The organism is Pelomonas sp. BJYL3, from assembly GCF_027257975.1.
GTDB lineage: Bacteria > Pseudomonadota > Gammaproteobacteria > Burkholderiales > Burkholderiaceae_C > Roseateles_B > Roseateles_B flavus.
This window is the reverse complement of record NZ_JANZKX010000003.1, coordinates 112,407-224,100: the sequence shown is the minus strand read 5'-3', so window position 1 is coordinate 224,100 and position 111,694 is coordinate 112,407. Positions and strand designations below refer to the sequence as shown.

101 protein-coding genes and 1 tRNA gene (2 of these 102 only partly in view) are annotated in these 111,694 nt (G+C 69.5%); 64 read left to right on the top strand and 38 right to left on the bottom strand.

Features of this window, described 5'->3' with window-relative positions; genetic code table 11:
* Window positions 1-401, top strand: the 3' portion of a protein-coding gene (gene acpS, locus O9Y01_RS10695) for a holo-ACP synthase (RefSeq protein WP_269631578.1). Its footprint begins 10 nt before the window's first position; 401 of the gene's 411 nt are visible here — the last part of the coding sequence; its start codon lies beyond the left edge, outside the window; it ends in the stop codon at window positions 399-401.
* 82 nt (window positions 402-483) lie between these two features.
* Window positions 484-1,548 (top strand): beta-N-acetylhexosaminidase, encoded by a 1,065-nt coding sequence (gene nagZ, locus O9Y01_RS10690; RefSeq protein WP_269632116.1) that lies wholly within the window; start codon window positions 484-486, stop codon window positions 1,546-1,548.
* Window positions 1,549-1,604: 56 nt separating this feature from the next.
* On the opposite strand, the gene O9Y01_RS10685 is transcribed toward nagZ, so the two are convergent.
* From O9Y01_RS10685 to O9Y01_RS10675, 3 genes are all read right to left on the bottom strand, one after another.
* Window positions 1,605-2,600 carry a hypothetical protein gene (locus O9Y01_RS10685; RefSeq protein ID WP_269631577.1) on the bottom strand — a complete coding sequence of 332 codons (996 nt, stop codon included), beginning with the start codon at window positions 2,598-2,600 and terminating at the stop codon, window positions 1,605-1,607.
* Between the two features lie 233 nt (window positions 2,601-2,833).
* Window positions 2,834-4,336, bottom strand: coding sequence for a POT-type proton-dependent oligopeptide transporter (locus O9Y01_RS10680; protein ID WP_269632115.1), 1,503 nt, complete (start codon window positions 4,334-4,336; stop codon window positions 2,834-2,836).
* Between the two features lie 308 nt (window positions 4,337-4,644).
* The gene (locus O9Y01_RS10675) at window positions 4,645-7,668 is read right to left on the bottom strand and encodes an Rne/Rng family ribonuclease (RefSeq protein ID WP_269631576.1); all 3,024 of its coding nucleotides are present in this window, start codon (window positions 7,666-7,668) and stop codon (window positions 4,645-4,647) included.
* 800 nt (window positions 7,669-8,468) lie between these two features.
* Here O9Y01_RS10675 and O9Y01_RS10670 point away from each other — a divergent pair.
* The 4 genes from O9Y01_RS10670 (at window position 8,469) to O9Y01_RS10655 (ending at window position 11,720) form a co-directional block, all read left to right on the top strand.
* The gene (locus O9Y01_RS10670; protein ID WP_442952747.1) at window positions 8,469-9,554 is read left to right on the top strand and encodes an RluA family pseudouridine synthase; all 1,086 of its coding nucleotides are present in this window, start codon (window positions 8,469-8,471) and stop codon (window positions 9,552-9,554) included.
* A complete protein-coding gene (locus O9Y01_RS10665) occupies window positions 9,551-10,219 on the top strand; it encodes an HAD family hydrolase (protein ID WP_269631574.1) in 669 nt (222 codons plus the stop codon). Before O9Y01_RS10670 ends, O9Y01_RS10665 begins: the two co-directional genes overlap by 4 nt.
* 18 nt (window positions 10,220-10,237) lie before the next feature.
* Window positions 10,238-10,633, top strand: a complete 396-nt coding sequence (locus O9Y01_RS10660; RefSeq protein ID WP_269631573.1) for a Rieske (2Fe-2S) protein — start codon at window positions 10,238-10,240, stop codon at window positions 10,631-10,633.
* Window positions 10,634-10,694: 61 nt separating this feature from the next.
* Window positions 10,695-11,720, top strand: a complete 1,026-nt coding sequence (locus O9Y01_RS10655) for a S49 family peptidase (RefSeq protein WP_442952746.1) — start codon at window positions 10,695-10,697, stop codon at window positions 11,718-11,720.
* Between the two features lie 64 nt (window positions 11,721-11,784).
* Here O9Y01_RS10655 and O9Y01_RS10650 read toward each other — a convergent pair whose 3' ends face one another.
* From O9Y01_RS10650 to hemP, 5 genes are all read right to left on the bottom strand, one after another.
* Entirely contained in the window at window positions 11,785-12,762 is a 978-nt protein-coding gene (locus O9Y01_RS10650; protein WP_269631572.1) for a choice-of-anchor A family protein, read from the bottom strand.
* 221 nt (window positions 12,763-12,983) lie between these two features.
* Entirely contained in the window at window positions 12,984-13,772 is a 789-nt protein-coding gene (locus O9Y01_RS10645) for a hypothetical protein (RefSeq protein WP_269631571.1), read from the bottom strand.
* A gap of 115 nt (window positions 13,773-13,887) precedes the next feature.
* Complete coding sequence (locus tag O9Y01_RS10640; RefSeq protein ID WP_442952745.1) at window positions 13,888-15,330, bottom strand: aldehyde dehydrogenase family protein; 1,443 nt, start codon at window positions 15,328-15,330, stop codon at window positions 13,888-13,890.
* Window positions 15,331-15,496: 166 nt separating this feature from the next.
* On the bottom strand, window positions 15,497-16,834 hold the full coding sequence (locus tag O9Y01_RS10635; protein ID WP_269631570.1) for a DUF2325 domain-containing protein: 1,338 nt from the start codon (window positions 16,832-16,834) through the stop codon (window positions 15,497-15,499).
* A 195-nt stretch (window positions 16,835-17,029) separates the two neighbouring features.
* Entirely contained in the window at window positions 17,030-17,233 is a 204-nt protein-coding gene (gene hemP, locus O9Y01_RS10630; protein WP_269631569.1) for a hemin uptake protein HemP, read from the bottom strand.
* Window positions 17,234-17,396: 163 nt separating this feature from the next.
* Here hemP and bfr point away from each other — a divergent pair, with 163 nt between their 5' ends.
* Together bfr and O9Y01_RS10620 are read left to right on the top strand one after the other, a co-directional pair.
* Window positions 17,397-17,864, top strand: coding sequence for a bacterioferritin (gene bfr / locus O9Y01_RS10625; protein WP_183103034.1), 468 nt, complete (start codon window positions 17,397-17,399; stop codon window positions 17,862-17,864).
* Between the two features lie 121 nt (window positions 17,865-17,985).
* Window positions 17,986-18,231, top strand: a complete 246-nt coding sequence (locus O9Y01_RS10620; protein WP_269631568.1) for a (2Fe-2S)-binding protein — start codon at window positions 17,986-17,988, stop codon at window positions 18,229-18,231.
* An 82-nt stretch (window positions 18,232-18,313) separates the two neighbouring features.
* On the opposite strand, the gene O9Y01_RS10615 is transcribed toward O9Y01_RS10620, so the two are convergent.
* The 7 genes from O9Y01_RS10615 to O9Y01_RS10585 form a co-directional block, all read right to left on the bottom strand.
* Window positions 18,314-19,558 carry a hypothetical protein gene (locus O9Y01_RS10615; protein WP_269631567.1) on the bottom strand — a complete coding sequence of 415 codons (1,245 nt, stop codon included), beginning with the start codon at window positions 19,556-19,558 and terminating at the stop codon, window positions 18,314-18,316.
* 5 nt (window positions 19,559-19,563) lie between these two features.
* Window positions 19,564-20,304 (bottom strand): outer membrane lipoprotein-sorting protein, encoded by a 741-nt coding sequence (locus tag O9Y01_RS10610; protein ID WP_269631566.1) that lies wholly within the window; start codon window positions 20,302-20,304, stop codon window positions 19,564-19,566.
* A 19-nt stretch (window positions 20,305-20,323) separates the two neighbouring features.
* Entirely contained in the window at window positions 20,324-21,544 is a 1,221-nt protein-coding gene (locus tag O9Y01_RS10605; protein WP_269631565.1) for an ABC transporter permease, read from the bottom strand.
* Entirely contained in the window at window positions 21,541-22,272 is a 732-nt protein-coding gene (locus tag O9Y01_RS10600) for an ABC transporter ATP-binding protein (protein ID WP_269631564.1), read from the bottom strand. The genes O9Y01_RS10605 and O9Y01_RS10600 overlap by 4 nt, the downstream gene beginning before the upstream one ends.
* Window positions 22,269-22,916 carry a hypothetical protein gene (locus tag O9Y01_RS10595; protein WP_269631563.1) on the bottom strand — a complete coding sequence of 216 codons (648 nt, stop codon included), beginning with the start codon at window positions 22,914-22,916 and terminating at the stop codon, window positions 22,269-22,271. Before O9Y01_RS10595 ends, O9Y01_RS10600 begins: the two co-directional genes overlap by 4 nt.
* 214 nt (window positions 22,917-23,130) lie before the next feature.
* Entirely contained in the window at window positions 23,131-23,553 is a 423-nt protein-coding gene (locus tag O9Y01_RS10590; RefSeq protein ID WP_269631562.1) for a hypothetical protein, read from the bottom strand.
* A gap of 51 nt (window positions 23,554-23,604) precedes the next feature.
* On the bottom strand, window positions 23,605-23,952 hold the full coding sequence (locus O9Y01_RS10585; protein ID WP_269631561.1) for a hypothetical protein: 348 nt from the start codon (window positions 23,950-23,952) through the stop codon (window positions 23,605-23,607).
* A 206-nt stretch (window positions 23,953-24,158) separates the two neighbouring features.
* Between O9Y01_RS10585 and O9Y01_RS10580 the strand changes: the two genes are divergently transcribed.
* From O9Y01_RS10580 to O9Y01_RS10570, 3 genes are all read left to right on the top strand, one after another.
* A complete protein-coding gene (locus O9Y01_RS10580; protein ID WP_269631560.1) occupies window positions 24,159-25,784 on the top strand; it encodes a gamma-glutamyltransferase family protein in 1,626 nt (541 codons plus the stop codon).
* A 317-nt stretch (window positions 25,785-26,101) separates the two neighbouring features.
* The gene (locus O9Y01_RS10575; protein ID WP_269631559.1) at window positions 26,102-27,472 is read left to right on the top strand and encodes an MFS transporter; all 1,371 of its coding nucleotides are present in this window, start codon (window positions 26,102-26,104) and stop codon (window positions 27,470-27,472) included.
* Window positions 27,469-28,080, top strand: a complete 612-nt coding sequence (locus tag O9Y01_RS10570; protein WP_269631558.1) for a GNAT family N-acetyltransferase — start codon at window positions 27,469-27,471, stop codon at window positions 28,078-28,080. Before O9Y01_RS10575 ends, O9Y01_RS10570 begins: the two co-directional genes overlap by 4 nt.
* 9 nt (window positions 28,081-28,089) lie before the next feature.
* On the opposite strand, the gene ugpQ is transcribed toward O9Y01_RS10570, so the two are convergent.
* Complete coding sequence (ugpQ, locus tag O9Y01_RS10565) at window positions 28,090-28,839, bottom strand: glycerophosphodiester phosphodiesterase (RefSeq protein ID WP_269631557.1); 750 nt, start codon at window positions 28,837-28,839, stop codon at window positions 28,090-28,092.
* A gap of 364 nt (window positions 28,840-29,203) precedes the next feature.
* On the opposite strand from ugpQ, the gene O9Y01_RS10560 reads away from it, so the two are divergent.
* A complete protein-coding gene (locus O9Y01_RS10560; protein WP_442952744.1) occupies window positions 29,204-33,106 on the top strand; it encodes a DUF3683 domain-containing protein in 3,903 nt (1,300 codons plus the stop codon).
* Window positions 33,107-33,754: 648 nt separating this feature from the next.
* Here O9Y01_RS10560 and O9Y01_RS10555 read toward each other — a convergent pair.
* The gene (locus tag O9Y01_RS10555) at window positions 33,755-34,765 is read right to left on the bottom strand and encodes a Bug family tripartite tricarboxylate transporter substrate binding protein (RefSeq protein WP_269631555.1); all 1,011 of its coding nucleotides are present in this window, start codon (window positions 34,763-34,765) and stop codon (window positions 33,755-33,757) included.
* Between the two features lie 193 nt (window positions 34,766-34,958).
* On the opposite strand from O9Y01_RS10555, the gene O9Y01_RS10550 reads away from it, so the two are divergent.
* From O9Y01_RS10550 to O9Y01_RS10455, 20 genes are all read left to right on the top strand, one after another.
* Window positions 34,959-35,402: an HIT family protein gene (locus tag O9Y01_RS10550; RefSeq protein WP_269631554.1), complete on the top strand. Its 444-nt coding sequence runs from the start codon at window positions 34,959-34,961 to the stop codon at window positions 35,400-35,402.
* Between the two features lie 556 nt (window positions 35,403-35,958).
* Window positions 35,959-36,372, top strand: coding sequence for a DUF971 domain-containing protein (locus O9Y01_RS10545; protein WP_269631553.1), 414 nt, complete (start codon window positions 35,959-35,961; stop codon window positions 36,370-36,372).
* A gap of 54 nt (window positions 36,373-36,426) precedes the next feature.
* Window positions 36,427-37,158, top strand: a complete 732-nt coding sequence (gene ubiE, locus O9Y01_RS10540; RefSeq protein WP_269631552.1) for a bifunctional demethylmenaquinone methyltransferase/2-methoxy-6-polyprenyl-1,4-benzoquinol methylase UbiE — start codon at window positions 36,427-36,429, stop codon at window positions 37,156-37,158.
* Window positions 37,159-37,464: 306 nt separating this feature from the next.
* Window positions 37,465-38,478 (top strand): EpsD family peptidyl-prolyl cis-trans isomerase, encoded by a 1,014-nt coding sequence (locus O9Y01_RS10535; protein ID WP_269631551.1) that lies wholly within the window; start codon window positions 37,465-37,467, stop codon window positions 38,476-38,478.
* Window positions 38,478-39,332, top strand: a complete 855-nt coding sequence (epsE, locus tag O9Y01_RS10530) for a polysaccharide export protein EpsE (RefSeq protein ID WP_269631550.1) — start codon at window positions 38,478-38,480, stop codon at window positions 39,330-39,332. The genes O9Y01_RS10535 and epsE overlap by 1 nt, the downstream gene beginning before the upstream one ends.
* Before the next feature lie 9 nt (window positions 39,333-39,341).
* Window positions 39,342-40,757 (top strand): chain length determinant protein EpsF, encoded by a 1,416-nt coding sequence (epsF, locus tag O9Y01_RS10525; RefSeq protein WP_269631549.1) that lies wholly within the window; start codon window positions 39,342-39,344, stop codon window positions 40,755-40,757.
* On the top strand, window positions 40,754-41,644 hold the full coding sequence (locus O9Y01_RS10520; protein WP_269631548.1) for a polysaccharide biosynthesis tyrosine autokinase: 891 nt from the start codon (window positions 40,754-40,756) through the stop codon (window positions 41,642-41,644). The genes epsF and O9Y01_RS10520 overlap by 4 nt, the downstream gene beginning before the upstream one ends.
* A gap of 13 nt (window positions 41,645-41,657) precedes the next feature.
* Window positions 41,658-42,542 (top strand): exosortase B, encoded by an 885-nt coding sequence (gene xrtB, locus O9Y01_RS10515; RefSeq protein WP_269631547.1) that lies wholly within the window; start codon window positions 41,658-41,660, stop codon window positions 42,540-42,542.
* Entirely contained in the window at window positions 42,539-43,225 is a 687-nt protein-coding gene (gene epsI / locus O9Y01_RS10510) for an exosortase-associated protein EpsI, B-type (RefSeq protein WP_269631546.1), read from the top strand. The genes xrtB and epsI overlap by 4 nt, the downstream gene beginning before the upstream one ends.
* A 32-nt stretch (window positions 43,226-43,257) precedes the next feature.
* On the top strand, window positions 43,258-44,376 hold the full coding sequence (gene gmd / locus O9Y01_RS10505; RefSeq protein WP_269631545.1) for a GDP-mannose 4,6-dehydratase: 1,119 nt from the start codon (window positions 43,258-43,260) through the stop codon (window positions 44,374-44,376).
* Window positions 44,377-44,404: 28 nt separating this feature from the next.
* Window positions 44,405-45,337 (top strand): GDP-L-fucose synthase family protein, encoded by a 933-nt coding sequence (locus O9Y01_RS10500; protein WP_269632111.1) that lies wholly within the window; start codon window positions 44,405-44,407, stop codon window positions 45,335-45,337.
* A 106-nt stretch (window positions 45,338-45,443) separates the two neighbouring features.
* Entirely contained in the window at window positions 45,444-46,955 is a 1,512-nt protein-coding gene (locus tag O9Y01_RS10495) for an oligosaccharide flippase family protein (RefSeq protein ID WP_269631544.1), read from the top strand.
* Window positions 46,952-48,031: a hypothetical protein gene (locus tag O9Y01_RS10490; RefSeq protein WP_269631543.1), complete on the top strand. Its 1,080-nt coding sequence runs from the start codon at window positions 46,952-46,954 to the stop codon at window positions 48,029-48,031. The genes O9Y01_RS10495 and O9Y01_RS10490 overlap by 4 nt, the downstream gene beginning before the upstream one ends.
* Window positions 48,028-49,287 carry a glycosyltransferase gene (locus O9Y01_RS10485; RefSeq protein WP_269631542.1) on the top strand — a complete coding sequence of 420 codons (1,260 nt, stop codon included), beginning with the start codon at window positions 48,028-48,030 and terminating at the stop codon, window positions 49,285-49,287. Before O9Y01_RS10490 ends, O9Y01_RS10485 begins: the two co-directional genes overlap by 4 nt.
* Before the next feature lie 244 nt (window positions 49,288-49,531).
* Window positions 49,532-50,950, top strand: coding sequence for an O-antigen ligase family protein (locus O9Y01_RS10480; RefSeq protein WP_269631541.1), 1,419 nt, complete (start codon window positions 49,532-49,534; stop codon window positions 50,948-50,950).
* 1 nt (window position 50,951) lies between these two features.
* Window positions 50,952-52,301, top strand: a complete 1,350-nt coding sequence (locus O9Y01_RS10475) for a hypothetical protein (RefSeq protein ID WP_269631540.1) — start codon at window positions 50,952-50,954, stop codon at window positions 52,299-52,301.
* Window positions 52,302-52,311: 10 nt separating this feature from the next.
* Window positions 52,312-53,196, top strand: a complete 885-nt coding sequence (locus tag O9Y01_RS10470; RefSeq protein ID WP_269631539.1) for a glycosyltransferase family 2 protein — start codon at window positions 52,312-52,314, stop codon at window positions 53,194-53,196.
* A gap of 4 nt (window positions 53,197-53,200) precedes the next feature.
* Window positions 53,201-54,331: a glycosyltransferase family 4 protein gene (locus tag O9Y01_RS10465; RefSeq protein ID WP_269631538.1), complete on the top strand. Its 1,131-nt coding sequence runs from the start codon at window positions 53,201-53,203 to the stop codon at window positions 54,329-54,331.
* The gene (locus tag O9Y01_RS10460; RefSeq protein WP_269632110.1) at window positions 54,331-55,497 is read left to right on the top strand and encodes a glycosyltransferase; all 1,167 of its coding nucleotides are present in this window, start codon (window positions 54,331-54,333) and stop codon (window positions 55,495-55,497) included. Before O9Y01_RS10465 ends, O9Y01_RS10460 begins: the two co-directional genes overlap by 1 nt.
* A complete protein-coding gene (locus tag O9Y01_RS10455) occupies window positions 55,494-56,519 on the top strand; it encodes a beta-1,6-N-acetylglucosaminyltransferase (RefSeq protein WP_269631537.1) in 1,026 nt (341 codons plus the stop codon). Before O9Y01_RS10460 ends, O9Y01_RS10455 begins: the two co-directional genes overlap by 4 nt.
* Before the next feature lie 41 nt (window positions 56,520-56,560).
* Here O9Y01_RS10455 and O9Y01_RS10450 read toward each other — a convergent pair whose 3' ends face one another.
* Window positions 56,561-57,382 (bottom strand): WecB/TagA/CpsF family glycosyltransferase, encoded by an 822-nt coding sequence (locus O9Y01_RS10450; RefSeq protein WP_269631536.1) that lies wholly within the window; start codon window positions 57,380-57,382, stop codon window positions 56,561-56,563.
* Window positions 57,383-57,530: 148 nt separating this feature from the next.
* Here O9Y01_RS10450 and O9Y01_RS10445 point away from each other — a divergent pair, with 148 nt between their 5' ends.
* Complete coding sequence (locus O9Y01_RS10445) at window positions 57,531-58,538, top strand: NAD-dependent epimerase (protein ID WP_269631535.1); 1,008 nt, start codon at window positions 57,531-57,533, stop codon at window positions 58,536-58,538.
* A gap of 84 nt (window positions 58,539-58,622) precedes the next feature.
* On the opposite strand, the gene wecB is transcribed toward O9Y01_RS10445, so the two are convergent.
* The 9 genes from wecB to O9Y01_RS10400 form a co-directional block, all read right to left on the bottom strand.
* Window positions 58,623-59,726 (bottom strand): non-hydrolyzing UDP-N-acetylglucosamine 2-epimerase, encoded by a 1,104-nt coding sequence (gene wecB / locus O9Y01_RS10440; protein WP_269631534.1) that lies wholly within the window; start codon window positions 59,724-59,726, stop codon window positions 58,623-58,625.
* Window positions 59,727-59,837: 111 nt separating this feature from the next.
* Window positions 59,838-60,386, bottom strand: a complete 549-nt coding sequence (gene rfbC, locus O9Y01_RS10435; protein ID WP_269631533.1) for a dTDP-4-dehydrorhamnose 3,5-epimerase — start codon at window positions 60,384-60,386, stop codon at window positions 59,838-59,840.
* Entirely contained in the window at window positions 60,386-61,270 is an 885-nt protein-coding gene (gene rfbA / locus O9Y01_RS10430; RefSeq protein ID WP_269631532.1) for a glucose-1-phosphate thymidylyltransferase RfbA, read from the bottom strand. The genes rfbC and rfbA overlap by 1 nt, the downstream gene beginning before the upstream one ends.
* Before the next feature lie 82 nt (window positions 61,271-61,352).
* Window positions 61,353-62,249, bottom strand: coding sequence for a dTDP-4-dehydrorhamnose reductase (gene rfbD / locus O9Y01_RS10425; RefSeq protein ID WP_269631531.1), 897 nt, complete (start codon window positions 62,247-62,249; stop codon window positions 61,353-61,355).
* Window positions 62,246-63,307, bottom strand: coding sequence for a dTDP-glucose 4,6-dehydratase (gene rfbB / locus O9Y01_RS10420; protein ID WP_269631530.1), 1,062 nt, complete (start codon window positions 63,305-63,307; stop codon window positions 62,246-62,248). Before rfbB ends, rfbD begins: the two co-directional genes overlap by 4 nt.
* A gap of 43 nt (window positions 63,308-63,350) precedes the next feature.
* Window positions 63,351-64,790 (bottom strand): mannose-1-phosphate guanylyltransferase/mannose-6-phosphate isomerase, encoded by a 1,440-nt coding sequence (locus O9Y01_RS10415; RefSeq protein WP_269631529.1) that lies wholly within the window; start codon window positions 64,788-64,790, stop codon window positions 63,351-63,353.
* A gap of 36 nt (window positions 64,791-64,826) precedes the next feature.
* The gene (gene galE / locus O9Y01_RS10410) at window positions 64,827-65,840 is read right to left on the bottom strand and encodes a UDP-glucose 4-epimerase GalE (protein ID WP_269631528.1); all 1,014 of its coding nucleotides are present in this window, start codon (window positions 65,838-65,840) and stop codon (window positions 64,827-64,829) included.
* Window positions 65,841-65,856: 16 nt separating this feature from the next.
* The gene (locus O9Y01_RS10405; protein WP_269631527.1) at window positions 65,857-67,086 is read right to left on the bottom strand and encodes an outer membrane beta-barrel protein; all 1,230 of its coding nucleotides are present in this window, start codon (window positions 67,084-67,086) and stop codon (window positions 65,857-65,859) included.
* A gap of 31 nt (window positions 67,087-67,117) precedes the next feature.
* Entirely contained in the window at window positions 67,118-68,512 is a 1,395-nt protein-coding gene (locus O9Y01_RS10400; protein ID WP_269631526.1) for an undecaprenyl-phosphate glucose phosphotransferase, read from the bottom strand.
* 142 nt (window positions 68,513-68,654) lie between these two features.
* Between O9Y01_RS10400 and O9Y01_RS10395 the strand changes: the two genes are divergently transcribed.
* From O9Y01_RS10395 to clsB, 21 genes are all read left to right on the top strand, one after another.
* Window positions 68,655-69,170 carry a hypothetical protein gene (locus O9Y01_RS10395; RefSeq protein WP_269631525.1) on the top strand — a complete coding sequence of 172 codons (516 nt, stop codon included), beginning with the start codon at window positions 68,655-68,657 and terminating at the stop codon, window positions 69,168-69,170.
* Between the two features lie 18 nt (window positions 69,171-69,188).
* Window positions 69,189-70,760, top strand: a complete 1,572-nt coding sequence (gene ubiB, locus O9Y01_RS10390; protein WP_269631524.1) for a ubiquinone biosynthesis regulatory protein kinase UbiB — start codon at window positions 69,189-69,191, stop codon at window positions 70,758-70,760.
* 118 nt (window positions 70,761-70,878) lie between these two features.
* The gene (locus tag O9Y01_RS10385; RefSeq protein WP_269631523.1) at window positions 70,879-72,354 is read left to right on the top strand and encodes a sodium:solute symporter family protein; all 1,476 of its coding nucleotides are present in this window, start codon (window positions 70,879-70,881) and stop codon (window positions 72,352-72,354) included.
* Between the two features lie 186 nt (window positions 72,355-72,540).
* Complete coding sequence (locus O9Y01_RS10380) at window positions 72,541-72,873, top strand: FmdB family zinc ribbon protein (protein ID WP_269631522.1); 333 nt, start codon at window positions 72,541-72,543, stop codon at window positions 72,871-72,873.
* A 44-nt stretch (window positions 72,874-72,917) separates the two neighbouring features.
* On the top strand, window positions 72,918-73,562 hold the full coding sequence (locus O9Y01_RS10375) for a DUF502 domain-containing protein (RefSeq protein WP_269631521.1): 645 nt from the start codon (window positions 72,918-72,920) through the stop codon (window positions 73,560-73,562).
* Between the two features lie 121 nt (window positions 73,563-73,683).
* Window positions 73,684-75,480, top strand: a complete 1,797-nt coding sequence (gene aspS, locus O9Y01_RS10370; RefSeq protein ID WP_269631520.1) for an aspartate--tRNA ligase — start codon at window positions 73,684-73,686, stop codon at window positions 75,478-75,480.
* A 150-nt stretch (window positions 75,481-75,630) separates the two neighbouring features.
* Window positions 75,631-75,936: a hypothetical protein gene (locus O9Y01_RS10365; RefSeq protein ID WP_269631519.1), complete on the top strand. Its 306-nt coding sequence runs from the start codon at window positions 75,631-75,633 to the stop codon at window positions 75,934-75,936.
* A 61-nt stretch (window positions 75,937-75,997) separates the two neighbouring features.
* Window positions 75,998-76,270 carry a hypothetical protein gene (locus O9Y01_RS10360; RefSeq protein WP_269631518.1) on the top strand — a complete coding sequence of 91 codons (273 nt, stop codon included), beginning with the start codon at window positions 75,998-76,000 and terminating at the stop codon, window positions 76,268-76,270.
* Between the two features lie 16 nt (window positions 76,271-76,286).
* Complete coding sequence (locus O9Y01_RS10355; RefSeq protein WP_269631517.1) at window positions 76,287-76,436, top strand: hypothetical protein; 150 nt, start codon at window positions 76,287-76,289, stop codon at window positions 76,434-76,436.
* A 153-nt stretch (window positions 76,437-76,589) separates the two neighbouring features.
* Window positions 76,590-77,198, top strand: coding sequence for a GyrI-like domain-containing protein (locus O9Y01_RS10350; protein WP_269631516.1), 609 nt, complete (start codon window positions 76,590-76,592; stop codon window positions 77,196-77,198).
* 60 nt (window positions 77,199-77,258) lie between these two features.
* A complete protein-coding gene (locus O9Y01_RS10345; protein WP_269631515.1) occupies window positions 77,259-77,597 on the top strand; it encodes a hypothetical protein in 339 nt (112 codons plus the stop codon).
* Window positions 77,591-78,181: a hypothetical protein gene (locus O9Y01_RS10340; protein ID WP_269631514.1), complete on the top strand. Its 591-nt coding sequence runs from the start codon at window positions 77,591-77,593 to the stop codon at window positions 78,179-78,181. The genes O9Y01_RS10345 and O9Y01_RS10340 overlap by 7 nt, the downstream gene beginning before the upstream one ends.
* Window positions 78,182-78,561: 380 nt before the next feature.
* Complete coding sequence (locus O9Y01_RS10335) at window positions 78,562-79,224, top strand: hypothetical protein (RefSeq protein ID WP_269631513.1); 663 nt, start codon at window positions 78,562-78,564, stop codon at window positions 79,222-79,224.
* Between the two features lie 71 nt (window positions 79,225-79,295).
* Window positions 79,296-79,577: a hypothetical protein gene (locus tag O9Y01_RS10330; RefSeq protein WP_269631512.1), complete on the top strand. Its 282-nt coding sequence runs from the start codon at window positions 79,296-79,298 to the stop codon at window positions 79,575-79,577.
* 4 nt (window positions 79,578-79,581) lie between these two features.
* Window positions 79,582-80,376 (top strand): GNAT family N-acetyltransferase, encoded by a 795-nt coding sequence (locus tag O9Y01_RS10325; RefSeq protein ID WP_269631511.1) that lies wholly within the window; start codon window positions 79,582-79,584, stop codon window positions 80,374-80,376.
* Window positions 80,377-80,405: 29 nt separating this feature from the next.
* On the top strand, window positions 80,406-80,759 hold the full coding sequence (locus tag O9Y01_RS10320) for a hypothetical protein (RefSeq protein WP_269631510.1): 354 nt from the start codon (window positions 80,406-80,408) through the stop codon (window positions 80,757-80,759).
* A gap of 71 nt (window positions 80,760-80,830) precedes the next feature.
* Window positions 80,831-81,625: a CsgG/HfaB family protein gene (locus O9Y01_RS10315; protein ID WP_269631509.1), complete on the top strand. Its 795-nt coding sequence runs from the start codon at window positions 80,831-80,833 to the stop codon at window positions 81,623-81,625.
* A gap of 95 nt (window positions 81,626-81,720) precedes the next feature.
* The gene (locus O9Y01_RS10310) at window positions 81,721-82,101 is read left to right on the top strand and encodes a tautomerase family protein (RefSeq protein ID WP_269631508.1); all 381 of its coding nucleotides are present in this window, start codon (window positions 81,721-81,723) and stop codon (window positions 82,099-82,101) included.
* A 59-nt stretch (window positions 82,102-82,160) separates the two neighbouring features.
* Window positions 82,161-82,694, top strand: coding sequence for a dihydroneopterin triphosphate diphosphatase (gene nudB, locus O9Y01_RS10305; protein WP_269631507.1), 534 nt, complete (start codon window positions 82,161-82,163; stop codon window positions 82,692-82,694).
* Window positions 82,694-83,515: an endonuclease/exonuclease/phosphatase family protein gene (locus O9Y01_RS10300; protein ID WP_269631506.1), complete on the top strand. Its 822-nt coding sequence runs from the start codon at window positions 82,694-82,696 to the stop codon at window positions 83,513-83,515. The genes nudB and O9Y01_RS10300 overlap by 1 nt, the downstream gene beginning before the upstream one ends.
* A gap of 3 nt (window positions 83,516-83,518) precedes the next feature.
* Window positions 83,519-84,793, top strand: a complete 1,275-nt coding sequence (gene clsB / locus O9Y01_RS10295) for a cardiolipin synthase ClsB (protein ID WP_269631505.1) — start codon at window positions 83,519-83,521, stop codon at window positions 84,791-84,793.
* Window positions 84,794-84,800: 7 nt separating this feature from the next.
* Here clsB and O9Y01_RS10290 read toward each other — a convergent pair whose 3' ends face one another.
* The 3 genes from O9Y01_RS10290 to hutU form a co-directional block, all read right to left on the bottom strand.
* Entirely contained in the window at window positions 84,801-85,886 is a 1,086-nt protein-coding gene (locus O9Y01_RS10290) for an ABC transporter substrate-binding protein (RefSeq protein ID WP_269631504.1), read from the bottom strand.
* A gap of 157 nt (window positions 85,887-86,043) precedes the next feature.
* Window positions 86,044-87,591, bottom strand: a complete 1,548-nt coding sequence (hutH, locus tag O9Y01_RS10285; RefSeq protein ID WP_269631503.1) for a histidine ammonia-lyase — start codon at window positions 87,589-87,591, stop codon at window positions 86,044-86,046.
* A 78-nt stretch (window positions 87,592-87,669) separates the two neighbouring features.
* Window positions 87,670-89,346: a urocanate hydratase gene (gene hutU / locus O9Y01_RS10280; protein ID WP_269631502.1), complete on the bottom strand. Its 1,677-nt coding sequence runs from the start codon at window positions 89,344-89,346 to the stop codon at window positions 87,670-87,672.
* Between the two features lie 115 nt (window positions 89,347-89,461).
* Between hutU and hutC the strand changes: the two genes are divergently transcribed.
* The 6 genes from hutC (at window position 89,462) to O9Y01_RS10250 (ending at window position 95,808) form a co-directional block, all read left to right on the top strand.
* Window positions 89,462-90,205 (top strand): histidine utilization repressor, encoded by a 744-nt coding sequence (gene hutC, locus O9Y01_RS10275; protein WP_269631501.1) that lies wholly within the window; start codon window positions 89,462-89,464, stop codon window positions 90,203-90,205.
* The gene (locus O9Y01_RS10270) at window positions 90,202-90,759 is read left to right on the top strand and encodes a HutD/Ves family protein (RefSeq protein WP_269631500.1); all 558 of its coding nucleotides are present in this window, start codon (window positions 90,202-90,204) and stop codon (window positions 90,757-90,759) included. Before hutC ends, O9Y01_RS10270 begins: the two co-directional genes overlap by 4 nt.
* A complete protein-coding gene (gene hutI, locus O9Y01_RS10265; protein WP_442952743.1) occupies window positions 90,756-91,970 on the top strand; it encodes an imidazolonepropionase in 1,215 nt (404 codons plus the stop codon). The genes O9Y01_RS10270 and hutI overlap by 4 nt, the downstream gene beginning before the upstream one ends.
* 21 nt (window positions 91,971-91,991) lie before the next feature.
* Window positions 91,992-92,792 (top strand): N-formylglutamate deformylase, encoded by an 801-nt coding sequence (hutG, locus tag O9Y01_RS10260; protein WP_269631499.1) that lies wholly within the window; start codon window positions 91,992-91,994, stop codon window positions 92,790-92,792.
* Window positions 92,789-94,171, top strand: a complete 1,383-nt coding sequence (locus tag O9Y01_RS10255) for a formimidoylglutamate deiminase (protein ID WP_269631498.1) — start codon at window positions 92,789-92,791, stop codon at window positions 94,169-94,171. The genes hutG and O9Y01_RS10255 overlap by 4 nt, the downstream gene beginning before the upstream one ends.
* 80 nt (window positions 94,172-94,251) lie before the next feature.
* Window positions 94,252-95,808, top strand: coding sequence for a methyl-accepting chemotaxis protein (locus O9Y01_RS10250; RefSeq protein ID WP_269631497.1), 1,557 nt, complete (start codon window positions 94,252-94,254; stop codon window positions 95,806-95,808).
* Between the two features lie 34 nt (window positions 95,809-95,842).
* Here O9Y01_RS10250 and O9Y01_RS10245 read toward each other — a convergent pair whose 3' ends face one another.
* The gene (locus tag O9Y01_RS10245; protein WP_269631496.1) at window positions 95,843-97,306 is read right to left on the bottom strand and encodes a S10 family peptidase; all 1,464 of its coding nucleotides are present in this window, start codon (window positions 97,304-97,306) and stop codon (window positions 95,843-95,845) included.
* 83 nt (window positions 97,307-97,389) lie between these two features.
* Between O9Y01_RS10245 and O9Y01_RS10240 the strand changes: the two genes are divergently transcribed.
* A complete protein-coding gene (locus O9Y01_RS10240; protein ID WP_269631495.1) occupies window positions 97,390-98,220 on the top strand; it encodes a DUF429 domain-containing protein in 831 nt (276 codons plus the stop codon).
* 53 nt (window positions 98,221-98,273) lie between these two features.
* Here O9Y01_RS10240 and rocF read toward each other — a convergent pair whose 3' ends face one another.
* From rocF to O9Y01_RS10220, 4 genes are all read right to left on the bottom strand, one after another.
* Window positions 98,274-99,203, bottom strand: a complete 930-nt coding sequence (rocF, locus tag O9Y01_RS10235; RefSeq protein WP_269631494.1) for an arginase — start codon at window positions 99,201-99,203, stop codon at window positions 98,274-98,276.
* Window positions 99,204-99,222: 19 nt separating this feature from the next.
* Window positions 99,223-100,110 carry a TIGR00730 family Rossman fold protein gene (locus tag O9Y01_RS10230; protein ID WP_269631493.1) on the bottom strand — a complete coding sequence of 296 codons (888 nt, stop codon included), beginning with the start codon at window positions 100,108-100,110 and terminating at the stop codon, window positions 99,223-99,225.
* 105 nt (window positions 100,111-100,215) lie between these two features.
* Window positions 100,216-100,965: a HesA/MoeB/ThiF family protein gene (locus O9Y01_RS10225; RefSeq protein WP_269631492.1), complete on the bottom strand. Its 750-nt coding sequence runs from the start codon at window positions 100,963-100,965 to the stop codon at window positions 100,216-100,218.
* A 96-nt stretch (window positions 100,966-101,061) separates the two neighbouring features.
* Window positions 101,062-102,498, bottom strand: a complete 1,437-nt coding sequence (locus O9Y01_RS10220) for a S41 family peptidase (protein WP_269631491.1) — start codon at window positions 102,496-102,498, stop codon at window positions 101,062-101,064.
* A gap of 1,265 nt (window positions 102,499-103,763) precedes the next feature.
* On the opposite strand from O9Y01_RS10220, the gene O9Y01_RS10210 reads away from it, so the two are divergent.
* The 3 genes from O9Y01_RS10210 to O9Y01_RS10200 all read left to right on the top strand — a co-directional run bounded on the left by O9Y01_RS10210 (window position 103,764) and on the right by O9Y01_RS10200 (window position 105,798).
* Complete coding sequence (locus tag O9Y01_RS10210; RefSeq protein ID WP_269631489.1) at window positions 103,764-104,114, top strand: RNA recognition motif domain-containing protein; 351 nt, start codon at window positions 103,764-103,766, stop codon at window positions 104,112-104,114.
* Window positions 104,115-104,481: 367 nt separating this feature from the next.
* Window positions 104,482-104,694, top strand: coding sequence for a transcription antiterminator/RNA stability regulator CspE (gene cspE / locus O9Y01_RS10205; RefSeq protein ID WP_183103103.1), 213 nt, complete (start codon window positions 104,482-104,484; stop codon window positions 104,692-104,694).
* A 93-nt stretch (window positions 104,695-104,787) separates the two neighbouring features.
* Window positions 104,788-105,798 (top strand): serine protease, encoded by a 1,011-nt coding sequence (locus O9Y01_RS10200; protein ID WP_269631488.1) that lies wholly within the window; start codon window positions 104,788-104,790, stop codon window positions 105,796-105,798.
* A 314-nt stretch (window positions 105,799-106,112) separates the two neighbouring features.
* Here the strand turns inward: O9Y01_RS10200 and O9Y01_RS10195 are convergent.
* The 3 genes from O9Y01_RS10195 to O9Y01_RS10185 all read right to left on the bottom strand — a co-directional run.
* Window positions 106,113-106,187, bottom strand: a tRNA-Arg gene (locus O9Y01_RS10195).
* A gap of 90 nt (window positions 106,188-106,277) precedes the next feature.
* Window positions 106,278-110,468 carry a translocation/assembly module TamB domain-containing protein gene (locus O9Y01_RS10190; RefSeq protein WP_269631487.1) on the bottom strand — a complete coding sequence of 1,397 codons (4,191 nt, stop codon included), beginning with the start codon at window positions 110,466-110,468 and terminating at the stop codon, window positions 106,278-106,280.
* Window positions 110,465-111,694, bottom strand: partial view of an autotransporter assembly complex protein TamA gene (locus O9Y01_RS10185; protein WP_269631486.1) — the 3' portion only. The gene runs 639 nt beyond the window's last position; only the last 1,230 of its 1,869 coding nucleotides appear in the window; the start codon falls outside the window, past its right edge — the gene reads right to left on this strand; the stop codon is at window positions 110,465-110,467. The genes O9Y01_RS10190 and O9Y01_RS10185 overlap by 4 nt, the downstream gene beginning before the upstream one ends.

Below are 111,694 nucleotides of genomic sequence, written 5' to 3'. Positions count from 1 at the left end.
GCATTGGCACCGACGTCTGCGACATCCGCCGCATCGCAGATACCCTTCAGCGCCGCGGCCCGCGCTTCGCCGAGAAGGTGCTGGGCCCGCATGAGATCGAGGTGTTCCGCGATCGCAGCGCGCGCGTCGAAGCCCGCGGCATCGCCTACCTGGCCACGCGCTTCTCCGCCAAGGAGGCCTTCTCCAAGGCCATCGGCTTGGGGCTGCGCATGCCCATGACCTGGCGCGACTGCGAGATCGTCAAGGCCGCCAGCGGCAAGCCCGAGATCCGCCTGCACGGCGCACTCAAGGCCTGGTTCGAGGCACGCGGCCTGCAGGCGCATGTCAGCGTCAGCGACGAGACGGACTACGCGACCTCCTTCGTGGTTGTCGAGACACGCCCGGCGGCGCCCCCGCCATGAGCGCGACCCACCCTTCCATCAAAGACCACGACGCCCGCGCCTTGCGCTGGGCCACCCAACGCTAGGAAGCACGCCCATGGACATGCTGCACCACGCCCCCCTGATGCTGGACATCGCCGGCACCACCCTGAGCCCGCATGAGCGCGAGCGCCTGAGCCATCCGCTGGTCGGCGGTCTGATCCTCTTCGCGCGCAATTTCGAGAGCCGCGCCCAACTGACGGCCCTGTGCGGCGAGCTCAAGGCCCTGCGCCCTGACCTGCTCATCGCCGTGGACCAGGAAGGCGGCCGCGTGCAGCGCTTCCGCACCGATGGCTTCACGCCGCTGCCGGCCATGCGCGCCCTGGGCGAGCTGTGGATGAGCGATGCCATGCGCGCCACGCAGGCCGCGACGGCCCTGGGCTATGTGATGGCCATGGAACTGCGCGCCTGCGGCGTGGACATGAGCTTCGCGCCGGTGCTGGACCTGGACTACGGCGAGAGCTCGGTGATCGGCGACCGCAGCTTCCATCGCGATCCCCGCGTGGTGGCCATGCTGGCCAAGAGCGTGGCCCAGGGCCAGCTGATCGCCGGCATGGGCGCCTGCGGCAAGCACTTCCCCGGTCATGGCTACGTGAAGGCCGACTCGCATGTGGACGTGCCCGTGGACCGCCGCAGCCTCAAGGCCATCCTGGCCGAGGATGCCAGGCCTTTCGAGTGGCTGCACCTGAGCCTGGCGGCGGTGATGCCGGCCCATGTGATCTATCCCAAGGTCGATGCGCGTCCGGCGGGCTTCTCTTCACGCTGGCTGCAGGACATCCTGCGCGAGCGCCTGGGCTTTGCCGGCCTCGTCTTCAGCGATGACCTCGGCATGCGCGGCGCACGCGTGCTGGAAGGCCGCGAGATCGGCTTCGCCGAGGCCGCCATCACCGCGCTGCACGCGGGCTGTGACATCGCGCTGCTGTGCAACCAGTCGATGGAGGAGGGCGGCCGCGTGCTCGACGAAGTGCTGCAGTCCCTGGAGGACGCCGCGCTGCAGGGCCGCTGGCAGCCCAGCCTGGAGAGCGAAGGCCGGCGGCAGCGCCTGCTGTCTCAGCAGGCCCCGCTCAGCTGGGACGAGCTGGTGCATGAGCCGGGCTATCACCTGGCCTTGCAGCAGCTGAACTTCTAGGCGGTGTGCCTTCCGGGGCCGACGGCTGTGCTCCGCTAGCCGGCCCCGCCTCGCACTCAGCGCGTGGCGCTGACCTTGGCTGCCTTTCCTTTGGCGGCCGGCAGGGACTTGCCGTCCGAGTCCATCTGCATCTGCAGATTCATTTGCAGGGTATGGCCCTGGGGCAGGGGCATCTGCAGGGCCATGGTCATGTCCAGGTCGTTGTGCAGTTGCAGGCGGTCGGCCAGGCGCAGCTGCATGTGACCCGTGCCGCCTCCGCCGATCACCATCTGCAGCGAGGCGGGCGCAGCCGGCGCCGCGCCTTCAGGGGCGCTGGCGGGACTTGCCGGCGTGGGCAGATCCAGCTTGAGGTCCATCGTGGCCTTGACGTCGAAGAAGGCCACGCCGGCCACCACCTTGGCCAGCGTGTAGCTCGCCTTCACCTTGCCGACATTGCTGCCCGCGGGCAGGTTGGGGATGGGCAGGTTCATCTCCAGCGGCATGTCCACCGACTCGCCCACGCGCAGCGTGGCGCCATTCATCTTGGCCAGGGCGTCGAAGCTCTTGCGGAAGACGCCTTCGAGCAGGTCCGGCGGCAGCTGCGCCGTACCTTCGCCCGAGAGGCGGATGTTTTCGTAGCGCCCGTCCACGATGAGCGCGCTGAACTGCATTGCCGGCATGCCGCGCTGGGGGACGCCGGGCACCAGGTCGCCATCGCCCGTGCGCATTTCCATCGTGCCTCGCTCGATGCGGGCGGTCAGCGGGACACGCCCCTTGGCGTCGGCCTTGTCCGTCTGCACGATCTGGCGCATCTGCATGCTCATGGTCAGCGGCATCTTCATCGCGCCGAGCTTGGCGCTGAGCTGCTGCACCTCCTCCTCGCTGGCGCCGTCGCGGGCCTTGAACTTCATGTCCGTGATCGCCTTGATGCGGAAGTCCTGCTGCTGCCGGGTATGGGGCAGCGGGATCAGGTTCAGCGTGACGGGGGTGTCGTCGGCGCGGACCAGGGATGGCAGCAGCGCGAGGCCGGTACAGGCCAGCGGCACGAGCCGGCGCAGCGAAATATTGGACATGGTTTCCTCCTCTTGGATGGGTGACGGGGCGCTGGCCCCGCTTCTTGCCGCCGGATCTTAGTGGCAAGGCCGCGGGCCCTGCGCCTGTGGCGCCTCCCCCAGAGGAGGTGGGTGATGCTTATGCCTTCCTGTCGCGCGGGCAGCTAGCGCCTTGAGTCCTGCTGCGGCCCGGGCATGAAAAAGCCGACCGGCTCCACGAGGGGCGCCGGTCGGCGGATGGGGGCGATGCCGTCTTACTTGCGGTAGTTGTCCTGCATGCGGTAGCCCCGCGCATACAGCCCGAACAGCAGGGCGGCCAGCAGCGCGAAGGCGGCGAAGAAGAACATCTGGAAGGCGGTGACGCTGGTGCCCGTTGACTTGATGTAGCTGGTCACGCCCTCGCTCTTGACGCTGCTGTTGGCCAGCAGCACCCAGAGGTTGCCGATGGTCACCGAGAGGTTCCAGAAGCTGGTGATCACGCCCTTCATGGGCAGCGGTGCCTGGCTGTAGGCGAACTCGAGGCCGGTGGCCGAGACCAGCACCTCGCCCAGGGTCAGGATGGCATAGGGCAGGATCTGCCAGACGATGCTCACCGTGTGGCCGTCGTCCAGCCACAGCTGCAGGCCGCCCACCACGATCCAGGCCACGCCCGACAGCGCGATGCCCGCGCCCATGCGGCGCAGGGCCGTGATGCGCAGGCCCATGCGCTCCAGCATGGGGTACAGCACCAGGTTGTTGAAGGGGATGAGGATCATCACCAGCGCCGGGTTCAGGGCCTGCATCATGGAGGACTGGAACCACTCGGGCTTGCTCATCTGGTCGGCCTGCAGGATCCAGGTCGAGGCCTTCTGGTCAAAGAGGGACCAGAAGGGCGTCACCAGCGCGAAGAGCACCAGCAGGCGCAGCACGGCGCGCACGCCCTCGATGGCCTCGGGCGGATGCGCCTTCGAGGCCTGGCCCAGCTGCAGCGCGGCTCCCGCACCGCCGAAGCCCATCAGCAGGACCAGGGCCAGGCAGAAGCTGGCCACGAAACCGATCTGCTTCATCAGCAGGAAGCTGCCCACCGCGCCGACCAGGCCGATCAGGGCGACGACGAGGCCTGGGCCGCCCGTCTTGAGGGCACTGACCACGACCTTGAGGAAGCTGTGCGGGTCATGGGCCACCGGCGGGGTGTGGACGTACTTCCTGCGGCCGCTCCAGAAGATCAGCGTGGCGATGGCCATCAGCACGCCTGGAATGCCGAAGGCCACGCTCGCGCCGAACTGCTTGAGGAAGATGGGCATCAGCAGCGAGGCGAAGAAGGAGCCGAAGTTGATGATCCAGTAGAAGGCGTCATAGACCTTCTGGGCGAGGCTGCGGTTGCTGCTGTCGAACTGGTCGCCGACGAAGGAGCTCACCAGTGGCTTGATGCCGCCGGAGCCCAGCGAGATCAGGAAGAGGCCGGTGTAGAAGCCGGTGATGTTCTTCTCGAAGATCGCCAGGCAGGCATGGCCGCAGCAATACAGCAGGCTCAGCCAGAAGATGGTGTTGTACTTGCCGAAGAAGCGGTCGGCGATCCAGCCGCCCAGCAGCGGGAAGAAGTAGACACCAATCACGAAGGTGTGGAAGACCTCCTTGGCCTCGGCCTTGCGCAGGTCTTCCGGGATGGCCATCAGCAGACTGGTCATCAGGAAGACCGTCAGGATGTTGCGCATGCCGTAGAAGCTGAAGCGCTCGCATCCTTCGTTGCCGATGATGTAGGGGATCTGCGGCGGCATCTTGGGCGCCGCGGTGCTGGCTGTCTGGGTCACGGTCAATCCTTGTGTCGGGCCGCAGGCGGGTCGCCCGCAGCTGGCGGCGGTGCTGGGTGCAGCAGGGCTGCCACTGTAGGCGAAAAGTCGAGGTGGAAAAGGGTGCCAACCCTAGGCGAAGGGCGGCACCGTCCGGCGAGAGGGCGGGCCTTCACCGCATGGCGCAGGCGCGGGTCCGCAAGCCCGGGCGTGCGTGGGGCGCACCATGAGAAACGCCGCCGGGCGCGAGCCACGGCGGCGTGATCAGGGCCGGCTCAGGGCCGGCGGGCGGGGTCTCAGCCCTGCAGCTCGAAGGGCAGCCTGACCTGGGCCAGATCCTTGCGGGTCTCGACCAGCACCAGCGGGCCTTCATCCAGCTGCAGCACGGGCGGACGCTCGCGCGGCACGCGCACGGGCTTGGGCTCGGCGGCGATGGCGGCCTGGGCGGCGGCCACCTTGTCGGCGTCCGAGTTCACCCATTGCAGACCGGCGGCCTCGGCAATGCCGTGCAGGTCGCCGATGGGCAGGCTGTAGGCCGGCACCACGGCGGCGGCAGGGGCCTCCACCGGGGCAGCGGCCACGACCGGCGCGGCCGGGGCCGGCACGGGCGCTGCAGCAGCCGCTTCGATGACCGCTGCGGGAGCGGCGGCGGCAACGGCAACAGACTCGACAGCCTCGCCCACCAGTTCCAGCTGCTGCGGGGCGGCCTGCTCGGCGCCCTCGCTGCTGTCAGCAACGTCGGCACCTTCGCCGGCCTGACCTTCGCGGCGGTCGCGGCGGTAGCGGTCACGGCTGCGGCGGCGGCGGCCATCGCGGCCTTCCTCACCTTGAGCGCCATCGCTCGGGGCCTCGCCCTGGGCGTCGGCGGCGGCGCCTTCCTGGGCCGGAGCCTCGGCCGGCACAGCGCCAGCGTCGGCGGCCTGCTCGGTCTCGGCGCCGTTCAGGGCTTCGCTGCCCGCCTCCTGGGCGCGATCCTCGCGGTCGCGGCCACCACGGCGGCGGCGGCGGCGGCCCTGGCGTTCTTCACCCGCTGCCTCCGCGGCCATGCCATCAGGGATGGTGTCCTGGAAGGCGGTCGGGGACTCGGCACCCGTGGTCTCGGCCAGAGCCTGGACCTCGGCGGCCGGACGCTCCTGGCGCTCGCCACGCTCACCACGGTTGCGGCGGCCCTCGCCACGTTCACCGCGCTCGCCACGTTCACCGCGTTCAGCACGCTCACCGCGCTCCGGGCGGCCTGCGTCCGGCGTGGCGGCTTCGTTGCGTTCGCCGCGCTCGTTGCGGCGGCCGCGTTCCTGGCGCTCGCCGCGCTCGGCGCGTTCGCCATTGCGCTCACCACGCTCGCTGCGCTCACCGCGCTCACCGCGCTCACCGCGTTCTGCACGGTCGCCGCGCTCTGCACGCTGGCCGTCCTTGCCTTCGCCACGGCCCTTGCCGTCCTTGCGCTCGCCCCGTTCGCCGCGTTCGCCACGGTCACGGCGGCGGCCATCACGGCTGCCATCGCGTCCACCCTCGCGGCCTTCGCGCTTGGCGCCATCCTTGCGTTCGGTCTCGGCGGGCTTGGCTTCCTCGGCCGGTGCCTCGCCATTGCCGAAGATCTTCTTGAGCCAGCCGAAGAAGCCGCTGCTGGTGGCGGCCGAGGCGGCTGCAGCGGGCGCTGCGGCGGCCGGCGCCGCAGGGGCTGCCACGGGCTTGGGCGGCACCACCGGAGCGGGCTGCTCGGGCAGGATGCCCTTGATGACGGGCTCCTGCTTGCTCTTGCCCTTGTCGTCGCCGCCGCGGCGGGTGATGCCCACCTCGTCCTGCGGCTCTTCGATCATGGTGTAGCTGGCCTGCAGGTTCTCCAGGCGGGGATCGTCGTGGCGCAGGCGCTCCAGCTTGTAGTTGGGCGTCTCCAGGTGCTTGTTGGGCACCAGCAGCACGGTCACGCGCTGCTTCAGCTCGATCTTGGTGATCTCGGTGCGCTTCTCGTTCAGCAGGAAGCTGGTCACCTCCACCGGCACCTGCACGTGCACGGCGGCGGTGTTGTCCTTCATGGACTCTTCCTGGACCATGCGCAGGATCTGCAGCGCCGAGCTTTCCGTGTCACGGATGTGGCCGGTGCCATTGCAGCGCGGGCAGGTGATGTGGCTGCCTTCGCTCAGCGCCGGGCGCAGGCGCTGGCGGCTCAACTCCAGCAGGCCGAACTTGCTGATGGAGCTGAACTGCACGCGGGCGCGGTCCTGGCGCAGGGCGTCGCGCAGGCGCTGCTCGACCTCGCGGCGGTTCTTGGACTCCTCCATGTCGATGAAGTCCACGACGATCAGACCGCCGAGGTCGCGCAGGCGCATCTGGCGGGCGATCTCGTCAGCCGCTTCCAGGTTGGTGCGGGTCGCGGTTTCCTCGATGTCGCCGCCGCGGGTGGCGCGCGCGGAGTTGACGTCCACCGAGACCAGGGCCTCGGTGTGGTCGATCACGATGGCGCCGCCGGAGGGCAGGTTCACCGTGCGGCTGAAGGCCGTCTCGATCTGGTGCTCGATCTGGAAGCGGCTGAACAGCGGGGCGTCGTCACGGTAACGCTTCACGCGATGCGCGTTGTCCGGCATCACGTGGTTCATGAACTGGTGGGCCTGCTCGTAGATGTCGTCCGTGTCGATCAGGATCTCACCGATGTCGGCGGTGAAGTAGTCGCGGATCGCGCGGATGACGAGCGAGCTTTCCTGGTAGATCAGGTAGGCGCCCTTGCCGCCCCGGGAGGCGTCGTCGATCGCCGTCCAGAGCTTGAGCATGTAGTTGAGGTCCCACTGCAGCTCGGCGGCGGTGCGGCCGATGCCGGCGGTGCGGGCGATCAGGGACATGCCCTTGGGGTAGTCCAGCTGGTCGAGGTTCTCCTTGAGTTCCTCGCGGTCCTCGCCCTCGATGCGGCGCGAGACGCCACCGCCACGGGGGTTGTTGGGCATCAGCACGAGGTAGCGGCCGGCCAGGGAGATGAAGGTGGTCAGGGCGGCGCCCTTGTTGCCACGTTCTTCCTTCTCGACCTGGACCAGCAGTTCCTGGCCTTCCTTGATGGCGTCCTGGATCTTGGCCGAGCGCACGTCCGTGCCATCACGGAAGTACTGGCGCGAGATTTCCTTGAAGGGGAGGAAGCCGTGGCGGTCTTCGCCATAGTCCACGAAGCAGGCCTCGAGCGAGGGCTCGACCCGCGTCACGACGGCCTTGTAGATATTGCCCTTGCGCTGCTCGCGCCCTTCGATTTCGGTTTCGAAGTCCAGCAGTTTCTGGCCATCGACGATTGCGAGGCGCCGCTCTTCCGGCTGCGTCGCATTGATCAGCATGCGTTTCATCGTTTCTCCTTACACGCCGTCCACACTGGTCGAAACCAGCCCGCACGGCGCGCAGCACCACATCGCACGGGGCGTGAACCCGCGGGCGACCGACATCAGCACGAGAAACGCGGTGGAACCGAGGAAGGAATCGCCCTGGACTGCTGGAGATCGCGAAGCTCGCGATCAGGCCGGCAGCGTTGGCGCGTGCGCTTCAACAGGTGGCGCGGAGCCTCCCTCCCGTGAACACGCCACCATCGTTGGCGCGACCCGGCCGCGGCTGATGCGGGGCAGGCAGCCGGTCAGCGACCGGGGCTGCGCGCGCATGCGGCGGGGGGTGGGGGGATTGCTGGGATTCATCCGCGAGGAACTGCTGGGCGCTGGCATGAGGCCTCCGGCTCTTGGCCGGGTGGCCTCACACGATGAAAAACCTTATTCGTGCCGGTCGCGGGGGTGTAGCCCCTCGACCAGGCGTGGTCCGTACTGCGTTGCTCTTCCGTACCAGCCCACCGACCGCCACTGTCGCTTGGGGACAGGGCCCGCCGGGCAGGCAGACACGTTGCTTCACCAAATTGTGAGGGCCTTGACGGGGGCAGCGGCTTGCGCCGCGGACCGCCTGTTCCAGGCCCCACCACCCCTGCGTTCTTTGCATCCCCGCGGCTCACCCGCAGGTAAAATCAGAAAAATCAAATACTTAGAACGCAATCGTGGTACGGAAGATTATAGGGGCTAAAGGTCGCAGCCCGAGTTCGGGAAGCGACCAGGCTGCCAGGCGCTCCGCGGCGCCGGCACAGCCCGGGCGCGGCAAGGCGTCCACCACGATGAAACGGGGTGAAACACCGCGTTCGCCGCCGGCCTCCGGCCCCGCAAGCCGGGCCGGCGCCCGGCCGCCGTCCCCCGCGCAGGGGACAGCCGCCGCGCCCAAGCCCGCGCCGGCCGTGCAGTTGCTCACTATCGACGAAGGCTCCGCCGGCCAGCGCCTGGACAACTTCCTGCTGAAGGTGCTCAAGGGCGTGCCCAAGACCCATGTCTACCGTGTGATCCGCGCCGGTGAGGTGCGGGTCAACAAGGGGCGTGCCCAGGCCGACACCCGCCTGGAGCTGGGCGACGTGGTCCGCGTGCCGCCGGTGCGCCTGCCCGAGCGCAGCACCGCAGCCCAGCCGCCGGTGCCCGCACGCGAGTTCCCGGTGGTCTTCGAGGACGAGCACCTGATCGCCATCAACAAGCCGGCCGGCGTGGCCGTGCATGGCGGCTCGGGCGTGAGCTTCGGCGTGATCGAGCAGCTGCGCCAGGCCCGTCCCCAGGCCAAGTTCCTGGAGCTGGTGCACCGCCTGGACAAGGAGACCTCCGGCCTGCTGCTGATCGCCAAGAAGCGCAGTGCCCTCAACGCCCTGCAGGACCAGTTCCGGGATCGCGAGACCGGCAAGACCTACGCCGCCCTGGTCTGGGGCGCCTGGCCCAAGGGGCAGACGGTGATCGACGTGCCCCTGCTGAAGTTCGTCGGCAGCGACGGCGAGCGCTGGGTGCGTGCGGTGACCTCCTCCCACGACCCCGGCGCCGAACAGGCCAAGCGCTCCATCAGCCTCGTGAAGCTGGCCGAGAGCCTGCCCGGCTTCAGCCTGGTGGACGTGACCATCAAGACCGGTCGCACCCACCAGATCCGCGTGCACCTGGCCCAGGCGGGCCATGCCATCGCGGGTGATCCGAAATATGGCGATTTCGAGGCCAACAAGGCCCTGGCCCGGGGCGAGACCGTGCCCGGCCTGCGCTTCGACCGCATGTTCCTGCACGCGCGTCGCCTGCGTTTCGCCCACCCTGCCGACGGCCAGGAGATCGAATTGACGGCACCCTTGCCGCACGAGTGCGAATCCCTGCTGACCCAGCTGCGTCAAGGCCAAGCCCGATGAACGATCCCCGACCCCAACGCTACGACCTCATCGTCTTCGACTGGGACGGCACCCTGTTCGACTCCACGGCCCTCATCGTGCAGGCCATCCAGGGCGCCGCCGCCGATCTGGGCCTGCCCGTGCCCCCGCGCGAGCGCGCCGCGCATGTGATCGGCCTGGGGCTCTACGAGGCCCTGGCCATTGCCACGCCCGAGCTGCCGCGCGAGCGCTATGCCGAGATGGGCCAGGCCTATCGCAAGCACTATTTCGCCCAGCACGAGGCCCTGTGCCTCTTTGGCGGGGTCGAGGACCTGCTGCAGGCACTCAAGGCGCGGCACCACTGGCTGGCCATCGCCACGGGCAAGAGCCGCAGCGGACTGGACGAGGCCCTGCGCCACGTCGCCCTGCACGGCGTCTTCGATGCCAGCCGCACGGCCGACGAGACCCAGAGCAAGCCGCACCCGCTGATGCTGGAGCAGCTGATGCGCGAATTTGCCGTCGAGCCCGAGCGCACCCTGATGATCGGCGACACCACGCATGACCTGCAGCTGGCCCGCAATGCCGGCTGCGCCGCGCTGGGCGTCAGCTACGGCGCCCACGACCCCGAGCATTTCGAGGCCTTCGAGCCGGTGCACATCGCCCACTCGGTGCCGGACCTGCATGACTGGCTGCTGAAGCACGCCTGACAAGACCTGACCCCATCCATGGACTCCAGCGACAAGACCCCCACCGGCGATGGCCTGCCTCTGTGCGACTCCGCCGCGCTGCAGGAGCGCGGCAAGGCGCACTGCTTCGAGGTGCTGCAGTACGGCCAGCCGGCCAGCGCCTTCGCCCTGCGTTTCGAAGGCCAGGCCGTGGCCTACCTGAACCGCTGCGCGCATGTGCCCACCGAGATGGACTGGCAGGAAGGCGAATTCCTGGACAGCGACAAGCGCTACATCATCTGCTCCATCCACGGCGCCGTGTACGACCCGCTCAGCGGCCGCTGCGTGACCGGCATGTGCGGCCGCATCGGTCTGCACAAGATCGAGGTGCAGGAGCGGGAAGGCAAGGTCTATTGGTATCCTAGCCGCGACACCAAGCCCGCTTTCGAGGACTGAGCCCGCCCATCACATCCCCCGGGCCGGCAGCCTGCACAGGCCCTCGCATCCAATACCCGCCATGAATCCCAACGACGAACCGCCGCGCATCCTGCCGGATGCCACGGCCCGCCCCGAAGACATGCTCAAGGCCCAGGCGCCCGAGCCCGCGCGCGCCGAGGCGCCGGCAGGCTACGAGCCGCTGCTGGCCCAGTTCGCCCAGGACTACCTGCGCGACCGCCGCGCCGAGCGCCGCTGGCGCACCTTCTTCCGCCTGCTGTGGCTGAGCCTGGTGCTGTTCGTGTTCTGGGCCCTGTTCTACCAGCCTCACCACGTCACGGCGCCGAACACGCCGCACACGGCATTGGTCGAGGTGCGCGGCGAGATCTCGGCGGACACCGAGGCCAGCGCCGAGCTGATGCTCTCCGCCCTGCGCAGCGCCTTCGAGGACCAGGGCGCGCAGGCCGTGGTGCTGCGCATCAACTCGCCCGGCGGCAGCCCGGTGCAGGCGGGCATCGTCTATGACGAGATCCAGCGCCTCAAGGCCAAGCATGGCAAGAAGGTCTATGCCGTGGTCGAGGAGATCTGCGCCTCCGGGGCCTACTACATCGCCGCCGCGGCCGACGAGATCTTCGTGGACAAGGCCAGCATCGTCGGTTCCATTGGCGTGCTGATGGACGGCTTCGGCTTCACCGGCCTCATGGACAAGCTCGGCATCGAGCGCCGCCTGCTCACCGCCGGCGAGAACAAGGGCATGCTGGACCCCTACAGCAAGGAGAACCCGCGCCAGAAGGCCTATGCCCAGGCCATGCTGGACCAGATCCACCGCCAGTTCATCGCCGTCGTGCGCGAAGGCCGCGGCGACCGCCTCAAGGAAACGCCCGAGATGTTCTCCGGCCTCTTCTGGAACGGCGAGGAAGCGGTCAAGCTGGGCCTGGCCGACGGCCTGGGCAACCTCGACTTCGTGGCCCGCGAGGTGGTCAAGGCCGAGGAGGTCATCGACTACACCCCGCGTGACAACGTGGCCGAACGCCTGGCCAAGCGCTTCGGTGCGGCGATGGGCGAGGGCGCGGTGAAGGCCCTGCGCCAGCTGCCCGCCATCCACTGACAAGGCATCGCCCCATGAAGAAGGCCCTCCAGCGGAGGGCCTTCGTGCTTCTGGCGCCGTGGGGTCAGGTCTTGCTGCGCCGGCGCGCGACCAGCGCGGCCGCCGCCGCGGCCAGGGCCGCGAGCCAGCCGGCCTGGGGCTCGGGCACCTGGTGGCCGTCCTGCGGCTTGGGCGTCGGGGTGAAGGGCTCCCAGCCGATCTCGAAGGCCTGGGAGATCGAGGCCCCGATCACCGTGCCTTCCACATGGCCCTGGCCGTAGAGCTCGGCCTTGGGCGCCAGCACGCTGCCGTCCACCCAGCCCAGCTTCACGCGGTTTGCCTTGGCCAGGTTGAACAGCACCTTGCCCTGCGCTTCCTGCACGGGCTTGAAGCCGCTGAAGCCGCCGGTCAGCTGCACGTCGCCTTCGTTGAGGATGTTGATCACCACCCAGGCGTCCGCCGCCACGTTGCTGAGCGTGAGGCTGGGCATCACCCAGCTGCCGCCCAGCTTGTTCTTGCTGCCCAGCAGGATGTCGAACACCTCGACGGCCCCGGCCTTGCCGCTGCCGCTCAGGCTGATGTCGCTCCAGGGCTGGGCCACGGTGCCGGTGCTGGCCAGCGTGGCCAGTGAGCCGGACAGCGCCGTCAGCTGGTTCTGCGCCGCCTTGAAGTCCACCACGCCGCTGATCTTGGGCTCTGCACGGAGGTCCAGGTAGCTGGACGAGCCCTTGTTCTGGCCGCCGAAGACGCCATAGCTGTTGCCGTAGTGGGCGAGTGCTGGATCCCAGGGCACCAGATTGCCTTCGCCGGCGCTGCTGTCCTTCACGGAGCCGGGCGCCGCCGAGTAGATCCGGCCATTGGTGAACTTCACGTCTCCGCCCACCACCAGCGCCGGGCCCGTGCTGCCGGCCGGTGCGCGATAGCCCACGCTGAGCCCGTTGGCCGTCAGCGAGCCGCCGACGGCCAGGCGGCCTTCCACGTCATTGGCGGCCTTGACGTCGCCGAAGATGAAGGCGCTGTACTGGGCGGCCACGCCCAGATCGATGAGCGGTGCGGCACTCACGCCTTGTGCCACTATCAGACCAGTGAGGCCGGCCGCCCAGCCCAGGTGCCGGCGCGCCCTCGCTCCCAACCCTCGCTTCTCTTGCATGATTTCCCTTCAACGTCCTTGGCAGATTTGCCTTTGTAGATGCGGGCGGATTCTAGGAAGCGAGGTTTTGCAGACCATCCCCGCGAACAGGGTGGTATGCAATTGGTTTGCCTTGTTTGTGCGATTTGCACGGTTCAGGGCGTACCGACCGGCTGGGCCGCGGCCGGGGCGGGAAAGGCCGGCGGCGAGGCGCTGAGGCGGTCCAGCAGCAGCAGGTGGTCGTAGTCCGCGTTGTCCAGGACATGGAGGCCGGCGGCCCGGTCGCGGGCCTCGGGGCTGGGCCCCAGCGCCAGCGGGCCGCAGGCCGGCGTGCAGATCCAGGCCTGCGAGGGCAGGCGATGGCCGATCAGCACATGGGTCATGCGGCGCTGCAGCAGGGAGCCCGCCGGTGCGACAGTCTGGACGCTGAAGCGCGTGCCACCCGGGGATTTGCGGGCGTGGAGGTTGCCGGCCAGGGCCAGCACGAAGGCCCCGGCGGGCGCGCGGTCCAGCTCGCGGGCCAGGGCCCGCTCGTAGTCCGCCGCGTCCTGCGGCGGGTCGACGGGCACAAAGCCGGCGAGGGTGAGTCGCCCCTGGGATTGCAGCGACTGGAGGGTCCTGACCAGCTGCAGCATGGCCTGGGAGGTCCGGCCGTCCTGGAAGCCCGTGCGCCAGACGGGATCTGGCGCCTCCAGTGCCGCCGGCTGCAGCTCCAGGGCCACCCACAGCGGACGCCGGCCGGCGAACTCGTCGGCCAGGCGGCCTGCCAGGCATTCCACCAGGGCAGGCACCTCGACGCTGCCGTGGATCTCGCCCAGGAAGAGCCCGTCGGTCTTCAGCAGAGGCGCCAGGGCTTCAGGACCTGGGCAGTCGACGGCCGCAGCGCGGGCGGGCAGGGCGCACAGCGCGGCCAGGGCCAGGGAGGCGAGCAGTGGGAGCTTCATCAGGTGCGTGAATCATGGGCGTTAGGGGCCCGCATCATCGCACCCAGCCAGGCCCGAACCTGAAGCGGGTCTGAAGCGGGCCGGAGGCGGGCCCGCTCCAGGTCTGCAAGGGCCTTCAGGGCTGCACGTACGCCGTCTTCACCGTGGTGTAGAACTCCGCCGCATAGCTGCCCTGCTCGCGCGGGCCCATGCTGGAGCCCTTGCGGCCGCCAAAGGGCACGTGGTAGTCCACGCCCGCCGTCGGCACGTTGACCATGACCATGCCGGCCTGGGCGTGGCGCTTGAAGTGGCTGGCGTACTTCAGCGAGGTGGTGCAGATGCCCGCGGCCAGGCCGAAGGGGGTGTCATTGGACAGGGCCAGGGCGTGCTCGTAGCTGTCCGCCGGCAGCACGCTGGCCACGGGGCCGAAGATCTCCTCGCGGCAGTGCTGCATGCCGTTGTCGCAGTCGGCGAAGAGGGCGGGCTGGAGGTAGAAGCCGGGCTTGTCCAGCTGCAGGCGCTCGCCGCCGCAGACCAGGCGGGCGCCCTCGGCCTTGGCGATGTCGATGTAGCGCAGGTCCTGGGCCAGCTGGGCTTCGTCGACCACGGGGCCGATCTGGGTCTGCGGGTCCAGGGCATCGCCCACGCGCAGGGCACGGGCGGCCTCGCCCAGTGCCTGCACGAAGCGCGGGTAGATGCCCTTCTGCACGATGATGCGCGAGGACGCCGTGCAGCGCTGGCCCGTCGAGAAGAAGGCGCTTTGCAGCACCGAGTTCACGGCCACGTCAAGGTCGGCGTCATCCAGCACGATGCAGGGGTTCTTGCCGCCCATCTCCAGCTGGAAGCGCGCGCCGCGAGCCACCGCGGCCTGCGCCACACGCTGGCCCGTGCCCACCGAGCCCGTGAAGCTGATCGCCGCCACCCGGCGGTCGTCCAGCAGGGCCTGGCCCACCTGGGAGCCGGGACCCATCACCAGGTTGAAGACGCCGGCCGGCAGCCCGGCGCGGCTGATGATCTCGGTCAGGGCCCAGGCCGAGCCGGGCACGAGGTCGGCCGGCTTCAGCACCACGGTGTTGCCGAAGGCCAGGGCGGGAGCGATCTTCCAGGCCGGAATCGCCGCGGGGAAGTTCCAGGGCGTGATCAGACCGACGACGCCGACGGGCTCGCGGGTGATCTCCACCTCCACGCCGGGGCGCACCGAGGCGAGCTTCTCGCCGCGCAGGCGCAGGGCTTCCTGGGCGAAGAACTTGAAGATGGCGCCGGCCCGGGCCACCTCGCCGATGCCCTCCGGCCGGGTCTTGCCTTCCTCCCGGGACAGCAGGGTGCCCAGCTCCTCCTTGCGGGCCAGGATCTCGCTGCCGATGCGGTCCAGGGCATCCGCGCGGACCTGCGGGCTGCTGAGGCCCCAGGCCGGCGCGGCCTCGGCGGCGGCGGCGATGGCGCGTTCGGCCAGGGCGGCGTCGGCCTGGGCATAGCGGCCGATCACATCACGGGTGTCGGAAGGGTTGAGGTTGTCGCGCAGGCGCGGGCCGTCCAGCCATTCGCCGCCGATGTAGAGAGGGTGCAGGGGTGCGCTCATGGGCTTGTCTCGCAGGGTTTGATGTGAATATTGTAGATATATTTGAAAGACTGCGTGGTCCCACATCATGCAGCGGCAGCTCCTGGCGCACCAGCGGTCGGATCAAGGCCAGCGGCGGCTTGTCCCGCCGGCTGCCTTGGTCTGCTTGGGGCGGCTTGGGGGCTGCTCAGGGCGGGGCGGCGGTGATCGAGGGCGAGATGGCGCCGCCCTCGGGCCCGGCCGGGCCCGCCAGCTGGCTCAGGGCCCGCACCAGGCCGCTGCGGCTGGGCTGGTCCACGAAGACGCAGCGCTTGCCATGGCGCTTGCAGTGTTCCTTGACGCGCCAGTAGGCGTCATGGCTGATGCAGCCGGTCTGGCAGATCACCAGGTCCGCCGCGGCCAGGGTGGCGTCCAGCTGGGTGACCGCGTGCTCCTCACCGCCGTCATGGTGCAGGAAGCGGGCGCCGCGGGCCTCGATGAGGCGGCGGTAGACCGGCACGGTGGCCGCGCGGCCGCCCACGCACAGCACGGACCGGTCCTCCAGCGGCACGGGCGCGGCGGGCAGGGCCGGCTCCGGCTGCGCCTGGGCCGGCTCGGCAGGCGGGGGATCGGCAGGGCGGGCGGCCTCCTGCTGGGCCTGGCGCAGCTCGCGGCGCAGGCGCTGCAGGGCCTGCTCCAGCTGATGGATGCGGGTCTGGCTCTCCAGCAGCTGGCGCTCGCGGACCAGGGCCTGGCGCAGGGCGGGCTGGGTGGCGTGCAGGGTGTCCAGCTCGGTCTGCAGGGCGGCCAGGCGGCTGTCGCGCAGCACCAGCTCGGCCCGATGGCGCATCTGCTGGGCCAGCAGGTCCTCGATGCGGCGGTCGCGTTCGGCGATCAGCTGGGTGCTGCGCTGCTGGGCCCGGCCGAGTTCGGACGCGAGCACGCCGTTCTCATGGGCCAGGGCCTGGATGCGCTGCAGGTCCGCCCGGTGCGAGCTGCCCACCTGGTGCTGGAGCATGTGGATGTCCTGCAGCACCTCGTCCTGCAGCAGGCCGTCGCAGCGCGGATGGCTCAGGGTCGCCCACAGGCCCCCGGCGACCTCCGCACCGGCGGCTGCCTCGCGCCACCAGTCGCGCAGCTGCAGCGTGGTCTTGAGGCGGCTGGCCTGGCGCACGGCGAGGGCATAGCGATGGTCCAGCTCGCGGTGGAGCAGCTCGGCAATGCGGCCGCGCTGCCGGCATTCGTGGATGGCACCGCAGTGCAGCTCGTAGTCCTGCACCAGGGCCTCGCCGCCCAGGGCCTTGCCGATGCGCTTGCGCAGCACCGCCAGGGGCAGGCAGGCGCCGATCACGGGGCACAGGGCCTGGGAGGGCAGCTCCCAGAGCCGGCGCCGCCGCGATCCCAGCAGGTGGTTGGGCACGGCCAGCTGCGGCGGCGCGGCGGCCAGCGAGGCCGGCGTGTCCGCGCCGTCGTGAGGCTCGTGGCCGCGGGTCGGCCGGGCGGTGGGCGTCGTCGCGCCCAGCGGGGCGAAGGCGGGGTCACACATGGGGGGCCTCCCCGATGGCATCCAGGCGGAAAGGGGACCGGTGCAAGGACCGGTGCAGGGCGGGCAGGCATCCAGGCGTCGGCATGCGCGGCTCCAGTCAGGGCGCCAGGGCCGGACAGGGGCCGGACGGGCGCGAGGGTGGGTGGAGGCTGGCGTTGGCTGGCGGATGGGGGGCGGGGTGCTCCCGGCCGGGGCTTACTTGGTGAGGATCAGCTTGCCCAGCTGCGTGAGGCGCAGGCGGTAGAGCTGGCCCGCATGCTCGATCTCGAGCTCGCGGTCCTGGCCCAGCAGGTCCCGGCTCTGCAGGCGGCGCGGGGCCGGGCCGGCGGCGCCGTCGGCTGGCAGGGGGGGAGACGCCCGGCGGGGCTCCGTGGAAAGGGTGGGGGCTGGTTTGTCCATGGCTGAATCATAAATGCGAATAATTCGCAATTGCAAGCTGTCAAGGTTTGCAGGCGCTGGCATGCACAGGCCCTGCGCTGGGGCCACAATCGGCCTTCGCGCTGGCCCGCCCGGGCTGGCTGCCCCAGAACAATCGCACCAGAACACCGCACAGGAGCCCGCCATGAAAGGTGATGCCAAGGTCATCGAGTACCTCAATGCCCAGCTGAAGAACGAGCTGACGGCCATCAACCAGTACTTCCTGCATTACCGCATGCTCAAGAACTGGGGCCTGGAGCGCCTGGCCAAGCATGAGTACGAGGAGTCCATCGAGGAAATGAAGCACGCCGACAAGCTGATGGACCGCATCCTGACGCTGGAAGGCCTGCCCAATCTGCAGGACCTCGGCAAGCTCTACATCGGCGAGAACGCGGTCGAGGTGCTGCACTGCGACCTCAAGATCGAGACCGGCTCCCACCCCCTGCTGAAGGAAGCCATCGCCTACTGCGAGAGCGTGCGGGACTACGTCTCCCGCCAGGTGCTGGAGGAGATCCTGGCCGACACCGAAGGCCATATCGATCACCTGGAGACGCAGATCGAGCTGGTCGCCCAGCTGGGCGAGCAGAACTGGCTGCAGTCCCAGATGGGCTGAGGCTGGCGGGGCTGACGGGGCCGTGAAAAGGCCCCAGGCGCGATGGTGGTTTGTAATTGAGAAACGTTCGCGTTTGCGTTACGATCTGGCCAACGCTTCGCCACTGCCTTGCCAAGCCACCATGATCGTCTGCCTCTGCCACCGAGTTTCCGACCGCGACATCCGCCGTGCCGTGGCCGAGGGCACCCGCAATTTCGAGGTGCTGCAGGACGAGACCCGGGCGGCTTCCGCCTGTGGCGCCTGCCACGACTGCGCCCGTGAGGTCTTTGACGAAGCCCTGGCCCAGCACGCCCCCGTGCCGGTGCAGTTGATGGAACCGCTGGCCCAGACCCGCCGCGTGATCCAGCTGGCCCGCGTGGCCGCCTGAGCCTCGCCCCAGCGCTTCACGCCAGGAAGAGCCGGACCCCAGGTCCGGCTTTTTTCATTGACGACGCGCCGCCCGCAGGTGCTCAGAACGCCCAGGTCGCCGAGGCATAGGCCAGGCGGCGTGTGGGCAGCTGGGCGATGACGCTGTCTGCCGGTCCCGACCATTGACGCAGGCCGGCCTGCAGGTTCCAGCGATCCCCCTGCCAGGCCACCGAGCCGGTGACGATGCGCCCGCCGTCCTGGGGCGACCACAGCACGTCGCCCGCCCAGCTCCAGGCCCCCTCCGTCCAGCTGAGCCGGGCGAAGACGTTGTGCTGCTGCAGGCTGCTGTTGCCGAAGCCCTGGGTCTGCCAGGCCAGGTTGCCAGCCAGGGCCGCGCGCAGCGGCGCCGGCGCGGTGAGCGCCTGCTGGTTCAGCTGAGCGCCGCGCTCGCGCCAGGCGGCCCAGTCGGCGCGGGACAGCGCCTGCGAGTCCCACCAGTACTCCAGCAGCAGGCTCAGCTGCGTCTCCGTGGTCCAGGTGCCGCCCAGCAGCAGCTGGCTGCTGCCGGACTGCACCTCGCGCCGCCAGGGCAGGGTGGGGCTGGGCAGTGCGGCCTGCGGATCGGCTCGCCAGACCCGGCAGCGAGCGTTCATGCGGGCCGAGCCGTGCAGCTCCAGGGCATCGCTGGCGACGACGGAAAAGGCGGCGCCCACGCTGGCGTGCTGCTCGCGGCCCAGGCGTGCGAAGCCGTGCCAGTCCCAGGCGCCGGCGTGCTGGTAGAGCCGCAGCGCCAGGGCCTCTTCGTCCCCGCCTTCGCCGTCCTGGCGGCCCGGGTTGACCCACACCAGGCTCCACGCGGTCTCCGCGCTGAAGTGCTCCACCTGCAGCAGGGGCCGGCCGCGGCTGTAGCTGCCGACCAGGGTGCGGCGCTCCTCCTGCGCGACCATGTCATTGGGGCGGAAGGCATAGCCCACGTCCCAGCTGACCAGCTTGCGTCCCAGGCTGTACTGCAGGCCCGACGCACCGCCCCAGTCGCCCGAGGCGTACAGCTCGTTGACCGCCGCACGGCTGCTGGCGGCCGCGTGATCGCGCTGCAGGTGCTGGGCATAGAGCGAGGCGTTGACGGGGCCGCTGCGGGCCTTCCATTCGGCTTCCAGCAACAGGCTCTGCCGGGCCGTGGTGTTCATGCCGGGCTGCAGGGCGTCGGCCTGGGCCAGCGAGCCCATTGCGCTGCGCTGCATGGCCTGGCCCTGGCTGCGCAGCTGCAGGCTGCTCTCGTCCAGCGACTGGGCCTGCGCGGCGAGCGAGGCCAGGGCCAGCATCGAAAGCAACAGGGGGCGGGACATGCGCGTCATTCGAGGTTGGGGCTGCGCGCCAGGAACATGGGGTTGAACCAGGCTTCGGGCGCCTCCCGGTTCTTGCGGGCGAGGTAGCGGACCAGGGTCTGCTTGCGCTGCGAGAGCGCGTCCTGCAGCAGCATCTCGCTGATCAGCTGGCCGTTCTTCTCGTAGCGGAACTCGGCAGTCTTGGCGAGCTTGTCGGACTGCACATAGAGCTCGGCCCGCAGCGGCTCGTGCCGGGCCTTGCCCACCCACAGCACGATGCGCTGATAGCTCACGCCCTTGCGCGTGGCCTGCAGGCCCAGCTTGAGACAGGGCTGCTCGCCACAGCGCTCCTCGCCCTGCAGCTCGCCGCTGTAGTCCTCGCTCCAGGACAGCGTGGCCACGTCGCCGGTGGAGGCGTCGCCCAGCAGCTTCTGCAGGGGCGTGATGCGCAGGGGGCGCTGGCTGGAGGGCATCAGCAGCCAGAAGTCGTCGCCCAGCATCAGCACCTTCTGACCCTTCTCGGCGGGGCTCTGCATCAGGACCAGGGAGCGGTGATCGGTCTGGGTCAGCACGGTGTAGCGGCGTTCCTTGTCGAGACTGCCGTCGGCATTGAGCACGCGGACCTCGGTGTCGACCTGCTGCTGCTTCGCGCCGCCGCTGCGGAAGGCGTCGGCGGTCTTCAGCACAGCGGCGGCGTCCAGCGCATGGACCGCGGGCGAGAGCAGCAGCGCGCCCAGCAGGGAGGTGAACAGAGCCTGAGGCTTCATGAGCGTTCCTTTGCGTTGTTCAGACATGGGCCAGGGCCTCGACCACCGGCTGGTGCACCGTGCGGCGGGCGACGAAGGCGGCGCTGAGGCCGGTCAGCACGAGCATGGCCAGCAGGGTCCAGGCATAGAGCGAGCCATCGATGGCGATGTTCAGTGGATAGCCCTTGTTGGAGCCCGGCGGCGGCGGCATGTTCACCGGCACGACCAGCAGCAGGACGCTGATCCCGAAGGCCAGCAGGGCCCCCAGCAGTGCGCCACCGCCGCCCAGCACGAGGCCTTCCAGCGAGAGCGCGGTCAGCAGCTGGCGCGGCGTGGTGCCCAGCGCGCGCAAGGTGCCGATCTCCCGGGTGCGCTCGATGATGGCCATGGCCATGGCATTGGCCACGACGAACAGCACGATCAGCGCAATGATCAGGCCCAGGGCGCCGAAGATGCGGTTGTAGAGGTCGCGCACCGCCCGGTAGAAGGTGGCCAGGTCGAGCCAGGTCTTGACCTTCAGCGAGCCGTGTGCGGCCTGCAGGCGCTGCTGCAGCGGGGCGGTGCTGGGCATGTCCTTGAGGAAGACGCCCAGGGTGGAGACGCGGTCGGTGGCCAGCAGGGCCTGGGCGCTGGGCAGGTCCACGTAGACCAGGCGCTTGTCCATCTCGGCGATGCCGGTGGACACCACGCCGCGCACCGTCACGTCCACCGCATTGAGCGCGCCGGCCGTGGTGCTGGCCAGCAGGGTCAGGCTGCTGCCGGGCTCGGCCTTGAGGCTCTTGGCCAGGCCCTCGCCCAGCATCACCACCAGGCGCTCGCGGCTCATGATGACCTCGCCGGACTTCACCTGCAGGAAGGGGCCCTTGACGGCGAACTCGGCGTCGGCATCGATGCCGTTGGCCACCATCACGGTGGACTTCTCGCCATTGGAGATCAGCCCGGTGAACTCGACCCGTGGCAGCACCTGCCGCACCTCGGGCTCCAGCAGCACCTGGGTGCGCAGCGCCTGCCAGTCGTCCAGGCCGTGCTGCAGGGGCACGTCCTCGTCCTGGCTGAACTGGGCGGGCGTGCCCAGCACCAGGTGTCCGGTACTGCGGGCGGAGGACTGGGCCAGGCTCTCATAGGTGAAGAGGGCGAAGCCGCCGGCCAGCAGCAGGCCCGCCGTGCCCAGGGCGGCGATGGCCAGGGTCACGGCCGAGCGCCGCTTGTTGCGCAGGGCGTTGAGCCAGGCGAAGTGCATCCATTTCATCAGCGCTTTCATGCGGCGAGCTCCTCGTGAGCCAGGGCGTCAGGGGTGGCGGCGGTCGCAGGGACGATGCGGCCGTCCAGCAGGCTGATCACGCGGTCGCAGCGCCGCGTCAGCCTGTCGTCGTGGGTGGCGATGAGAAAGGCCGCGCCTGCCTCGTGCGCCAGGCTGCGCATGAGGCCCAGCACCTGCTCGGCGGTGTGCGAGTCCAGGCTGGCCGTGGGCTCGTCGGCGATCACCAGGCTGGGCCGCTTGACCAGGGCGCGGGCCATGGCCACGCGCTGGCGCTGACCGCCGGACAGCGCATCCGGCCGGTGCGCCGCATGCTCGCTCAGGCCCACCTGGGCCAGCGCCTCGGCCACCCGCTCACACCGCTGGGCGGCCGGCACGCCGGCGAGGAACAGGGGGTAGTCGACGTTCTCGGCCACCGTCATCACCGGCACCAGATTGAAGCTCTGGAACACGAAGCCGATGGTGTCTCGGCGCAGCAGGGTGGAGGCCAGGACCTGGCGGGCGTCGACCGCCTGGCCGTGCAGCAAGACCTGACCCTCATCGGGGCTGTCGATCAGGCCGCAGAGGTTGAGGATGGTGCTCTTGCCGCTGCCCGAGGGGCCGGTGAGGGCCAGGAGCTCGCCGGCGCGCACGTCCAGGTCCACGCCCTGCAGGGCGGGCACCACATGCGCGCCCAGCCGGTAGGTCTTGCGCACGCCGCGCAGGGCCATGACGGTGCAGTCGGCGCTCACTTGGCGTCCTTCAGGGCGGCCTGCGCCTCGGTGGCCTGGGGCAGCTGGCGCTCGATGACCTGCTGGTAGAGGGACCGCGCCCGCTCGCCCTGCTTGGCCTGCGAGGCCTGGCGGGCCGCACGCATCAGGACGGCGCCCTGGAAGCCGGCGGGCGCCTTGTCGAACAGCGGGCTGGCCAGGATCTCGTCCAGCAGCTGGCGGCCGCGTGGGCCGCGATTGAACATGTCGGGCAGACCCAGGAAGGTGTTGGCCGCGACGAAGCGCGTCTGCAGGCTCACCGCCGTGCCCTGGTAGAGCGCCTGGTCATGGGCCGGGCCCAGCAGAGTGAGGGCCTTGTCGATCTGGGCCAGGCCGTCCTCGGCATAGCTCATCTTCTTCCAGGGCGCCCAGGCATCACGGGCCTTGAGCGTGGTGGCCGCGCCCGCATAGCTCATCAGCAGGGGGTGGCCGGGCTCTGCCTTGAGCAGGGCCTGGAACTGCTCCAGGCTGGCTTGCGTGGCGTCCGAACTGCCGTGGGTGGCGGCCATGAACTGGCCGATGGCCGTCTGCGTGGCGGGCTCGGGCAGGGCTTGGGCGGCCAGCGAGACACTCAGCGCGAGGGTCAGGGGCAGGCAGCGGGCGAGGCGGAGAAGCGAGCGGGGCATGGCGTCCTCATGTCGGGGTTGGAACATGGGACGCAGCGTAGGGATCCGGGCGCGCCGGTGCGAGACCGCCGCGACGGGCCGTCGCGGCATGCCGCGAAACGCCCGCCAGACGGCGCGAGATGCAGCGCCGCCAGACAAGAAAAAAGCCGGCACGAGGTGCCGGCTGAAGGCGGCGCGAGCCGCCAGGACATTCCGCAGGGTTCAGGGATGAGGCTTACTTCTTGGCAGCCTCGGTCTTGTTGTCAGTCTTGGCGGCGGCAGCGGGCGCTGCGGTCGGGGCCGGCGTGGCGGCAGGGGCGGGCTTGGCCTCAGCAGCCGGGGCGGCTTCCTTGGCGCCGTCCTTGTGGCTCATCTTGTGCCCTTCCTTGTGGGCCGCCTTGTGGCCATCCTTGTGACCGTCCTTGTGCATGGGCTTGGCTTCAGCGGCCGGGGCTGCCGGCGTGGCGGGCGTCGCGGCGCTGGCCGCGGTGGCCACAGGCTTGGTCATCGGGGCGGCCGTGGCCGGCGCGGTGGCGGGGCTGGTGGCCGCGGGCTTGGCGGCCGGCGTGGCCGGAGCCGCGGTAGTGGCCGGGGCCTGTGCAAAGGCGGCACCGCTCAGGGCCAGCAGGGAAGCGATCAGGGTGGTCTTGGCGTTCATGGTCAGTTCCTTGTCGTGAGTGAAGGAGAGTCAGGTGTCAGGGCGGAGATCTCAGCTCTTGGGCTGGGTCTGCGCCGGCTGGGCCGGGGTCGCTGCGACGGGGGCGGGGCTGGCCTTGGGGGCGGCAGCCGGCGCGGTCACAGCCGCAGCGGGCGTCGGCGTCGGGGTGGCAGCGGTCGCGGCGGGGGTGCTCGCCGTCGCGGTGCTGGCCTTTTCCGAAGTCGTGGTGGCCTTTTGTGAGGGCTGCGCACTTTCGGTGCTAGCAGTGCTGGTGGCGGCCTTCGCGGCGCTCACGGTGGCAGCCGGTGCTGCGCTCGTCCCTGGTGCTTGCTGGGCCGTCGCGACGGCGGCGATCAGGGCCAGCATCGTGGGGATCAGTGCAGTCTTCAGTGCTTTCATCTGGGGGCTCCAGGGTTGGTGAACTTGTGCCTCCACAACGAGGCCTGGAACGTGGCAGTTGACGGTCCCTCGCGCAATTTCAAAGCGTTACAACTCTGTTGCGAATCCGCTGCAGCGCCTGCGGCCGGGCGGACCAGGGGTCAGGTCTTGCCTTTTCCGGCTTGTGTCACCGGATGCCAGAATCGCCGCCAGCACAGGAGACCGGCATGACGCATTCCTTTGATTGGCACAACCCCTACGCCAGCACGCGCAGCCCCGTGTTCGCGCGCAATGTGGTGTCGACCTCCCACCCGCTGGCCGCACAGGCGGGCCTGCGCATGCTGGCGGCGGGCGGCAATGCGGTGGATGCGGCCGTGGCCTGCGCCGCGGTGATGACGCTGGTGGAGCCCTGCAGCAACGGCCTGGGCTCGGATGCCTTCTGCATCCTCTGGGACGGGCAGCGCCTGCACGGCCTCAATGCATCGGGCCCCGCGCCCCAGGCCTGGACGCCCGACCACATCCGTCGCAAGTACGGCTGCACGGGCGACGCCATGCCCAGGCGCGGCTGGGGCGGCGTGACCGTGCCGGGCGCCGTGGGGGCCTGGATGGCGCTGAGCGAGCGCTTCGGCCGCCTGCCCTTCGAGGACCTGATGGCGCCGGCCATCGAGATTGCCGAGCGCGGCTACGCAGTGCCCGTCATCGTGCAGGGCAAGTGGGCCCTGGCCGCCGCGCTGGAGGAGTTGACGAGCCAGCCCGGCTACGCGGAGGCCTTCCTGCCGCGCGGCCGCGCGCCCGCGGTGGGCGAGCTCTTCCGCTTTCCCGGCGCTGCCCGCAGCCTGCGCCTGATTGCGAAGACCAGGGGCGAGGCCTTCTACCGTGGCGAGATCGCCGCCGCGCTGGCCGCCTTCTCTCGCGAGACCGGCGGGGACCTGACCGAGGCCGACATGGCCTCGTTCAGTCCGCAATGGGTCGACCCCATCCAGCAGCGCCATGCCGGCCACGAGCTGCACGAGATCCCGCCCAACGGCCAGGGCATCGCGGCCCTCATTGCGCTGGGCATCCTGCAACACACCGGCTACCGCGACCACGGGCCTGACGACGCTGCCGGCCTGCACCTGCAGATCGAGGCCATGAAGCTGGCCTTTGCCGATGTCTACCGCTACGTGGCCGAGCCCGCCGCCATGGACCGCAGCGTCGAGGCCCTGCTGGACCCGCGCTACCTCGCCGGGCGCGCCGCGCTGATCGACCCGCAGCGGGCGCAGGACTTCAAGCCCGGCAACCCGGTCCGGGGCGGCACCATCTACCTCACTGCGGCAGACGAGCGCGGCATGATGGTCAGCTTCATCCAGAGCAACTTCATGGGCTTCGGCTCCGGCCTGGTGCTGCCGGGCTATGGGGTCTCGCTGCAGAACCGCGGGCACTGCTTCACGCTGGCGGACGGCCACCCCAACCAGGTGGCGCCGGGCAAGAGGCCCTTCCACACCATCATTCCGGCCTTCCTGACCCGCGAGGGCCAGGCGCAGATGAGCTTCGGCGTGATGGGCGGCAACATGCAGCCCCAGGGCCATCTGCAGACCCTGGTCCGCATGCTGGACCACGGCCAGCAGCCGCAGGCCGCCTGCGACGCGCCGCGCTGGCGCTTCAATGCCGGCCGCTCCCTCAATGTGGAGCCGCACATGGCGCCGGCCACCATCGCCGCGCTGGCGCAGCGGGGTCACGAGATCGGCGACATCCACGACAGCTACCAGGACTTCGGCGCCGGCCAGTTCATCTGGCGCCTGGGCGACCCGGCGGTCGAGGGCTACGCGGCCGCCAGCGATCCGCGGCGCGACGGCGCGGCCGTGGGCTTCTGAGCTGCGGGCCCCTGACCATCGGCACTGCAGGAACAGGGGACATTGTGCGAAGCTCGGCCGCCTGTGCTTGTGGAGCCCCGAGGGCCGCTGCTAGCATCCACGGACTCCCCATCTCTCCAGCAGGACGCCCCATGACCAAGCTGCTCGACCGCACCCGACGACGCACCCGCCGTGCGGCCTCGGCGCGTCCGTGCGTGCCGGGGCGAGGTTGCGTGCCGATCTGACTCGGCCCTCGCGCAGCCGTTCTTCCTATCCTGCAGGCCCGCCCATCCGCGGGCAGACGCCCGCGCCACGAGCGCCGGCCATCGGAGACTTTCATGCAAGCCCAAGCCACTGGCTGGCTGGACCGGATCAAGCAAGCCCTGACCCTCCCCGAGGGCGACCTGCTGCGCGACCGGGTGTACCGCCGGCTCTGGACCTCCATCCTGATCAGCTCCCTCGGCGGGCAGATCACCCTGCTCGCGCTGCCCCTGACGGCCGCCGTGCTGCTCAATGCCACGCCCACGCAGATGGGGCTGCTGACCTCCATGGAGATCGTGCCCTTCGTGCTGTTCTCGCTGCCGGGCGGTGTGTGGCTGGACCGCGTGCGCAAGCTGCCGGTCTACATCGTCGGCGAGGCCGTGCTGGGCCTGGCCGTGGGCACCGTGCCCGTGGCCACCTGGATGGGCTGGCTCACGATGAGCTGGCTCTATGTGGTCGGCTTCATCCTGGGGACCATCTACACGATCGCCGGCAGCGCTGCGCAGATCGTGCTGACCCAGGTCGTCACCCGTGACCGCCTGGTGGAGGCGCACGCCAAGAATGCGCTGGCCTCGTCCGGCGCCGAGGTGGTGGGCCCGGGCATCGCCGGGGCGCTGATCAAGCTGCTGGGCGCGCCCATGGCCCTGGCGGCGGACGCCTGCCTGGTGATGGTCTCCGCCCTGATCCTGCGCGGCATCCGCGTGCGCGAGGAGCTGCACCACGTCTCGGGCGCCGACTTCTGGCGCGACCTCAAGGCGGGCGTGCGCTTCGTCCGCCACCAGCAGCTGCTGGTGGCCCTGGCCTGCGCCGTGGGCGGCTGGCAGTTCTTCTACAACGCCGCGCTGGTGGTGCAGATCCTCTTCGCCACGCGCACGCTGGGCCTGTCCGGCGAGACGGTGGGCCTGTGCTACGTCGCCCTGGGCGCGGGTACGGTGATCACCAGCGTGCTGGGCCACCGCATCAGCAAGCGCCTGGGGCCCGGCCCCAGCCTGATCGGCGGCTTCGCGGTCTGCGGCCTGGGCTGGCTGACGCTGGGCCTGGCGCCGGTCGGCGCCCTGGGCGTGGCGGCGTTTGCGGCCATGCTCTTCGCCTTTGGCGTCGGGGCGGTGCTCATCTTCATCAACTTCCTGTCGCTGCGCCAGGCGGTCACGCCCGCGCCCCTGCTGGGTCGCATGACCAGCACCATGCGCTGGCTGATCCTCATCCCCGCCGGCCCCGGCGCCCTGCTGGGCGGCTGGCTGGGCGAGCACGTGGATCTGCGCGCTTCGCTGCTGTTCGCCGGCGTCGGCGGTCTGCTGCTGAGCGCGCTGGTGTGGCGCCTGGGCACGATCCGCAACGTGGCGGTGCTGCCGGTGCTGCAGGACCTGGGGACCGAGTCCACCCTCGGTGCCGAGGCCCAGCCGGGCCTGCTGCCCGAGGTGGGCGCGCAGGGGGCGGCGGCCAAATGAGTGACGCACCGATGAACGCCACGCCCGCTCCCGCCGTGCCGCCGCGGGTCCTGCTCAAGGTGCCCGAGGAGCTGAGCAGCGAACGCCTGGTGCTGCTGTCCGCCCGCGCGGGCCTGGGCCAGGCGGTGTGCGCCGCGGTGGTGGAGTCTTTCGAGCAGCTCAAGCCCTGGATGCCCTGGTGCCAGGAGCCCCCCACGGTGGAGGGCATGGAGGCGGTGATGCGCCAGATGCAGGCCCGCTTCATCCTCCGCGAAGACCTCTGCTACTACTTCTTCCGCCGGGGCGAGGACGGCCGCCCCGGCCGCCTGCTGGGCGGCTGCGGTCTGCACCGCATGGACTGGGACCTGCGCCGCTTCGAAATCGGCTACTGGGTGCGCAGCACGGCCCAGGGGCAGGGCTATGTCAGCGAGATGGTGCAGCTGCTGGGCCGCCTGGCCTTCGAGCAGCTGCGCGCGCGGCGCCTGGAGATCCGCTGCGACGCCCGCAATGCCCGCAGCCGGGCCGTGGCCGAGCGCAACGGCTTCACGCTCGAGGCGGTGCTGCGCCACGCCATGCTGGGCGTGGATGGCGAGCCGGCGGACCAGTGCATCTACACGCGCTGGCCCTGAAGACCGCGGTCAGCGGGCAGGATCCAGGCGGTCGACCGCGTCGGTGATCAGCCCGTCCAGGCCGTCGGCGCGCAGGCGCTGGGCCGTCGCCTCGTCATTGACCGTGTAGACCAGGGCCCGCATGCCGGCCGCATGGAGGGCCTCGATCCGCGCCCGGTCCATCAGCCGGTAGTTGGTGATGACGGCGCAGCAGCCCAGGGCCTGCGCTTCGGTGAGCCAGCTGTCGCGGTGCTGGTCCAGCAGCAGGGCGCGGCGCTCGTCCGGGGCGCTGGCGCGCACGCCTGCGAGGGCCTCGGGCTGAAAGGAGCTGAAGACTGGCCGCAGGCGCTGGCCCTTCCACAGCCGTGTCACCTCGCGGCCCAGCACCTCGCCGGTCTCGCGGGCCTGGCCTGGGTTGGGCTTGAGCTCGATGTTGATCGCGAGCTGGTTGGCGATCAGGAAGGCCGCGATGGCCTCCAGCGAGGCGATGGGCTCGCCCGCGTGGTGCAGGCTGTGCCAGCCGCCGGCGTCCAGTCTGGAGAGCTGACTCCAATCCAGCGCCCCGGCGGGCCCGTGGCCGCTGCTGGTGCGGTCCAAGTCATCGTCATGCAGCAAGAAGGGCACGCCGTCCCGCGAAAGCTTGAGGTCGCACTCGAAGGCCCGGTAGCCGAAACCGGCGCCGGCCCGGAAAGCGGCCAGGGTGTTCTCCGGCGCCAGGCGTCCGGCGCCGCGGTGGGCGATCCAGAAGGGCAGGGGCCAGGGGGTGGAGGCTGGGTTCATGGCGGCGCTGCGGTGAAGTGCTGTCCCATTCTGCAGGCTCAGCGCCCGGGCTGAACAGCCCCGTGCCTCCAGGGGCGATGCCCTCGGCGGCGGCTGTGCGCATGGTGCACTGCGGTAGGATTCAGGCCCGATGCCAAGTCAGGGCGCGCGGCTCCCATGCGGAGCAGCTGCCCCTGTGCCGGCGCCGGGCCATCGGGCGCGATCCGCCCGGGGCCTCGGCGGGGTGGGTCGGGAAAAGGGCGCAGGCGCCTGCCCATGCGGGCCTCCGGGCCGGGCAAGACCTGACACCCACGTTCCAGCCACGCCCGGGGCGGCCTCGCAGCCGCCGCGGACAACCCAGGGCCCCCGGGAGGGCCCGGACGCCATGAATGCACCGCATCCCCTGATGCCTGAGATCCTGGACCCTGTCGTCGCGCACGAGGCCCCCCGCCTGCGCGAGATTCCCTACAACTACACCTCCTTCTCCGACCGCGAGATCGTGATCCGCATCCTGGGCGCCCGCGCCTGGGACCTGCTGAACTCGCTGCGCGAGGAGCGCCAGACGGGCCGCTCCGCCCGCATGCTCTATGAGGTGCTGGGTGACGTCTGGGTGGTGCAGCGCAATCCCTATCTGCAGGACGACCTGCTGGACAACCCGCGCCGCCGCGGCCAGCTGATCGAGGCCCTGCACCACCGCCTGCATGAGGTCGAGCGCCGCCGCAAGCCCGAGGCCGACCCGCAGCGCGATGCCTCCGTGGGCGAGCTGCTGCAGCTCGCCGGTCAGGCCGTGCGCCAGTTCGCCGAGCAGTTCGAGGAGGTGGCCGAGCTGCGCCGCCGCGCCACCAAGGTCCTGGGCAAGCACACGGCCAAGGACAACATCAAGTTCGACGGCCTCTCCCGCGTGGCCCACGTGACGGATGCCACCGACTGGCGCGTCGAGTACCCCTTCGTCGTGCTGACCCCGGACAGCGAGGCCGAGATGGCGCGCCTGGTCAAGGCCTGCATCGAGCTGGGCCTGACCATCATCCCGCGTGGGGGCGGCACCGGCTATACCGGCGGCGCCGTGCCGCTGGTGTGGAAGAGCGCGGTCATCAACACCGAGAAGCTCGAGGCCCTGCGCGGCGTCGAGATGGTCCAGCTGCCGGGCCTGGACAGGCCCGTGGCCACCGTGTTCAGCGAGGCGGGCGTGGTGACGCAGCGCGTGTCCGACCTCGCCGAGCAGCACGGCTTCGTCTTCGCCGTGGACCCGACCAGCGCCGAGGCCTCCTGCGTGGGCGGCAACATCGCGATGAACGCGGGCGGCAAGAAGGCCGTGCTGTGGGGCACCGCGCTGGACAATCTCGCCAGCTGGAAGATGGTGACGCCCGAGGCCAAGTGGCTGGAGGTGATCCGCCTGAACCACAACCTGGGCAAGATCCATGACGTCGAGACCGCCAGCTTCGAGCTGCGCTACTACGACGCCTCGGGCAAGAAGCTGGAGCGCACCGAGCGCCTGGACATCCCCGGCAGGACCTTCCGCAAGGAGGGCCTGGGCAAGGACGTCACCGACAAGTTCCTGGCCGGCCTGCCCGGCATCCAGAAGGAAGGCTGCGACGGCCTGATCACCAGCTGCCGCTGGGTCGTGCACCGCATGCCCAAGCATGTGCGCACGGTCTGCCTGGAGTTCTTCGGCAATCCCAAGGACTGCGTGCCGTCCATCGTGGACATCAAGGACTTCATGTTCGCGGAGGCCAAGCACGAGGGCGGCGCCATCCTCGCGGGCCTCGAGCACCTGGATGACCGCTACCTCAAGGCCGTGGGCTACTCGACCAAGAGCAAGCGTGGCGGCCTCCCGAAGATGGTGCTGATCGGCGACATCGTCGGTGACGACGAGGACCGCGTGGCCCGCGCCACCAGCGAGGTCGTGCGCCTGGCCAACGGCCGCTCGGGTGAGGGCTTCGTGGCCGTCTCGGCCGACGCGCGCAAGAAGTTCTGGCTGGACCGCAAGCGCACCGCCGCCATCTCCAAGCACACCAACGCCTTCAAGGTGAACGAGGACGTGGTGATCCCGCTGCCCCGCATGGGCGAGTACACCCTGGGCATCGAGCGCATCAACATCGAGCTCTCGCTGCGCAACAAGCTGGCGCTGGTCGAGCGGCTCAAGACCTTCTTCCGCCAGGAGCGCCTGCCCCTGGGCAAGACCGACGACGCCAGCGAGATCCCCAGCGCCGAGCTGCTGGAGGACCGCGTGCAGCAGGCCCTCGCGCTGCTCGACGAGGTGGGGGCGCTGTGGCAGGGCTGGAAGGACGGCCTGGACGTGGTCCAGCCAGACAGCGGCCGCAGCTTCTTCGACCAGCTCCAGGACAAGAGCCTGCGCGCCTCCTGGAAGACGCAGATCTTCAAGCCCCTGCAGTCCGTGTTCGCCGGCGCGGCCTTCGCCGACATCCTGAGCGAGTGCAAGCGCATCCACCAGGAAGTGCTCAAGGGCCGCGTGTGGGTGGCCCTGCACATGCATGCCGGCGACGGCAATGTGCACACCAACATCCCGGTGAACTCCGACAACTACGAGATGCTGCAGACCGCCCACGAGGCGGTGGGCCGCATCATGAAGCTGGCGCGCTCGCTGGACGGCGTGATCTCGGGCGAGCATGGCATCGGCATCACCAAGCTGGAGTTCCTCACTGACGAGGAGCTGGCCGACTTCGCCCAGTACAAGGCCGACGTCGACCCCGAAGGCCGCTTCAACAAGGGCAAGCTGCTGCGCCCCAATGCCAGCACGCACGGCACCTTCGCGGACCTGACCAATGCCTACACGCCCAGCTTCGGGCTGATGGGGCATGAGTCGCTGATCATGCAGCAGAGCGACATCGGCGCCATCAGCGAGAGCGTCAAGGACTGCCTGCGCTGCGGCAAGTGCAAGCCGGTGTGCGCGACCCACGTGCCGCGCGCCAACCTGCTCTACAGCCCGCGCAACAAGATCCTGGCCACCTCGCTGCTGGTCGAGGCCTTCCTGTACGAGGAGCAGACCCGCCGCGGCGTCTCCATCAAGCACTGGGAGGAGTTCGAGGATGTGGCCGACCACTGCACGGTGTGCCACAAATGCGCGACGCCCTGCCCGGTGAAGATCGACTTCGGCGACGTCACCATGAACATGCGCAACCTGCTGCGCAAGATGGGCCAGAAGAGCTTCCGCCCCGGCAATGCCGCGGCCATGTTCATGCTCAACGCCACGAACCCCGAGACCATCAAGATGGCCCGCACGGCCATGGTGGGCGTGGGCTTCAAGGCGCAGCGCTTCGCGCACGACCTGCTCAAGGGCCTGGCCCGCAAGCAGACCGAGGCGCCGCGCGCCACGGTGGGCACCGCGCCCGTCAAGGAGCAGGTGATTCACTTCATCAACAAGAAGCTGCCTGGCGGCCTGCCCAAGAAGACGGCCCGCGCCCTGCTGGACATCGAGGACAAGGCCTACGTGCCCATCATCCGCGACCCGGGCAAGACGACCGTCGATTCCGAGGCCGTGTTCTATTTCCCCGGCTGCGGCTCCGAGCGCCTGTTCAGCCAGGTGGGCCTGGCCACGCAGGCCATGCTGTGGCATGCGGGCGTGCAGACCGTGCTGCCGCCGGGCTATCTGTGCTGCGGCTATCCGCAGCGCGGCTCGGGTCAGTTCGACAAGGCCGACAAGATGATCACCGACAACCGGGTGCTCTTCCATCGCGTCGCCAACACGCTGAACTACCTGGACATCAAGACCGTGGTCGTGTCCTGCGGCACCTGCTTCGACCAGCTGCAGGGCTACAAGTTCGAGGACATCTTCCCCGGCTGCCGCATCGTGGACATCCACGAGTACCTGCTGGAGCGTGGCATCACCCTGGACTCCAAGAAGGCCTACCTCTACCACGACCCCTGCCACTCGCCCATGAAGCAGCAGGACCCGATGAAGACGGTGCAGGCCCTGGTCGGCCCCGAGGTGGTCAAGAGCGAGCGCTGCTGCGGCGAGTCCGGCACCCTGGGCGTGACCCGGCCGGACATCTCCACCCAGATCCGCTTCCGCAAGGAGGAGGAGCTGCGCAAGGTCGAGACCCAGCTGCGCGATGCCGGCAAGGTCGGCACCCAGGAAGACCTCAAGATCCTCACCAGCTGCCCCAGCTGTCTGCAAGGCCTGAGCCGCTACGGCAACGACCTGCAGAACGGCCTGCTCGAAGCCGACTACATCGTCGTCGAGATGGCCCGCCAGATCCTGGGCGAGCAGTGGATGCCGGACTATGTGGCGCAGGCCAATGCCGGTGGCATCGAAAGAGTGTTGGTCTGATCCCCCCCCCTACGCGCTTCGCGCGCCCCCCCAGGGGGGCGAGGGCGGCTGCCCGGCGGAGCCGGATCAGCGCCCTCCGTGCGGGGCGAAAAGGCCCGGCTGCTGTGCAGCGGGCCTTTTCTTTTTCTGTGGGAGCGTTGGCGTTCGATGCATTGCCTTCAATCCGTTGTCTCTGACGCATGAGGCGTAGGGCGCATCCCTCTGGGGGAGCGAAAGACTTTGGCTGCTGCGACTGCGCCGTGAGCCATTTCGTTCTCAGCACGAGCGTTGTTGATCGACGCCGTGCTCAGTGCCTCGACTGGCCTCAGCCCCGCCCGCAGCTGGGCGCCTTGTGGGGTGCCGAGGAGCGCAGCGGGCCGGAGCAGCGCGCGTCAGCGCGCATCGTCATCTGACTGGGCGCGTTTGTTCGAGCGCAATGAGCGCAGCGAATGGAGCGAGTTACGCGCCCGCTCCGGGCCGCGAGCACCGCAGGGGAGCCGGCCTGCAGGGCCGGCCGCCCCACATGAAGCCCGGCTGCGGGCGGGGCTGAGGCCGGGCCGCGCCAGCCGTCGCATCGCTGACGACCCGTCGCTCCTGGCGCACCAGGCACCAGTCACCAGGTACCAGGCACCAGGCACTCCCCCAGGAGCGCTGCCGTCGGCGGGGGGGCTATTCAGCCGTGATGTGACGGGACTTGATGAGGGCGTGCCAGAACTCGGTCTCGCGCTGGATGTGGCGGGCGAGCGCGGCGCCGTCACTGGGGGCGACTTCGAGACCGAAGTCCTCGAGGCGGGCCTTCACCTCGGGCACGGCCAGGGCCTTCTGCAGCTCAGCGCCCAGGCGCTGGACGATGGGCTCTGGTGTGCCCTTGGGCACGAAAAGGCCTTGCCAGGCGGAGAGCTCGACGTCCTTGATGCCCAGCTCGGCGAAGGTGGGCACGTCGGGCAGGGCCGCCACGCGCCTGGCGGACAGCACGGCCAGGGGCTTGAGCTTGCCGCTGCGGAAGTGGGGCAGGGCGGCCGCGGTGTCCAGCACGCCCATGGGCACGACACCGGCCAGCATGTCCTGCGTGGCGAAGGCGGTGCCGCGGTAGGGCACGTGCACGATGAAGCTGCCGCTGCGCTCCTTGATCAGCTCCATCGCCAGGTGGTGGGGGCTGCCGATGCCCGGTGAGGCATAGCTGAACTTGCCGGGGTTCTTCTTCACCAGGTCCAGCCACTGCGTAGCGCTGCTGATGCCCGACTGCGCGTTCACGCTCAGCACCAGCGGGAAGCGGGCCATGAAGCCCACCGGCACGAAGTCGCTCACGGCGTAGGGCAGCTTGCGGAACAGCGCGCTGTTGAAGACCATCACGCCGTTGTCGCCACTGAGCAGGGTGTAGCCGTCAGGAGCGGACTTGGCGGCGTTGTCGGTGCCGATCTGGCCGGCGGCACCGGGCCGGTTGTCGATGACCAGGGTCTGGCCCAGCTGCTTGCCCAGCTGAGGCGCGAGCTGGCGGGCGAGGAAGTCCGAGCCACCGCCGGCCGGATAGGCCACCACCCAGCGGATGGGCTTGGCCGGCCAGCTGTCGGCCCGGGCGGCGGGCGCGGCCAGGCTCCACGCTGCCAGCGCGGCCATCATGCCCAGGGCGACGCGGCGGGAGAGGGCGGGGGCAAAGGTCGGCTGTGGGCGCGTGGGCATGGCATCTCCTGAGGGCTGGGTGCTGAGGGCAGGCGCGAGCTTGCCGCTGCACCTGGCGTGGATTCTGGCGCAGCTGGCCGGCGCCGGGCTGACGGCCCGCCTCAAAGGGCAAGTCCTGCCCCCCGCTGGGCGGCCTGGCCCTGGGGGATACTGACCGGCATCTCAGATGCCGACCCGCGGCAAGGACCCCGCCATGAGTGCCAACGCCCCATCGCCCGACTGCCCCCTGTGCCGTGAGGCCGGCGGGATCCTGGTGTTCCAGGCCGCGTCCTGGCGCCTGATACGCGCGGAGGACGCGAACTTCCCCGCCTTCTACCGCCTCATCTGGCAGGACCATGTGGCCGAGTTCAGCGACCTCGGCGCCGGCCAGCGCCAGGCCTGCATGGAGGCGGTCTGCGCCGTGGAGCAGGAGCTGCGCGAGGCCCTGCGGCCGACCAAGGTCAATGTGGCCAGCCTGGGCAATGTGGTGCCGCATCTGCATTGGCACGTGATCGCGCGCTTCGACTGGGACAGCCACTTCCCCAATCCAGTGTGGGGCGCGGCCTTGCGCGAGCTTCCCGAACCGGCCGAGCGGCGCCTGCCGCTGTCCCTGCAGGCGCTGGATCAACGCATGAGCCAGCGCCTGCAGGGCTTGTAGGGCGCTGCGGCGGCTGAGCGGGCGGCCGTTCTCGGGTGGCGCCTCGGGTCGAAGTTGTCACAGAGTGCATATGCGTCCAGAGTGCCCACTGCATAGCGCCGTGAGTGGTGTGGTGGGCGCAAAGCCCCATGAACAGGGCATTTCCTGGGGTCAGGGCTTGCCTGGATCCCCTGCGGAGCGCCCGCATCCGGACCCGTGCGGGCCCTGTCAGAGATAACGGTCTGCAAGGTCTTACAGCTTGCCGCAATCCCCCCATCGGGCGATGCTTCGCCTGCAAGTCAGCGCCTATCGGCGCAGGCCTGCGGATCCCTCCTCTTAGGCCCCGCTCGCGCGGGGCCCTTTTTTTGTGGGATCCGTTTCGAGTGGGCGCTGGCCTCTGCCCAGCACCGCTGCCCCTCCGCCCCTCCGCCCCTCCGCCCCTCCGCCCTGGTGGCGCCCTCATGAATGCCGGATCCCGGAGCCGTCCCTGCAAGCACCCTGCCGCCCGGCGGGCCTTCGCCGGGCCCGGCAGCCCACCCGGCTACACTGGAGCCCCCCAGGTTTTCCCATCCTCCCCATGGCTGGCCTCAGCGCAGCAAGCCCCTTGCCTACCGACATCACCGTGCACCAGCAGTCCCGGCGGCTCGAGATTGCCTTTGATGATGGCGCGCGCTTCTCCATCCCCTTCGAACTGCTGCGGGTGCTGAGCCCCTCGGCCGAGGTCAAGGGCCATGGCCCCGGCCAGGAGGTGCTGCAGACGGGCAAGCGGGAGGTCCTGATCGAGGCCCTGAGCCCCGTGGGGCACTACGCCGTGCAGCCGCGCTTCTCTGATGGGCATGACAGCGGGCTCTACACCTGGGACTACCTCTACGAGCTGGGCCTGCGCCAGGAGGCGCTGTGGGCCGAGCACCTGGCCCGGCTGGCCGCAGCTGGCCTGGACCGTGACGCGCCGATGGCGCCCAAGGGCGGCGGCCACTGCGCCAGCCACTGAGCGCGCCGTCGAGCCCGCCGTCCACCCCGACACCCGAACCGACCGAGATCCCTCATGAGCAGCACCCACTTCGGCTTCCAGACCGTCGACGAGCAGGAGAAGGCCGGCCGCGTGCGCGGCGTCTTCGACTCAGTGGCGTCCCGCTACGACATCATGAACGACCTGATGTCCATGGGCCTGCACCGCGCCTGGAAGGCCTACACCGTGGCCGTGGCCAACCTCAAGGAAGGCGACCGCGTGCTGGACATCGCCGGTGGCACGGGCGATCTCTCCCGCGCCTTTGCCCGGCACGTGGGCAGCACCGGCATGGTGGTGCACACGGACATCAACGAGGCCATGCTGCGCACCGGCCGCGACCGCCTGCTCAACGAAGGCCTGGTCCTGCCCACCAATCTCTGCGACGCCGAGAAGCTGCCCTACAAGGACGCCAGCTTCGATCTGGTCAGCGTGGCCTTCGGCCTGCGCAACATGACCCACAAGGACCTGGCCCTGGCCGAGATGTGCCGCGTGCTCAAGCCGGGCGGACGCCTGCTGGTGCTGGAGTTCTCCAAGGTTGCCGCGCCCCTGCAGAAGCCCTACGACTGGTACAGCTTCAAGATCCTGCCGAGGCTCGGCCAGATGATCGCCGGGGACGCCGAGAGCTACCGCTACCTGGCCGAGTCCATCCGCATGCATCCCGGTCAGGCCGAGCTCAAGGCCCTGATGAAGCAGGCCGGCTTCGGCCACGTGGACGTGCACAACCTCAGCGCGGGCGTGGTGGCGCTGCACGTCGGCATCAAGTGCTGAGCCTGGACTGATGCGGCGCGGGGCCCACGTGGCCCGGCGCCAGCCCCGGCCATGCCGGCATGCCCCTGCCTTCACGCCCTGCTGCGGCGTGCGGCCCCCGTGCCTACCTGTTGCGCGCAAGTCAAGGAAGTCCGCAAAAGCGCGGACCTTGCCGCCTTTTGCAGGGCTTGAATGCCTCTGCGGCCCCACGGAGCCTCGTTACACTCCCCCCGGTACAGGCCAGTCCGCGGTGCGGGCTGGCGCTGCGCGTCCGTCCGGCCGTCCTGCCGGCAGCGCAGGCAAGGGTGCAGCAAGGTTTGGAGCGCTATGAAGACGACGATGCAGCGGGTCTCTTTCCTCGGCTTGACGCCGGCGGGCAGCGGCAATGGCAGGGGCCGGGCCCTGGGCACCGCGGCCACCTGGGCCGCTGTGGCCGCTTTGGCCGCCACGGTCTCCCTGCTGAGCGCCTGCGGCGGCGGCAAGGGCGAGGCCACGCAGACGGCCGCCAAGGTCAACAAGGAAGAGATCACCGTCCATCAGATCAACCAGCTGCTGCAGCGCCAGCCCGGCCTCAGCGAGAAGCAGGCTGACGCCCTGTCCCGCCAGCTGCTGGAGCGCCTGATCGACCAGGAGCTGTCCGTGCAGAAGGCCCAGGACCTCAAGCTGGACCGCGACCCGCGCGTGGTGCAGCAGATCGAGGCCGCCAAGCGCGAGATCCTGGCGCGCGCCTATGCCGAGCGCATCGGCGAGTCCGTCAGCAAGCCCAGCGCCGACGAGATCGCGAAGTTCTACGACGAAAAGCCGGCCCTCTTCAAGGAACGCCGCGTCTACAGCCTGCAGGAAATGAGCATCGAGGCCGCGCCCGACCAGTTCGAGGGCCTGCGCCAGCGCCTGCAGGGCTCGCGCAACCTCTCCGAGTTCGCGGACTACCTGCGCGGTGCCGGCATCCGCTTCAATGTCAACGAGGCCGTGCGCCCGGCCGAGCAGCTGCCGCTCAACAGCCTGGACACCATCGCCCGCATGAAGGACGGGGACACCGCCGTGCAGGTGACGCCCAATGGCCTGCAGCTGCTGCACCTGGCCACCTCGCGGCTGAACCCGGTCGACGAGGTCACGGCACGGCCGGCGGTCGAGGCCTTCCTCATCAACCAGCGCAAGGCCGAGGCCATCCAGAAGGACCTCAAGGGCCTGCGCGAGACGGGCAAGATCGAGTACCTGGGCAAGTTTGCGAGCAAGCCGGCGCCTGCGGCGTCGGCGGCGGCGTCCGTCGTGCAGGCGGCGTCGGCCGCATCCGCCGCGGCCCCGGCCAGCGACGCTGCCAAGAACCAGGGGCAGAAGTGATGCGGGCCGCGCTGCTGGCCTGCGGGCTGATCCTCGGCATGCTGGCCGGTTCGGGCGTCCGCGCCCAGCCGCCTGCCACCGGTGCGAATGCCACCAATGCGCCGGCTGCGCCGGGCCCCGCCTCCGCCACCGAATACCGGCTGGCCGCTGGCGACGTCATCCGCATCAGCGTCTACCAGAACCCGGACCTGACCCTGGAGACCCGCGTCTCCGAGAGCGGCTCGCTGTCCTACCCGCTGCTGGGCAGCGTCCGGCTGGGCGGTCTGAGCATCAGCCAGGCCGAGCAGCTGATCGCCGACGGCCTGCGCAACGGCAACTTCGTCAAGCAGCCCTCGGTGACCATCGTGGTGCTGCAGGTGCGCGGCAACCAGGCCAGCGTGCTGGGCATGGTCAACCGGCCCGGGCGCTATCCGCTGGAGATGGGGGACACCCGGCTGTCGGACCTGCTGGCCGCGGCCGGCGGCGTGACGCTGGCGGGCTCGGACCTCGTCGTCCTGAGCGGCCGCCGCCAGGGCAAGCCCTACCGCGTGGAGATCGACCTCCCCAGCCTCTTCGCCGCCCAGGGCCGCGAGCAGGACGTGATGGTCCAGAACGGCGATGTGCTGTGGGTGGACCGTGCCCCCATGGTCTATATCTACGGCGAGGTCAACCGCCCCGGCTCCATGCGCCTGGAGCGCGGCATGACGCTCATGCAGCTGCTGGCCGCCGGCGGCGGCACCACGCAGCGCGGCACCCAGAAGGGCATCGCCGTTCATCGCCGCGGCGCCGACGGCAAGGTCCAGGTCCTGCGCCCCGAGATGGACGAGGCCATGAAGGAAGGCGATGTGGTCTATGTGCGTGAGAGCCTGTTCTGAGGGGCGCCGGTGAACCTGACCCAGCTGATCCCCATCCTCCTCGCCCGCTGGCGCACGGCGCTCGCCGTCTTCGCGACGGTGGTGCTGGGGGTCCTGCTCGTGACCCTGGCCACGACCAGAAAGTACACGGCCACGGCGTCGGTGGTGGCTGATGTCAAGCCGGACCCGGTCTCCGCGATGCTGATGCAGAGCGCGATCACGCCGGCCTACATCGCGACCCAGGTCGATGTGATCCGCAGCGATCGCGTCGCCCAGCGAGTGGTGCGCAACACCAAGCTGGCAGACGATCCCGAAGTGCGGGCCCGCTGGCTCAAGGAGACCCAGGGCGAAGGCAAGATCGACGCCTGGATGGCCGACTCCCTGCGGCCCGGCCTGGAGGTGAAGCCCTCGCTGCAGTCCAGCATCATCGAGGTGTCCTACAAGTCCCCGGATCCCCGCTTCGCGGCCAGGATGGCCAATGCCTTTGTGCAGGCCTATATCGAGGTGACCCTGGACCTCAAGGTCGACCCGGCACGCCAGTACCGCAGCTTCTTCGACTCCCGGGCCAAGGAGGCCCGCGAACGCCTGGAAGAGGCCCAGGCCAAGCTCTCTGCCTTCCAGAAGGACAACGGCATCATCGCCACCGACGAGCGCCTGGACGTCGAGAACGCGCGCCTCAACGAGCTCTCCACGCAGCTGGTGACGTTGCAGGCGATCAGCGCCGAGTCCAGCAGCCGGCAGAACCAGGCCGCCACCTCGGGCGACCGCATCCAGGAAGTGCTGGTCAACCCCGTGATCGGTTCCCTGAAGTCGGACCTCAGCCGGGCAGAGGGCAAGCTGCAGGAGCTCAATGCCCGCTATGGCGACAACCACCCGCTGGTCGTGGAGGCGCGTGCCAACATCGCCGAGCTCCGGTCCAGGGTGGATGCCGAGGTCAAGCGAGTGACCGGGGGCGTGGGCGTGGCCGCTTCCATCAACCGTGCCCGTGAGGCCGATGTGCGAGCCTCGCTGGAGGCTCAGCGCGGCAAGCTGCTCCGCATGAAGGCCCTGCGCGACGAAGGCTCGGTGCTGCTGCGTGATGTCGAGAACGCCCAGCGGGCCTATGACGCCATCCAGACCCGCCTCAACCAGACCAATCTGGAAAGCCAGACCACACTGTCCAACGTCAACATCCTGACGCAGGCAGAGCCTCCCCTGAAGCCGTCCTCCCCCAAGACCTACATGAACTTGCTGATGGGTGTATTCCTGGGCAGCTTCCTGGGCCTGCTCGCGGCTGTGGCCCATGAGCAGATGGACCGCCGCCTGCGAAGCGCGCAAGACCTGACCCTGGTGGCCGATTTGCCGGTGCTGGCCGTGATCCCGAATGCCGGCGAGGCCCGCGGCCGGCCCTGGTGGCAGCGCCTGCGCCGTGCCGCCTCCGCGCCCGAGACCAAGGCCTCCGCATGAACCCATCCCCGACTCCTCCGGCCTTTCCGGATCCTGGCCAGGGGCGCGAGCCCTCCATCGGCGCCCTGATCAGCCAGACGCGCAACCTCAGCGCCGAGCAGGTCGAGCAGGTGCTGGCCTACCAGCGCCAGCACGGGCTGCGCTTCGGTGATGCCGCCGTGCAGCTGGGCTTTGCCAGCACCGACGACGTGCTCTTCGCCCTGGCTCAGCAGTTCCAGTACCCGGTCGCCCCGAGCGCCGGGCCGACCCTGAGCCCGGAGCTGGTCAGCCTCAGCCAGCCTTTCGGCCGGCAGGCCGAAGCCTTTCGCGCCGCGCGCAGCCAGCTGCTGATGCGCCTGCAGCAGGAGGGGCGCGAGCGCCGCGCCCTGGCGGTGGTGAGCCCTGAGCAGGGCGATGGCAAGAGCTTCTTCTGCGCCAATCTGGCGGTGGCCCTGGCCCAGCTGGGGGGGCGCACCCTGCTGATCGACGCCGACATGCGCCACCCCCGCCAGCACCAGCTCTTCCGCCTGGAAGAGCAGGGCCGCTGCGAAGGCCTGGCGGATGTGCTGTCCGGCCGGGCCGGCCAGGGCGTGATCCGGCAGGTGCAGGGAGTGCCCAGCCTCTTCGTGCTGCCGGTGGGCACCCCGCCGCCCAATCCGCTGGAGCTGGTCGAGCGGCCGGCTTTCGTCCTGCTGCTTCGCGACCTCCTGGGCCGCTTCGACCACGTGCTGATCGACACCCCGGCCGCCACGCTGGGCTCGGACAGCACCGTGATCGCCGCCCGTGCCGGCGCTGCCGTCGTGCTGGCCCGCCGCCATCAATCGCGCATGGCGGCGCTTCAGGACCTGGTGGGCAGCTTCTCGCACAGCCCGGCCGAGATCCTGGGCATCATCTTCAACGAGCACTGAAGGGCCGGGCCAGGTGAGTCCGGCTGAGGCCGCCCCCCGCAGCGCCTGGCAGGTCCTCGCGCAGCTGCCGCGTCCCCTGCGCCCGCTGCTGGCCTGGCTGCTGCTGGGCTGGGTGCTGCTGTTCGGACGCAGCTACTGGGACCTCTTCCACGGCCTGTGGGCCAGCGACGAACAGGGCCATGGCCCCATGATCCTTGCCGTGGGCCTGTGGCTGCTGGCCCGCCGCCTGCTGTCACTGCGCGAGGCGCAGGGCACGGCCTGGGGGCTGCCGCCCCTGGCGCTGGGCCTGGTGGTCTATCTGCTGGGGCGCTCGCAGTCGATCTGGACCCTGGAGATCGGCGCGCAGCCCCTGGTCCTGGCCGGCCTGGTGCTGCTGTTCCTGGGCTGGCGCGGCCTGCGCCTGGCCGCCTTCCCGCTCTTCTTCCTGCTCTTCATGATTCCCTGGCCGGGCGACTGGACCGCAGCGCTGACCACGCCGCTGAAGATCGCCGTCTCCGGCGTGGCGAGCCAGCTGCTGTACTGGGCGGGCTATCCGGTCGGCCAGTCCGGCGTGGTGCTGACGGTGGGGCCTTACCAGCTGATGGTGGCCGATGCCTGCGCCGGCCTCAACTCGCTCTTCACCCTCGAGGCCCTGGGCCTGCTGTACATGAACGTCATGCAGCACACGGCGGTGTGGCGCAACACGGCGCTGGCCCTGCTGGTCGTGCCCATCTCCTTCGCGGCCAATGTGCTGCGGGTGCTGGTGCTGGTGCTGGTGACCTATCACTTCGGTGACGCGGCCGGGCAGGGCTTCATCCACGGCTTTGCGGGCCTGCTGCTGATGCTGGCCGCCCTGCTGCTGATCATGGCGGTGGACGGCCTGCTGGGCCGTCTGGCGCGCTGGCGGGGCTGGTCATGAGGGCGGCACGCCGCGCCCTGCTGCTGGCCGCCGCCATGGGCGGCACCGGCCTGCTGGCCGAGCGCCTGCGGCCGCACCGCTTCCTGGCCGACGAACAGGCGCGGCTGCCCCTGGCCGGGCTGATGCCCGATCACTTCGGATCATGGACCCGCGACCCCAGCGTCGCCCCCCTGCTGCCCAATCCGCAGCAGCAGCAGGTCCTCGCCGACACCTACGACGAAGTGCTGGCCCTGAGCTTCCGCAACGCCGCCCGTCAGCTGGTGATGCTGAGCCTGGCCTACGGCCGCAACCAGCACAAGGGCATGCTGGTCCATCGCCCCGAGATCTGCTACCCGGCCCAGGGTTTCCGGCTCGAGCAGGACGTCGTCGACGCCACCGTCGCCCTGGACGACGGCCCGCTGCCGCTCAAGCGCCTGGTGGCCAGCCAGGGCCGGCGTCACGAGCCCATCAGCTACTGGGTGGTGGTGGGCGACACGCTGACGGCCTTTGGCTACCCGCACCGCTGGGTGGCGCTGCGCTATGGCCTGCAGGGCCTGATCCCGGACGGCGTGCTGGTGCGCGTGTCCTCCCTGAACACCGACAATGCGGAGGGCTTTGCGCTGCAGGCCGCCTTCATCCGCGAGTGGGCACGGGCGCTGAGTCCCGCCGCCCGGCTGCGCCTGCTGGGCCGCGGCCATGGTTGAACCTTCCTGAACGCAGCTGTGGGGATGCACGCATGAGCATGAAGAAAGCGCTGATCACTGGCGTCACCGGCCAGGACGGGGCCTATCTGGCCGAGCTGCTGCTGGGCAAGGGCTACGAGGTGCATGGCATCAAGCGCCGTGCCTCGTCCTTCAACACCGACCGCATCGACCACCTCTACCAGGACCCGCACGTCGACAACCAGCGCTTCGTCCTGCACTACGGCGACCTGACCGACAGCAGCAACCTCATCCGCATCATCCAGCAGGTGCAGCCGGACGAGATCTACAACCTCGCCGCCATGAGCCATGTGGCGGTGAGCTTCGAGATGCCCGAGTACACGGCCAACGCCGACGGCCTGGGCACCCTGCGACTGCTGGAGGCCATCCGCATGCTGGGCCTGGAGAAGAAGACCCGCTTCTACCAGGCCTCCACCTCCGAGCTCTACGGCCTGGTGCAGGAGACGCCGCAGCGCGAGAGCACGCCCTTCTACCCGCGCAGCCCTTATGCGGTGGCCAAGCTCTACGGTTACTGGATCACCGTCAACTACCGCGAGGCCTACGGGCTGCACGCCAGCAACGGCATCCTCTTCAACCATGAGAGCCCGGTGCGGGGCGAGACCTTCGTGACCCGCAAGATCACCCGTGCCCTGGCGCGAATCGCGCTGGGCCTGCAGGACTGTGTCTACCTGGGCAATCTCTCCGCCCTGCGCGACTGGGGCCATGCCCGCGACTATGTGGACGCCATGTGGCGCATGCTGCAGCAGCCCCGGGGGGACGACTACGTCATCGCCACCGGGCAGCAGCACAGCGTGCGCGAGTTCATCGCGCTGGCCGCGGCGGAGCTGGGCCTGACCCTGGCATTCGAGGGCCAAGGCGTGGACGAGGTGGCACGCGTGGTGGCCGTCAGCGGCACGCAGTCACGCTGCCAGGTGGGCGAGGTGATCGTGCGCGTGGACCCACGCTACTTCCGGCCGACGGAGGTGGAGACTCTGCTGGGCGATGCCTCCAAGGCCCGCGAGCAGCTGGGCTGGCGGGCCACCACCTCGCTGGCGGACCTGGTGCGCGAGATGATGGCCGCCGACTACAGCGCCGCCCAGCGCGACGAGCTGGTCAAGAGCGCCGGCTATCCCGCTTACGATGCCCATGAATGATCCCCAGCCGGAGCCGCCCGTGAACAGCATGCCCAGCGACGCACGCATCCTCGTCACCGGCCACCGCGGCATGGTGGGTTCGGCCCTGGTGCGGCGCCTGCAGGCGCGGGGCTACACGCAGATCCTCACCCGCAGCCGCGCCGAGCTCGACCTGCTGGACCAGGCGGCGGTGTACCGCTATCTGGTCGAGCACCGGCCGGACTACGTCTTCATCGCCGCGGCCAAGGTGGGCGGCATCCTGGCCAATGACACCGAGCGCGCCGACTTCCTCTTCCAGAACCTGCAGATCGAGCTGAACCTGATCCACGGCGCCCACCGCGCCGGGGTCCAGCGCCTGCTGTTCCTGGGCTCCAGCTGCATCTACCCGCGCGACTGCCCCCAGCCCATCCGCGAGGACTACCTGCTGAGCGGCCCGCTGGAGCCCACCAACGAGCCCTACGCCATCGCCAAGATCGCGGGCGTCAAGCTGGCCGAGAGCTACAGCCGCCAGCACGGCCGTCAGTACATCAGCGTGATGCCCACCAATCTCTACGGCCCCGGCGACAACTACGACCTGCAGACCAGCCACGTGCTGCCCGCCCTGATCCGCAAGGCCCATGAGGCGAAGCAGCGCGGGGATGCATCGATAACGGTCTGGGGGAGTGGTACCCCCCGGCGCGAGTTCCTCCACGTCGACGACCTGGCCGAGGCCTGCGTGCTGCTGATGGAGACGGGCTACGACGGCCCCTTGCTCAACGTTGGCTGCGGCCAGGACCTCAGCATCCGCGAGCTGGCGCAGACCGTGGCCGCGGTGGTGGGCTTCCAGGGCGAGCTGGTGTTCGACGCCAGCAAGCCGGATGGGACGCCGAGAAAGCTGCTGGACGTAAGCCGGATCGCGCAGCTGGGCTGGCGGGCCCGCACCGGGCTGGCCCAGGGCATCGCCAGTGCCTATCAGGACTACCTGGGCAGGTCGGCCCCATGAGCCTGTGCAAGAGCGGCGTGACCGACCGCGGCTCGATGGTCTGGTGCAGCCCTCAAGACCTGCAGGCGCTGGACCTGGGGCGGACCCATTGCCTGGGGCGGGCCCATTGAAGCCCGCACCGATGCAGGAGGGCGAGCTGGGCCGCCGTGCGGCCAGGGCGCTCTGGTGGAGCTATGGCGGCGCAGCCCTGCGCGCGCTGGCCACCCTGCTGGTGCAGCTGCTGCTGGCACGCCTGCTGGGCCCGGAGGCCTTCGGCCAGGCGGCCGCCGCCTTCATCGTCCTGGCCCTGGGGTGGATGCTGGCCGAGGGGGGCTTCGGGGCCGCGCTGATCCAGAAGCCGGTCCTGAGCGAGGAAGACGTCTCCCATGCCCTGGGCTGGGTGCTGCTGCTGTCCGGGACGGCAGGCCTGGGGGTGATGCTGAGCGCGCCATGGCTCGCCCGCTGGCTGGGCTCCGGCGCACTGGCCCCGCTGCTGGTTGCTGCCGGTGCATTGATCCCGGTGCAGGCCCTGTCCAACATCCCGGTGTCCCTGATGCGGCGCGATCTCGATGCCAAGCGCGCGCAGCTGATCTACCTGGGCGGCTATGTCTTCGCCTATGCCCTGGTCGGCCTGCCGCTGGCCTGGTCGGGCGCCGGCGCCTGGACCCTGGTCATCGCCTTCGGGCTGCACAGCCTGGTCAATATGGTGGGCAGCTATGCCGTGGTCCGGCACACGCTGCGGCCGCGGCTGGCCGGTGATCCGGCCCTTCGGCGTTTCGGCCTGCAGGTGGTGGGCACCTCGGTGGCGAACTGGGCGCTCGAGAACCTGGACCGGGTCCTGGTCAACCGGCTGTGGGGCGCGGCCGCCCTGGGGCAGTACAGCGCGGCGTTCACGCTGTCGAGGTCGCCCGCGGCCTTCCTCGTGGGCTCGCTGCAGAACGTGGCCTTCGCCGCGGCCTCCCGCGTCCAGGACGACCTCCAGCGCCTGGGGCGCTCGTACCTGGCGACCGTGAACCTCCTGGCCCTGCTCAGCTGGCCGGCCTTTGCCCTGATGGCCTGCCACGCGGATACCGTCGTGCACCTGCTGTACGGCACCCGGTGGCAGGGGACGGAGCCCCTGTTCGCCGCCTTCTGCGCAGGTCTACCCTTCTTCGTGCTCATGGCGGTCAGCGGCCCGCTGCTGTGGGCCCTGGACGCAGTCCGGCAGGACCTGATGGTGCAGCTCGCCGGCGGGCTGCTGCTCTTCGCGGGCTTCCTGTGCTTCAGGGCCTATCCGCTGAAGCATGTGGTCTGGCTCGTCCCGGTCGTCTACCTGCTTCGCGCCCTGTGGTTCCAGCGCTTGCTGGGGCGGCGACTGCAACTGCAGACCGGCGCAATGATGCAGGCCCTGCGCGGCGGCCTGCTGCTGGTGCTGATGGCGGCTGTGCTGTCGCTTGGCCTGCGGGCACGGCTGACGGACCTGCCTGCGATGGGGGCGTCGGCAGCGCTGAGCCTGCTGCTGGCGCTGGCCGTGCTGCGCCAATGGCCGGCGCTGCTGCTGGGCCCTGCACTGATGCAGGCGATGCAGGCCGATGCCCCGGCATCGGCAGCCTCGCGCCGGCTGTGCGCCTTCGTCGGCCTGGAGTCGCGGGAATCATGAGTCGCTTCAGATACTGCCTGCCCGAGGTGGCCGGCCGCGGGGCCGGCCTGGGCAACGAGATGATCCCCTGGGCCCGCGCCTTCCTGGCCGCGCAGCTGCTGGGCGCGCGCACGCTGGCCCCGGCCTTCGGGCTCAACCCACGCCGCTACTGGCGCCACTTCGGCAGCTCGCGCCTGGATTGGCTGGGCCATCGTGCACTCAAGGCGGCATTGCCGGTCGTGGCGTTCACGGAATCGGACTACCTCAGGCACGGCGGCGGCGATGTGGTCAGTGCCTTGCGCGGCTTTGCCAGGGAACAGTCGCTGATGACCCGCAAGGCCTTCGTGCTGAGCACGGGCGGGATGTGGGGCGGCATGCAGCACATCGAGGCCGCGCGCGGGCACATGGCCAGCCTCCTCTACCAGAGCCGTTTCGCCGCCGGCAATCTGCTTCGGCTGCGCGAGCGCCTGAACCCCGGCCGGCTGACGGTCGGCCTGCACGTGCGTCAGGGCGACTTCGAGCCGGCCCGAGCCCCAGCAGCCTACCGCGGGCAGTTCAACGTGGCGCTGCCCCTGGCCTGGTACCGGCGCGTGGCGGCGTCCATCCATCAGCAGCTTGACGGCGCCGTGCAGTTCCTCATCGTCTCCGACGCCAGGCCGGAGCAGCTGCAGGACCTCAGCCGTGGACTGCCCTGCGTTTTCTCCGGAGACCTGCCCGACTCGGACTGCTCCGACCTCCTGGCCCTGGCCGAGGCGGATCTGCTGGTCTGCTCCATCTCCTCCTACAGCGTCTGGGCAGCCTTTCTCTCCCGGGCGCCCTACCTCTGGTACGGACCCAATCTGCATGAGCACCCGGAAGGCTTTCTGTCGATCTGGGGCCACGAGCCCGGGCAGCAGGCCGAGCCCGGTGGCACCTTCCGCGCCTTGCAGGCCTGCCAGGGTGCGGGCCGCCTGCCCCGCCGCTGCTTCGCCATCGCTGACGACGGGCAGGTGAGCGCGCAGGCACTGGAGCTGGCCTGGCAGCTCAAGGGCAGGGCAGAGACCGATCTCATCCGCTACGGCGTCATTCCGGCCGCTCCGGGGATGGAGGCCGGATGAGCCCGTTGCATGTCGGCCTCTGCGGGCCCGTCGCCGGGCAGGACATCGCGGCACTCATGGGCATGGAGCCGCAGGCGCTGCCCCGGGGCTACGAGGGCGCGCCGCTGCTGGTGACGCTCATCGAAGGCCTGCTGGCGCGGGGGCATCGCGTGAGCGTGTTCACGCTCAGCAACGACCTGTCGTTCGCCGCCGGGGCGGTCAAGGTTGCGTCTCGCCTGCATCCGGGCCTGGAGCTGCACTTCTGCCCCCTGCGTCGGCATGCCTGGCGGCCCTGCGAAGGGCGGCCGGGGCGCATCCTCGACCTGTACCGCCACGAGCGACGAGCCCTGGTCGAGGCGATGCACCAGGCCGCGCCTGCCGTGATTCACGCGCACTGGGCCTACGAGTTCGCCTGGGCTGCCCTGGACACGGGCATCCCCACGGTCGTGACGTGCCACGATTCGCCGCTGCTGGTCGCCCGCATGAATGCCCTGGCGAAGCCCACCATCAGCCTTTACCGAGGACTGCGGGTGCTCATGGCCTGGCAGGTGCTGCGGCGGGCGCACTGGGTCACCGCGGTGTCGCCCTATCTTGCGGCGGCACTGGAGGGCATGAGCCCGCGGCCGCTGCAGGTCATTCCCAACCCCGTGGATGGCCGTTCACTCGTGCTGGGCCGGGACCGGCGGCTGGGACAGGCGCTGCGCGTTGCCGTGGTGAGTCATGGCTTTGACCGGCGCAAGAATCCCAAGAAGGCCCTGCTGGCCTTTGCGAGGCTCAGGACCAGCAGGCCACAGGCCCGCCTGCATCTGTTCGGACGCGGTTTCGAGGCAGATGGCGAGGCTGCGGCTTGGTGCCGTTCGAGACGGGACCTGGCCGACTGCCTGCCTGCCATGAGCTTCCATGGACCCCTGGGCCACGCGGAGCTGCTGGAGCGCCTGGCCGCCTGCGACCTGCTGATCCATCCTGCCCTGGAGGAAACCTTCGGCATGGTCCTGGCGGAAGCGATGGCCCTGGGGCTGCCCGTGGTCGCGGGCCGGCACAGCGGCGCTGTGCCCTGGGTGGTGCAGGACGCGCGCTGCCTCTGCGAGGTGAAGGATCCCGAGGCCATCGCCGAAGCCGCCGATGCCTTGCTGCAAGGCGAGGTCTATGCGCAGCTGTCCCGCGAGCTGCGTGCGATGGTTGCGCGACGCTTCGCACTGGAAGCCGTGCTGCAGTGCTACGAGGCGGTGTACCGCGAGGCGCTTGAAGGCGCCTCTTCGGCACGGGAAAGCGCATGAGCCCCCTTCGGATCAACAGGCGCGCTGGAGCCCCGTCCGCAAGGGCCTGCACCTGGCTGCGTGTCGCGTCTGCGAAGCCGGGGCGATGCCGGGCTTGCCTGTCACCCTGCTGGATGAGTGCGTCCAGGCCGGCGGCTGGCCTGGCTGGCGCCTTGCGCGACAGCGGCGCGCCCCGGGCCTTCGGCATGCGGGTGGCCATGCCCCCAGGCGCCCGGCGTGGAAAATACGAAACTGGTGCTCCCTGATGAACAGCTTGCTGGCTTACACCTACTGGGTCCTGCCCTTCCTCCTTGCCATGGGAAGTGCGCTCGCGCTCGTGCTGCTGCTGTTCTTCGCGTCGTCTCTGTCCCCGCGCTGGAGCGCCGCAACGAAGTTGACGGTGATCATCGCTGCCGCTTTCGTCGGGGAGAGTGTCTATGGTGCGATGTCCGGTCGACTCCTCTACAACGAGCTGGAGATTGCGAGGAACCCATGGCTGGGCTATCAGATCGTTGGCAGTCCGGCGGCCTCGCTGGTGAAGAAGGCCGCTTCGGCCCTGATGCTGGTCGTCAGCGGCGGCGAAGTGATCCGATGGTTGCTCAGGCGGAGCTCCATGCACGTCAATGTGCTCCCGCTCTATCTGGCCTTCGCCTTCTACTACCTGGCCATGGTCTGGGTGAGCGCGGCATTTGGCGTGGTGCGTGAATTCAGTCAAGCCTGGTTCTACGCGCCTATCGTGTTCACGGCCCTGGCGCTGCTTGCACCGGAAGGCTTGCACGGCGCCGTGCGGCATCTGCGATGGATGCTGGTGCTGGGCTTGCTGCTGGGCGTCCTGCCCGGTGCGATCGAGTTGAAGCGCGTCGTCGAAACCGGGTACGAGGGATCGCTCATCGGGCTGCCTTACCGCCTGCATGGGGCCGCGTCCCATGCGAACAGTTTCGGCGCCGTGGCCTTGATTCTTCTGTTCCTGGAGCTGTCGCCCTGGGTCGTGCGGCGCATCAACTGGCTCAATGTGGCGCTGGCATTGACGCTGCTGATCCTGTCGCAATCGAAGGCGAACTGGGTTGCCTTGCTGTTGGGCGCCCCGCTGGTCCGGGCTGATGCGCTGGTCACTCTCTGGCGCAAGCATGCCGGGGCGCTGGTCGTGTCTGCCTCGGTCATGCTGTCGGCATGGGTGCTGTATGCCGCCTCCACCGATGCCCTGAACAGCCTGGCGTGGCACGCGGCCGACTGGCGCAGCGAGGAGGCCTTCACTGGGCGCGGAGCCATCTGGGCGATCACCTGGGACACCTTTCTGAAGCATCCCGTGTTCGGCTATGGGCCGGCGCTGTGGGATCCGGTGTTCCGCAACGAATACAACTGGAGCGTGGCCGGACACGCGCACAACCAGTTCTTGCAGGTGCTGGGCCGGGCGGGGATCTTCGGCGCGATCAGCTGGCTGCTGCTGATGGTCAGACTCGGTCAAGGCGTGATGCGTGAGCAGGGGGAGGGGCGCTGGCTCGGCATGGCGCTGTTCGTGGCGCTGCTGTGCCGCTCCTGGACAGAGGCACCCATGGAACCGGGCGCCATTGCGGGCATTGACGGCCTGGGCTACCTCCTTGTCTTCGTCTTTGCCGTTGCCGGCCTGGCCAGTGCCGGTCAGAAGGCGGGCGTCGGTGTGCGGCACTCGGGCGCGGGGGTCTAGCGTGGTGCTGCACTCCCTGCTCCGCTGTCTGCGTTGGGCCTTCGTGCTGCTGCTTCTTGCGGCTCAAGGGCGCTCCGCCATGTCGGCCGACGTATGGCAGCTGGCGACCTCAGGCGCCAAGTCACCGATTGGCCAGCAATTCTTCGGCATCCATGTGCACCGCCTGGAAGGCGTGGAGCGCGGGCCGCGGGTGCGTCCCTCTCCCTACAGGGCGGAGGATCCGCCCAATATGCGCATGTGGGATGCGGGCGTCACCTGGTTCGACATCAACAAGCGCCCCGGCGAGTTCGACTTCTCGCGCATGGACGCCTACGTTGCGCTCGCAACCCAGCGGGGCGCACGCATCATCTATCCGTTCGGGATGACACCCGCGTGGGCCAGCATGCGGCCCGATGAACCCTGCCCCTACGGCCTGGGGTGCTCAGCACCCCCACGTAGTCTGGACGACTGGAAAGCCTATGTCCGTGCAGTGCTGGGCCGCTATGGCGGCAAGCTCTGGATGGTCGAGGTCTGGAACGAACCCTACTTCTCCGACTTTCGCGAGGACCGTGGCCAGCGTGCCAGCTTCTACAGCGGCGACGCGCAAACCTTGGTGGAGATGACCCGGGTGGTCCGGCAGGCCATCGATGAGCTGAGTCCGTCCACGCTGCTGTGCTCGCCCAGCTTCGTGGGATCTGCGAAGCGCCTGGACCTGTACCTTGAGAAGGGGGGCGGCAGGTACATCGACGCGCTTTGCAGCCATCTCTATGCCCAGGGCACGAAGGATCTTGCTCGCAATGTCCTGGAGTTCAGGGCGGTGCTTGCCCGTCGCGGCTTGTCTGGCCTGGCCCTGCTGAACACAGAGTCGGGGGTGGCGACAGATGGCCCGCCGGTGGACTCGAATGCGCCTGACGAATCAGCCGGCCGCGACGCTGCCGCGCGCATGGCTCAACAGGTGATCGTGACGGCCATGTCCGGCATCGACTCGTTCTACTACTATGCCTGGGACAACGACCACACTGGGTTCTTCGAGCCGGATGGAAGCCCGCGGCCGGCTCTGTCCGCCTGGTTCGCCGTGAAGCGATGGCTGACCGGTGTGCAGCCCCGCGGATGCCGGGAGAGCGAGGCCTACGCGGGCGTGATCATCTGCCGTGCCGAACGGGCCGGCCTTCAACAAGTCTGGATATGGCATGAACGCCCCGGAAAGAAGGAGTTGCGGCTCCGGACGCTGTGGCGGGAAATCAGCCTGGGGCGCGCCGCAGACAGTGTCCAGGCGCTCTTCCAGGAAGACATGGCGGATGTCACGGCGGGGGTACAGGCAGGCGCGATGCGGCTGGGGGCATCACCCGTCGCCCTGACGTTCCGGAACTGAGCGAGGGGTCATGAAGAGTCCGGTGTCCATTTGCGTCGTGATGACCTGCTTCAACCGCCGCGCCCAGACCCTCGCCTGCCTGGAGACGCTGGCGGTCAACCGGCAGGCGCTGCAGGCGCAGGGCATCGCGCTGGGCGCGGTGCTGGTCGATGACGGCAGCACCGACGGCACGGCCGAGGCGGTGGAGGGCGCTCATCCATGGATCCAGGTCATCCGTGCCCCGGGAGACCTGTACTGGTGCCGCGGCATGCATCTGGCCCAGCAGCAGCCGCGGGCCAGAGAGGCTGATTTCCAGCTCTGGCTCAATGACGACGTGCTGCTGAAGCCGGGCGCGCTGCAGGCGCTGCTGTCCTGCGAGGCGCAGCTCCGTGCGGCGGACAGCGGGCAAGCGGCGCTGATCATCGTCGGTGCGACGCAGGACGCCCTCACCGGCCGCAGGAGCTATGGCGGAGAGAGGCAGAGCACCGGCTGGGCGAAGACGCGCTTCATCGGTCTGGAGCCCGGCGAGCAGCCGCTTCGCTGCGATTCCATGAATGGCAACATCGTGCTGGTCAACAAGGCCGCGGCCGAACGCGTGGGTGACCTGGACCCCGTGTTCGAGCACGCCATGGGCGACACCGACTACGCCTTGCGCGCCCGCCGACTGGGTGTGCCGGTCTGGCTGGCGCCGGGCTTTCTGGGGACCTGCTCGGACAATCCCGCGCAGGGTGGCTACCGTGACGAACGCCTGCCCTGGCGTCGGCGCTGGCAGCTGATGATGCAGCGCAAGGGCCTGCCCTGGCGGTCCTGGCTGCACTTCACGCGCCGCCACATGGGCTGGAGCTGGCCGCTCTACTTTGCGTGGCCTTACGCCAGGCTGTGCCTGCAGCTGTTCCGCCGCCGACGCCATGGATGATCCAGTGATTCGAGCCCAGGCCAGCGAGCCGGCAGGGGAGCGCGCGCCGCGCGTGGTGGTGCTCACCAACACGCCCGTGCCCTACCGCTCACCCATGTACGCCGAGGTCCTGCGCCAGCGCCGCATGGAGCTGCACCTGGTCTATTGCACCGGGGCCTACATCGACAAGACCCAGGACGAGTCGCAGCAGCCCTATGCCGTGCACTACCTGGGGGGCAGGTATCTGGCCTGGGACAAGCGCTTCCTCCACGCCGATGCCGGCATCTGGAGGCTGCTGGACGGCATCAGGCCGGATGTCCTGGTGACGACAGGCTATGTGCCGACCTATCTGCTGGCCTTCACCTGGGCGTGCCGGCACCGGGTGCGGCATGTCGCGATGACCGATGGCACGCTGCGGCAGGAGGCGTCCCTGACCTGGCTGCACCGCCTGCTGCGCCGCTGGGTGCTGCGCCGCTCGGCGGCCTGCATCGGCGCCAGCCGCGGCTCCCTGCAGATCTTCGAGGCTTTCGGCGTGCCGCCGTCCCAGTGCTTTGTCGCCGGGCTCTGCGTGGACAACGCCCGCTTCGCCCACGAGTCCGACCGAACGACGGATCTCCTCTACTCCTCACGCCTCGTCCCGCACAAGAACCCGGTCTTCGCCCTGCAAGTGGCCGAGCGCACGGCCCGCCTGCTGGGGCGGCGGGTGAGCCTGGACGTGCTGGGGGAGGGCGAGCTCCTGCCCGAGCTGCAAAGGCAGGCGGGCGCGCTGGCCGAGTGGGTCGAGGTCCGCTTCCTGGGCTACCGGCCGCAGGCGGAACTGCCGCAGCACTACGGGCGGGCCCGCCTGTTCCTCTTTCCGACGAGCTGGGAGCCCTGGGGCCTGGTGGCCAACGAAGCCTGCGCGGCGGGACTGCCGGTACTCATCGGTGAAGCCGCGGGATCCGCGAATGAGCTGGTCATCGACGGCGAGAACGGCTGCGTCCTGCCGCTTGATGCGGAGCTGTGGGCCCGTCACTGTGCCCGGCTGCTCACCGATGCGGCCCTTTGGGCGCGCTGCTCCCGACGCAGCCGGGAGCTCGTGGGGGGCTGGAGCTTCCAGCGTGCGGCGGCGGGATTCTGCGCCGCCATCGACCGGGCCATGATGGGGCGCGCGTGATGTCCAGTGCCGGTACTCTGCAGCGCGTCCTGCTCGTTCATAACGCCTACCAGCAGCGGGGCGGCGAGGACGCCGTCGTCGAAAGCGAGCTGGCCCTGCTGCGGCAGCACGGTCATGAGGTCCAGACCTACTTCCGGCACAACGACGAGGTGCGCGGACAGTCGCCGGCCGGACTGGCGCTGCAGGCCGTCTGGTCGCGCAGCACGGTGCAGGACTTGTCCTCGCAGATCCAGCGCGACCGCCCCGACGTGATCCATGTGCACAACACCCTGCCCCTGGTCTCGCCCGCCGTCTTCTGGGTCGCGCACCGGCATCGCATCCCGGTGGTCATGACCTTGCACAACTTCCGCCTGCTGTGTCCCCAGGCCATGCTGCTTCGCGAAGGGCGGGTCTGCGAGGACTGCGTGGGTCGCTCGCCGTGGCCGGCCGTGGTGCACGGGTGCTATCGGGGCAGCAGGGCGCAGACCGCGGTGGTCAGCGCGATGCTGGGCGTGCACCGCGCCCTGGGGACCTGGCAGCGCAGGGTGAGCCGCTACATCGCCCTGAATGAATTTGCCCGCCAGAAGTACATCGAGGGCGGCCTGCCGGCAGAGCGCATCGTGCTGAAGCCCAATTTCGTCGACCTGCCCAGGCCGCCGGAGCTCGAGCGCTCCGGCGTGCTCTTCGTCGGCCGGCTGTCGGAAGAGAAGGGGGTGCGCACGCTGATCGAGGCGGCGCAGGCCCTGCCGCCCGGGCTGCGGGTCACGGTCGTGGGCGACGGCCCCTTGCGGCCCCTCGTCGAGGCCCATCCCCGCCTGCGCTACCTCGGGCCGCAGGCGGCGGAAGCGGTGCAGGCGCAGATGGCGGCTGCACAGCTCCTGCTGGTGCCCAGCATCTGGTTCGAGAACTTTCCGCGCACCATCGTCGAGGCTTTCGCCTGCGGCCTGCCCGTCATTGCCAGCCGTCTGGGCGCGTTGCCGGAGCTGGTCGAGCCGGGCTTCACCGGTGACCTGGTCGAGCCTGGCAATGGCCAGGCGCTGGCGGCCTGCATCCAGCGTCATCTGGCCCATGCCGGGGCGCTGGCCGAGATGGGGCGCCAGGCCCGGCGGCACTACGAGCTGCACTGGTCGGCCAGCCGCAACTACGAGACGCTGATCCGCATCTACGAGAGCCTGGACGTGGCATGAGCAGCCCCTCGTACGCAAGACCTGACCCCCTGCCAGCTGCGCAGACCCCGGGTGACAGGAATATCGCCTTCCTGATCCTCTGCCACACGGACGCCCCGCATGTGCGCCGCCTGGCCCTGCGCCTGGCGGGCATGGGCTCGGACTGCGAGGTGTTCGTGCATGTGGATGCGAAGTCTCCGCAGCGGGTGGCCATCGGGCAGGCCCTGGAGGGCATTGCGGGCGTGCGGCAGGTGGATCCGCTGCCCGTCTGGTGGGGCGGCTTCAGCGCCGTGACGGCGACCTGCCGACTGCTGGAAGCAGCTCGCCAGGCCGGGCCCTTCAGGCGCTACGTGCTGCTGCAGGGGGCGGACTACCCCATCAAGCCCGACGCCCAGATCCGTGCCTTCTTCGAGCAGCATGCCGCCACGGAGTTCATCCGGGCCGGGAATGTCAGCACCGCCACCTCTCTTGAGGCCTACGCCAAGGCACGGTACGTGCTGTTCTATGACCGGCCCCACCTGCTCAAGAAGATCTGGAACAAGCTCACCCGGTTGCTGGACCTCCGGATCAGGGCCCCGCGCTTCACGGTGGGCACGGAGTCCTGGGACTTCCACTGGGGCTGCGCGCAATGGGCCTTGACCGATGCCTGCGTCCGGCACCTGCTGGAGCGCAGCGGCGACCCCGCCCTGCAAGCCGTGTTCCGCCATGTGTTTCCTGCGGACGAGGTCTACTTCCACACGCTGGTCTTCAATTCGGGCTTTGCCGCGAACACAACACGCCGTTGCGCGGAAAGCGCGCAGGGGCGGACGCTGACCGACTTCCTGAACCTCGTCTACTTCGAGTACCCGGACCAGGTCCGTGTCTTTGATCATGCCGCCCTGCCACTGCTGCTCGAACGCTCCGAGCTGTTCGCTCGAAAGATGAACACGGCGCAGTCCTCCTCGCTGCTTGACGCCCTGGACGCCCTGCATGCGGGCGGCTCGGCGTGCCCCGCTGCCGACGAGCGCCTGCGCGCCTCGGCGCCGGCCTCCGGTGGCCGCTGACAGGTCCTGGGCGAAGGCCGGGAGCGTGGTGGTGCCCTGCTTCAGTCGGGGTCGACGGGCCTGGGCTTGCTGGCAACCTGGCGCCGCGGGCGCCAGCTGGCCCTGAGGCAATACAGGAGGAACAGGCTGTTCCCCACCAGATACCGCCGCCACAGCCGCCGCGGCTCCTGCCCCAGCCTGAACAGCCACTCCAGCCCGTGGCGCTGCATCCACTGCGGGGCGGTCTTCTGCAGGCCGCCGATCAGGGCGAAGGCATAGCCCACGCCCAGGCACACGGCCTGGAGATGGGGGCGGTGGGCCTGCATCCAGAACTCCTGCTTGGGACAGCCCAGGCCCACGAAGACCAGGGCGGCGCCCGAGGCGTTGATGCGGGCGACGAGAGCCGGGTCGAGCGCAGGCTGCTGCGGCAACAGCGGGGGAGACTCCCGCCCCACGAGGCGCAGCGCCGGGAATCGGGTCTGGAGCGCGGTCGCCATGGCCTCCAGCTCTTCGGGCGTGCCACCGAAGAGGTAGACGCCCAGCCCCTGCTGCGCTGCCTCGCGGCACAAGTCCACCGTGAGGCCGGGCCCGGTGACGCGCTCCAGCTGCAGACCCTCGAAGCGGCGCAGCGCCCACACCAGGGGCATGCCGTCGGTGAGGACCAGGTCGGCCTCCTGCATCAGCCGGGCCAGCGCGGGCCGCCGTTTGGCCTGGGTGAGCATGTCGACATTGGCCGCGCAGATGGTGCCGCCCCGGCCGGAGCGGGCCAGCTCAAGGGTGCGGTCGACCGCCGCCTGCCGGGTGCCGGCATGGAGCCGGATACCGAACAGCTGCGTCTCCTGCAGCGGCGCAATGCTGGACGGGGAAGGGGGGGTGTCGAGCATGGAGGGGCAGCGGGGCGGGCGTTTACCCACGATTGGGTGGATTGTGCCGCCAAAATCCGCCGGTCCTTTCGCAGACAATGCGGACCATTCGTCGCTGCGCGGACCCCGGTGTCGGGGCCGGCAGGGGCTGGTTGCTATCGGAGTGGAAATGAAAGTCTTGGTCACCGGCGCTGCCGGCTTCATCGGCATGCATGTCAGCCAGATCCTGCTTGCCCGTGGCGACGAAGTCCTGGGTCTGGACAACCTGAACGACTATTACGACCCGCAGCTCAAGCGTGACCGGCTGGCCCGCCTGCAGGGCCGTCCGGGCTTCCGCTTCGTCCAGATGTCGGTGGAAGACCGGGACGGCATGGCCCGCCTCTTCGCCGAGGAGAAGTTCGACCGCGTCGTGCACCTGGCCGCGCAGGCCGGCGTGCGCTACTCGCTGCAGAACCCGCATGCCTACATCGACAGCAACATCGTCGGCTTCATGAACATCCTGGAAGGCTGCCGCCACAGCGGTGTGCAGCACCTGGCCTATGCCTCCAGCTCCAGCGTGTACGGCGGCAATGTGCGCATGCCCTTCTCGGAGCACCATGGGGTGGATCACCCGGTGAGCCTGTACGCGGCCACCAAGAAGGCCAACGAGCTGATGGCCCACACCTACAGCCACCTCTACCGCCTGCCCACCACGGGCCTGCGCTTCTTCACGGTCTACGGCCCCTGGGGCCGGCCGGACATGGCGCTGTTCCTCTTCACCAAGGCCATCCTGGAAGGCCGGCCCATCGACGTGTTCAACCACGGCCAGATGATCCGCGACTTCACCTACATCGACGACATCGCGGAAGGCGTGGTGCGTGTGCTGGACCGCCCGGCCACGGCGGACGAGGGCTACGACCCGATGACGGCCGACCCGGCCCGCTCGGACGCGCCCTATCGCGTCTTCAACATCGGCAACCACGATCCCGTGAAGCTGATGGACTTCATCCAGGCCATCGAGCAGGCCGTGGGCCGCGAGGCCCAGAAGAACTTCATGCCCCTGCAGGACGGCGATGTGCCGGCCACGCATGCGGACGTCGAGGAACTCGCCGCCTGGACCGGCTTCAAGCCCGCCATGCCGGTGCCCCAGGGCGTGGCCAACTTCGTGGCCTGGTACCGCGACTACTTCAAGGTCTGAGCACGCAGCGGCCCCGGTCCGTCGGGGCGCACCAATGAAAAGGGCCGCGCAGATGCGCGGCCCTTGTTCATGGGAGACGCTTGATCAGAGCAGCTTGTCGGCCAGGATGGCCACGATGCGCTCGGCGGCCTTGCCGTCCCACAGGGCCGGGCGGCGGCCGCGCTTGCCGCCGTTGCGGATGGCGTCCAGGGCCAGCGGGATGATCTTCGCGGGATCGGTGCCGGCCAGCACATTGCTGCCTTCGTCGACCGTGACCGGACGCTCGGTGTTCTCGCGCATGGTGATGCAGGGCACGCCCAGTGCGGTGGTCTCTTCCTGCAGGCCGCCGCTGTCGGTCAGCACGACCACGGCGTCCTTCCACAGGTGCAGGAAGGACATGTAGGCCTGCGGGCCCATCAGCGTCACATTGCGGCCCAGGTCCACGCCGAATTTCTCGATATTGGCCCGGGTGCGCGGATGCACCGGGAAGATCAGGGGCAGCTCCTCGGACACGGTGCGCAGCACGGTGGCGATGCGCTCCAGGGCCTCGGCGCTGTCGACGTTGGAGGGGCGGTGCAGGGTCACCACGCCATAGCGCGGATGGGCCTTCTTGTAGGCATCGGTCTCCAGGCCCGAGGTGTCCATGGTCTTGAGCTTCTCGGCCTGGAACAGCACGTTGTCGACCATCACATGGCCGACGTCGTAGACGATGGACATGTCCTTGCCCTCACGCTTGAGGTGCTCGTAGCCGCTGGGCTCGGTGACGAAGAACCAGTCGGAGATGGCGTCCGTGACGAGGCGGTTGATCTCCTCGGGCATGGACATGTCGCCGCTGCGCAGGCCGGCCTCCACGTGGGCCACGGGCACGCAGGCCTTCTTGGCGACGACGGAGCAGGCCAGCGTCGAGTTGACGTCACCCACCACCAGGCAGGCGGCGGGCTTCTCGGCGTTCACGAGGTCCTCGTAGGCCTGCATGATCTTGCCGGTCTGCGCGGCATGACTGCCTCCGCCGCAGCCCAGGCGGACGTCGGGCTGGGGGATGCCCAGTTCCTCGAAGAAGACATCGTTCATGTCCCGGTCGTAGTGCTGACCGGTGTGCACGATCTTCCAGGCCAGCCGGCCGTCCGCCTGCAGGGCACGGACGATGGGCGCGATCTTCATGAAGTTGGGACGCGCGCCGGCGACAAGATGGATGCAGGGTTTGGACATGGGAAGCGGGCCTGATCTTGAGATGGCCGCATTCTAGGTGTCACCCCGGGGGCTGTCGGCCCGCCTGGCCCGCCGGCCCCGCAGTCGAGGGGCCGCCCGGGCAAGGTGTCATCAGAAGTAAGGCGCGTCCTGCAGGCGGGGCGCCCGGGCGTCCTTGTCGGCCAGCTGGGGCGTGAGGCCCTCCAGAGGCCATTCGATGCCCACCGTCGGGTCGTTCCAAGCCAGCGCGCCCTCGGCCTGGGGGGCGTAGTAGTTCGTGGTCTTGTAGAGGAAGTCGGCGCTCTCGCTGAGCACCAGGAAGCCGTGGGCGAAGCCGGGCGGGATCCAGAGCTGGCGGTGGTTGTCCGCGCTCAGCTCGTAGCCTTCCCATTGGCCGAAGCGGGGGCTGTCGCGGCGCATGTCCACCGCCACGTCGAAGACGCGGCCGCTGACCACGCGCACCAGCTTGCCCTGGGCATGCGGCGGCAATTGGAAGTGCATGCCGCGCAGCACGCCGCGGCCGGAGCGGGAGTGGTTGTCCTGCACGAAACGGACTTCGCTGCCGACGGCCTGGTCGAAGGCCTGCTGGTTCCAGCTCTCCGTGAAGAAGCCGCGCGCGTCGCCGAAGACGCGGGGCTCGATCAACAGCACTTCAGGGAGGCGGGTGGGGGTCACTTTCATCAATAGCTCTTCTCTTTCAGCAGGCGCAGCAGGTACTGCCCGTAGCCGTTCTTCACCATGGGCTGGGCCAGCTGTTCCAGCTGCCCGGCGTCGATCCAACCGTTGCGCAAGGCCACCTCCTCGGGGCAGGCGACCTTGAGGCCCTGGCGCTTCTCCAGGGTCGCGATGAACTGGCTGGCGTCCAGCAGGCTGTCATGCGTGCCGGTGTCCAGCCAGGCGTAGCCGCGGCCCATGATCTCCACCTGCAGCTGGCCTTGGCGGAGGTACTGGGCGTTGACGTCCGTGATCTCCAGCTCGCCGCGCGCGCTGGGGCGGATGCCGGCCGCGATGTCGCAGACCTGCTCGTCGTAGAAGTACAGGCCCGTGACCGCGTAGTTGCTCTTGGGCTGACGCGGCTTTTCCTCGATGGACAGGGCCTGGCGCTGCGCGTCGAACTCGACCACGCCATAGCGCTCCGGGTCGGTCACGTGGTAGGCGAAGACGGTGGCGCCCTGCGCGCGGTTCGAGGCCTGGCCCAGCAGGCCCTGGAAGTCATGGCCGTAGAAGATGTTGTCCCCCAGCACCAGGGCCGAGGGCGCGCCGTCGATGAAGGACTTGCCAAGCAGGAAGGCCTGGGCCAGGCCGTCGGGGCTGGGCTGCACGCAGTACTGCAGGTTCAGGCCCCAGCGCGAGCCGTCGCCCAGCAGGGCTTCGAAGCGGGGGAGGTCCTGAGGGGTGCTGATCAGCAGGATGTCCCGCATGCCCGCCAGCATCAGGGTGCTGAGCGGGTAGTAGACCATGGGCTTGTCATAGACGGGCAGCAGCTGCTTGCTCATGGCCAGCGTGGCCGGGTGCAGCCGGGTGCCGGACCCGCCAGCGAGGATGATGCCTTTGCGATTCTTCATGGCTTGGAAGCTCCTTCCCTGCGAAGCATGCCGCGGCGCGCGGGCCCTGCTCGGCGATGAAACAAGGGATTTGCGGCTGTCTTCAGAGACCGCGCTCGCCCAGCACCTCGTCCAGCATGCGCCGCACCCCGTCTTGCCAGGGGGGCTGGCGCAGGCCGAACTGCGCGCAGAGCTTGCGGCAGTCCAGGCGCGAGTTCAAGGGGCGGCGGGCGGGCGTGGGGTAGGCGGTGGTCGGGATGGCCTCCACGTCCTGCGGCCGGACCTTGAGGACCTGGCCCAGGGCCTGCGCCCGCTCCAGCACCAGGCGCGCATAGCCGTGCCAGCTGGTCTCGCCGCCGGCCGTGGCGTGGTAGAGGCCCTGCCGGCCGGGGTCGGCCAGGGTGGCACGCAGGGCGTGCACGCTGAAGTCCGCCAGGAGGTCGGCGCCGGTGGGGGCGCCGATCTGGTCGGCGATCACGCGCAGCTGCTCGCGCTCCCGGGCCAGCTTCACCATGGTCTTGGCGAAGTTGCCGCCCCGGGCCGCATGGACCCAGGAGGTGCGCAGGATGAGGTGGGTGCAGCCGCTGGCCTGGATGGCCTGCTCGCCCTCGAGCTTGGTCTGGCCGTAGACGCTCAGCGGGCCGGTCGCGGCCGATTCGTCGCGGGGGCGGTCGCCGCTGCCATCGAAGACGTAGTCGGTGCTGTAGTGCAGCAGCAGGGCCTGCCGCTCGCGGGCCACACGGGCCAGGCGGGCGACGGACTCGGTGTTGACGAGCCGCGCCAGCGCAGGCTCGCTCTCGGCCTTGTCGACGGCGGTGTAGGCGGCGGCATTGACGATGGCGTCCGGTGCGAGGGCGCGGGCCAGGGCCTCGAGGCGCTCGGGCTCGGCGAGGTCCGCGCCTTGCGCACGGCCCGGCGCGAGCACCTCGCCCAGCGGCGCCAGCGCGCGCTGCAGCTCCCAGCCCAGCTGTCCGGAAGCACCCAGGAGCAGGATCTTCATGCGCGGCCGTACTGCTGCTGCACCCAGTCGCGGTAGGCACCGGACTGCACGCGCTGCACCCACTCGGGGTGGTCCAGGTACCACTGCACGGTCTTGCGGATGCCGGTGGCGAAGGTCTCCGCGGGGCGCCAGCCCAGCTCGCGCTCGATCTTGCGGGCGTCGATGGCATAGCGGCGGTCGTGACCGGGGCGGTCCTTCACGTAGGTGATCAGGCGGCTGTAGGGGCCGGCGGCGTCAGGCCGCAGCTCGTCCAGCAGGGCGCACACCGTCTTGACGATGTCGATGTTGGCCATCTCGTTCCAGCCACCGATGTTGTAGGTCTCGCCCACGCGGCCCCCGGCCAGCACGGCACGGATGGCCGAGGCGTGGTCGCGCACATAGAGCCAGTCGCGGATCTGCTGGCCGTCGCCGTAGACCGGCAGGGGCTTGCCCGCCAGCGCGTTGACGATCATCAGCGGGATCAGCTTCTCGGGGAAGTGATAGGGCCCGTAGTTGTTCGAACAGTTGGTGGTCAGCACCGGCAGGCCGTAGGTGTGGTGCCAGGCGCGCACGAGGTGGTCGCTCGCGGCCTTGGAGGCCGAGTAGGGGCTGTTGGGCTCGTAGGGGTTGGTCTCGGCGAAGGCGGGGTCCTCGGCCTTCAGCGAGCCGTAGACCTCGTCCGTCGAGACGTGGTGGAAGCGGAAGGACTCCCGCTCCCCCGGGGGCAGGCCTTGCCAGTGCTGACGTGCCGCCTCCAGCAGCGTGTAGGTGCCTTCGATATTGGTCTTGATGAAGGCGCCGGGGCCGCTGATGGAGCGGTCCACGTGGCTCTCGGCCGCGAAGTGGATCAGCGCGCGCGGCTGGTGCTCGGCCAGCAGGCGGTCCAGCAGGGGGCGGTCGCCGATGTCGCCCTGCACGAAGACGTGACGGGCATCGTCCTTCAGCGCGGCCAGGTTCTCCAGATTGCCCGCATAGGTGAGGGCGTCCAGATTGAGCACCGTCTCGTCCGACTGGGCCAGCCAGTCCAGGATGAAGTTGCTGCCGATGAAGCCGGCGCCGCCGGTGACCAGGATTGTCATTGCTGTGCTTGCGTCTGAAGGGCTGCCCGGCGGGGCCCCGGGCTCACTTGCGCCCGTAGCTGTCGTCGAAGCGGACGATGTCGTCCTCGCCGAGGTACGACCCGGACTGTACTTCAATGATCTCCAGCGGCACCTTGCCCGGGTTGGCCAGGCGGTGGACCTGGCCCAGCGGGATGTAGGTGCTCTGGTTCTCCGACAGCAGCAGCACCTGCTCGCCATTGGTGATCTCGGCCGTGCCGGAGACCACGATCCAGTGCTCGGCGCGGTGGTGGTGCATCTGCAGGCTCAGCGAGGCGCCGGGCTTGACCATGATGCGCTTGACCTGGAAGCGCTCGCCCATGTCGATGCTGTCGTACCAGCCCCAGGGGCGGTAGACCTTGCGGTGCAGGTTCTGCTCGGCGCGCTGGCGCTCGCTGAGCTGGCTGACGATCTTCTTGACGTCCTGGCTCTTGTTGCGGTCGGCCACCAGCACGGCGTCGGCGGTCTCCACGATGACGATGTTGTCCAGGCCGACGGCGCTGACCAGGCGGCTGGTCGCGTGGACCAGGGTGTTGTGGCTGTCGGTCACCAGGGCGTCGCCCACGGTGGCGTTGCCGTCGGCGTCCTTGGGCGCGACCTGCCAGACGGCGTCCCAGGCGCCCAGGTCGTTCCAGCCGGCGGCCAGCGGGACCATGTGCAGGGGGATGTCGCTGCCGGGGCAGCGCTCCATCACCGCGTAGTCCACGGACTCGGCGGGCACGGCGGCGAAGAGGGCCTTGTCCGGACGCACGAAGAGGCCGTCGGGCTGGGCGCCGGCGAAGGCGGCACGGGTGGCCACGTCGATGTCAGGGCGGAAGCGCAGCAGGGCCTGCAGCCAGGTGCTGGCGCGCATCACGAACATGCCGCTGTTCCAGAAGTAGTCGCCCGCGGCCAGATAGCCCTGGGCGGTGGCGAGGTCCGGCTTCTCGACGAAGCGCTCGACGCGCCAGCTGTCGCCCTCGGCCTGGCTCTTGATGTAGCCGAAGCCCGTCTCGGGACGATCCGGCGTGATGCCCAGGATCACGATGCCGCCGCCGGCGGCCTGGCGCACGGCGGCCTGCAGCGATGCCGTGAAGGCGGCTTCGTCGACCACCGTCTGGTCGGCCGGCGTCACCACCAGCACCGGGTCCTGGCCCGCGGCCAGGGCCTGCAGGGCGGCCAGGCTGACGGCCGGCGCGGTGTTGCGGCCCACGGGCTCCAGCAGCACGGCGGCGGTGGCGATCTTCGCGTCGCGGAGCTGGTCCAGCACCAGGAAGCGGTGTTCCTCATTGCCCACGATGAGGGCGGGCAGGGCCTGGATGTCCGCCGCGGCCAGGCCGGCCACGCGCTGCACGGCCTGCTGGAACAGGCTCTGCGTGCCCGACAGCACCAGGAACTGCTTGGGGAAGCCGGCGCGGGACAGCGGCCACAGCCGCGTGCCGCTGCCGCCGGCCATGATGACGGGTTGAATCTGGAGAGTGCTCATGATCGTTCGGTGGATGCAGTCGGCAGGGCGCGGCTCTCAGGCCTGGAAGCCCTGGGGATTCATCGATTGCCAGCGCCAGCTGTCCTCGCACATGCGCTGCAGGTCATGCTGTGCGCGCCAGCCCAGCAAGGCCTGGGCCTGGGCCGGGTCGGCATAGCAGGCGGCCACGTCGCCGGGGCGGCGGGCCACGATGTCGTAGGGCACGGGGCGACCGCTGGCCTGCTCGTAGGCCTTCACCAGCTCCAGGACGCTATAGCCGCGGCCGGTGCCCAGGTTGACCGTCAGCGAGCCCGGTGACTCCAGCAGGCGGCGCAGCGCGGCCACATGGCCCTCGGCGAGGTCGCAGACGTGGATGTAGTCGCGCACGCCGGTGCCGTCGGGGGTGTCGTAGTCGTCGCCGAAGACCTGCAGGCGCGCGCGGCGGCCGACCGCCACCTGGGCTACATAGGGCATGAGGTTGTTGGGCGTGCCGCGCGGGTCCTCGCCGATGCGGCCGCTCTCATGGGCGCCGACCGGGTTGAAGTAGCGCAGGCAGGCGGTCTGCCACAGGGGGTCGGAGGCGCCCAGGTCGCGCAGGATGGTCTCGCCCATCAGCTTGGTGGCGCCGTAGGGGTTCACGGCGCTGACGGGCGCGTCCTCGGTCAGGGGCAGGCGCTCGGGCACGCCGTAGACGGTGGCGCTGGAGCTGAACACCAGGCGGCGGCAGTCCTGGGCCTGCATGGTCTCGCACACGTTCACCAGGCCGCCGATGTTGTTGCGGTAGTAGGCCAGCGGCTGGCTGGTGGACTCGCCCACGGCCTTGAAGGCGGCGAAGTGCACGACGGCATCGGGGCGGTGGCGCTCGAAGACACCGGCCAGCGCAGGCGTGCAGATGTCCACCTGCTCGAAGACCGGCGCCCGGCCGCTGAGTTCCTTCAGCCGCTCCAGCACGACGGGCGAGCTGTTGGAGAAATTGTCGACGCCAACCACCTCGTGCCCGGCGGCCTGCAGGGCCAGCCAGGTGTGGGACGCGATGTAGCCGGCGGCGCCGGTCAGCAGGATCTTGGCCATGGGTGTGCGTGCGGGTTCAGCGAAGCATCAGCTGCGCACTGCAGCCGATGGCATTGGCGCTGTACGGCAGGGAGAACTGGGTGGAGGCGCTGCTGCGCTCCTCGTGCGAGTACTGGCAGCCCAGCTGGGTATTGCGCCAGGGGGTCCAGCTGGCGCCGAGGGTCAGGATGCGGCTGTTGTCGTGACCCTCGATGGCCTGGCTCAGGTTGCTGGTGTAGCGCAGGTCGCGGCGGGTGTTCAGCAGGCTGGCGTTGAGGGCGATCTTGGCTGTCAGCTCGTAGTCCAGGCTGAAGCGCAGCGAGCTGCTGCTGCGGTTGTTTTCGGTGCGCACCAGGCCGGAGAACATGCTGCTGCTGTCCAGGCCGGCGTCACGGGCCAGCTGGGTGGAGAGGCGCAGCTTGGTGCTGGGCTGCCAGTTCCATTGCAGCGAGGCGGTGAGGCCGCTGATGTTGTTGCCCTCGCTATGGCTGTAGGTGGTGCGGGCGTGGCCCAGGCGGGCGTTGTAGCTGCTGGCGCCACCCGGCTCCCAGTCCAGGGTCAGGCCCAGCTCCTTGCGGTCCAGGTCCTCGCCGACACCGCCGGCGACCACACGCTCGTCGTAGCTGCCCCGGGTCATGCGGCCGCTGAGCCCCAGGCGCAAGCCCGGCCGGGGTCGGTAGTTGAGGCCTGCGTTGCTGTTGTGCTGGCGGTAGTTGTAGGGGCTGTAGCTGGCCAGGCTGAAGCGCTCGCGCAGCCAGCCGGCGCCGCCCTCCACCTGCCAGGCGCCGCCCAGGCCGTAGCGGACCTGGGCATTGAGCTGCTCGTTGCGCTGCTCGTTGCGCTCGGCCACGCTGGGGCGGTCGCCCGGGTTGAAGGCGGCGAGCGAGCGGCTGGCGCTGCCGCTCACGGTGCCGCTGAGCTTCTCGAAGGCCTCCCAGCTGTAGCCGCCGGAGAGGCTGTAGCCACTGTTGTCCAGGGCGCTGTTGTTGCGGTAGCGCTGCTGGCGCAGGGCGGCATCCAGCACCAGGCGCTGGCGGCCGAAGGTCTGGTCGATGCCGGCCCGCAGGCTCACGCTGCCCACCCAGTCGCTGCTGTGGGGGCTGCCATCGCTGAGCCGGTAGAGGTTGGACACATGGGTCAGCCCCGCGCCCACCCCAAGGTAGTAAGGATTCGTTTCAGCCTGCGCCGTCGGGGAGCTCAGCTGCAGCGCGAACAGGCAGGGCAGGGACGCGGCACGCAGGGCGGGTCGGATGAGGCAGGCGGGCATGGGTGGCTTTGACAGGCGTTGTCCGGGGGCTTCAATAGGCATTGCGATCGAACACCACCAGACGGATGGTGCGCGCGATGATCTGCAGGTCCAGTCCGAGCGACCAGTTGCGCAGGTACTCCAGATCGTATTCGACCCGTGCGCGCATCTTGTCCAGAGTATCGGTCTCCCCGCGCAGGCCGTTCACCTGGGCCCATCCCGTGATCCCGGGCTTGACCTTGTGCCGGACCATGTAGGCCTTGATCAGCTCGCGGTACTGCTCGTTGTGCGCCACGGCGTGCGGGCGGGGTCCGACGATGCTCATGCGGCCCTGCAGCACATTGAAGAACTGGGGCAGCTCGTCCAGCGAGGTCCGCCGCAGGAAGGCGCCGAAGGGCGTGATGCGGGGGTCGTCGCGCGTGGCCTGGCGGATTTCGTCAGCGGCCTCCATGACGCGCATGGAGCGGAACTTGTAGACCTTGATCTCACCGCCGTCCAGGCCGTTGCGCCGCTGCTTGTAGAGCACCGGTCCGGGCGAGCTCAGCTTCACGCCGAGGGCGATCAGGCCCATCAGCGGCGCCACCATCACCAGGATGAGGCTGGCCAGCAGCAGGTCGCTGCAGCGCTTGACCAGCTCGTTGCTGCCGGTGAAGGGCGTGTCACAGATGCCCACCACGGCCATGCCGTTGAGGTCCTGCAGCCGGCCCTGGATGATGCTGATGCCGAAGACGTCGGGCACGAAGAACAGCGAGGCCGTCGTGCCCTGCAGCTTCTCCAGCAGGGCCACGATGCGGGGCTGCGAGCCCAGGGGCAGGGTGATGTAGACCTCGCGCACATTGCGCGTGCGGATGAAGTCGGCCAGACCGTCCAGCGTGCCCAGGTGATGGTCGCGGGCCTCGGCATGGACGCGCTCGCCGCGCCGGTCGTCGAAGAAGCCCAGCAGCTCGCGGCCGTGCGTGCCGTCCGTCTGCAGCGCGCGGGCCACCTTGGCCCCCAGGGCGCCGGCCCCCACGATCACCGCCGCGCTGCGTGCCTGCGGCCGGCGTGCCAGCCAGCGCAGCAGCCGGTGGCCCAGGCCCACGCTGGCCCATTGCAGCAGGGGCGTCAGCAGGGCCCACCAGGTCAGCACGCGGGTGTCGAAGTAGCCGAGGCTGCTCGTCGCGTAGGCGAAGGCCCAGAGGATGGCCAGCAGCACGGCCCAGGCGCTGAGGATGTCGGTGATGGCGCTGACCGGGTGGGTGGAGAAGCGGTCGCGGCCGGGGAAGGTGAGGGTGAAGACCAGCAGGCACAGCACATAGCTGGCACGGATCACCGGCTCGCCGAACCAGGCATTGACCGCCAGGAAGACGGCCACGGTGAGGCCGGGCTCCAGAAAGGCCGCGACCAGGGCCGGGACCGACTGGGGGGCACTGTAGAACGTTCTCTTGTAGCTGCGGTCCTCGAACATCGTGCAGGAACTCCGGTCGCCAGGCGCCAGCGGTCCAGGGGTTCCTGGGCCGGCCGGCGGCCGATTCTCCCTCAAGACCGGGGCGGGGTCGGGTCTTGATCCCCCGCAGGCGCGGCCGGGCCGGCCTGCCTACAATCCGCCCATGATTCAAGACTGGTCGACGCTTCTCGCGCCGGCGGTGCAGGACCGCATCGCCCTCCTGCTCAACCACGTCCTCTCCCGCGAAAGCGTGGCGACGGACCGCCTGCGCCCGCACGCGGGCCGCGTGCTGCGCGTGCACCTGGCCGGCTGGCCGGCCCTGCTGCCCGCCGCGCCGGACATGCTGCTGGCCATCACGCCCGCCGGACTCTTCGAGCGCCTGGACGGCGCACCGGAGGAGGCCCTGCGCATCGAGGTCGACGCCAGCAATCCCGCGGCCCTGGCCCTGGGGGCGCTCACCGGCGCCAAGCCCGGCGTGCAGGTGCAGGGCGACGCCGCCCTGGCCGGCGACATGAGCTGGCTGATGGACAACCTGCGCTGGGACATCGAGGACGACCTCGCCAAGCTGGTCGGCCCCATGCCCGCCCGCCAGCTGGCCCGCTGGAGCCAGGCGGCGGCCCAGGCCTGCGGCGCCCTCGCGCGGGGTGCGGCCGGGCTGATGAAGTCCCGCGGCGGCTGAGTCAAGAGTCAGCCCGCGATGCGCTATTTCGCCCGCCTGCTGGTCATCAGCTGGACCATCTTCAAGTACGGCCTGGACGAGCTGGCCCTGTCCGGCTTCCGCCGGCACCGGCTGCTGGGCCTGCTGCACCGCCTGGTGTCGGTGGGCCGGGCCTGGGAGCTGCCGCGCGGCGTGCGCCTGCGCCTGGCGCTGGAGCAGCTGGGCCCCATCTTCGTCAAGTTCGGGCAGGTGCTGTCCACCCGGCGCGACCTGGTCCCCGACGACATGGTCGAGGAGCTCGCCAAGCTCCAGGACCGCGTGCCGCCCTTCCCCGCGGCGCAGTCCCGGGCCCTGGTGGAGAAGGCCTTCGGCAAGCGCATCGAGGACATCTTCGCGACCTTCGAGGCCGAGCCCGTCGCCAGTGCCTCCATCGCCCAGGTGCACTTCGCCACGCTCAAGGATGGGCGCGAAGTCGCTGTCAAGGTGCTGCGCCCGGGCATGCTGGACATCATCGAGGACGACCTGGCCCTGCTGCGCACCCTGGCCGGCTGGGTCGAGCGCTTCTCGGCCGACGGCCGGCGCCTGAAGCCGCGCGAGGTGGTGGCCGAGTTCAACAACTACCTGCACGACGAGCTGGACCTGGTCCGCGAGGCCGCCAACGCCACCCAGCTGCGCCGCAACATGGACGGCCTGGGCCTGGTCCTCGTGCCGGAGATGATCTGGGAGCTCTGCACCCAGCAGGTCATCGTGATGCAGCGCATGCACGGCGTGCCCATCTCGCAGACCCAGCGCCTGCGCGAGGCGGGGGTGGACATCCCCAAGCTGGCACGCGACGGCGTCACCATCTTCTTCACCCAGGTCTTCCGCGACGGCTTCTTCCACGCGGACATGCACCCGGGCAACATCCAGGTGAGCCTGGATCCAGCCACCTTCGGCCGCTACATCGCGCTGGACTTCGGCATCATCGGCACGCTCACCGAGGTCGACAAGGAATACCTGGCGCAGAACTTCATCGCCTTCTTCCGCCGCGACTACAAACGCGTGGCCGAGCTGCACATCGAGTCCGGCTGGGTGCCGCCCAACACGCGGGTCGACGAGCTCGAAGGCGCGGTGCGCGCCGTCTGCGAGCCCCATTTCGACCGGCCGCTGAAGGACATCTCCCTGGGGCAGGTGCTGATGCGCCTGTTCCAGACCTCGCGCCGCTTCAATGTCGAGATCCAGCCCCAGCTGGTGCTGCTGCAGAAGACCCTGCTCAACATCGAGGGCCTGGGCCGTCAGCTGGACCCCGAGCTGGACCTCTGGGCCACGGCCAAGCCCTTCCTGGAGCGCTGGATGAACGAGCAGGTGGGCTGGCGCGCCCTGCTCAACGGCATCAAGAAGGAAGCGCCGCGCTATGCGCAGTTCTTCCCCGAGTTCCCGCGCCTGCTGCACGACGCCCTGAAGCGCCAGGGCCAGTCCAGTGACGAGACGGCCCTGCTGCGCGCCATGCTGGTGGAGCAGCGGCGCACCAACCGCCTGCTGATGGGCTTTCTGCTGGCCCTGGGCGGCTTCGTGCTGGGCCTGCTGACCACGCCCTGGCTGATGCGCTTCTGGACTTCCCTGATGCACTGAGCGTGGGGGCGGAATTCGCCCCTGGCTCGCGGATAATGCGCGCTTTTGAGCGCCGATCCGCCCGTGGACGGCGCGCCCTGCCATCCCTTTTTGCCACGCCTCCACCGGGGCCTCTGACATGAACACCACGCTGATCGCATTCGTCGTGCTCTACCTGCTGGGCACCCTGGCCCTGGGCGTCTGGGCCGGCACCCGCATCAAGAACACCAGCGACTTCGCCATCGCCGGGCGCAGCCTGCCGCTGATCATGGTCATCACGACCACCTTCGCGACCTGGTTCGGTGCCGAGACGGTGATGGGCATCCCGGCCAAGTTCGTGCAGGGGGGGCTCAATGCCATCGTGGAGGATCCCTTCGGCGCCGGCACCTGCCTCATCCTGGTGGGCGCCTTCTTCGCCACCAAGCTGTACCGCCAGAACCTGCTGACCATCGGCGACTTCTACCGCCAGCGCTACGGCAAGGGCGTGGAGGTGTTCTGCTCCAGCGCCATCATCCTGAGCTACCTGGGCTGGGTGGCCGCCCAGATCACCGCCCTGGGCCTGGTGTTCTCGGTGCTGACCAACGGCGCCATGAGCGAGACTGCCGGCATGATCGTCGGCACCCTGGCCGTGCTGATCTACGTGGTGATCGGCGGCTTCCTGGCCGTGGCCTGGACGGACTTCATCCAGATGATCGTGCTGGTGGTGGGGCTGTCGGTCATCGCCGTGTTCTCGGCCGACCTCGCCGGCGGCGCCGACAAGGTGCTGGACCTGGCCCGCAGCAAGGACCTGTTCAAGTTCATGCCGGAGCCCAGGTTCATCGATGTGGCGATGTTCATCGGCGCGGCCGTGACCATGATGCTGGGCTCCATCCCGCAGCAGGACGTGTTCCAGCGCGTGATGTCCGCCAAGGACGAGAAGACCGCCCGCAACGGCGCCATGATCGGCGGCTTCAGCTACATCCTCTTCGCCGCCGTGCCCATGTTCATCGTGGCCAGCGCCGTGGTGGTGATGGGCCAGCAGGCCCTGGACATCGCCCGCGACGACTACCAGAAGCTGCTGCCCATGTTCGTGCTGGAGCGCATGCCCCTGGTGATGCAGATCCTCTTCTTCGGCGCGCTGCTGTCGGCCATCAAGAGCACGTCCTCGGCCACGCTGCTGGCGCCCTCGACGAGCTTTGTCGAGAACATCCTCAAGAACCTGCGCCCGCACATGGGGGACCGGCAGCAGCTGCTGTCGATGCGCGTGACCATCGTCATCTTCGCGGGCCTGGTGCTGGCCTACGCCATCGCGATGAAGGGCACCTCGATCTACGAGCTGGTCTCCTCGGCCTACCAGGTGACCCTGGTGGGCGCCTTCGTGCCCCTGGTCTTCGGCCTCTACTGGAGCCGTGCGACGACCCAGGGCGCGATCTTCTCGCTGGTGGGCGGCATCGGCGTGTGGATCGCCTTCCTGCCCCAGGTGAGCCTGCTGGGCGAGCTCTTCCCGGGCCAGCTGGCCGGCCTGCTCACGGGCGTGGTGGCCATGGTCTTCGGCTCCCTGGCCCCGCAGTGGCTGAAGAACCGCCACGAGCACAAGCGCCACGTGAAGGGCCTGCCGGACGAGGCCCAGGCCTGAGCCGGGCGGCGCCGTGCGCGCCGCCGGGTTCGCCGCCGAGTGCTGTCTTGAGGGCCGAACGGCCCCTTGAAACCGCGGCAAAGGCCCGCATCTGGGCCCTGCGGACGGGCTCCGGGCCCGCCGCCAGGGTGGGGGCGCTGGTCGACCCCTATAATTTCGCCTTTTCGATCAACAGCTTAGAACATCATGCCGATCTACGCTTACCGCTGTGGTTCATGCGGTCACGCCAAGGACGTGCTGCAAAAGCTCTCTGACGCACCGCTGAGCACCTGCCCGGCCTGTGGGGCCGAGACCTTCCAGAAGCAGATCACCGCAGCCGGCTTCCAGCTCAAGGGCTCGGGCTGGTATGTGACCGACTTCAAGGGTGGCAGCGGTGGCAGTTCCGCCACCGCCACCGCCGCTCCAGCCGGCGCTGCAGCCCCGGCCGCCGCCGAAGCCGCCAGCAGCGGCGGCAGCAGCGACAGCGCCTCGGCCAGCAGCGGCGGCACGTCCTGCGGCGGCTCCTGCGCCTGCCACTGAGCCTTCATCCGGACCCGCCCCAGCACCTCATCACAGGGAACCCAGTGAGAAAGTACATCATCGCCGGCCTCCTGGTCTGGCTGCCTCTGGCGATCACGATCTGGGTCCTGAATCAGGTCCTGGGCGTCGTCAACGGCGTCTTTCACTCGCTGCTGGGTGCCCTGGCCTTGGTCATGCCGGCCAGCCTGCGGGACAACATCCTGAGCCTGGGCAACATCCCCGGCCTGGGCGTGCTGATCCTGGCCCTGGCGCTCTTCCTGACCGGCATGTTCGTGGCGAACATGTTCGGCCAGTGGTGGCTGCGGCAGTGGGACAAGCTGCTGTCCAGCATCCCCATCGTCAAGAGCATCTACAGCTCGGTCAAGCAGGTCTCGGACACGCTGTTCTCCAGCAGCGGCAACGCCTTCCGCGAGGCCGTGCTGGTGCAGTACCCGCGCGAGGGGTCCTGGACCATCGCCTTCGTGACCGGCCAGCCCGGCGGCGAGGTGGCCCAGCATCTCCCTGGCGAGCACCTGAGCCTCTACGTCCCGACCACGCCCAACCCGACCTCGGGCTTCTTCCTGATGGTCTCGCGCGACCAGATCCGCCCGCTGGCCATGAGCGTGGACGAGGCGCTCAAGTACATCATCTCCATGGGTGTTGTGGCGCCGGCTGCCACCGAGCCCAATGGACGAAATCAACCGGGTTGAGCACCGGGCATGTGCTCAATCCTCAGGGCCTGAGGCCCCCCAGCGCCAATACCCCCACATCTGCAGGCTGCGCGCCCCTTGAGCGCCGCGGCCGCCATCCAAGAATCTCCGGAGAACTTCTATGCGTACCTGCTATGCCGGCCAAGTCAGCGAAAAGCTGCTCGACCAGACCGTGACCCTGATGGGCTGGGCCCACCGTCGCCGCGACCACGGCGGCGTGATCTTCATCGACCTGCGTGACCGCGAAGGCCTGGTCCAGATCGTCTGCGACCCGGACCGCCCCGAGATGTTCAAGACCGCGGAAGGCGTGCGCAACGAGTTCTGCCTGAAGATCGTCGGCAAGGTCCGCGCCCGCCCGGCCGGCACCGAGAACGCCGGTCTCGTGAGCGGCAAGGTGGAAGTGCTGTGCCATGAGCTGGAAGTGCTGAACCCCAGCGTCACGCCTCCCTTCCAGCTGGACGACGAGAACCTCTCCGAGACCACGCGCCTCACGCACCGCGTGCTGGACCTGCGCCGCCCCTACATGCAGAACAACCTGAAGCTGCGCTACCGCGTGGCCATGGAGTGCCGCAAGTACCTGGACGAGCAGGGCTTCATCGACATCGAGACCCCCATGCTCACCAAGAGCACGCCCGAAGGCGCGCGCGACTACCTCGTGCCCAGCCGCGTGCACGACGGCATGTTCTTCGCGCTGCCGCAGTCGCCCCAGCTCTTCAAGCAGCTGCTGATGGTGGCCGGCTACGACCGCTACTACCAGATCACCAAGTGCTTCCGTGACGAGGACCTGCGCGCCGACCGCCAGCCCGAGTTCACCCAGATCGATATCGAGACCTCCTTCCTGACCGAAGAGGAAATCCGCTCGATGTTCGAAGGCATGATCCGCCACGTCTTCAAGAAGGCGATGGACGTGGAGCTGGGCGACTACCCGGTGATGAAGTACGCCGACGCCATGCACCGCTTCGGCTCGGACAAGCCCGACCTGCGCGTCAAGCTCGAGTTCACCGAGCTGACCGACGTCATGGGCGACGTCGACTTCAAGGTCTTCTCCACCCCCGCCACCACCCCCGGCGGCCGCGTGGTGGCCCTGCGCGTGCCCGGCGGTGCCGAGCTCTCGCGCGGTGACATCGACAGCTACACCGAGTTCGTCAAGATCTACGGCGCCAAGGGCCTGGCCTGGATCAAGGTCAACGAGGTGGCCAAGGGCCGCGAAGGCCTGCAGTCCCCCATCGTCAAGAACCTGCACGACGCCGCCATCCAGGCCATCCTGACGCGCACCGGCGCCCAGGACGGCGACATCCTCTTCTTCGGCGCCGACAAGGCCAAGGTCGTCAACGATGCCATCGGTGCCCTGCGCCTGAAGGTGGGTCACAGCGAGTTCGCCAAGTCCAAGGGCCTGTTCGAGGACCGCTGGGCGCCGCTGTGGGTGGTCGACTTCCCGATGTTCGAGCACGACGAGGACGAGAAGCGCTGGAACGCCGTGCACCACCCCTTCACCGCCCCCAAGGACGGCCACGAGGACTACATGGCCACCGACCCGGGCAAGTGCGTCGCCAAGGCCTATGACATGGTCCTGAACGGCTGGGAACTGGGCGGCGGCTCGGTGCGTATCCACCGCGCCGAAGTGCAGGCCAAGGTCTTCGAGGCCCTCAACATCAGCCCGGAAGAGCAGCGCATCAAGTTCGGCTTCCTGCTGGACGCCCTGCAGTACGGCGCGCCCCCGCACGGCGGCCTGGCCTTCGGCCTGGACCGTCTGGTGACGCTGATGACCAAGGCCGAGTCCATCCGCGACGTCATCGCCTTCCCGAAGACCCAGCGTGCCCAGTGCCTGCTGACTGGCGCGCCCTCCAACGTGGACGAGAAGCAGCTGCGCGAGCTGCACATCCGTCTGCGCAATGCGGCGGCCGCCACGAACGCCTGATGGATGCACTGATGCCTTGGGCATCAGGTCTGGCAAGGGCAGCTCAGGCTGCCCTTTTTCATCAAGGGCTGCGCCCCGGCGCGCTGGGTCGGATGGGCATTGCCCGCGGCTCCTGCACGTGATCCGTGGCCTCGCCCCCACGCAAGAACCATGGAACTTCTGCTCACCCTGCTCGCGGCCCCCTTGCTGTCCTTCCTCATTGGCATGGCCTGCTCAAGACTCAGGGCCCAGTGGATGCGGATGAGTGCTGCCGTGCTGCTGCCAGTGCTGGCGATTCCCTGGCTGTACTGGGCCGGTTTCATCGCTCCGGAATCAGGATCCCGGCAGCACGAGCAGATCTTGTGGGCGCCCTTTGTCGTGGTGCCCGCCCTGGGCTTCGGTGTGCTGGCGAGCATCTGCGCCGTCCTGTTTTCACGCGCCAATCCCCGGGTGTGGAAGGGCTCCTCACGTTCTTGAGCCCAGGCTTTGACCCTCCGCCACGTCTTCAGCCCTGTTTCGTCTTGCCGTCATCGCCGCCGTGATCGTCGTGGGCGTCTTGCTCACCATGTCCACCTTCTTCGGCGGCCTGCGTGACGCCAGCGTGCTGGGCTTTGCCCAGTCCGCCGTTGGCGTGCTGGTGACGCTGGACCTCCTGCGCGCCCTGCGCAAGGGCAAGCGTCCGCCTGACGGGCAACGCGGCGCCAGCAACCCCGACAAGAACGCCCGGGCGCTTGCCCTGAGCTTGGTCATCGCCATCGTCGCCCCCATCCTTTTCCTCTGGTGGGTCACCTCGTCCGTCGGACCCAGGTGACTTCCCCGACGCTCCCATGGGGCCCACACGACACCCCCACGAACCCCTCACCCACTACCGCTTCCGGGTGGCCGGCTACAGCTTCAAGTGGCTGATGGCCCTGGCGCCGCGGGCGGTGGCCCATGTGGGCTTCTGGCTGCCTTTGCTGCTGCCTGAGGGCGACTAAGGGCGACTAAGGGCGGGCGCTGTGCGGCCGTCGCTTGCATCCCGGTCGCTTGCGCACGGCGGGCGGCTCGCCTCCAATGGGACGCTAACACCCAAGCGCCGCGGACGCTCCCGAAGAAGAAAGTCCCGGCCTCTCGCCCTCCAGGACGCCCCCATGCAGAAGATCGACCTCAAGAAGGAATGGAAGCACCTCTACCAGCCCTCCGCCCGCGAGGTGGTCCAGGTGGACGTGCCGACCCTGCGCTACCTGATGTTCGACGGCGAGGGCAATCCCAACACCTCGCAGGACTACGCCCAGGGCGTGGAGGCGCTGTTCGCCGTGTCCTACACCGCGAAGTTCATGGTGAAGAAGGGGCCTCAGGCCCTGGACTACGCCGTCATGCCGCTCGAGGGGCTCTGGTGGGCGGACGACATGTCCAGCTTCGTCACCGGCGACAAGTCGCGATGGAAGTGGACGATGATGATCCTGCAGCCGGACTTCGTGTGCGACGACGTCATCGAGGCCGCACGGGCCGAGGTGAGGCGCAAGAAGGGGCTGGCGGCGGTCGACCGGCTCCGCCTCGAGCCCTTTTCGGAGGGGCGTTGCGCCCAGGTGCTTCACATCGGTCCGTTCTCGGAGGAGGGGCCGACCATCGAGCGCCTCCACGACTTCATCGACGCTCGCACCGGGCGCGCCGGCAAGCACCACGAGATCTACCTCAGCGACATCCGGCGTGCGGATCCGGCGAAATGGAAGACCATCATCCGCCATCCGATGAGGTAGGCTCGCGCCCTGCTGGTCGAATGCACTGTCCGGCGATGGCAAGACCTGATCCCATTCTGCATGACTTTCCACACCCATTCCTTCAGCGACTGGCCCTTTGCCGATCCGCCGAACACCGTGAGCTACAGCACCGCCCTGGTGGCCAGGCAGGGCTATCCGGTGCTTCGCGTCTCGCACGACTGGGAAGGCGACTGGCAGTTCCTGGATGCGACGACGGAGCGTCCGGGCGAGTGCGTCCTTCTTTGCATGGGCTGCGTCTTCGAGCGCGATCCCTCCCTCAGGGAGGTCGCCAGCCTGCCCATAGGATGGAGTGCCGCCAGGCCGGCGCCAGGCGCTGACTGGCAATGCTGGGAGATGGAGCCCTGGGACGACGAAGAGGAGAGCTCATCGTCGTGTTGAAGCGGTTTCCCATCCTCGTCCTGTTCCTCGCCCTGCATGGTGGAGCCAGCGCCGGTGCCGACCCCCGCTCGACAGTCATGGGCTTCTATGCCTGGCGGCTCACCGACGGCAGCACCGGGGCGCCCACGGAGCGGGAGGCGGCGGTGATCCGCCCCTTCGTCACACCGGAACTGGCCTGCCTGCTGACGCTGTCCAGGCGCTACCAGCAGGCCTTCTGGAAGCGATACCGCGCAGCAGGGCCGCCCTACGAAAAGCCGCCCTATGTGGATGGAGACTTCTACTCCAGCAGCTTTGAGGTTCCGTGGCGTGGGCTCATCGAGGACGTCACGGTGAATGGCAGCACCGCGAGCGTGCGCCTCAGGTTCTCGCATGAACCGGACGCTGGTGGGACGGACTGGCACGATCAGGTCGAGCTGCGGCTGGTAGGCCAGGAATGGCTGATCTCGGACTTCAGGCGCACCGCGGGCTTTGAGTTCGGCAACGCCGGCTCCTTGATTGAAGGCTTCCATGGCGTGATGAGCAAAGACGTCCCGGAGGTCGGCTGGCGCGGCCGGTGGGCCCGGGGCTGCCGTCCGAATCCCTAGGCCGTCTCGGCGGGAGTCCGCTTCAATGGATGCCACCTGCCAGGCGGGGCAGGACGGCCGGCGCGTCCTGGGCCTCGAACTTCCCCTCAAGACCTGACCCCGCGTGCCTGGACCGAGCTCGGCGGGCGGGGGCTGTGACTGCCCTGTCTCACCCTTCAGGAGGGCAGCTTTCCCGACGGGCAGCCCGCACAATCCGGTCGCTGCTTGACATGCGCCCCGGCCAGGACTGGCGCTGTCGACGGGCCCGGCGAGTTCCGGGCCCCTGTGTCCGTTCACTTGGGAGCATCGTGTTCAAGTCAATCATTGCGAGGCTGTTCGGCCAGAAGGGCCCGGCGTCGCAGAGGCCGTTTCATCCACCCCTGGACCCAGCCAGCCAGGCCTTGCTCCGGACGATCGAGGAACAGCGCAAGACAGACGCGCTGATCGGAGCCCGCCTGGGCGGCAGGGAGGTGTTCCAGCGCCTCCTGAAGGGCATGAACGACGAGCGGGGCGTGCACTTCGAATCCCTGCTGTGCGCCCTGGGCGCCTTGGCGGGCTATGCCTGCCAGGCCCAGCTTCGCGCGCAGGCACGGGCCAAGGGCCTGCCCGAGACGGCCGCGCTGATGACGGTCACCGCCGCCAACGGAAGGCACTACTTCTTCGGGGATGCGCTGAACCAGGCGCTGGCGGAGACGAAGCATTCCGTCTGGAGCCTGGCGGCGGGCGCGGCCCAGCATCACGGCTGCACCCGGCTCCCCGACATCTCGGCCCTCTTCACCCACGTCTCGCAGACGGTCGGCACGGAGGCCTTCGGCATTCCCCGTTTCCCCGACGGCCACAACGCGGGCGATCTCCCGGTCAATTACGTGAAGGCGCTGTGGCCGGCCCTGCTGCCGGTGGTGACCCTGTATTGCAAGGAGCCGTCCGAGTGGCCCCTGCTGTTCGGTGCGGCCCTCCAGCAGGCCCTGGAGGCCGGCCGGCAGGTGCTCAGCCTGGAGCTCGCCCTGCAGATCATCATGGAGGCGGCGGTGCCCATGTCCAAGGTGGACCTGGCGGCGGCATGACGGGCTCTGCCGCACAATGGCGAGCGTCTGCTGGAGCTCCGGCCCAGCGCCGGGACCCCGTGAGGAGCCTGATGAAACGACTCTCCATTGCCTCCCTGCTGCTCGCAGCCTTGATCCTGCCGGTGGCCCTGTTCCTCGGGCTGTGGCTTCGCGGCCATGCGGGCACCGCCACTGCGGCGCTCGCGGGCATCGCCGCGGGCTGGGCCTTGAACGTGGGCTGGGCGCTTGCCTCGGAGCACGCCGCAGCGGCGCAAGAGGCCGGCAACACCGTCTCCATCGCGCTGCGATTCGGCTGGGCCTGCCCGGCCGTGCTGGTGCTGCTGGCCTGGCTGGCGGCGCGCCTGCTGGCCTGAGTCGATGAATTCGCCCCCCGCCGCCATGCCGCACGCCACGCTGCTGGACACCCTCGCCGCCGCCGAGCTGGCCTTTGCCCACTTCAACGCCCATCGGACCAGCGCCGCCGAGGGGGCCGCCATCGACCTGGGCGGCAGCCCCCACTGGCGGTGGCTGGCCGACGCCTCGCGCCCGGCCAGTGCCTACTACAGCCGCGCCATCGCCCGGCATGCGGGCCAGCTGCCCGCAGAGGCGCTGGCCGAGCTGCCAACGGCGCTCGCGGCCGTGGAGCTGCGGCCCTCGGAATTCCGGCCGGACCTCGCCGCTGCACTGCAGGCCGCCGGGTTCCGCCCCGAGGGCGCGCTGTGCTATCTCGCCGGGCGACCGCCCTCCGAGCGGCTCTTGCCCGCGCATCCGGTCCGCCGCCTGACCGCCAGCGAGACGCCACTGTGCTTTGACCTGCTGGAGAGCGCGGGCACGCCCTTCCCACCGGCACGCCGGGCGGCCAAGCAGCGCTACTACTGCAGCGACGCGTTCCAGTTCTTCATCGCCACGGAGCCCACCGGGGCGGTGCTGGGCTGGAGCACGCTGTTCCTCGACGGTGGCACGGCGTTCCTGGGCAATGCCTTCACCCGCCCCCAGGCGCGCGGCCGCGGCGTCCATGCGGCGCTCCTGGCCGCACGCCTGAACGCGGCGGCCCAGGCGGGGGTCGAGCGGGTCTTCACCGATGTCGAGCATGGCTCGCAAAGCCAGGCGAACTGCGAACGCCTGGGGCTGCGCACCGTCACCCTCAACACGCTCTGGCTGCGTCAGGCCTGACCCGGTGCCTCTGGCCCCTCGAGCGACCCATGCCTCCCACCTTCCTGCTCATCCTGCTCGCACTGCTGTGTGCGGCGCTGTCGCCGCTGGTGCTGGCGGGCCTGCTGATCGCCCTGTTGTCCCCGCGCTGGCGGCGCCCCGCGCGCCGGGTCCTGGGCCTGGCCCTGCTGGCGGGCGGACTCGTCAACGCGCTGTGCCTCCTGGCCGGCCTGGGCGGCGAGGGGTGGCTGGGCTTTGTGGATGGTCCCTTCGTTGCTGCCTGCACGGTGTTCACGGCCTGGGCGGTGCTCCACGTCGGCCTGCTGCTGCTGCGGGAGTGGCGGCGTCGGCGCGCCGTCGAAGTCGTTGCGCCCCCGATCCCCGGGGGAACAAACATTTGGTAAAGAATTTCACCGTGCCGCTACCCGAAAATCTGCGGCCAGACCCATAACAAGCCACCCCGAGGAGTTCCCGCATGACCGCCCGTCACCTGTCCACCCTGGCCCTTCTGCTGCTGCTGGCCGCCTGCGGCAAGCAGGGCGCCAAGCTGGGCGAAGGCAGCTCCGAGATCACCGGCTCGGCCGGCGCCGCCGGCGCGCACCAGGCCAGCAAGGAGCTGGTGAAGTGCGACGCCCCGGTGGCCACGCTGGCCCTGGTCGAGAACCCCAATGGCTACACCCTGTCCGGCAGCTACGGCCTGCCCAGCTCGCCGGTGCCTCTGATCCGCCTGCTGGCCCAGCAGAGTGGCTGCTTCCGCGTGGTGGACCGCTCAGCGGGCCTGAAGGCCACGATCAAGGAACAGGAACTGAAGGACGCCGGCATCCTGCGCCAGGAGGGCAACACGGTGCACAAGGGGCGTGGCTACGAGGCCCAGTACAGCCTGACGCCCAGCCTGACCTTCAGCGAGCAGAACGCCGGCCGTGAGGTGGGCGGCCTCATGGCGCAGATCCCGGTGCTCAACAAGTTCGTGGCCGCCGCCGAGCAGGTCAAGCTGAAGGAAGCCCAGGTGGCCCTGCTGCTGACTGACAACGAGACCACCGAGCAGCTCGCCGCCGCCACCGGCTCCGTGCGGGTGACGGACCTCGGCATGGGCGGCCTGGTGGTCGGCAAGCTGGGCGGCGCGGGCGGTGCCGGCTGGGCCAACAGCAACGAGGGCAAGGTGATCGCCGCGGCCTTCCTGGACGCCCACAACAAGCTGGTCGTGCAGGTGCGCGAGCTCGCCGCCAAGGACCTGCCGCCGCCGGTGGCCACCAAGCACGGCAAGACCTGACCCCGGCCGGGGCCTTGTCCCCGCTGCCGGTATGGCGTCGAGGGCCGGCCCACAATGGTGGCGCGGGCTCCCGTGCAGGGCCCTGGGAGGATGACATGCCCCTGGTCACCATCACCGTCCAAGCGCCCAAGTCTCCGGAGTTCAAGCGCAAGGCCCTGGACGCCGTCCATGCCGCCCTGGTCGCCGTGGGCGTGCCCGAGGCGGACCGGTTCCAGCGCGTGCTGGAGCTGCCGCCCGAGGACTTCGTCTTCGATGCCCACTACCCCGACACCGCCCGCCCGCGCGGCCCGGACTTCGTGCTGGTCGAGCTGCTGTGGTCCGTGGGCCGCAGCGTCAAGGTCAAGCGGCAGATGCTGGCCGAGCTGGTCCGGCTGTGGGAGGCCGCGGGCCTGGACGCCGAGCAGCTGATGCTGGTCATCAAGGAGACGCAGTGGGAGAACTGGTCCTTTGCGGGCGGTCGATTGCTGCACACCTGAGCGGGCCTTGAGACCCCCGGCCAGGACAGCGCCGGCGGGGCTGGGCTATGCTTCCACGCATGTCCGCCAGTCCTGCCGTTCATCCCGCTGCCGCACCGCACCCGGTGGCCGAGCGCCCCTACAAGATCCCTGAATCCGTGCTGGTCGTGATCCACACGCCCGATCTGCAGGTGCTGATGCTGGAACGCGCCGACCGCCCGGGTTTCTGGCAATGCGTGACCGGCTCCAAGGACAGCCTGGACGAACCCCTGGCCGACACCGCCTGCCGCGAGGTCCAGGAGGAGACCGGCATCTGCGTCGGCAGCCCCGAGGTGCCCGCGACGGCCCTGCAGGACTGGGCACTGGCCAACGTCTACGAGATCTACCCCGTCTGGCGCCACCGCTATGCGCCGGGGGTGACCCAGAACACCGAGCATGTCTTCGGCCTCACGGTGCCCGCCGGCACGCCGGTGCGCCTGGCGCCGCGCGAGCACCTGCAGTACCGCTGGCTGCCCTGGCGCGAGGCGGCGGACCTCTGCTTCTCCCCCTCCAATGCCGAGGCCATCCTGCACCTGGCGCGCTTCAGCGGCAGCGCCGGGAAGGAGGCCCGCTGATGCGCACCGGTGCCTTCCGCCATTCCAGCTTCGCCCCCGAGCCGCCCGCGGCCCGCCAGGGAAGCCCCGCAAGGCTGAAGGTGGCCACCTACAACATCCACAAGGGCGTGCGCGGCCTGGGGCCCGCCAAGCGCCTGGAGATCCACAACCTGGGCCTGGGCATCGAGGCGCTGGAGGCGGACCTGGTCTTCCTGCAGGAGGTGCGGCACTTCCACCACCGCGAGGCGCGGCAGTTCAACCACACCTTCTTCGGCTGGCCCGAGGAGGGGCAGGCCGACTTCCTCGCGCCGGACGGCTACCAGGTCGCCTACCGGACCAACGCGGTGACCAAGCATGGCGAGCATGGCAATGCCCTGCTGTCGCGCTTCCCGCTGGGGGACATCGGCCATCACGACGTCTCCGACCACCGCTTCGAGCAGCGCGGTCTGCTGCACGTGCCCGTTCGCTGGCAGGGGCAGGAGCTGCATGCGGTGGTGGCCCATCTGGGCCTGATGCACAGCAGCCGCGTGCGCCAGGTGCAGCGCCTGGCCGAGTTCATTGACGCCCATGTGCCGGCCGGCGCACGCCTCATCGTGGCGGGCGACTTCAATGACTGGGGCGAGCGTCTGGATCCGGCCATGCGCGACTGCGGCCTGTTCCGCGCCGAAGACCCTGCCGGCCGCGCACGCCCGGCCACCTTTCCTTCGCGGGTGCCGGTGTTCGCGCTGGACCGCATCTACACCCGGGGCCTGCAATGCCACCGGCTCAAGGTGCCGCGCGGCAGCAGCTGGGCCCGCATGTCGGACCACCTGCCGTTGCTGGCGGAGCTGGAGCTCGCCTGAACCATGGCAGACCTCGGGCACCAGCTGAGCTGGCATGCCGTGTCCCGGCCGCAATTCAGCGGCGGCAACGAGGTGCGCCTGCTGCGCGGCGGCGATGAGCTCTTCCCCGCGCAGGAGGCGGCCATCGCGCAGGCGCGGCACGAGGTCTGGCTCGCCACCTACATCTTTCACCACGACGAAGCGGGCGCCTCCCTGGTGGCCGCGCTGCGGGCCGCGGCGGCGCGCGGCGTGCGCGTTCGCGTGGTCGTGGACGGCTTCGGCTCCAAGGCCAGCCTGGTCTGGCTGAGCGAACAGCTGGCCGGCAGCGGCGTGGCCCTGGCCATCTTCCGGCCCATGGACCGCTGGTGGCGCTGGCTGCAGCCGGGGCAGCTGCGACGCCTGCACCAGAAGCTCTGCGTGGTGGACGGTGAGCAGGCCTTCGTGGGCGGCATCAACATCATCGGCGACCGCGTGGACCTCAACCACGGCCAGCTGGACGCCCCGCGCCTGGACTTCGCCCTGGGCCTGCGCGGCCCCGTCGTCGAGCCGGTGCAGCAGGCGGCGCGCGCCGTCTGGACCCGCGCCTGGCTGGGACGCGACTTCGGCGAGGAGCTCCTGGCCCTGGTGCGCAGCCCCGAGCCGCTGCAGCGCATGCGCCGCCTGTTCCGGCGCCTGCGCATGCCGGGCCGTGACGACATCGACACCGGTCACGCGCTGCCGCCGGTCTGCGCGGCCTTCGTGCTGCGGGACAACCTGCGTCAGCGCCGCACCATCGAGCGGGCCTATATCGAGGCCATCCGCGGTGCGCAGCAGACGGTGGACCTGGTCACGCCCTATTTCTACCCGGGCCGGGCCTTCCGCCGGGCCCTGCTGGGCGCCGCCCGGCGCGGGGTTCGGGTGCGCCTGCTGCTGCAGGGCAAGGTGGACTATCGCATCGCCGCCATGGCCGCCCATGCGCTCTATGCCGAACTGCTGAGCCGCGGCATCGGCATCTACGAATACACCCAGGCCTTCCTGCATGCCAAGGTGGCCGTGGTGGACGGCCGCTGGGCCACGGTGGGCAGCTCCAACATCGACCCGCTGTCCCTGCTGCTGAACCTCGAATCCAATGTGGTCGTCGAGGACGAGACCGTGGCGGGCGAGGTGGCCGCGGCCTTCGAGACCGCGCTGACGGGCTCGGTGTGCATCGCCGATGAACGCGCCGTGGGCACCGGCCTGCGCGCCGTGCTGCGGCGGGGGCTGGTGGCCTGGGCGGCCTATGTCTACCTGCGGGTGGCGGGGGCGACGGGCCGGTACTGAGTCCGCCTCAGCGCAGGAGGACCCGGGCGTCGAAGGTGTAGCGGGCCAGGCCGGGATTGAGGACGCGGCTGTAGCGGCGGAAGTCCAGACCGCTCAGGCCCTTGCCGTGGCGCGCGAGGAAGCGCTCGGCGTCCTGTGCGCTGAAGAGCGTGAACATGCCTTGCTGCTGCACGAGGCCCAGGTCGCTGAAGTCGTGGCCGCGGTGGTGGTCGTGGATCATCACCAGGGCCCAGGCACCGCACAGGAAGTGGCCGCCGGCCAGGGCGCTGAGTTCGCCCTTGATGCGGGCCTGCATGGCCTCGGGCGAGGTGTTGATGGCCGAGAACAGCATCTGCCGTCCGGGCTCCAGCTGGCGGCTGCGGGCCACCTGCATGGCGCCGAAGGCCATCTGGTCGGAACCGGCCCACAGCAGGCGAGCCTCGGGGTAGGCGGCCAACAGCTCGCTGGCCAGTTCGGCGGCCAGGTCCTTGCGCCAGTCGCCGAAGGCCACGCGGTCCAGCACCACATCGGGCTGCTCGGCCACGGCGCGGCGCATGCCCTCGGTGCGGGCAATGGAGACCGGCGTGGAGCGGTCGCCCGAGATCGCCAGCAGGTGCAGCTTGCCGTCGGCGGCCTGCAGGCGCATCCGGCGTCCTTGCGCGATCAGGGCTCGGGCGGTGAGGTAGCCGGCGTCCTCGGCCCGCGGCTCCAGGCTGCCGATCAGCAGGGGCAGGCCCTGGCGCGGCGACCAAGCCGGGCGCTCCTGGGGCAACAGCCCGTTGAAGGCGGCAAAGGTCTTGATGCCGGCACCGGCGAGGATGCGCGAGGCCTCCACCAGGGTGCCCTTCTCGTTGACCAGCACCACGTAGTCGGGCCGCCGGCCCGCGGGGCGCGCGGCCAGCTCCCGTGCAATCCGCAGGGCCTGCTCGGGATCGCGCTCGGCGAACTGCTGCTCGAAGTTCTGCCCCAGGCTGCGGGCCGCCTGCTGCATGGCCTCGCCGGCCGTCACCCAGTAGGTCTCGTCATGCAGGCCCGGGTTGATGAAGGCCACGCGCTGGGCTTGGGCAGCCAGCGCGATCAGGCTGCAGACGAACAGGACGAACAGGGCACGCATGGATCGGGATCAGGGTTCACCCTGATTTTCCGCTCCCGGCCGGCTTGGCTTGCATCAAGTTGCACACAGCGCCAGCCCCGGCGCGCCGCACTTCACGAAAAAAGGCCCCGCCCCCCTCAGGCAAGGGGGTGGGGCCGATGGCTTGCCGGGCGGGGCTTCAGGGCAGGACGCTGAGCTGGCCCACCTCACTGGTCAGGGCCGAGAGCTCGCCACCCTCGACCAGCGCGAAGGCGCGCTCGATGTCCGGCGCCAGGTAGTGGTCGGTGGGCATGGCGCGGCAGTCGCGGCGGATCAGGGCGTGGGCCTTCTCCAGGGCGTCCGAGCTCTTCAGCGGGCGCAGGAACTCGATGCCCTGGGCGGCCGCCAGCAGCTCGATGCCGATGATGTGGGCGGTGTTGTCCAGCATCTGGCCCAGGCGGCGGGCGCCGAAGGTGGCCATGGAGACGTGGTCTTCCTGGTTGGCGCTGGTGGGCAGAGAGTCCACGCTGGCCGGGTGGGCCAGGCTCTTGTTCTCGCTGGCCAGGGCGGCGGCGGTGACGTGGGCGATCATGAAGCCCGAGTTCAGGCCGGCGTTGGCGGTCAGGAAGGGCGGCAGGCGCGAGACGCCAGCATCGATCAGCATGGCAATGCGGCGCTCGGCGATGGCCCCCACCTCGGCGATGGCGCAGGCCAGGGCGTCGGCGGCCAGGGCCACGGGTTCGGCGTGGAAGTTGCCGCCCGAGACCATGTAGCTCGTGCCATCTTCCTGGGCGAAGACCAGCGGGTTGTCGGTGACGGCATTGGCCTCGCGCAGCAGCACGTCACGCACATAGCGGGACTGGTCCAGGCAGGCGCCCATGACCTGGGGCTGGCAGCGCAGGCAGTAGGGGTCCTGCACGCGCTCGTCGCCTTCCTTGTGAGAGGCACGGATGGCGCTGCCCGCCAGCAGCTGGCGGTAGGCCTTGGCCGATTCGATCTGGCCCGGCTGGCCGCGCACCTCGTGGATGCGCGGGTCGAAGGGGCCGTCGCTGCCGCGGGCGGCGTCCAGGCTCAGGCTGCCTGCCACGATGGCGGCGGCATAGACCGTCTCGAAGCGCAGCAGGCCTTCCAGGGCCAGGGCGGTGGAGGTCTGGGTGCCATTGATCAGGGCCAGGCCTTCCTTGGCCTGGAGCACCAGGGGTTGCAGGCCGGCGGCGGCCAGCACTTCGCGGGCGGGGCGGCGCTGGCCGTCGACCAGCATCTCGCCTTCGCCCAGCAACGCCAGGGTCATGTGGGACAGCGGGGCCAGGTCGCCCGAGGCGCCCACCGAGCCCTGGCTGGGCACATAGGGCACCAGGCCGGCGTTGAAGACGTCCAGCAGGCTCTGCACGACTTCCTCGCGCACGCCCGAGAAGCCGCGGGCCAGCGAGGCGGCCTTGGTCGCAAGCATCAGGCGCACCACGCCGGGCGCCAGCGGCGCGCCCACGCCCACGCAGTGCGAGCGGATCAGGTTGAACTGCAGCGTGGCCAGGTCGTCCTTGCTGATGCGGGTCGAGGCCAGCTTGCCGAAGCCGGTGTTGACGCCGTAGACGGCCGCGTCACCGGCGGCATGGGCCTGCACGATGGCGGCGGAGCGGCGGATGGTCTCGCGCGCCGAGGCGTGCAGGGCGATGCGCACGCCGCCCTTGCGGATCTGGCGCAGCTGGTCCAGCGTCAGCTGGCCGGGGGTCAATTCGAGAGTGGTCATTGTGGGGGTGTTCTGTGAGTCCGGAGGCAAACCGGGGTCAGGTCTTGCCTGCCCCGGTCCCGAGTGGCCATCGGCCGATCAGAGCATGGGCATGTGCAGGCCGCGTTCCTTGGCGGCCTTCTTCGCGATGTCATAGCCCGCATCGGCATGACGCATCACGCCGGTGCCCGGGTCGTTGTAGAGCACGCGGGCCAGGCGCTTGTCGGCGGCTTCCGTGCCGTCGCAGACGATCACCACGCCGCTGTGCTGGGAGAAGCCCATGCCCACGCCGCCACCGTGGTGCAGCGAGACCCAGGTCGCGCCGCCGGCGGTGTTGAGCAGGGCGTTGAGCAGGGGCCAGTCGGACACGGCGTCCGAGCCGTCCATCATCGATTCGGTCTCGCGGTTGGGGCTGGCCACGGAGCCGCTGTCCAGGTGGTCGCGGCCGATCACGATGGGCGCCTTCAGCTCGCCCTTGCGCACCATCTCGTTGAAGGCCAGGCCGGCGATGTGGCGCTGGCCCAGGCCCAGCCAGCAGATGCGCGCCGGCAGGCCCTGGAAGGCGATGCGCTCGGCGGCCATGTCCAGCCAGCGGTGCACGCGGGCCTCCTCGGGGAAGAGCTCCTTGATCTTGGCATCGGTCTTGGCGATGTCTTCCGGATCGCCGGACAGCGCCACCCAGCGGAAGGGGCCACGGCCTTCGCAGAACTGCGGGCGCACGTAGGCGGGCACGAAGCCGGGGAAGTCGAAGGCGTTCTTCACGCCCTGGTCCAGGGCCACCTGGCGGATGTTGTTGCCGTAGTCCACGGTGGGCACGCCCATCGATTGGAAGTCCAGCATGGCCTGCACGTGCACGGCGCAGCCGCGGGCGGCGGCGGCCTTGAGGTCGGCGTGCTGGGCCGGGTCGGCCGCGGCAGCCTTCCATTGCTCGACGGTCCAGCCGGCGGGCAGATAGCCGTTGATCAGGTCGTGGGCGGAGGTCTGGTCCGTCACCAGGTCAGGCTTGATGGCGCTGCCGGCCTTCACGCGCTTCACGAGCTCGGGCAGGATCTCGGCGGCATTGCCCAGCAGGGCGATGGAGATGGCCTTCTTCTCGGCGGTGTACCTGGCGATGCGGGCGAGGGCGTCGTCCAGGTCCTTGGCCTGCTCGTCCACGTAGCGGGTCTTGAGGCGGAAGTCGATGCGCGACTGCTGGCACTCGATGTTCAGCGAGACGGCGCCGGCAAACGTGGCGGCCAGCGGCTGTGCGCCGCCCATGCCGCCCAGGCCGGCGGTGAGCACCCAGCGGCCTTCCAGCGAGCCGCCGTAGTGCTGGCGGCCGGCCTCGGCGAAGGTCTCGTAGGTGCCCTGCACGATGCCCTGCGTGCCGATGTAGATCCAGCTGCCGGCCGTCATCTGGCCGTACATCATCAGGCCCTTGCGGTCCAGCTCGTTGAAGTGCTCCCAGGTGGCCCAGTGCGGCACGAGGTTGGAGTTGGCGATCAGCACGCGCGGGGCGTCGGCATGCGTCTTGAACACGCCCACGGGCTTGCCGGACTGCACCAGCAGGGTCTCGTCCTCGTTGAGGTCCTTCAGCGTGGACAGGATGGCGTCGAAGCATTCCCAGTTGCGCGCTGCCTTGCCGATGCCGCCGTAGACCACCAGCTCGGCCGGGTTCTCGGCCACGACCGGGTCCAGGTTGTTCTGGATCATGCGGTAGGCGGCCTCGGTGAGCCAGCTCTTGCAATGCAGGGTGGTGCCGGTGGGGGCACGCACGACACGGGCTTGTGCGGACATGGGGTGTCTCCTTCGTTGAATCAGGGCCGGCACCGGGTGGGAAGGGTGGGGGCCGGGTCTGGAATGAGACGGACTCTAGTTGTCTATACAAGTAAAGTCAACTACCATCCGGACCATGGCCAGTCCTCCTGTTTCCACTGCTGTTTCCACTTCCAGTGCGCCGGGGCCGCAGTACCTCAAGGTCAAGAACCACCTGCGCGAGGGCATCGCCAGCGGCCGCTGGGTCCCGGGCGATCTGCTGCCCTCGGAGGCCGAGCTCTCCGGCCAGTTCGGCCTTTCGCGCATGACCGTCAACCGCGCGCTGCGCGAGCTGCACCAGGAGGGCCTGGTGGAGCGGGTGCAGGGCGTGGGCAGCTTCGTGGCGCAGATCCACCGCATCTCGTCCACGCTCACCGTGCGGGATGTGCATGACGAGATCGCCGAGCGCGGCCACCGCCACGAGGCCCGTGTGGTGAGCCTCGCGCGCATCAAGGCGGACGAGGCGCAGGCCGCGCTCTTCGGGCTCAAGGCCGGCGCAGCGCTGTTTCACAGCCTGATCGTCCATCTGGAGAACGGTGTGCCCATTCAGGTGGAAGACCGGCTCGTGAACCCTGAGTCCGCACCGGGCTACCTGGATGTGGACTTCACCCGGACCACGCCCACGAACTACCTGCTGGAAGCGGCCCCGCTGTCGGAGGCGCGCTACACCATCGAGTCCTTGCTGCCCGCGGAGCAGGAGGCCAAACTGCTGGGCATCAGCCGCCGCGACCCCTGCCTGGTGCTGAAGCGCCTCACCTTCAGCCGCGGCCAGCCCGTCACCCATGTGCGCCTGACCCATCCGGGCTCGCGCTACCTGCTTCAAGGAAGGTTCGAGACATGAGCTGGAGCATCCTCTGCGCCGACGACGTCAGCCCGCAGCGCTGGAAGAACAACGGCGGCTGGACCCGCGAGCTGTTGGCCTGGCCGCATGCCGCGGACTGGACCCTGCGCCTCAGCGTGGCGGACATCGAGGCCGACGGCCCCTTCTCGAAGTTCGAGGGCGTGGACCGCTGGTTCGCCGTGCTGCGCGGCGAGGGCGTCTGCCTCTACGACTACGAGCTGCGCCCGGGCGACGACCTCCTGCATTTCGACGGCGCCCTGGGCCCCGACTGCACGCTGCTGGGCGGCCTCACCCGCGACTTCAACCTCATGCACCGCCGCGGCAAGGGGCGCATGACCGTGACGCCGGCGAGCGAGGCGCTCGAGCCCGCCGGGCGCTGGGTGGGCCTGTTCACCGGGCAGGGCGGCGTGTTGGAGCACGGCGGCCGCGCGATGCCGCTGCGCCCCATGAGCCTGGCCTGGTGCGAGTCTCCCGTGGCCCAGCGCTGCGTGTTCAAGGATGAAGGCCGCGCTGCGGCGCAGGCCTGGTGGATGCAATGGAGCGACGAGGCATGAGCAAGACCACGCTGTGGACCCAGGGCCGCCTGGCCACGATGGCCGATGACGGCACGGAATGGGGCTGGATCGAGGACGGCGCCATGCTGTCCCAGGACGGCCGCCTGCTGTGGGTCGGCGCGCGCGCCGATCTGCCGGACGACCTCGCCAACACGGCGGACCAGGTCCATGACATGGCCGGCGCCGTCGTCACGCCGGGCCTGATCGACTGCCACACCCACCTGGTCTACGGCGGTCAGCGGGCGCATGAATTCGAGTTGCGCTTGAAGGGAGCGAGCTACGAGGAGATCGCGCGGGCCGGCGGCGGCATCCGCTCCTCCGTCACCGCCACGCGCGAGGCCAGCGAGCACCAGCTCTACGCCCAGGCCGCGCACCGCGCGCTGGCGCTGATGGCCGAGGGCGTGACCACGCTGGAGGTCAAGTCCGGCTACGGCCTCTCGCAGGCCGCGGAAGCCAAGATGCTGCGCGTGGCCCGCCGTCTGGCCGAGCTGGGCCTGGACGTGCGCACCACCTACCTCGGCGCCCACGCCATCCCGCTGGAATTCCAGGGCCGGGCGGACGACTACATCCAGGCCGTCTGCGACTGGATGCCCAAGCTCAAGCGCGAGGGCCTGGTCGATGCGGTGGACGCGTTTTGCGAGGGCATCGGCTTCACGCCGGCCCAGACCCGGCGCGTGTTTGAGACGGCCAAGGCCCTGGGCCTGCCGGTGAAGCTGCATGCCGAGCAGCTCTCGGACCAGGGCGGCACCCAGCTGGCCTGCGAGTTCGGCGCGCTGTCCTGCGATCACCTGGAGCACCTGTCCGAGGCCGGCATCGCCGCGATGAAGGCCAGCGGCACCGTGGCCGTGCTGCTGCCCGGCGCCTACTACTTCCTGCGCGAGACCCAGCTCCCGCCCGTCGCCGCGCTGCGCGAGGCGGGCGTGCCCATGGCCGTGTCCACCGACCACAACCCAGGCACCTCGCCCACGCTGTCGCTGCTGCTGATGCTCAACATGGCCTGCACGCAGTTCCGGCTGACGCCCGAGGAAGCGCTGCGCGGCGTCACCGTGAACGCGGCGCGCGCCCTGGGCCTGCGGGACCGCGGCCAGCTGCAGGCCGGCCAGCGGGCCGACTTCTGCCTGTGGGACATCGATCACCCGAACGAGCTGTCCTATTTCTTCGGCCGCAACCCGCTGCGCCTCACCGTGCGTGGCGGCGTGCCGCGCGGCTGATCGTCTTCCGAAGAGCCCTCCATGACTGCACCCTTCCGACTGCGGCAAGGCCGCACGCCCTTGATCATCTCCATGCCCCACGTGGGGCACGAGATCCCCGAGGACCAGCAGCATCGCTACGTGCCGCGCGCCCTGGCCAGCGAGGACACCGACTGGCACCTGGAGCAGCTCTACGGCGCCATCGCCGAGGAGCTGGGCGCCAGCCTCATCGTGCCGCGGTACTCGCGCTACCTGATCGACCTCAACCGTCCGCCCGAGGACACGCCCATGTACCCCGGGGCCTCCAACACCGAGCTGTGCCCCACGCGCTTCTTCACCGGCGAGCCGCTCTACCAGGACGGCCAGGCACCCGATGAAGCGGAGAAGGACCGCCGCCGCCAGCGCTATTGGCTGCCCTACCACCGCGCCCTGACGGCCGAGATGAACCGGGTCAAGAGCCTGTACGGCCATGCCCTGCTGTTCGATGCGCACAGCATCCGCTCCGAGCTGCCCTGGCTCTTCGAAGGCAAGCTGCCCGACCTCAACCTGGGCACGGCCGAGGGCAGGAGCTGCGATCCCGCGATCACGCAAAGCCTTGGCGCCGTGCAGGCCGCCCAGCAGGACTACACCCAGGTGGTGAACGGCCGCTTCAAGGGGGGCTTCATCACCCGCCACTACGGCCAGCCGGCCAATGGCTGGCACGCCGTGCAGCTGGAGATGTGCCAGAGCTGCTACATGAACGAGACCGCGCCCTATGCCTACGAGCCGGCCCTGGCGGCGCGCGTGCAGCCGCTGCTGCGCGAGCTGCTGTCGACCTATCTGCAATGGAAGCCCGCCGCATGAGCGCCGCTCCCCGCTTCTTCGCGCAGCAGGCCTGGGTCGACGGCCGCTGGCAGGCCGATGTGCTGCTGAGCGTCGATGCCCGCGGGCACTGGGCCGCCATCGAGGCCGGCCAGGCCTGCCCGCCCGATGCCACGCGGCTGCAGGGCCCCGTGCTGCCCAGCCTGGTCGATGCCCACAGCCACGCCTTCCAGCGCGCCTTCGCGGGCCTGGCCGAGCAGCGTGACAGCGACAGCGACGACTTCTGGTCCTGGCGCGACCGCATGTACGGCGTCGCCCTGCGCACCACGCCCGCGCAGCTGCAGGCCATCGCGGCCCAGCTCTACCTGGAGCTGCTGCGCGGCGGCTACACCCAGGTCTGCGAGTTCCACTACCTGCAGCACCAGGAAGACGGCAGCGCCTACCCGGACGCGCTGTCCATGAGCTGGGCCCTGGCCGATGCGGCCGAGGAGGCCGGCCTGGGCCTGACGATGCTGCCGGTCCTCTATGCCCATGCCGGCTTCGCCCAGCCCGCGCTGCGCGAGGACCAGCGCCGTTTCCGCACCGATGCCGCCTGGGTCTGGCAGGCCAGCCAGCGCCTCAACGCCGCCGGCCGGCCGCTGCTGAATGCCGGCGTCGCCCTGCACTCGCTGCGTGCGGCTCACGCCGAAGACATCCGCGCGCTGCAGGCGCTGCTGGGCGATGCGGACATCCCCATCCACATCCACATCAGCGAGCAGCAGGCCGAGGTGCGCGACTGCCTGGCCGCCACCGGCCGCCGACCGATGGCCTACCTCTGCGAGGACTTCCGGCCCGATGCGCGCTGGCACCTGGTGCACGCGACGCACAGCACGCCGGAGGAGATCGCCGCCGTGGCAGCCAGCGGCGCCAGCGCGGTGATCTGCCCCACGACCGAGGCCAATCTGGGCGACGGCCTCTGCGATCTGCGCGGCTGGCTGGCCGCGGGAGTGCCCCTGAGCCTGGGCTCGGACAGCCACGTCGGCCGCGGCTGGGTCGAGGAGCTGCGCTGGCTGGAGTACGGCCAGCGCCTGGGCCTGCAGCAGCGCAATGTCGCGGCGCAGCCCGGCACGCAACCCGCCACCGCGGCCCGCCTGTTCGAGGCCGTGCGCCGCGGCAGCGCCGCACCGGCCGGCCTGCGGCAATGGGGCCTGGAGGTGGGGGCGCGGGCCGACTTCCTGGAGCTGGATCCGGCAGCTTCCGGGCTGCTGGGCCTGCCCTCGTCGGCCATGCTGGACGGCCTGGTCTTCGCCAGCCAGGGCGAGGTGCTGCGCTCGGTCCATGTGGCCGGGCAGCCGCGCCTGGTCCAGGGGCGTCACGAGCGGCAGGCGGACATCTCCAGCCGCTTCGCTGTTGCGATGGAGGCACTGTGGCGCAAGACGTGACCCCTTAATCGGGCTGGGCGCTTGTAAGCCCCTTGCACGGCGGCTACGCTTGCCAAGCCCATGTTCGTGAAGGGGATTCCATGCTCGCGCTCCGGAACTACACGATTCGCACCCGGCTCTATGTGCTGGCGGTCCTGGCCGTACTGGCCATGCTGGTGATAGGCGGCAACGGGCTGTGGAGCCTGTCCCGCGCCAAGGCCCAGTTCAAGCACTACGTTGGCAACGATGTCGAGACCCTGACCCAGCTCGCCAGCGTGCGCGCCGGCATCGGCAACCTGCGGCGCTACGAGAAGGACCTGCTGATCAATCTGGTCGACGACAAGGCCGTTGCCAAGTACCGGGGCGAATGGGAGGAGACCTTCGGCAAGGTCAACAAGGGCCTGGACACCATCGAGCGCCTGGACATCGCCCCCGCCGTGAAGAAGATGCCTGCGCAGATGCGCCAGTCCCTGGCCGAGTACCGCACGGGCTTCCAGGGCATCATCGAGCGCATCCAGAAGGGCGAGTTCCCCGACACCGCCACGGCCAACCGCGCCACCGAACCCATCAAGGGCCCGGTGCGTGCGCTGGACAAGCAGCTGGGCGAGATGACCAAGCTGGTGGACGCGCATGGAGAGGAAGAAGTCACGCGCCTGGACAGCGAGGAGAAGCAGATCCGCCTGGCCCTCACCGGCGTGATGCTGGTGAGCATCCTGGTGATCGGCACCTACACGCTGTTCAACATCCGCTCCATCCTGGAGCCCCTGAGCCTGGCGGTGGACACCACCGAGCGCATTGCGCGCCAGGACCTCAGCCAGCCCATCCGGGTCCACGGGGCCGACGAGACGGCCCAGATGATGCACGGCGTGCAGGGCATGCAGGAGGCCATCCGCGACGTGGTCTCCGGCGTGCGCAACGCCACCGACAGCATTGCCACCGCCTCCAAGGAAGTGGCGGCCGGCAGCCATGACCTCAGCCACCGCACCGAGCAGGCGGCCTCCAACCTGGAGGAGACGGCCTCGGCCATGGAGCAGCTGACCGCCAGCGTGCGCCACAACGCCGACTCCGCCCGCCAGGCCAACGAACTGGCCCGCGAGGCCTCGGCCGTGGCCGAGCGCGGCGGCACGGTGGTGGGCGAGGTGGTCGCCACCATGGACCGCATCAGCGCCTCGTCGCGCAAGATCAGCGACATCATCTCCGTGATCGATGGCATTGCTTTCCAGACCAACATCCTGGCCCTCAATGCGGCCGTCGAGGCGGCGCGCGCCGGCGAGCAGGGCCGCGGCTTCGCGGTGGTGGCCGCCGAGGTGCGCAACCTGGCCCAGCGCAGCGCCGAGGCGGCCAAGGAGATCAAGGCCCTGATCACCAGCAGCACCGAGAGCGTGGAGTCCGGCGCCGCCCTGGTGGCCCATGCCGGGCAGACCATGCAGGAGATCACCGCGGCGATCGGACGTGTCAGCCACATCGTCAACGAGATCAGCCACGCCACCTCCGAGCAGAGCAGCGGCATCAACCAGATCGGCACGGCCATCTCGCAGCTGGACCAGATGACCCAGCAGAACGCCGCCCTGGTGGAAGAGTCGGCCGCTGCGGCGCAGAGCCTGCAGCACCAGGCCGACGAACTGGCGCAGACGGTGGCGGTCTTCAAGCTGGCCTGAAGCCAGCCCGCTGCCCGCGGCTCCCGGCCGAGGGTCAGGTCTTGCCTGTGGCGGTGCGAACGAAATCCCTCAGCTCGCCGGCCATGCGTTCGCGACCCTTGCGCTCGATGTACATCATGTGGCCGGCCTCGAAGTAGCTGACGCGCACATTGGCCTGCAGCCCCTCGCGAAGGCCCAGGTGGGAGAGGCTGTAGTCACCGGCCGCATGCGGTGTGGCCAGGTCGTAGTAGCCGCTGGCCACGTAGACCTGCATGGCCGGGTTGGCCTGCAGCGCGCGGCGCAGGGACTCGCCGGCGGCCACGTAGCGGTTCTCGAAGCCCTTCCAGCCCCAGTTCTTGTACAGCGGTGCGTGAACGAGATAGGGCGCGTCGCTCTGGTAGCCCAGTTGCTCGTGCAGCAGGCGGTTGATGCCCACGGCATAGGCCCCCGCGAGGTTGTTCATGCCGGGGTCTTCTTCGGCGTGCTCACCGGCGTCGTCGCGGTCCTGGCCGGTGAAGCGGGCGTCGATGCGGCCCACGGTGAGCCCGCGCTCGCGCAGCAGCTCCTTGAAGAAGCGGCCGTCCTCGATGCGCAGCTGGCAGCGTTGCACGAAGGCAGGGCTCAGGCCGGTCAGCCGCGCCAGCTCGGCGGCCACGCGCTCGCGCTGCGCCGCGCCCAGGCGGCTGCCCTGCATCAGCGCGGTCCAGTAGTCACCGAGGGCGAAACGCTCCGCCTCGGCCACCACCTCGCGCAGGGGCTTCTGCTGCAGAGCCGGTGCCAGCGCCTGGTGGTACCAGGCGGCGGCCGTGTAGCCCGGCAGGAAGAGGGCGTAGGGCAGCTCGTTGCCGTGGTCGAAGGACAGGGTCTGGTAGTCCAGGGCGGTGGAGATGAGCATCAGGCCGTTGAGGTCGATGTCATGGCGCTCCTGCAGCAGGCGGGCCAGGCCGGCCGCCCGCGTGGTGCCGTAGCTCTCGCCGATCAGGAACTTGGGGCTGGCCCAGCGCCCATGGCGGCTGAGGTAGAGCCGGATGAACTCGGCCACGGCGTCCTGGTCACGCTGGTAGTCATGGAACTCGCTGTTCTTCTCGCCAGGACTCATGCGCGAGAAGCCGGTGCCGACGGGGTCGATGAAGACCAGGTCCGACTCCAGCAGCAAGCTGGCCTCGTTGTCGCACAGACCGTAGGGCGGGCGGCCGGAATGGCCCATATCGTCGCAGCTGACGCGGCGCGGGCCCAGCAGACCCAGATGCAGCCAGACGCTGCTGGAGCCGGGACCGCCGTTGAAGCAGAAGGTCAGGGGGCGCTGGGCGGCCGGGCTGTCGTCCAGCGTGTAGGCGATGTAGAAGAGCTGGGCCTGGGCCTTGTCGTCTTGCGCCTTGTCCGGGTCCTCGCCGCGGCCTTGCTCGCGCAGGGTGAGCGAGCCGACGCTGGCCTGGTAGGCCAGGCGGCGGCCGCCCAGGTGCATCTCGTGACGGGTCTGGACCAGCACTTCCGGGCGGTCCGCCGTTGCCGGCTGCATGCGGGGCTCCGCAGGCGTTGGGGTGGTACTGACCATGCGTGCTCCCTCTACGCTGTCTACGCAATGTCGATAAAGTGGCGAGCATGCCGAGCCCCCTGACAATTGAAAGCCCGCCTTTGCTGGGGCTTGACTTCTCCTCCAGCCCCAGTAGACGCAAACCGGTGGTGATGGCCCTGGGTGAGCGGCGCGGCGCCGTCGTGCGCCTGACGGGCCTGGAGCGCTTCCTCACCCTGGACGCCGTGCGCGAGCGCCTGTGCGGGCTGCCGGCCTGGCTGGGCGGCTTCGACCTGCCTTTCGGCCTGCCGCGCGAGCTGGTGGAAGCCCTGGGCTGGCCCGGTCAATGGCCGGCCCTGATGGACCATTTCTGTGCGCAGTCGCGGCCCGGGCTGCGGGCGCAGTTCCAGGCCTTCATGGCGCCACGGCCGGCTGGTGGCAAGTTCGCGCACCGTGCCTGCGACGGGCCCGCGGGCGCCTCGCCCAGCATGAAGTGGGTGAACCCGCCGGTGGCCTGGATGATGCATGCCGGCGTGCCCCTGCTACGCGCGGCCGAGGCCACCCTGCCGGGGCTTTGCGAGGGGCGGCCCGAACGCGTGGCGCTGGAGGCCTATCCGGGCCTGCTGGCTCGCGAGCTGATCCAGCGGCGCTCCTACAAGAGCGACGATGCCGCCCGTCAGACGCCTGAGCGCCTCATCGCCCGCAAGGACCTCGTGGAAGCGCTGGAACAGGGCCGCAGCCGCCTGGGCCTGCGCCTGAAGCTGAGCCATGCGCAGCGCGAGGCCCTGGTCGACGATGCCTCGGGCGACAGCCTCGATGCAGTGCTGTGCCTCATGCAGGCGGCCTGGGCCAGCGAGCGGCCGGGCTACGGGCTGCCGGCCGTGATCGACCCGGTGGAGGGCTGGATCGTCAGCGCCTGATCAGACGGGCGCCCCTTGATACGGAGGCGCCACAGGAGCGCGCATGCGCCGCATCACTTGCGCATCAGCGTCGACTTGCCGAACAGCGACTCGATCAGATCCACCGCCAGCGTGGCGGTGCGGTTCTTCTCGTCCAGGGCGGGGTTGAGTTCCATCACGTCCAGGGAGGCGAGGCGGCCGGTGTCGGCGATCATCTCCATGCACAGCTGGGCCTCGCGGTACGTGGGGCCGCCGGGCACGGTGGTGCCCACGCCGGGGGCGATGGAGGGGTCCAGGAAGTCCACGTCGAAGCTGACGTGCAGGTGGGTGTTGGCGTCCAGGGTGGCCAGGGCCAGCTCCATGGTGTGGCGCATGCCCATTTCGTCGATGTAGCGCATGTCGAAGACTTCGAGTTCCTGCTCGTGCACGAAGCGCTTCTCGCCGGCGTCCACGCTGCGGATGCCGATCTGGCGCACCCACTTGGGGCTGATGGCCGGATGCTCCTTGCTGAAGCCGCCGATCTCGATCAGCTCCTTGGGACCGAAGCCCGCCAGGCAGGCCACGGGCATGCCGTGGATGTTGCCGCTGGGGGTCAGCTCGCTGGTGTTGAAGTCGGCATGGGCGTCCAGCCACAGCACGCGCAGCTTCTTGCCCTGTTCCTTGCAGTGCCGCGCCACGGCGCTGATGGAGCCCAGGCCCAGGCAGTGGTCGCCGCCCAGCAGGATGGGCATGCGGCCCAGCTTCAGCTCGGCATAGACGGCGTCGTGCACGGCGCGGTTCCAGGCGGCCACCTCCGGCAGGTGGCGGTAACCGTCAACAGGCGGTTGCCAGGGGTTGTAGGGGCCGCTGAGATTGCCACGGTCCACCACGCTGACGCCGTGGCCCTCCAGGGTGGGGCCGAGGTTGGCCACGCGCAGGGCCTCCGGGCCCATGCTGGCGCCGCGGGCGCCGGCGCCGATGTCGGTCGGCGCGCCAATGAGGGAGACGTTGCGCAGTGTGGTCATGGCATCCTCTTCAGGGGGTTCAGTCGTGGGGGGTCTGGGTCAGGTCGTACTCCGACTCGAGCAAGGCCCAGGCCTCCTCGGCGGAATCGACGAAGTGGAAGAGCTGCTCGTCGCCCGGGCTGATCATGCCGGTCTCGATCAGCAGCTCGAAGTTGATCAGGCGCGACCAGAAATCGCGCCCGAACATCAGGATGGGCCGGCGGCGGCACTTGCCCGTCTGGATCAGGGTGAGGGCCTCGAAGAGTTCATCGAGGGTGCCGAAGCCGCCGGGGAAGCACACCAGCGCCACCGAGCGCATCAGGAAGTGCATCTTGCGCAGCGCGAAGTAGTGGAAGCGGAAGCACAGCTCCGGCGTGATGTAGGGGTTGGGGTGCTGCTCGTGCGGCAGCACGATGTTCAGGCCGATGCTCTTGCCGCCCACCTCATGGGCGCCGCGGTTGCCCGCCTCCATGATGCCGGGGCCGCCGCCCGTCACCACGTAGATGGGGTTGCCGCGGTCGATGCTCTCGCGGGTGACGATGCCGGCGAAGCGGCGCGCCTCCTCGTAGTAGCGGCTCATCTGCAGCTGCATCTGCGCGCGCTTGAGCGTGGCGGCATCGCCCAGGGCCTGGGCCTCGGCCACGCGGATCTCGGCGCTGGCCTGGTCCGGGATGCGGGCGCTGCCGAACATCACGATCGTGGCCTTGATGCCCTGCTCCTGCTGCACCAGCTCGGGCTTGAGCAGCTCCAGCTGCATGCGCACCGGCCGCAGCTCCTCGCGCAGCATGAAGTCGTCGTCGGTGAAGGCCAGGCGGTAGGCGCTGTTGGGTCCGTCGTAGTCCGGCGTCGGGCGCGCCTGGGCCAGGCGGGCTTCGTCCTTGGCCGAGGGGAAATTGCGGGCGGTCAGCTTGTTCTTGTGCTTGCTCATGCGGGGTCCCGGTGGGGCGGCGCGGGTCGAACTGTAGTGCAGTCGCTGAGAAATGTTATTTCCTCATTTGGCGCCGATGGTTGAATTTATTGTGTCGACGAACGGCTATGCGGTGCCGCAGCAGCGGCATTCGGGGTCGCGCTGCAAGAGAATCTCGCTCCAGCGCATCTGGCGGGCGTCCAGCATCTGCAGGCGGCCGGCGAGTGAGCCGGGGAGGCCGGCCAGCAGCTTCAGGCCTTCCGCTGCCTGCTGGCTGCCGATGATGCCCACCAGCGGCGCGAACACACCCATGATGGCGCAGCGCACCTCCTCGAACTGCGCGTCCGGCGGGAACACGCAGGCGTAGCAGGGCGTGTGCCCGGAGCGGCTGTCGTAGACGCTGATCTGCCCGTCAAACCCCACCGCCGCGCCCGAGACCAGGGGCTTGCGATGCCGCACGCAGGCCGCGTTGACGGCGTGGCGGGTGGCGAAGTTGTCGGAGCAGTCCAGTACGACGTCGGCCGACTGCACCAGGGTGTCCAGCCGCGCGGCGTCCACCTTTTCCTGCAGCGCCTGCACATTCAGTTCGGGGTTGATTGCCTTGAGCGTCAGCGCCGCGGAGGACACCTTGGGCTGGCCGATGCGGTCCTGCCGGTGCACGATCTGGCGCTGCAGGTTGGTGAGGTCCACGGTGTCGTGGTCCACCAGGGTCAGGGTGCCCACGCCGGCCGTGGCCAGGTACAGGGCCACCGGGGAGCCCAGGCCGCCCGCACCGATCACCAGCGCATGGCCGGCCAGGATCCGGGCCTGCCCCTCGACGCCGATCTCGTCGAGCAGGATGTGCCGCGAATAGCGCAGCAGCTGTTCGTCATTCATGCGGCAAGCATAGCGCCGCGCCCAGGGCGTGCCGCAAAGAAAAAGACCCGCCGGCCACAGGGCTGACGGGTCTCCTGGCGAGGACCGGGATGCGGCTTATTCGCCGGTCTTGGCCTCGGCCTTGCGCTCGGTGGCTGTCTTGGAGACGAGCACCGGCTTGCCCTTGAGCTGGTTGAGGGCCTGCTGCAGCGGGAAGTCCTCGGCCGAGCCGAACTCGGGCAGGGGCTTGATCGAGTCCTTGTTCTTGGCGTACTCGGCTTCCAGCTTGGCGCGGGCTTCCTCGCGGGCCTTGGCGCGGGCGTCGTCCTTGTCCTCGGGGCCGTTCTGCAGGTGCTTCTCGAGGTCGGCCTCGCGCATGCGCAGGGCGGCGAAGACGTTGCCCTCGGCGGTCTCGTCCAGCATGACGTCGGGCACGATGCCCTTGGCCTGGATGGAGCGGCCGCTGGGGGTGTAGTAGCGCGCGGTGGTGATCTTCAGGGCCGTCTCGGGGCTCAGCTGGCGCACGGTCTGCACCGAGCCCTTGCCGAAGGTCTGGGCGCCCATGATGACGGCGCGCTTGTGGTCCTGCAGGGCGCCGGCCACGATCTCGCTGGCAGAGGCGGAGCCTTCATTGACCAGCACCACCATGGGGATGCTCTTGAGCGACTCGGGCAACTTCTTCAGCGGGTCGGAGCCGCCGCGGCGCTGGTAATACTCGGGGTTGGCCTTGAAGCTGGCCTTGGACTCGGCGATCTGGCCGTTGGTCGAGACCACCTCCACGTCCTTGGGCAGGAAGGCCGCGGACACCGCCACGGCGCCTTCCAGCAGGCCGCCCGGGTCGTTGCGCAGGTCCAGCACCAGGCCCTTGAGCTTGGGGTCCTGCTTGTAGATTTCCTCGAGCTTCTTGACGAAGTCGTCCACCGTGCGGTCCTGGAACTGGCTCAGACGCAGCCAGGCATAGCCGGGCTCGATCACCTTGCCGCGCACGCTGACCACCTTGATCTCCTCGCGCGTGATGGTCACGGGGAAGGAGCGGTTCTCCAGCTTGCGGAAGATGGTCAGCTGCACCTTGGTGGCGGGCTCGCCGCGCATGCGCTTGACGGCCTGGTCCAGGGTGAGACCCTTGACGGCGGTCTCGTCGATGCGGGTGATCAGGTCGCCGCTCTTGAGGCCGGCGCGGAAGGCGGGCGAGCCTTCGATGGGGGAGACGATCTTGACCAGGCCGTCTTCCATGCCAATCTCGATGCCCACGCCCACGAAGCGGCCGGTCGTGCCTTCACGGAATTCCTTGAAGCTCTTCTTGTCGAAGAACTGCGAATGCGGGTCCAGGCCGGAGACCATGCCGGCGATGGCGTCATTGATCAGCTTCTTTTCGTCGACGGGCTCGACGTAATCGGACTTGACCATGCCGAACACGGCGGCCAGCTGCTGCATCTCTTCGAGGGGCAGCGGCGAAAGGCTGCTCCTGGCGTTCGCCTGCAACTGCATGGTGGTCAATGCACCTGCCACGGCCCCCAGGGCCACCCATCCGGCGACTTTCAGTTTGGCACTCATGATGCGAGTGTTTCCTATCGGTGAGATCCAGTCATTTCGCCGTCATTTCACAGACGGCATCCCAAGTGAGGGGACGCTTCAAGTATAGGTCCCGCCCCCAGTGCCACGGCACGATGAGCAGGGCCCCAAGCGCCCAGATCAGGGGTTTATGCCGCCCCCTGCCGTGGGGTGCGCGCGACGCCTGGCGGTGCGGAGGGCCGGTCGAGCCGGGCAGTGCTGGATTCCAAGCAGTTCAGGACCATCGTGTGCTCCATCGGCGACCATGAGTTGGCGGCCTGGCGTCCATAGTGCGCCTGCGGTGGGCGCTGTGCGGAAAGTCAGGGGCGGCGGACTGTTGAAAATCACACGAGGCGGCGGCGGGCGCATGCCTCTGATCTGCACGCCAGGCTGTGTGGCCGCCCGGCCCCCCCTCAGCGCAGCCGCCCATGCCCATCCCTGTCCTCGTCAGCGATCGCCTGTCCCTGGTCCCGCCAGACGCCTCTTGTGCGCCCGCCTGCGAGCGCCTCTTCACGGATGCCCGCGCGTCGAAGGCAGGGCCAGGCCCGCGAGGCGTCGCGGATCTCCGTCGACCAGGCCTACGCCGTCTTCGGCGGGCCCAGCGTCGAGACCTTCATGAAGGATTCCAACGCCGCTGCCCGTGCGCACTTTCCCAAGGCGTTAGCCCGTGAGCGAGGCCCGTCGCAGTCGGTGGCATGCCCGCCGTCGCGGCCGCCTTGCAGAAACCCTGGGGAACCCGGAATTTCCGGTTTTTACCGATCCGGTGTATATTCAGGGGATGCCGGACAGCGCCGCACCCTTCAGCGGCGAGCTATTCCTCCAGTCCGGTGCGTGCGACGCCAGTCGCCCCTTTGACCGCAGAGCTTCGGTCAACTGAGCCAAGTAGCTCACTCAGGCATTCAACAAGGCCTGCGTCTCTCAAACTGATTGATCCCCATTTCAACAGCCATTCCCATGGGCCAATACGTCGTCTTGCCCTCGACACACTCGACGGACTGCGGCCGCTTCAGAGCCGCTGTTGCGGTTCGTCGGATTCAAGGTGGCGACGGCTCACCCAGAACGCACGCCCTCGACAAGACTTTCGCTTCCCGAGAAGCCGCCAAAGTCATTGCGGTCACCCAAGGGTGGTTTCAAACGCCAATGCCCAACGCTGCGGCATTCTGATGCGCGATCGCAAATCAATGCGATTCGTCAGGCCGCTGATGCAGATTCAAAGTCTGCTTGCACACATCGAGACGATGTGAATCAACCATCCGAAAGGTATTCCAATGACCAGCAAGATTTACGTGGGAAATCTCCCTTACTCCGTCACGGACGAGACGCTCAAAAGCAATTTCCGCGAATTTGGTGAAGTCGCCTCGGCCAAGGTGCTGATGGACCAAGATACCGGTCAGTCCAAAGGCTTTGGCTTTGTGCAGATGGCAAGCGCCGAGTGTGCGCAAGCGGCCATCAAAGGTCTGAACGGCCTTTCCGTTGGGGGCCGCGCCATTGTGGTCAACCTGGCTCGCCCTCGTGAAGATCGTGGCGCGGCGAAGTCGGCTGGCCCGTCTGAATTCCGCGCAAGCAAGCGTCAAGATGTGGGCTATGGGAATGGCGGGTTTGGCGGCGGTCGATACTGATTCAAGCATCGAGTAGCCGTTTTCTATTGCCCATGACCGTGACTTGGTATTGGGCGCCACTGCCCTTGAATGCGGCGGCTGGCCTGCGCTCACGAAATCGCGAGATGTCGTGATGGCGTTCCATTTTGGTTTTTAAATGCAAAAGGCATGCCCCTTTTGGGGCGGTCTAAGGCGCTGCAAATAAACTTGCACAGCTGGCGTTTTTAGGACTACTATGGCTTCGCTGATATGCACAAGATCGTCCGCTCTCAGGACTTTCCACTTGGTCCGGCCTTCTGCCAGGACCCCAGTTGAATCCCCAGAAGATTTTCTTGGCGTCTCTTCGCTGAGTGCAATTTCGCGCTTTGCAACCTGAAAGGAAATCAATATGACGACTCAAACTGGAACCGTGAAGTGGTTCAACGAAGGCAAGGGTTTTGGCTTCATCACGCCGGATGACGGTGGCAAGGACCTCTTTGCCCACTTCAAGGAAATTCAGGGTGGCGGCTTCAAGACGCTCAACGAAAACCAGCGCGTGGAGTTCGAGGTGACTCAGGGCCAGAAGGGTCCGCAGGCATCACGCATTCGCTGCATGAGCTGAGCATCGCTCACCCAAGGATGCGGCGAGGCCAACTGGCTGCATCGATGAAAGCGCGGCTATGCCGCGTTTTTTTTTGCCCATCTGGAGCCTGCTTTGAAAAACCTTCAAGAAGCCACGGAGCGAATCTGCGAACTGAAAGGCGGCATGGTGGCATTGGACGCCCTGTTGCCTGCCGTCATTGATTCCCTCTCGGCAGCCGGGCTGCTGCGGCTGTCAGCTTCGTTCGATGCACACGCAGAAGCCGCCCGGACGCTCATGCTGCATTCAGAGATGTCAGACATCGTCCTCGCCGCCTTTGAGCGGGAGGTCGCCCGGCATCATGCGGTTTTGCAGCGAGGTCTGCGGATGACGCCCGCGCCCCCGAAGCTGGCGTCCATCGATCCCATGTGGCTTGCCGTGACGCCCCTGGAGGCTTTTCAGGGCACTCAGCGCCTCTCCAGGGGCAGTGCCTTCTTCTATCGGAAGGGCAACGCGCTGTTCCTTGTCAGCACGCAATCGGCCTTTGCGGGGCGTTGCGGGCAGCCCGTGGCCGATCGCCTCGAAATAGAGGTGGCCATGGATGCGCACGATGCCAATTTGCGGGCGCGCTGTTCACTCCCACTCTTGTCGGAGGGGCGGCCTCTCTGGCATGCAGTTCAAGATCAGGCCGGGCCGACGCCTGTGGCAGCATTGCCGATCGCGAGCACTGATCTGCCAGCATCTGCGGTCACCCTGGCATTCGACGAGACGCACATTGCAGATTTTGGCGAGGACATTGCCATTGGCGACGTGATCTCGATGGTTGGCTTTCCAGAGAGTCTTTCGCATGCGCCTCACGCGGTGCCGATCGCCAGATCAGGTGCCATTGCCTCGCCGCACACGTGGTCCTTTCAGGGCCGCGCCTGTTTTCTGACGGACGTGGTGTCAAGTGCTGGCTGTGGCGGTGCAGCCATCCTGCGGCGGCGCGCGATCAGCCGCTCGGCTTCCGCTCCGCTCGCCTGGCAGCTGCTCGCAATTCATTCTGGCGAGCCCTTGGAGGGGGCTGAGGCGAGTGCGTCTGGCGCTGATGCCAGGCTTTATCGCGCTTGGTCCGCACAGTTGCTGCGCGAACTGCAGTGGCCGTGACGCCGGCTGGGTGAAAGATTCGCAGGGTGCGCGCCGGGCAGCCGTCAAGCTGACCTCCGGAGAGAGCCCGCCAGGGCCAGGCGCTTTGCCTTGCCTTTGAATCGGTACTTCATGAGCCGGCGACGGGACCCTGACGCACGGCCCTCGAGGTACGTGCCCCCAGCGTCCGCAAGTTGGCCCCGGGGCCTGTCGGGTGGGCGCTGGCGTTGCTGCAGGCCGTTGCCGTCAGCATGGGGAACAGCCGACCCCGTCCCTTCAGTCCTTGATGTACCGAGCGGAGTTGTCGTGGGCTGACGCTGGATGGATTTTCAACGTGGTCCCCCCGACAGGAATCGAACCTGTATCTGCCGCTTAGGAGGCGGCCGTTCTATCCATTGAACTACGGGGAGCACCGGCCCGCGCCGCGTGAGGCGGTGAGCGAAGCGGCGCGGATTGTCGCATGACTGCGAGGGGAGCCCGGCGAGGTCCCGGGCCAGGCCTCACTGCCAGCGCCACTGCCAGATCAGGTCCAGGGCGCTGTCCTCGCCGCTCTGGGCACGCAGGGTGAAGCGCTGGGCAATGCGGTAGATCAGCTGCCAGCTGCCGGTCGTGGCATTCAGCCCCCGTTCATAGCCCAGGTAGACGCGCTTGGAGAGCTGCTTGCCCACGCGGACGATGGCACCGCGGGTGTCGTCCTGGGCCCCCTGGGACACGGACAGCTCGTCCAGCCCCAGGTTCTTCATCAGCTTGCCCGAGGTCGATTCGCCCTCGCCGCTGATCAGGGCCAGGGCGGCTCGCTGAAGGAGGGCGGTGTCGGCGCGACCCAGCTCGTCGGGGCCACGGCCCAGCAGCAGCCAGGAGAGCTTGTCGGTCTCGGGCAGCTCGGGTTCCGAGAAGAGCTTGATGCGTGGATTGATGGCGGTGCCGCCCACGGTCACGCCTACGCGGATGTCGGTGTTGGGCCGCACGGCCAGCACGTCCAGGCGGGGGTTGTCCAGCACGCCGGTGAAGAGGATCTCCCCCTTTTCCACGGTCAGCTTCTGGCCGTAGGCGTCGTAGGTGCCGCCCTCGGCACGCACGGTCCCGACGAGGCTGGGCTTGCCGTCCCGGTGCTGCAGCTTGAGCTGGCCTGTCAGCCGGGTGTCCAGGCCACGGCCACGCAGCTTCATCTGCTCGCCCAGGTCGAGGTCCAGCTGAACGGCAATCTTCATCGGCGGGCCCTCGTGCCGCGCCGCCACGGGGGCCGCGGCAGGGCGGCGCACGCGCACGTCCTCGTCCAGCGTGGGCGCGTCGCCCTTGCTGAAGTCGAACAGGCCTTCGTCGACGTGGAAGGCGCCCTGCACGTCCACGCTGGCCGGCGTGAGGTGCAGCTTGCCCTGGCCGCTGGCGATGATGCGGCGGTCCACGCGGGTCAGCAGGCCGAACTTCTCGGCCTGGAGGTCCAGGCGCAGGTCGGGCTGCGCGCCCAGGTGGGCCTCGCCGCTGAGCCGGAGCTCGCCGTCGGCGGCGTGGGCGCTGAACTGCTGCAGCCGCGCCTGGCTGCCCTCGAGGGACAGCTGGAAGCGGGTGTCCCGCACGTCCACGCCCAGCAGCGGGTTGCGCACGGCGAGGCCCTCGCCCTTGGCCAGACCGCGCAGCTGCGGGTCGCGCAGGGTGCCGCCCAGCATGAAGCCCGCGGTCATGGCGCCGCTGACCCGCCAGCCGGCGGGGATCCAGCCGCCCCAGGTGGCGAGGTTGGCGACATTGGCCTGCACCGTGCCCTCCAGCGGCGCATCCAGCGGCGGCAGCAGGGCCTGCGGGTCGGTGCGGGTGATGAGGGCGCCGCCCAGGCCGCCGAGGTTGGTGCCGGCCAGGGCCTGGGTCAGGGACCACAGGCCCTGCCTCGCCTGCAGGCGCAGGCCGAAATCGGTGAGGCCCAGTCGCTGCACGCCGCGGTCTTCGGTCACGCTGAGGTCGCCGCTCTGGCGCTTCAGCTCGAAGCTGAGGAGGGTGCCCTGGCGGGTATCCAGTTGCAGATGGCCGTCGACCAGCAGGTCGCCGCCCCAACCGAAATCGGGCTGGGCCTTGGCCAGCAGGGGGGCCAGGGCCAGGGGCTCCAGCTGGGCATCGACCTGCAAGGACAGCGGGGCACCGCTGTGCTGGGGCGCCTGGTAGCGCAATTCCTTCCAGCGCACCCGCGCCTGCCCGCCGGCCAGGCTGGCCCGGCCCTCCTGCAGCTCGGCGCTGAGCAGCCGGGCCTCGGGGCTCAGGGCCAGGCGGGCCTGCAGGGGTTCGATCTGCAGCCACGGGTCCAGGCTGGTGCTGGGCAGCGGCCGCAGCCGGGCCTGCTGCAGGCTCAGGCGCCAGTCCAGCGGCTCCGGCGCACCGGAGAAGCCCCAGGGCAGGGCGTTGAGCTGGCCTTCCAATGCCAGCAGCAGGGCTGCGCCGGGCTGGGGCGGGTCGCCAGCCGAGCTGCTCAGCGGGCGGCCCTGGCCCTGCAGCTGCAGCTGGTGGCGTGCCCAGCTGCCGCTCAGGCGGGCCTGCAGGCCTTCCAGCTGCAGGGCGCGCTGGCCCTGGGCGAGGCGCAGCGGGCCGGCCTCCAGGTTCAGGGCCAGGTTCTCGGTCAGGCCGGTGCCCAGCTGCCAGTTCAGCTTGCCCTGCTCCAGGCCCAGCAGGCGCCCGGGCTCGCGCACCAGCAGCTTCTGCAGGCTCAGCTGGCCTTGGCTGGTCCAGCTCCAGCGGGTGGCGGACCGGGCGCGAGGGCTGGTGGAGGGCAGCTCCTGGCCGCGTAGCGTCAGGTCGCCCTGCAGCCCGCCGTCCAGGCTCATGCCGGGGGTGAGGGCGGCCAGCAGCGGGTCGAGGGCGGCCAGGCGGGGCCACTGCACCTGCAGCCGGGCCTCGGGGCGGCGGTCTTCCAGGCCGAGGACTTCCCCGTGCAGCTGGTTGCGCTCCTGCTCCAGGCTCAGCAGCAGGCGGGCGGGCTGGGCGTCGCGAAGGTACTGGATCTGGCCCTGCAGCGGCTGGCCCGCCCACTGGCTGGGCAGCAGGCGCAGGCTGGCCTCGCCCTGGGGCCAGGGGCTGCCGGCGCTGCGGTGCAGTTGGGCCCCCAGCTGCAGATTGAGGCTGTGCGGCGCCGTGGCGCCGGCGGCGGGCTTCCACAGCAGGCCGGGGTCCAGCTGCTGGCTCTGGGCCTGCAGGCTGGCCTGCCAATCGCCCTGCTCCCGGCGTATCCACTCGCCCTGCAGGCTGGCCGTGGCCTTGCCGGCGCTCAGCTCGGCGCGGTGCAGGCGCAGGCCCTGCTCACCCAGCTGGGCCTTGAGCTGCAGCTGGGGCGTGGCCAGGGGCTTGCCGCCGGAGGTGGCCAGGCGGGTGCTCAGCTGGCCTTCCAGGTCCAGCCAGGGCAGGGGCGGCGGCGTGGCGGGCTTGCGCTCGCCCTTGGGGTCAGCCTTCGGATCGATCTTCGCGGCCGGCGGAGCCTCGCGGCGCAGGCGCAGCTGGCCATCGAGGGCCAGGGCCAGCAGCTGGCTGTGCAGGGCGTCCAGGCGCAGGCCGTTCAGGTGCAGCTGCAGGTCCGAGGACTGCTCAGGGCTGAGCCGCCCCTGGGCCTGCAGACTGCCGGCCGCCTGGCCCTTGGCATCCACCAGGCCCAGCTCCAGGCTGCGAATCTGCAGGGACTGCCACTGCGACGGCGCGAACTGCAGGTCGGCCTGCAGGCGGCCCAGGGGCAGGCGCTGCTGGTCCCAGGGGCCGGCCAGGGCGTTGCTGATCTGGCCCTTGAGGTCCGCCGGCTTGTCCCAGTGCTGAGCCTCCAGGGCCAGCTGGCCGCTGAGGGCGGTGCGCGGCCATTGGGGATTCAGCGCAGCCAGGTCGAACTGCTTCAGCGTGGCCTGCAGGCCGGCCAGGGGCCAGTCCGCCATGGGTTTGGCCCGGGCCTGGAGCGCCACGGACTGGCCGGCGGCCTTGAAATCGAGCGTGAGGGCGTGGTCCAGCAACGGGCCCTGGGCCTGCAGCCGGGCCTGCCAGTCGGGCCCTTGCGGCAGCTGGCCGCGGGCGTCCAGGCTGGCCTGCAGGGTCATGGGCCCCTCGGCCTCGGCCCGCAGCCGGCCCTGCAGCTGCACCGCCTGCCACTGCAGGGAGCGCAGCTGGAGCTCGTGAACCTGCTGCTGCCGGGCATCCAGCTGGCCCAGGCTGACGGCGGCCTGCAGGCGGTTCAGCTGCACATTCGCCGTCGGCAGGTCCAGCTGGCCAAGCTCCAGCTGGCCGATGCTCACCGACAGCGGCAGGCGCAGGTCGGTGAGCGGCGCGGCGGGCTTGTCAGACGGCGTCCAGCGGACCTGGAGGCGGTCAGCGCGCAGGCTGTCCGCCTGCAGCCGGGCCCAGAACTGGGGCGATTCATGCCAGCCCAGGCGCAGGCCCTGCCAGCGCAGGCCGTCGAACTGGAGGTCGGTGCCGCCGGGCAGATGAAGGCGCAGCTGGCGGGCCGAAAAATCGCCCAGCAGACGGCCCTGGGGCGCATCGGCGCTGATGAGGTCGGGCGCCTGGCGCAGCAGCCAGGCGGTGCCGGTCTCGGTGCCCATGAGCCAGACGCCGCCCAGCGCCGCGGCCCCCAGCAGGCCCGGCAGGACCAGGCCCCAGGCCAGCCAGCGGCCCAGGCGGCGCTTCGCAGGCTTCGGGGGGGTGGCCGGGGCGGGGTTCTTGTCGATGTCGCTCACAGGGCGATCCCCACGCTGAAGTGCAGGCGCCACTTGCCGGTCTGATGCGCACGCGCCAGGTCCAGGCGTAGCGCGCCCACGGGGCTGCGCAGCCGGGCGCCGACGCCATAGCCCACCACCGGTCGCAGGGACTGCCAGCTGTCGGCCACGTTGCCGGCATCGACAAAGGCGGCGCCCCACAGCATGGGCAGGCCGTCCATCACGGGACGGGCGAGCTCGACGCTGCCCGTCCAGAGCTTGCGGCCGGCGCTGAGGGGGCTGCCGTCCTCCTTGTCCACGCCCAGGCTCTGGTAGGCGTAGCCGCGCACGGAGTCGTCGCCGCCGGCAAGGTAGAGCATCTTGGCGGGCAGGCCCACGCGATCGCGGGCCATGATCTGGGCGAGGTCGGTGCGGGCGCTGAAATGCCAGCCCGAGGGCAGGGGCTTGAAGTACTCGAGGCGCAGCCGGGCCCGGCCGAAGACGCCGCTGTCCTGGTTGGGGGCGTTGTTGTCGGCGCGGCCGGCACCCAGCAGCAACTGGGCGGTGTAGCCCTGGGTGGGGAGCAGCAGGCTGTCCAGGCGGCGGCGGGTCCATTGCACATTGCCCGACCAGGCGCCGGAGTGCAGGGACTCGCCCGCCTCGCCGGCCTCGATGGAGCGCAGCATCTCGGCGAAGACCAGGCGCTCGTCATGCCCTGCTTCGCGCAGGCGGCCCACACGGGCACTGAGCGTGCGGATGTTCTTGTCGTTGTTGAGGTCCTGCTCCCACTGCAGCGAGCCCAGGTTGCGCTGCATGTCGGGCTGCGGGTGGGAGCTCAGCTCCAGCTCCGCCTTGCGCAGCAGCTGGCCCAGCTGGAACTTGCTGCGGGCCCGCAGCGGCAGGCCCGCGGGCAGGCGGTGCAGATGCTCGACGCTGGCGTTGTAGCCGTTCATGGCGCTGTAGCCGATGCCCGTGGTGGCCTGCTGGCGCGGCGCCTCCTTGACCCGCACCCGCACCGGCACCGCCGCGGCCTGCGCGGCCTCGGGCTGGATGTCCACGGTGACGCCATCGAAGAGCTGGGTGCGCAGCAGGCGCTCCTGGAAGTCCAGCAGCGCCTGCTCGGAGTAGGGCTCGCCCGCCTCGTAGCCGGCCAGGCGGCGCACGGTGTCTTCTGACTGATGCATCAGGCCTTCGATCTGCAGGCTGCCCAGGCGGAAGAGCGGGCCGCTGTCCAGGCTCAGCTTGAGGCTCACGAGATGAGCTTCGGT

What these genes read in the sequence shown, in the direction of transcription:
- hutH (WP_269631503.1), bottom strand. Translation starts at nt 87,591, where the DNA reads ATGACCACTCTCGAATTGACCCCCGGCCAGCTGACGCTGGACCAGCTG.
- O9Y01_RS10320 (WP_269631510.1), top strand. Translation starts at nt 80,406, where the DNA reads ATGCCTCCCACCTTCCTGCTCATCCTGCTCGCACTGCTGTGTGCGGCG.
- nudB (WP_269631507.1), top strand. Translation starts at nt 82,161, where the DNA reads ATGTCCGCCAGTCCTGCCGTTCATCCCGCTGCCGCACCGCACCCGGTG.
- O9Y01_RS10590 (WP_269631562.1), bottom strand. Translation starts at nt 23,553, where the DNA reads ATGAACGCCAAGACCACCCTGATCGCTTCCCTGCTGGCCCTGAGCGGT.
- ubiE (WP_269631552.1), top strand. Translation starts at nt 36,427, where the DNA reads ATGAGCAGCACCCACTTCGGCTTCCAGACCGTCGACGAGCAGGAGAAG.
- O9Y01_RS10395 (WP_269631525.1), top strand. Translation starts at nt 68,655, where the DNA reads ATGATTCAAGACTGGTCGACGCTTCTCGCGCCGGCGGTGCAGGACCGC.
- rfbD (WP_269631531.1), bottom strand. Translation starts at nt 62,249, where the DNA reads ATGAAGATCCTGCTCCTGGGTGCTTCCGGACAGCTGGGCTGGGAGCTG.
- O9Y01_RS10665 (WP_269631574.1), top strand. Translation starts at nt 9,551, where the DNA reads ATGAACGATCCCCGACCCCAACGCTACGACCTCATCGTCTTCGACTGG.
- O9Y01_RS10620 (WP_269631568.1), top strand. Translation starts at nt 17,986, where the DNA reads ATGATCGTCTGCCTCTGCCACCGAGTTTCCGACCGCGACATCCGCCGT.
- epsE (WP_269631550.1), top strand. Translation starts at nt 38,478, where the DNA reads ATGCGGGCCGCGCTGCTGGCCTGCGGGCTGATCCTCGGCATGCTGGCC.
- O9Y01_RS10405 (WP_269631527.1), bottom strand. Translation starts at nt 67,086, where the DNA reads ATGCCCGCCTGCCTCATCCGACCCGCCCTGCGTGCCGCGTCCCTGCCC.
- O9Y01_RS10230 (WP_269631493.1), bottom strand. Translation starts at nt 100,110, where the DNA reads ATGAGCAAGCACAAGAACAAGCTGACCGCCCGCAATTTCCCCTCGGCC.
- O9Y01_RS10635 (WP_269631570.1), bottom strand. Translation starts at nt 16,834, where the DNA reads ATGTGTGACCCCGCCTTCGCCCCGCTGGGCGCGACGACGCCCACCGCC.
- clsB (WP_269631505.1), top strand. Translation starts at nt 83,519, where the DNA reads ATGGCAGACCTCGGGCACCAGCTGAGCTGGCATGCCGTGTCCCGGCCG.
- gmd (WP_269631545.1), top strand. Translation starts at nt 43,258, where the DNA reads ATGAGCATGAAGAAAGCGCTGATCACTGGCGTCACCGGCCAGGACGGG.
- O9Y01_RS10250 (WP_269631497.1), top strand. Translation starts at nt 94,252, where the DNA reads ATGCTCGCGCTCCGGAACTACACGATTCGCACCCGGCTCTATGTGCTG.
- hemP (WP_269631569.1), bottom strand. Translation starts at nt 17,233, where the DNA reads ATGGACAAACCAGCCCCCACCCTTTCCACGGAGCCCCGCCGGGCGTCT.
- O9Y01_RS10455 (WP_269631537.1), top strand. Translation starts at nt 55,494, where the DNA reads ATGAGCAGCCCCTCGTACGCAAGACCTGACCCCCTGCCAGCTGCGCAG.
- O9Y01_RS10545 (WP_269631553.1), top strand. Translation starts at nt 35,959, where the DNA reads ATGGCTGGCCTCAGCGCAGCAAGCCCCTTGCCTACCGACATCACCGTG.
- O9Y01_RS10490 (WP_269631543.1), top strand. Translation starts at nt 46,952, where the DNA reads ATGAGTCGCTTCAGATACTGCCTGCCCGAGGTGGCCGGCCGCGGGGCC.
- O9Y01_RS10535 (WP_269631551.1), top strand. Translation starts at nt 37,465, where the DNA reads ATGAAGACGACGATGCAGCGGGTCTCTTTCCTCGGCTTGACGCCGGCG.
- O9Y01_RS10380 (WP_269631522.1), top strand. Translation starts at nt 72,541, where the DNA reads ATGCCGATCTACGCTTACCGCTGTGGTTCATGCGGTCACGCCAAGGAC.
- O9Y01_RS10245 (WP_269631496.1), bottom strand. Translation starts at nt 97,306, where the DNA reads ATGCAGCCGGCAACGGCGGACCGCCCGGAAGTGCTGGTCCAGACCCGT.
- O9Y01_RS10680 (WP_269632115.1), bottom strand. Translation starts at nt 4,336, where the DNA reads ATGCCGCCGCAGATCCCCTACATCATCGGCAACGAAGGATGCGAGCGC.
- O9Y01_RS10225 (WP_269631492.1), bottom strand. Translation starts at nt 100,965, where the DNA reads ATGAATGACGAACAGCTGCTGCGCTATTCGCGGCACATCCTGCTCGAC.
- O9Y01_RS10450 (WP_269631536.1), bottom strand. Translation starts at nt 57,382, where the DNA reads ATGCTCGACACCCCCCCTTCCCCGTCCAGCATTGCGCCGCTGCAGGAG.
- O9Y01_RS10350 (WP_269631516.1), top strand. Translation starts at nt 76,590, where the DNA reads ATGCAGAAGATCGACCTCAAGAAGGAATGGAAGCACCTCTACCAGCCC.
- cspE (WP_183103103.1), top strand. Translation starts at nt 104,482, where the DNA reads ATGACGACTCAAACTGGAACCGTGAAGTGGTTCAACGAAGGCAAGGGT.
- O9Y01_RS10520 (WP_269631548.1), top strand. Translation starts at nt 40,754, where the DNA reads ATGAACCCATCCCCGACTCCTCCGGCCTTTCCGGATCCTGGCCAGGGG.
- O9Y01_RS10300 (WP_269631506.1), top strand. Translation starts at nt 82,694, where the DNA reads ATGCGCACCGGTGCCTTCCGCCATTCCAGCTTCGCCCCCGAGCCGCCC.
- O9Y01_RS10310 (WP_269631508.1), top strand. Translation starts at nt 81,721, where the DNA reads ATGCCCCTGGTCACCATCACCGTCCAAGCGCCCAAGTCTCCGGAGTTC.
- O9Y01_RS10210 (WP_269631489.1), top strand. Translation starts at nt 103,764, where the DNA reads ATGACCAGCAAGATTTACGTGGGAAATCTCCCTTACTCCGTCACGGAC.
- O9Y01_RS10325 (WP_269631511.1), top strand. Translation starts at nt 79,582, where the DNA reads ATGAATTCGCCCCCCGCCGCCATGCCGCACGCCACGCTGCTGGACACC.
- O9Y01_RS10240 (WP_269631495.1), top strand. Translation starts at nt 97,390, where the DNA reads ATGCCGAGCCCCCTGACAATTGAAAGCCCGCCTTTGCTGGGGCTTGAC.
- O9Y01_RS10550 (WP_269631554.1), top strand. Translation starts at nt 34,959, where the DNA reads ATGAGTGCCAACGCCCCATCGCCCGACTGCCCCCTGTGCCGTGAGGCC.
- O9Y01_RS10355 (WP_269631517.1), top strand. Translation starts at nt 76,287, where the DNA reads ATGGGGCCCACACGACACCCCCACGAACCCCTCACCCACTACCGCTTC.
- O9Y01_RS10415 (WP_269631529.1), bottom strand. Translation starts at nt 64,790, where the DNA reads ATGAGCACTCTCCAGATTCAACCCGTCATCATGGCCGGCGGCAGCGGC.
- ugpQ (WP_269631557.1), bottom strand. Translation starts at nt 28,839, where the DNA reads ATGAACCCAGCCTCCACCCCCTGGCCCCTGCCCTTCTGGATCGCCCAC.
- hutI (WP_442952743.1), top strand. Translation starts at nt 90,756, where the DNA reads ATGAGCAAGACCACGCTGTGGACCCAGGGCCGCCTGGCCACGATGGCC.
- O9Y01_RS10675 (WP_269631576.1), bottom strand. Translation starts at nt 7,668, where the DNA reads ATGAAACGCATGCTGATCAATGCGACGCAGCCGGAAGAGCGGCGCCTC.
- O9Y01_RS10610 (WP_269631566.1), bottom strand. Translation starts at nt 20,304, where the DNA reads ATGAAGCCTCAGGCTCTGTTCACCTCCCTGCTGGGCGCGCTGCTGCTC.
- rfbC (WP_269631533.1), bottom strand. Translation starts at nt 60,386, where the DNA reads ATGAAAGTGACCCCCACCCGCCTCCCTGAAGTGCTGTTGATCGAGCCC.
- O9Y01_RS10645 (WP_269631571.1), bottom strand. Translation starts at nt 13,772, where the DNA reads ATGAAGCTCCCACTGCTCGCCTCCCTGGCCCTGGCCGCGCTGTGCGCC.
- O9Y01_RS10270 (WP_269631500.1), top strand. Translation starts at nt 90,202, where the DNA reads ATGAGCTGGAGCATCCTCTGCGCCGACGACGTCAGCCCGCAGCGCTGG.
- nagZ (WP_269632116.1), top strand. Translation starts at nt 484, where the DNA reads ATGCTGCACCACGCCCCCCTGATGCTGGACATCGCCGGCACCACCCTG.
- aspS (WP_269631520.1), top strand. Translation starts at nt 73,684, where the DNA reads ATGCGTACCTGCTATGCCGGCCAAGTCAGCGAAAAGCTGCTCGACCAG.
- O9Y01_RS10255 (WP_269631498.1), top strand. Translation starts at nt 92,789, where the DNA reads ATGAGCGCCGCTCCCCGCTTCTTCGCGCAGCAGGCCTGGGTCGACGGC.
- O9Y01_RS10220 (WP_269631491.1), bottom strand. Translation starts at nt 102,498, where the DNA reads ATGAGTGCCAAACTGAAAGTCGCCGGATGGGTGGCCCTGGGGGCCGTG.
- O9Y01_RS10655 (WP_442952746.1), top strand. Translation starts at nt 10,695, where the DNA reads ATGAATCCCAACGACGAACCGCCGCGCATCCTGCCGGATGCCACGGCC.
- O9Y01_RS10345 (WP_269631515.1), top strand. Translation starts at nt 77,259, where the DNA reads ATGACTTTCCACACCCATTCCTTCAGCGACTGGCCCTTTGCCGATCCG.
- galE (WP_269631528.1), bottom strand. Translation starts at nt 65,840, where the DNA reads ATGGCCAAGATCCTGCTGACCGGCGCCGCCGGCTACATCGCGTCCCAC.
- O9Y01_RS10580 (WP_269631560.1), top strand. Translation starts at nt 24,159, where the DNA reads ATGACGCATTCCTTTGATTGGCACAACCCCTACGCCAGCACGCGCAGC.
- rocF (WP_269631494.1), bottom strand. Translation starts at nt 99,203, where the DNA reads ATGACCACACTGCGCAACGTCTCCCTCATTGGCGCGCCGACCGACATC.
- O9Y01_RS10555 (WP_269631555.1), bottom strand. Translation starts at nt 34,765, where the DNA reads ATGCCCACGCGCCCACAGCCGACCTTTGCCCCCGCCCTCTCCCGCCGC.
- ubiB (WP_269631524.1), top strand. Translation starts at nt 69,189, where the DNA reads ATGCGCTATTTCGCCCGCCTGCTGGTCATCAGCTGGACCATCTTCAAG.
- rfbB (WP_269631530.1), bottom strand. Translation starts at nt 63,307, where the DNA reads ATGACAATCCTGGTCACCGGCGGCGCCGGCTTCATCGGCAGCAACTTC.
- O9Y01_RS10480 (WP_269631541.1), top strand. Translation starts at nt 49,532, where the DNA reads ATGAACAGCTTGCTGGCTTACACCTACTGGGTCCTGCCCTTCCTCCTT.
- O9Y01_RS10470 (WP_269631539.1), top strand. Translation starts at nt 52,312, where the DNA reads ATGAAGAGTCCGGTGTCCATTTGCGTCGTGATGACCTGCTTCAACCGC.
- O9Y01_RS10660 (WP_269631573.1), top strand. Translation starts at nt 10,238, where the DNA reads ATGGACTCCAGCGACAAGACCCCCACCGGCGATGGCCTGCCTCTGTGC.
- O9Y01_RS10585 (WP_269631561.1), bottom strand. Translation starts at nt 23,952, where the DNA reads ATGAAAGCACTGAAGACTGCACTGATCCCCACGATGCTGGCCCTGATC.
- O9Y01_RS10460 (WP_269632110.1), top strand. Translation starts at nt 54,331, where the DNA reads ATGTCCAGTGCCGGTACTCTGCAGCGCGTCCTGCTCGTTCATAACGCC.
- rfbA (WP_269631532.1), bottom strand. Translation starts at nt 61,270, where the DNA reads ATGAAGAATCGCAAAGGCATCATCCTCGCTGGCGGGTCCGGCACCCGG.
- O9Y01_RS10570 (WP_269631558.1), top strand. Translation starts at nt 27,469, where the DNA reads ATGAGTGACGCACCGATGAACGCCACGCCCGCTCCCGCCGTGCCGCCG.
- O9Y01_RS10400 (WP_269631526.1), bottom strand. Translation starts at nt 68,512, where the DNA reads ATGTTCGAGGACCGCAGCTACAAGAGAACGTTCTACAGTGCCCCCCAG.
- O9Y01_RS10315 (WP_269631509.1), top strand. Translation starts at nt 80,831, where the DNA reads ATGACCGCCCGTCACCTGTCCACCCTGGCCCTTCTGCTGCTGCTGGCC.
- O9Y01_RS10575 (WP_269631559.1), top strand. Translation starts at nt 26,102, where the DNA reads ATGCAAGCCCAAGCCACTGGCTGGCTGGACCGGATCAAGCAAGCCCTG.
- O9Y01_RS10615 (WP_269631567.1), bottom strand. Translation starts at nt 19,558, where the DNA reads ATGTCCCGCCCCCTGTTGCTTTCGATGCTGGCCCTGGCCTCGCTCGCC.
- O9Y01_RS10605 (WP_269631565.1), bottom strand. Translation starts at nt 21,544, where the DNA reads ATGAAAGCGCTGATGAAATGGATGCACTTCGCCTGGCTCAACGCCCTG.
- O9Y01_RS10560 (WP_442952744.1), top strand. Translation starts at nt 29,204, where the DNA reads ATGAATGCACCGCATCCCCTGATGCCTGAGATCCTGGACCCTGTCGTC.
- epsI (WP_269631546.1), top strand. Translation starts at nt 42,539, where the DNA reads ATGAGGGCGGCACGCCGCGCCCTGCTGCTGGCCGCCGCCATGGGCGGC.
- O9Y01_RS10640 (WP_442952745.1), bottom strand. Translation starts at nt 15,330, where the DNA reads ATGAGCGCACCCCTGCACCCTCTCTACATCGGCGGCGAATGGCTGGAC.
- bfr (WP_183103034.1), top strand. Translation starts at nt 17,397, where the DNA reads ATGAAAGGTGATGCCAAGGTCATCGAGTACCTCAATGCCCAGCTGAAG.
- hutG (WP_269631499.1), top strand. Translation starts at nt 91,992, where the DNA reads ATGACTGCACCCTTCCGACTGCGGCAAGGCCGCACGCCCTTGATCATC.
- O9Y01_RS10485 (WP_269631542.1), top strand. Translation starts at nt 48,028, where the DNA reads ATGAGCCCGTTGCATGTCGGCCTCTGCGGGCCCGTCGCCGGGCAGGAC.
- wecB (WP_269631534.1), bottom strand. Translation starts at nt 59,726, where the DNA reads ATGTCCAAACCCTGCATCCATCTTGTCGCCGGCGCGCGTCCCAACTTC.
- O9Y01_RS10670 (WP_442952747.1), top strand. Translation starts at nt 8,469, where the DNA reads ATGAAACGGGGTGAAACACCGCGTTCGCCGCCGGCCTCCGGCCCCGCA.
- O9Y01_RS10365 (WP_269631519.1), top strand. Translation starts at nt 75,631, where the DNA reads ATGGAACTTCTGCTCACCCTGCTCGCGGCCCCCTTGCTGTCCTTCCTC.
- O9Y01_RS10385 (WP_269631523.1), top strand. Translation starts at nt 70,879, where the DNA reads ATGAACACCACGCTGATCGCATTCGTCGTGCTCTACCTGCTGGGCACC.
- O9Y01_RS10595 (WP_269631563.1), bottom strand. Translation starts at nt 22,916, where the DNA reads ATGCCCCGCTCGCTTCTCCGCCTCGCCCGCTGCCTGCCCCTGACCCTC.
- hutC (WP_269631501.1), top strand. Translation starts at nt 89,462, where the DNA reads ATGGCCAGTCCTCCTGTTTCCACTGCTGTTTCCACTTCCAGTGCGCCG.
- O9Y01_RS10290 (WP_269631504.1), bottom strand. Translation starts at nt 85,886, where the DNA reads ATGCGTGCCCTGTTCGTCCTGTTCGTCTGCAGCCTGATCGCGCTGGCT.
- O9Y01_RS10685 (WP_269631577.1), bottom strand. Translation starts at nt 2,600, where the DNA reads ATGTCCAATATTTCGCTGCGCCGGCTCGTGCCGCTGGCCTGTACCGGC.
- O9Y01_RS10500 (WP_269632111.1), top strand. Translation starts at nt 44,405, where the DNA reads ATGCCCAGCGACGCACGCATCCTCGTCACCGGCCACCGCGGCATGGTG.
- hutU (WP_269631502.1), bottom strand. Translation starts at nt 89,346, where the DNA reads ATGTCCGCACAAGCCCGTGTCGTGCGTGCCCCCACCGGCACCACCCTG.
- O9Y01_RS10330 (WP_269631512.1), top strand. Translation starts at nt 79,296, where the DNA reads ATGAAACGACTCTCCATTGCCTCCCTGCTGCTCGCAGCCTTGATCCTG.
- O9Y01_RS10445 (WP_269631535.1), top strand. Translation starts at nt 57,531, where the DNA reads ATGAAAGTCTTGGTCACCGGCGCTGCCGGCTTCATCGGCATGCATGTC.